102 protein-coding genes and 6 pseudogenes are annotated in these 114,171 nt (G+C 58.4%); 67 read left to right on the forward strand and 41 right to left on the reverse strand.

Annotation, left to right across the window (positions count from 1 at the left end):
* Window positions 1-1,482: acetolactate synthase large subunit (locus D906_RS16015; RefSeq protein ID WP_110321038.1), on the forward strand; the 1,482-nt coding region annotated here is incomplete at its 5' end.
* 87 nt (window positions 1,483-1,569) lie between these two features.
* Here D906_RS16015 and D906_RS16020 read toward each other — a convergent pair.
* Entirely contained in the window at window positions 1,570-4,110 is a 2,541-nt protein-coding gene (locus tag D906_RS16020) for an HWE histidine kinase domain-containing protein (RefSeq protein WP_019096371.1), read from the reverse strand.
* A 105-nt stretch (window positions 4,111-4,215) separates the two neighbouring features.
* A pseudogene (locus tag D906_RS16025) lies at window positions 4,216-4,395 on the reverse strand (response regulator transcription factor); the annotation flags it as partial.
* A 127-nt stretch (window positions 4,396-4,522) separates the two neighbouring features.
* Between D906_RS16025 and D906_RS16030 the strand changes: the two are divergent.
* Window positions 4,523-5,140, forward strand: a complete 618-nt coding sequence (locus D906_RS16030; protein ID WP_027615641.1) for a dTMP kinase — start codon at window positions 4,523-4,525, stop codon at window positions 5,138-5,140.
* A gap of 70 nt (window positions 5,141-5,210) precedes the next feature.
* Here the strand turns inward: D906_RS16030 and D906_RS16035 are convergent, their stop codons facing one another.
* Window positions 5,211-5,651, reverse strand: coding sequence for an Lrp/AsnC family transcriptional regulator (locus tag D906_RS16035; RefSeq protein WP_016714074.1), 441 nt, complete (start codon window positions 5,649-5,651; stop codon window positions 5,211-5,213).
* Between the two features lie 142 nt (window positions 5,652-5,793).
* Here D906_RS16035 and D906_RS16040 point away from each other — a divergent pair, with 142 nt between their 5' ends.
* Window positions 5,794-8,841 (forward strand): aminotransferase class III-fold pyridoxal phosphate-dependent enzyme, encoded by a 3,048-nt coding sequence (locus D906_RS16040; protein WP_025754972.1) that lies wholly within the window; start codon window positions 5,794-5,796, stop codon window positions 8,839-8,841.
* A gap of 296 nt (window positions 8,842-9,137) precedes the next feature.
* Here the strand turns inward: D906_RS16040 and D906_RS26820 are convergent.
* A pseudogene (locus tag D906_RS26820) lies at window positions 9,138-9,230 on the reverse strand (hemerythrin domain-containing protein); the annotation flags it as partial.
* A gap of 93 nt (window positions 9,231-9,323) precedes the next feature.
* Between D906_RS26820 and D906_RS16050 the strand changes: the two are divergent.
* A pseudogene (locus tag D906_RS16050) lies at window positions 9,324-9,760 on the forward strand (YeeE/YedE family protein).
* Window position 9,761: 1 nt separating this feature from the next.
* Window positions 9,762-10,187, forward strand: a complete 426-nt coding sequence (locus tag D906_RS16055; RefSeq protein WP_027615640.1) for a DUF6691 family protein — start codon at window positions 9,762-9,764, stop codon at window positions 10,185-10,187.
* A gap of 223 nt (window positions 10,188-10,410) precedes the next feature.
* Here D906_RS16055 and D906_RS16060 read toward each other — a convergent pair whose 3' ends face one another.
* Window positions 10,411-11,880 carry an amino acid permease gene (locus tag D906_RS16060; RefSeq protein ID WP_097156179.1) on the reverse strand — a complete coding sequence of 490 codons (1,470 nt, stop codon included), beginning with the start codon at window positions 11,878-11,880 and terminating at the stop codon, window positions 10,411-10,413.
* Between the two features lie 338 nt (window positions 11,881-12,218).
* Here D906_RS16060 and D906_RS16065 point away from each other — a divergent pair, with 338 nt between their 5' ends.
* Entirely contained in the window at window positions 12,219-12,677 is a 459-nt protein-coding gene (locus tag D906_RS16065) for an Lrp/AsnC family transcriptional regulator (RefSeq protein ID WP_019096378.1), read from the forward strand.
* Window positions 12,678-12,725: 48 nt separating this feature from the next.
* Here D906_RS16065 and D906_RS16070 read toward each other — a convergent pair whose 3' ends face one another.
* A complete protein-coding gene (locus D906_RS16070) occupies window positions 12,726-13,952 on the reverse strand; it encodes an aminotransferase class V-fold PLP-dependent enzyme (protein WP_027615638.1) in 1,227 nt (408 codons plus the stop codon).
* A 373-nt stretch (window positions 13,953-14,325) separates the two neighbouring features.
* On the opposite strand from D906_RS16070, the gene D906_RS16080 reads away from it, so the two are divergent.
* From D906_RS16080 to tcuB, 3 genes are all read left to right on the forward strand, one after another.
* A complete protein-coding gene (locus D906_RS16080) occupies window positions 14,326-15,246 on the forward strand; it encodes a LysR substrate-binding domain-containing protein (protein ID WP_019096380.1) in 921 nt (306 codons plus the stop codon).
* Between the two features lie 148 nt (window positions 15,247-15,394).
* Entirely contained in the window at window positions 15,395-16,849 is a 1,455-nt protein-coding gene (gene tcuA, locus D906_RS16085) for an FAD-dependent tricarballylate dehydrogenase TcuA (RefSeq protein WP_025754975.1), read from the forward strand.
* Window positions 16,830-18,011, forward strand: a complete 1,182-nt coding sequence (gene tcuB / locus D906_RS16090; protein WP_019096382.1) for a tricarballylate utilization 4Fe-4S protein TcuB — start codon at window positions 16,830-16,832, stop codon at window positions 18,009-18,011. Before tcuA ends, tcuB begins: the two co-directional genes overlap by 20 nt.
* Before the next feature lie 60 nt (window positions 18,012-18,071).
* On the opposite strand, the gene D906_RS16095 is transcribed toward tcuB, so the two are convergent.
* The gene (locus D906_RS16095) at window positions 18,072-18,965 is read right to left on the reverse strand and encodes a LysR family transcriptional regulator (protein ID WP_016714082.1); all 894 of its coding nucleotides are present in this window, start codon (window positions 18,963-18,965) and stop codon (window positions 18,072-18,074) included.
* Window positions 18,966-19,112: 147 nt separating this feature from the next.
* Between D906_RS16095 and D906_RS16100 the strand changes: the two genes are divergently transcribed.
* From D906_RS16100 to D906_RS16115, 4 genes are all read left to right on the forward strand, one after another.
* Window positions 19,113-20,192: a 4-oxalomesaconate tautomerase gene (locus D906_RS16100; protein WP_019096383.1), complete on the forward strand. Its 1,080-nt coding sequence runs from the start codon at window positions 19,113-19,115 to the stop codon at window positions 20,190-20,192.
* Window positions 20,193-20,265: 73 nt separating this feature from the next.
* Window positions 20,266-21,579, forward strand: coding sequence for a C4-dicarboxylate transporter DctA (gene dctA / locus D906_RS16105; protein ID WP_025754976.1), 1,314 nt, complete (start codon window positions 20,266-20,268; stop codon window positions 21,577-21,579).
* 122 nt (window positions 21,580-21,701) lie between these two features.
* Window positions 21,702-23,006 (forward strand): CitMHS family transporter, encoded by a 1,305-nt coding sequence (locus tag D906_RS16110; RefSeq protein ID WP_016714085.1) that lies wholly within the window; start codon window positions 21,702-21,704, stop codon window positions 23,004-23,006.
* A 59-nt stretch (window positions 23,007-23,065) separates the two neighbouring features.
* Window positions 23,066-24,319 carry an OprD family porin gene (locus D906_RS16115; RefSeq protein ID WP_027615637.1) on the forward strand — a complete coding sequence of 418 codons (1,254 nt, stop codon included), beginning with the start codon at window positions 23,066-23,068 and terminating at the stop codon, window positions 24,317-24,319.
* A 48-nt stretch (window positions 24,320-24,367) separates the two neighbouring features.
* On the opposite strand, the gene D906_RS16120 is transcribed toward D906_RS16115, so the two are convergent.
* The 3 genes and pseudogenes from D906_RS16120 to D906_RS26825 form a co-directional block, all read right to left on the reverse strand.
* The gene (locus D906_RS16120) at window positions 24,368-25,267 is read right to left on the reverse strand and encodes a DMT family transporter (protein WP_019096386.1); all 900 of its coding nucleotides are present in this window, start codon (window positions 25,265-25,267) and stop codon (window positions 24,368-24,370) included.
* A gap of 14 nt (window positions 25,268-25,281) precedes the next feature.
* Window positions 25,282-26,802: a sensor domain-containing diguanylate cyclase gene (locus D906_RS16125; protein WP_027615636.1), complete on the reverse strand. Its 1,521-nt coding sequence runs from the start codon at window positions 26,800-26,802 to the stop codon at window positions 25,282-25,284.
* Between the two features lie 338 nt (window positions 26,803-27,140).
* A pseudogene (locus tag D906_RS26825) lies at window positions 27,141-27,284 on the reverse strand (MFS transporter); the annotation flags it as partial.
* A gap of 183 nt (window positions 27,285-27,467) precedes the next feature.
* Here D906_RS26825 and D906_RS16140 point away from each other — a divergent pair.
* The gene (locus D906_RS16140; RefSeq protein ID WP_027615635.1) at window positions 27,468-28,262 is read left to right on the forward strand and encodes a substrate-binding domain-containing protein; all 795 of its coding nucleotides are present in this window, start codon (window positions 27,468-27,470) and stop codon (window positions 28,260-28,262) included.
* A 280-nt stretch (window positions 28,263-28,542) separates the two neighbouring features.
* On the opposite strand, the gene D906_RS16145 is transcribed toward D906_RS16140, so the two are convergent.
* Window positions 28,543-28,881, reverse strand: coding sequence for a hypothetical protein (locus tag D906_RS16145; RefSeq protein ID WP_081741879.1), 339 nt, complete (start codon window positions 28,879-28,881; stop codon window positions 28,543-28,545).
* Between the two features lie 228 nt (window positions 28,882-29,109).
* Between D906_RS16145 and D906_RS16150 the strand changes: the two genes are divergently transcribed.
* From D906_RS16150 to D906_RS16175, 6 genes are all read left to right on the forward strand, one after another.
* Complete coding sequence (locus D906_RS16150; RefSeq protein ID WP_081741878.1) at window positions 29,110-29,523, forward strand: thiol-disulfide oxidoreductase DCC family protein; 414 nt, start codon at window positions 29,110-29,112, stop codon at window positions 29,521-29,523.
* Window positions 29,508-30,068: a GTP cyclohydrolase I FolE gene (gene folE / locus D906_RS16155; protein ID WP_019096391.1), complete on the forward strand. Its 561-nt coding sequence runs from the start codon at window positions 29,508-29,510 to the stop codon at window positions 30,066-30,068. The genes D906_RS16150 and folE overlap by 16 nt, the downstream gene beginning before the upstream one ends.
* Window positions 30,069-30,103: 35 nt before the next feature.
* Window positions 30,104-30,556 (forward strand): DUF3429 domain-containing protein, encoded by a 453-nt coding sequence (locus D906_RS16160; protein WP_080587332.1) that lies wholly within the window; start codon window positions 30,104-30,106, stop codon window positions 30,554-30,556.
* Window positions 30,557-31,058: 502 nt separating this feature from the next.
* Window positions 31,059-32,606: an AMP-binding protein gene (locus D906_RS16165; protein ID WP_027615634.1), complete on the forward strand. Its 1,548-nt coding sequence runs from the start codon at window positions 31,059-31,061 to the stop codon at window positions 32,604-32,606.
* A 15-nt stretch (window positions 32,607-32,621) separates the two neighbouring features.
* Window positions 32,622-33,785, forward strand: coding sequence for an acyl-CoA dehydrogenase family protein (locus D906_RS16170; protein WP_025754092.1), 1,164 nt, complete (start codon window positions 32,622-32,624; stop codon window positions 33,783-33,785).
* A 64-nt stretch (window positions 33,786-33,849) separates the two neighbouring features.
* The gene (locus tag D906_RS16175) at window positions 33,850-35,160 is read left to right on the forward strand and encodes an MFS transporter (RefSeq protein ID WP_033693705.1); all 1,311 of its coding nucleotides are present in this window, start codon (window positions 33,850-33,852) and stop codon (window positions 35,158-35,160) included.
* Here D906_RS16175 and D906_RS16180 read toward each other — a convergent pair.
* Window positions 35,145-36,107 carry a LysR family transcriptional regulator gene (locus D906_RS16180; RefSeq protein WP_025754094.1) on the reverse strand — a complete coding sequence of 321 codons (963 nt, stop codon included), beginning with the start codon at window positions 36,105-36,107 and terminating at the stop codon, window positions 35,145-35,147. The two genes, D906_RS16175 and D906_RS16180, sit on opposite strands and share 16 nt — an antisense overlap.
* Before the next feature lie 150 nt (window positions 36,108-36,257).
* Between D906_RS16180 and D906_RS16185 the strand changes: the two genes are divergently transcribed.
* From D906_RS16185 to D906_RS16195, 3 genes are read left to right on the forward strand one after another with little or no spacing between them, the layout of a single operon-like run.
* On the forward strand, window positions 36,258-37,595 hold the full coding sequence (locus D906_RS16185; protein WP_019097003.1) for a DUF1329 domain-containing protein: 1,338 nt from the start codon (window positions 36,258-36,260) through the stop codon (window positions 37,593-37,595).
* Between the two features lie 12 nt (window positions 37,596-37,607).
* Entirely contained in the window at window positions 37,608-37,997 is a 390-nt protein-coding gene (locus tag D906_RS16190; protein ID WP_025754096.1) for a YidH family protein, read from the forward strand.
* Complete coding sequence (locus tag D906_RS16195) at window positions 37,987-38,286, forward strand: DUF202 domain-containing protein (RefSeq protein ID WP_027615633.1); 300 nt, start codon at window positions 37,987-37,989, stop codon at window positions 38,284-38,286. The genes D906_RS16190 and D906_RS16195 overlap by 11 nt, the downstream gene beginning before the upstream one ends.
* An 18-nt stretch (window positions 38,287-38,304) precedes the next feature.
* On the opposite strand, the gene D906_RS16200 is transcribed toward D906_RS16195, so the two are convergent.
* The gene (locus D906_RS16200) at window positions 38,305-40,263 is read right to left on the reverse strand and encodes an alkyl/aryl-sulfatase (RefSeq protein ID WP_025754098.1); all 1,959 of its coding nucleotides are present in this window, start codon (window positions 40,261-40,263) and stop codon (window positions 38,305-38,307) included.
* 102 nt (window positions 40,264-40,365) lie between these two features.
* The gene (locus tag D906_RS16205) at window positions 40,366-41,265 is read right to left on the reverse strand and encodes a LysR family transcriptional regulator (RefSeq protein ID WP_019098557.1); all 900 of its coding nucleotides are present in this window, start codon (window positions 41,263-41,265) and stop codon (window positions 40,366-40,368) included.
* Window positions 41,266-41,332: 67 nt separating this feature from the next.
* Between D906_RS16205 and D906_RS16210 the strand changes: the two genes are divergently transcribed.
* The 6 genes from D906_RS16210 (at window position 41,333) to D906_RS16235 (ending at window position 49,266) form a co-directional block, all read left to right on the forward strand.
* Window positions 41,333-42,604 carry a 3-hydroxyacyl-CoA dehydrogenase NAD-binding domain-containing protein gene (locus D906_RS16210; RefSeq protein ID WP_371921015.1) on the forward strand — a complete coding sequence of 424 codons (1,272 nt, stop codon included), beginning with the start codon at window positions 41,333-41,335 and terminating at the stop codon, window positions 42,602-42,604.
* On the forward strand, window positions 42,601-44,388 hold the full coding sequence (locus D906_RS16215) for an acyl-CoA dehydrogenase C-terminal domain-containing protein (protein ID WP_025754100.1): 1,788 nt from the start codon (window positions 42,601-42,603) through the stop codon (window positions 44,386-44,388). Before D906_RS16210 ends, D906_RS16215 begins: the two co-directional genes overlap by 4 nt.
* 43 nt (window positions 44,389-44,431) lie before the next feature.
* Window positions 44,432-45,595: an iron-containing alcohol dehydrogenase gene (locus D906_RS16220; protein ID WP_027615631.1), complete on the forward strand. Its 1,164-nt coding sequence runs from the start codon at window positions 44,432-44,434 to the stop codon at window positions 45,593-45,595.
* A 2-nt stretch (window positions 45,596-45,597) separates the two neighbouring features.
* Window positions 45,598-46,032 (forward strand): thioesterase family protein, encoded by a 435-nt coding sequence (locus tag D906_RS16225; protein ID WP_019099161.1) that lies wholly within the window; start codon window positions 45,598-45,600, stop codon window positions 46,030-46,032.
* 21 nt (window positions 46,033-46,053) lie between these two features.
* Window positions 46,054-47,238, forward strand: a complete 1,185-nt coding sequence (locus D906_RS16230; protein WP_027609905.1) for an acetyl-CoA C-acyltransferase — start codon at window positions 46,054-46,056, stop codon at window positions 47,236-47,238.
* A 174-nt stretch (window positions 47,239-47,412) separates the two neighbouring features.
* Entirely contained in the window at window positions 47,413-49,266 is a 1,854-nt protein-coding gene (locus tag D906_RS16235; protein ID WP_019099831.1) for a DUF1302 domain-containing protein, read from the forward strand.
* 307 nt (window positions 49,267-49,573) lie between these two features.
* On the opposite strand, the gene D906_RS27050 is transcribed toward D906_RS16235, so the two are convergent.
* Window positions 49,574-50,149: an integrase core domain-containing protein gene (locus tag D906_RS27050; RefSeq protein WP_143503501.1), complete on the reverse strand. Its 576-nt coding sequence runs from the start codon at window positions 50,147-50,149 to the stop codon at window positions 49,574-49,576.
* Between D906_RS27050 and D906_RS16250 the strand changes: the two are divergent.
* From D906_RS16250 to D906_RS26470, 5 genes and pseudogenes are all read left to right on the forward strand, one after another.
* Window positions 50,049-50,930: pseudogene (locus D906_RS16250) on the forward strand (transposase); the annotation flags it as partial. The gene D906_RS27050 and the pseudogene D906_RS16250 overlap by 101 nt on opposite strands.
* 62 nt (window positions 50,931-50,992) lie before the next feature.
* Window positions 50,993-52,143, forward strand: a protein-coding gene (locus D906_RS16255) for an IS3 family transposase (RefSeq protein ID WP_097156177.1) whose coding sequence is annotated in 2 segments (ribosomal slippage) — window positions 50,993-51,236 and window positions 51,236-52,143 — 1,152 coding nt in all. Because the reading frame shifts where the segments join, the coding sequence is not laid out codon by codon here.
* A 959-nt stretch (window positions 52,144-53,102) separates the two neighbouring features.
* Complete coding sequence (locus D906_RS16260; protein ID WP_158285998.1) at window positions 53,103-54,911, forward strand: Mu transposase C-terminal domain-containing protein; 1,809 nt, start codon at window positions 53,103-53,105, stop codon at window positions 54,909-54,911.
* A gap of 1 nt (window position 54,912) precedes the next feature.
* Window positions 54,913-55,776, forward strand: a complete 864-nt coding sequence (locus D906_RS16265; protein ID WP_027615627.1) for a TniB family NTP-binding protein — start codon at window positions 54,913-54,915, stop codon at window positions 55,774-55,776.
* A complete protein-coding gene (locus D906_RS26470; protein ID WP_143503499.1) occupies window positions 55,776-56,783 on the forward strand; it encodes a TniQ family protein in 1,008 nt (335 codons plus the stop codon). Before D906_RS16265 ends, D906_RS26470 begins: the two co-directional genes overlap by 1 nt.
* A gap of 1,015 nt (window positions 56,784-57,798) precedes the next feature.
* On the opposite strand, the gene D906_RS16280 is transcribed toward D906_RS26470, so the two are convergent.
* Window positions 57,799-58,065 carry an antitoxin Xre/MbcA/ParS toxin-binding domain-containing protein gene (locus tag D906_RS16280; RefSeq protein WP_027615624.1) on the reverse strand — a complete coding sequence of 89 codons (267 nt, stop codon included), beginning with the start codon at window positions 58,063-58,065 and terminating at the stop codon, window positions 57,799-57,801.
* 372 nt (window positions 58,066-58,437) lie between these two features.
* Between D906_RS16280 and D906_RS26635 the strand changes: the two genes are divergently transcribed.
* Both D906_RS26635 and D906_RS16285 read left to right on the forward strand, forming a co-directional pair.
* Complete coding sequence (locus tag D906_RS26635) at window positions 58,438-58,605, forward strand: hypothetical protein (RefSeq protein ID WP_177325375.1); 168 nt, start codon at window positions 58,438-58,440, stop codon at window positions 58,603-58,605.
* A gap of 612 nt (window positions 58,606-59,217) precedes the next feature.
* Window positions 59,218-59,508 (forward strand): annotated as a pseudogene (locus D906_RS16285) (ABC transporter permease); the annotation flags it as partial.
* Between the two features lie 263 nt (window positions 59,509-59,771).
* On the opposite strand, the gene D906_RS16290 reads toward D906_RS16285, so the two are convergent.
* Together D906_RS16290 and D906_RS16295 are read right to left on the reverse strand one after the other, a co-directional pair.
* Entirely contained in the window at window positions 59,772-60,227 is a 456-nt protein-coding gene (locus D906_RS16290; protein WP_027615622.1) for a type II 3-dehydroquinate dehydratase, read from the reverse strand.
* Between the two features lie 15 nt (window positions 60,228-60,242).
* Complete coding sequence (locus tag D906_RS16295; RefSeq protein ID WP_027615621.1) at window positions 60,243-61,598, reverse strand: MFS transporter; 1,356 nt, start codon at window positions 61,596-61,598, stop codon at window positions 60,243-60,245.
* A gap of 163 nt (window positions 61,599-61,761) precedes the next feature.
* On the opposite strand from D906_RS16295, the gene D906_RS16300 reads away from it, so the two are divergent.
* Complete coding sequence (locus tag D906_RS16300; protein ID WP_027615620.1) at window positions 61,762-62,673, forward strand: LysR family transcriptional regulator; 912 nt, start codon at window positions 61,762-61,764, stop codon at window positions 62,671-62,673.
* A gap of 179 nt (window positions 62,674-62,852) precedes the next feature.
* On the opposite strand, the gene D906_RS16305 is transcribed toward D906_RS16300, so the two are convergent.
* On the reverse strand, window positions 62,853-63,434 hold the full coding sequence (locus D906_RS16305; RefSeq protein WP_027615619.1) for an NAD(P)H-dependent oxidoreductase: 582 nt from the start codon (window positions 63,432-63,434) through the stop codon (window positions 62,853-62,855).
* A gap of 5 nt (window positions 63,435-63,439) precedes the next feature.
* The gene (locus D906_RS16310; protein ID WP_256204594.1) at window positions 63,440-64,780 is read right to left on the reverse strand and encodes an MFS transporter; all 1,341 of its coding nucleotides are present in this window, start codon (window positions 64,778-64,780) and stop codon (window positions 63,440-63,442) included.
* A gap of 31 nt (window positions 64,781-64,811) precedes the next feature.
* Between D906_RS16310 and D906_RS16315 the strand changes: the two genes are divergently transcribed.
* Both D906_RS16315 and D906_RS27055 read left to right on the forward strand, forming a co-directional pair.
* Window positions 64,812-65,606: a helix-turn-helix domain-containing protein gene (locus D906_RS16315; RefSeq protein ID WP_027615618.1), complete on the forward strand. Its 795-nt coding sequence runs from the start codon at window positions 64,812-64,814 to the stop codon at window positions 65,604-65,606.
* A gap of 126 nt (window positions 65,607-65,732) precedes the next feature.
* On the forward strand, window positions 65,733-66,035 hold the full coding sequence (locus D906_RS27055) for a RidA family protein (RefSeq protein WP_084297387.1): 303 nt from the start codon (window positions 65,733-65,735) through the stop codon (window positions 66,033-66,035).
* A gap of 28 nt (window positions 66,036-66,063) precedes the next feature.
* On the opposite strand, the gene D906_RS16325 is transcribed toward D906_RS27055, so the two are convergent.
* Genes D906_RS16325 through D906_RS16335 form a run of 3 tightly spaced genes read right to left on the reverse strand, consistent with a single transcriptional unit; the run spans window position 66,064 to window position 68,845 of the window.
* Window positions 66,064-66,924 carry an SMP-30/gluconolactonase/LRE family protein gene (locus D906_RS16325; protein ID WP_081741875.1) on the reverse strand — a complete coding sequence of 287 codons (861 nt, stop codon included), beginning with the start codon at window positions 66,922-66,924 and terminating at the stop codon, window positions 66,064-66,066.
* Window positions 66,925-66,962: 38 nt separating this feature from the next.
* Window positions 66,963-67,436: a DMT family transporter gene (locus tag D906_RS16330; protein WP_027615615.1), complete on the reverse strand. Its 474-nt coding sequence runs from the start codon at window positions 67,434-67,436 to the stop codon at window positions 66,963-66,965.
* A gap of 11 nt (window positions 67,437-67,447) precedes the next feature.
* A complete protein-coding gene (locus D906_RS16335) occupies window positions 67,448-68,845 on the reverse strand; it encodes an amidohydrolase family protein (RefSeq protein ID WP_027615614.1) in 1,398 nt (465 codons plus the stop codon).
* Window positions 68,846-68,984: 139 nt separating this feature from the next.
* Between D906_RS16335 and D906_RS16340 the strand changes: the two genes are divergently transcribed.
* Window positions 68,985-69,890 (forward strand): LysR family transcriptional regulator, encoded by a 906-nt coding sequence (locus D906_RS16340; protein ID WP_027615613.1) that lies wholly within the window; start codon window positions 68,985-68,987, stop codon window positions 69,888-69,890.
* Between the two features lie 222 nt (window positions 69,891-70,112).
* Here the strand turns inward: D906_RS16340 and D906_RS16345 are convergent, their stop codons facing one another.
* From D906_RS16345 to D906_RS16355, 3 genes are read right to left on the reverse strand one after another with little or no spacing between them, the layout of a single operon-like run.
* On the reverse strand, window positions 70,113-70,448 hold the full coding sequence (locus tag D906_RS16345; protein WP_084297385.1) for a LysR family transcriptional regulator: 336 nt from the start codon (window positions 70,446-70,448) through the stop codon (window positions 70,113-70,115).
* Window positions 70,445-71,068, reverse strand: coding sequence for a TetR/AcrR family transcriptional regulator (locus D906_RS16350; protein ID WP_158285999.1), 624 nt, complete (start codon window positions 71,066-71,068; stop codon window positions 70,445-70,447). Before D906_RS16350 ends, D906_RS16345 begins: the two co-directional genes overlap by 4 nt.
* Window positions 71,061-71,846, reverse strand: a complete 786-nt coding sequence (locus tag D906_RS16355) for an IclR family transcriptional regulator (protein ID WP_050591046.1) — start codon at window positions 71,844-71,846, stop codon at window positions 71,061-71,063. The genes D906_RS16350 and D906_RS16355 overlap by 8 nt, the downstream gene beginning before the upstream one ends.
* 177 nt (window positions 71,847-72,023) lie before the next feature.
* Between D906_RS16355 and D906_RS16360 the strand changes: the two genes are divergently transcribed.
* The 4 genes from D906_RS16360 to D906_RS16375 all read left to right on the forward strand — a co-directional run bounded on the left by D906_RS16360 (window position 72,024) and on the right by D906_RS16375 (window position 78,684).
* On the forward strand, window positions 72,024-73,151 hold the full coding sequence (locus D906_RS16360; protein ID WP_027615610.1) for an efflux RND transporter periplasmic adaptor subunit: 1,128 nt from the start codon (window positions 72,024-72,026) through the stop codon (window positions 73,149-73,151).
* A 13-nt stretch (window positions 73,152-73,164) separates the two neighbouring features.
* Entirely contained in the window at window positions 73,165-76,311 is a 3,147-nt protein-coding gene (locus tag D906_RS16365; protein WP_027615609.1) for an efflux RND transporter permease subunit, read from the forward strand.
* Window positions 76,301-77,716 carry an efflux transporter outer membrane subunit gene (locus D906_RS16370; protein ID WP_027615608.1) on the forward strand — a complete coding sequence of 472 codons (1,416 nt, stop codon included), beginning with the start codon at window positions 76,301-76,303 and terminating at the stop codon, window positions 77,714-77,716. The genes D906_RS16365 and D906_RS16370 overlap by 11 nt, the downstream gene beginning before the upstream one ends.
* A gap of 206 nt (window positions 77,717-77,922) precedes the next feature.
* Window positions 77,923-78,684, forward strand: a complete 762-nt coding sequence (locus D906_RS16375; RefSeq protein ID WP_027615607.1) for an IclR family transcriptional regulator — start codon at window positions 77,923-77,925, stop codon at window positions 78,682-78,684.
* Between the two features lie 91 nt (window positions 78,685-78,775).
* On the opposite strand, the gene D906_RS16380 is transcribed toward D906_RS16375, so the two are convergent.
* Window positions 78,776-79,717 (reverse strand): aromatic alcohol reductase, encoded by a 942-nt coding sequence (locus D906_RS16380; protein WP_027615606.1) that lies wholly within the window; start codon window positions 79,715-79,717, stop codon window positions 78,776-78,778.
* A gap of 96 nt (window positions 79,718-79,813) precedes the next feature.
* Here D906_RS16380 and D906_RS16385 point away from each other — a divergent pair, with 96 nt between their 5' ends.
* Together D906_RS16385 and D906_RS16390 are read left to right on the forward strand one after the other, a co-directional pair.
* Window positions 79,814-80,248, forward strand: a complete 435-nt coding sequence (locus D906_RS16385) for a helix-turn-helix domain-containing protein (RefSeq protein WP_033694697.1) — start codon at window positions 79,814-79,816, stop codon at window positions 80,246-80,248.
* Between the two features lie 278 nt (window positions 80,249-80,526).
* Window positions 80,527-81,261: an IclR family transcriptional regulator gene (locus tag D906_RS16390; protein ID WP_081741873.1), complete on the forward strand. Its 735-nt coding sequence runs from the start codon at window positions 80,527-80,529 to the stop codon at window positions 81,259-81,261.
* A 42-nt stretch (window positions 81,262-81,303) separates the two neighbouring features.
* Here the strand turns inward: D906_RS16390 and D906_RS16395 are convergent, their stop codons facing one another.
* Together D906_RS16395 and D906_RS16400 are read right to left on the reverse strand one after the other, a co-directional pair.
* The gene (locus D906_RS16395) at window positions 81,304-82,056 is read right to left on the reverse strand and encodes an SDR family NAD(P)-dependent oxidoreductase (RefSeq protein ID WP_027615603.1); all 753 of its coding nucleotides are present in this window, start codon (window positions 82,054-82,056) and stop codon (window positions 81,304-81,306) included.
* Between the two features lie 396 nt (window positions 82,057-82,452).
* Complete coding sequence (locus D906_RS16400; RefSeq protein ID WP_050591045.1) at window positions 82,453-83,832, reverse strand: MFS transporter; 1,380 nt, start codon at window positions 83,830-83,832, stop codon at window positions 82,453-82,455.
* 292 nt (window positions 83,833-84,124) lie between these two features.
* Here D906_RS16400 and D906_RS16405 point away from each other — a divergent pair, with 292 nt between their 5' ends.
* A complete protein-coding gene (locus tag D906_RS16405; RefSeq protein WP_027615602.1) occupies window positions 84,125-85,054 on the forward strand; it encodes a LysR family transcriptional regulator in 930 nt (309 codons plus the stop codon).
* Window positions 85,055-85,097: 43 nt separating this feature from the next.
* Here the strand turns inward: D906_RS16405 and D906_RS16410 are convergent, their stop codons facing one another.
* Window positions 85,098-85,781, reverse strand: coding sequence for a hypothetical protein (locus D906_RS16410; RefSeq protein WP_027615601.1), 684 nt, complete (start codon window positions 85,779-85,781; stop codon window positions 85,098-85,100).
* Window positions 85,782-85,793: 12 nt separating this feature from the next.
* Window positions 85,794-86,318, reverse strand: a complete 525-nt coding sequence (locus tag D906_RS16415) for a flavin reductase (RefSeq protein WP_027615600.1) — start codon at window positions 86,316-86,318, stop codon at window positions 85,794-85,796.
* A gap of 252 nt (window positions 86,319-86,570) precedes the next feature.
* Between D906_RS16415 and D906_RS16420 the strand changes: the two genes are divergently transcribed.
* Window positions 86,571-87,740, forward strand: coding sequence for an acyl-CoA dehydrogenase family protein (locus D906_RS16420; RefSeq protein WP_027615599.1), 1,170 nt, complete (start codon window positions 86,571-86,573; stop codon window positions 87,738-87,740).
* A gap of 278 nt (window positions 87,741-88,018) precedes the next feature.
* The gene (locus tag D906_RS16430) at window positions 88,019-88,627 is read left to right on the forward strand and encodes a flavin reductase family protein (protein WP_050591044.1); all 609 of its coding nucleotides are present in this window, start codon (window positions 88,019-88,021) and stop codon (window positions 88,625-88,627) included.
* Window positions 88,628-88,801: 174 nt separating this feature from the next.
* On the opposite strand, the gene D906_RS16435 is transcribed toward D906_RS16430, so the two are convergent.
* The gene (locus tag D906_RS16435) at window positions 88,802-89,707 is read right to left on the reverse strand and encodes a LysR family transcriptional regulator (RefSeq protein WP_027615596.1); all 906 of its coding nucleotides are present in this window, start codon (window positions 89,705-89,707) and stop codon (window positions 88,802-88,804) included.
* Window positions 89,708-89,821: 114 nt separating this feature from the next.
* On the opposite strand from D906_RS16435, the gene D906_RS16440 reads away from it, so the two are divergent.
* The 15 genes from D906_RS16440 (at window position 89,822) to D906_RS16510 (ending at window position 105,272) form a co-directional block, all read left to right on the forward strand.
* A complete protein-coding gene (locus D906_RS16440; protein WP_027615595.1) occupies window positions 89,822-91,435 on the forward strand; it encodes an ATP-dependent acyl-CoA ligase in 1,614 nt (537 codons plus the stop codon).
* A 90-nt stretch (window positions 91,436-91,525) separates the two neighbouring features.
* Complete coding sequence (locus D906_RS16445; protein WP_081741870.1) at window positions 91,526-92,890, forward strand: MFS transporter; 1,365 nt, start codon at window positions 91,526-91,528, stop codon at window positions 92,888-92,890.
* Complete coding sequence (locus tag D906_RS16450) at window positions 92,887-94,068, forward strand: thiolase family protein (RefSeq protein ID WP_027615594.1); 1,182 nt, start codon at window positions 92,887-92,889, stop codon at window positions 94,066-94,068. The genes D906_RS16445 and D906_RS16450 overlap by 4 nt, the downstream gene beginning before the upstream one ends.
* The gene (locus tag D906_RS16455) at window positions 94,056-94,370 is read left to right on the forward strand and encodes a Zn-ribbon domain-containing OB-fold protein (RefSeq protein WP_027615593.1); all 315 of its coding nucleotides are present in this window, start codon (window positions 94,056-94,058) and stop codon (window positions 94,368-94,370) included. The genes D906_RS16450 and D906_RS16455 overlap by 13 nt, the downstream gene beginning before the upstream one ends.
* Before the next feature lie 132 nt (window positions 94,371-94,502).
* Window positions 94,503-95,846, forward strand: a complete 1,344-nt coding sequence (locus tag D906_RS16460; protein ID WP_033694688.1) for an OprD family outer membrane porin — start codon at window positions 94,503-94,505, stop codon at window positions 95,844-95,846.
* Window positions 95,847-95,904: 58 nt separating this feature from the next.
* The gene (locus tag D906_RS16465; RefSeq protein ID WP_027615591.1) at window positions 95,905-97,140 is read left to right on the forward strand and encodes a dienelactone hydrolase family protein; all 1,236 of its coding nucleotides are present in this window, start codon (window positions 95,905-95,907) and stop codon (window positions 97,138-97,140) included.
* Window positions 97,137-97,856: an SDR family NAD(P)-dependent oxidoreductase gene (locus tag D906_RS16470; protein ID WP_218186626.1), complete on the forward strand. Its 720-nt coding sequence runs from the start codon at window positions 97,137-97,139 to the stop codon at window positions 97,854-97,856. The genes D906_RS16465 and D906_RS16470 overlap by 4 nt, the downstream gene beginning before the upstream one ends.
* A 376-nt stretch (window positions 97,857-98,232) precedes the next feature.
* A complete protein-coding gene (locus tag D906_RS16475) occupies window positions 98,233-99,693 on the forward strand; it encodes a 2-hydroxymuconic semialdehyde dehydrogenase (RefSeq protein ID WP_027615589.1) in 1,461 nt (486 codons plus the stop codon).
* Between the two features lie 15 nt (window positions 99,694-99,708).
* The gene (locus D906_RS16480; protein WP_027615588.1) at window positions 99,709-100,518 is read left to right on the forward strand and encodes a 2-keto-4-pentenoate hydratase; all 810 of its coding nucleotides are present in this window, start codon (window positions 99,709-99,711) and stop codon (window positions 100,516-100,518) included.
* A gap of 12 nt (window positions 100,519-100,530) precedes the next feature.
* Window positions 100,531-101,463 carry an acetaldehyde dehydrogenase (acetylating) gene (locus D906_RS16485; RefSeq protein ID WP_027615587.1) on the forward strand — a complete coding sequence of 311 codons (933 nt, stop codon included), beginning with the start codon at window positions 100,531-100,533 and terminating at the stop codon, window positions 101,461-101,463.
* Window positions 101,460-102,488 (forward strand): 4-hydroxy-2-oxovalerate aldolase, encoded by a 1,029-nt coding sequence (mhpE, locus tag D906_RS16490; protein ID WP_027615586.1) that lies wholly within the window; start codon window positions 101,460-101,462, stop codon window positions 102,486-102,488. The genes D906_RS16485 and mhpE overlap by 4 nt, the downstream gene beginning before the upstream one ends.
* Window positions 102,485-103,279 carry a 2-keto-4-pentenoate hydratase gene (locus D906_RS16495; RefSeq protein ID WP_027615585.1) on the forward strand — a complete coding sequence of 265 codons (795 nt, stop codon included), beginning with the start codon at window positions 102,485-102,487 and terminating at the stop codon, window positions 103,277-103,279. Before mhpE ends, D906_RS16495 begins: the two co-directional genes overlap by 4 nt.
* Window positions 103,272-103,697 (forward strand): RidA family protein, encoded by a 426-nt coding sequence (locus D906_RS16500; protein WP_027615584.1) that lies wholly within the window; start codon window positions 103,272-103,274, stop codon window positions 103,695-103,697. The genes D906_RS16495 and D906_RS16500 overlap by 8 nt, the downstream gene beginning before the upstream one ends.
* A 19-nt stretch (window positions 103,698-103,716) precedes the next feature.
* A complete protein-coding gene (locus D906_RS16505) occupies window positions 103,717-104,289 on the forward strand; it encodes a 3-hydroxyanthranilate 3,4-dioxygenase (RefSeq protein WP_027615583.1) in 573 nt (190 codons plus the stop codon).
* Window positions 104,286-105,272: an amidohydrolase family protein gene (locus D906_RS16510; RefSeq protein ID WP_027615582.1), complete on the forward strand. Its 987-nt coding sequence runs from the start codon at window positions 104,286-104,288 to the stop codon at window positions 105,270-105,272. The genes D906_RS16505 and D906_RS16510 overlap by 4 nt, the downstream gene beginning before the upstream one ends.
* Window positions 105,273-105,306: 34 nt before the next feature.
* Here the strand turns inward: D906_RS16510 and D906_RS16515 are convergent, their stop codons facing one another.
* The gene (locus tag D906_RS16515) at window positions 105,307-105,819 is read right to left on the reverse strand and encodes a transposase (RefSeq protein WP_256204592.1); all 513 of its coding nucleotides are present in this window, start codon (window positions 105,817-105,819) and stop codon (window positions 105,307-105,309) included.
* 31 nt (window positions 105,820-105,850) lie between these two features.
* On the opposite strand from D906_RS16515, the gene D906_RS16520 reads away from it, so the two are divergent.
* Window positions 105,851-106,807, forward strand: a complete 957-nt coding sequence (locus D906_RS16520) for a LysR family transcriptional regulator (protein WP_027615581.1) — start codon at window positions 105,851-105,853, stop codon at window positions 106,805-106,807.
* A gap of 38 nt (window positions 106,808-106,845) precedes the next feature.
* Here D906_RS16520 and D906_RS16525 read toward each other — a convergent pair whose 3' ends face one another.
* Complete coding sequence (locus tag D906_RS16525; protein WP_027615580.1) at window positions 106,846-107,454, reverse strand: cytochrome b; 609 nt, start codon at window positions 107,452-107,454, stop codon at window positions 106,846-106,848.
* Window positions 107,451-108,569: a catalase family peroxidase gene (locus D906_RS16530; protein ID WP_097156176.1), complete on the reverse strand. Its 1,119-nt coding sequence runs from the start codon at window positions 108,567-108,569 to the stop codon at window positions 107,451-107,453. The genes D906_RS16525 and D906_RS16530 overlap by 4 nt, the downstream gene beginning before the upstream one ends.
* Before the next feature lie 35 nt (window positions 108,570-108,604).
* Here D906_RS16530 and D906_RS16535 point away from each other — a divergent pair, with 35 nt between their 5' ends.
* Window positions 108,605-109,015 (forward strand): helix-turn-helix domain-containing protein, encoded by a 411-nt coding sequence (locus tag D906_RS16535; protein WP_050591043.1) that lies wholly within the window; start codon window positions 108,605-108,607, stop codon window positions 109,013-109,015.
* 245 nt (window positions 109,016-109,260) lie between these two features.
* On the opposite strand, the gene D906_RS16540 is transcribed toward D906_RS16535, so the two are convergent.
* The 5 genes from D906_RS16540 to D906_RS16555 form a co-directional block, all read right to left on the reverse strand.
* The gene (locus tag D906_RS16540) at window positions 109,261-110,148 is read right to left on the reverse strand and encodes a cytochrome c (RefSeq protein ID WP_050591042.1); all 888 of its coding nucleotides are present in this window, start codon (window positions 110,146-110,148) and stop codon (window positions 109,261-109,263) included.
* Between the two features lie 149 nt (window positions 110,149-110,297).
* A complete protein-coding gene (locus D906_RS26475) occupies window positions 110,298-110,732 on the reverse strand; it encodes a hypothetical protein (RefSeq protein ID WP_143503498.1) in 435 nt (144 codons plus the stop codon).
* Window positions 110,733-110,744: 12 nt separating this feature from the next.
* Window positions 110,745-110,912, reverse strand: coding sequence for a hypothetical protein (locus tag D906_RS26540; protein WP_155953457.1), 168 nt, complete (start codon window positions 110,910-110,912; stop codon window positions 110,745-110,747).
* 439 nt (window positions 110,913-111,351) lie between these two features.
* A complete protein-coding gene (locus tag D906_RS16550) occupies window positions 111,352-112,152 on the reverse strand; it encodes an NAD-dependent deacylase (RefSeq protein WP_027615576.1) in 801 nt (266 codons plus the stop codon).
* Between the two features lie 192 nt (window positions 112,153-112,344).
* Entirely contained in the window at window positions 112,345-112,806 is a 462-nt protein-coding gene (locus tag D906_RS16555; RefSeq protein WP_177325374.1) for a hypothetical protein, read from the reverse strand.
* A 142-nt stretch (window positions 112,807-112,948) separates the two neighbouring features.
* On the opposite strand from D906_RS16555, the gene D906_RS16560 reads away from it, so the two are divergent.
* Entirely contained in the window at window positions 112,949-113,224 is a 276-nt protein-coding gene (locus D906_RS16560) for a helix-turn-helix domain-containing protein (RefSeq protein WP_027615574.1), read from the forward strand.
* 357 nt (window positions 113,225-113,581) lie between these two features.
* Here D906_RS16560 and D906_RS16565 read toward each other — a convergent pair whose 3' ends face one another.
* Window positions 113,582-113,947: a hypothetical protein gene (locus D906_RS16565; RefSeq protein ID WP_177325373.1), complete on the reverse strand. Its 366-nt coding sequence runs from the start codon at window positions 113,945-113,947 to the stop codon at window positions 113,582-113,584.
* Window positions 113,948-114,171 lie beyond the last annotated feature (224 nt).

Raw genomic sequence — 114,171 nt, forward strand, 5'->3', positions numbered from 1 at the left:
GCCGCCACCTATGGCCGTCTGACCGGCAAGACCGGCGTCAGCCTGTCGACCCTCGGCCCTGGCGCCACCAACCTGGTTACTGCCAGCGCCTACGCCTACCTGGGCGGCATGCCGATGATGATGATCACCGGCCAGAAGCCGATCAAGAAGTCCAAGCAGGGCCGCTTCCAGATCATCGACGTGTGCGGCATGATGGACCCCATCACCAAGTACACCCACCAGTTCGCCTCGGCCGACAACATCCCGTCGCGCATGCGCGAAGCCTTCCGCCTGGCCGAAGAAGAAAAGCCGGGTGCGGTACACCTGGAGCTGCCGGAAGACATCGCCGCCGAGCAGACCGATGCACTGCCGATCCCGCGCAGCCTGCACCGCCGCCCGCTGGCCGAGCATGTGGCCATCGAAGCCGCCGTGCAGAAACTGCATAACGCCCGTAACCCGATCCTGGTGATCGGTGCTGGCGCCAACCGCAAGATGACCGCCAAGGTCCTCAAGCAACTGATCGACAAGACCGGCATCCCGTTCATCACCACCCAGATGGGTAAGGGTGTGGTCGACGAGCGCCACCCACGCTTCCTGGGCAACGCCGCCCTGTCGTCCGGTGACTTCGTGCACCGCGCCGTCGAAGCCGCCGATCTGATCATCAACATCGGCCACGACGTGATCGAGAAGCCGCCATTCTTCATGGTCCGTGGTGGCACCGAAGTCATCCACATCAACTTCCGCTCTGCCGAAGTCGATGCCGTGTACTTCCCGCAGGTCGAAGTGATCGGCGACATCGCCAACGCCGTGTGGCAGATCAGCGAAGCGCTGAACGACACCTCGCACTGGGACTTCACTCGCCTGATGGCCATCCGTGAAGCCAACGAAGCGCAAATCGCCGAAGGCGCCGACGACGACCGCTTCCCGGTCTACCCGCAGCGCCTGGTTGCCGACATTCGTCGCGTGCTGCCGTCCGAAGGCATCGTTGCCCTGGACAACGGCATCTACAAGATCTGGTTCGCCCGTAACTACAAGGCGCACAAACCAAACACCGTGCTGCTGGACAACGCCCTGGCGACCATGGGCGCCGGCCTGCCTTCGGCCATGGCGGCACACCTGGTGCACCCTGACCGTCCGGTGATCTCGGTATGCGGCGACGGCGGCTTCATGATGAACAGCCAGGAGCTGGAAACTGCAGTCCGTCTGGGCATGCACATCACCGTGGTGATCCTGCGTGATGACGGCTACGGCATGATCCGCTGGAAGCAGGCCAACATGGGCTTCACCGATTTCGGCCTGGACTACGGCAACCCGGACTTCGTCAAGTACGCCGAAGCCTATGGTGCCAACGGCCACCGCGTGGAAAGCGCCGAAGGCCTGCTGCCGCTGCTGGAACACTGCATCAAGACCCCGGGCGTGCATGTGATCGACTGCCCGGTCGATTACAGCGAAAACGACCGCATCCTCAACAGCGAGCTGCGTGAGCGCGCGCTGGCGGTGTAACGCTTGACAGGTACGGCGCCAACTCAAGGCTGGCGCCGTTCCCTGGAGCGGCTTGCGCTCCCTCCTTTCGTTCAGGAATCCCTTCTCTCAGCGATCAACCAGGGCCTGCAGACTGGTCAGGATGCTGTTGGCGTCATATGGCTTGCGGGTTACGGGCACGTCTTTCAGATGCGAGGGAATGCTGATGCCGTCGCCATAGCCGGTAGCGAACAGAAACGGAATTTGCCGGCGCTGCAGTTCATCGGCGACGGAAATCGACGTCCCTGTTCCCAGGTTCACATCCAGTATCGCGGCGTCCGGTGTGCGGCTGCTAATCAAGCGCATGGCCTCATCCTCGGAACCGGCGGTCATCACGTTCTTGATCTGTGCATCGTTGAGAATCTGCTCAAGGCCAACCGCGATCACCAACTGGTCTTCAAGGATCAGCACGCACAAGCCTGACCGGGCGGCAAAGGCATCGGCTGCACGGGTAACCGGCGCGGATGTATTCACAGGGTCGGCCGCTTCGGCCACGGACAGGTGTTTTGCAGGGATTCTGAACAACCCTTGCACGCCTTCGGCGTGATATTCCACTGTGCTGGTGCCACCCAGGTCGAATGGGATACTGCGTTCTATCAGCACCGAGCCAAAGCCATTGCGGCTGGGCGGGCGAACCGTTGGCCCGCCGCTTTCGCGCCAGGTAATGCTGCAGCTGTGGGTGGCGTCGATGGCCCAGCTTACGGCAAGTTTGCCGCTCGCCCGCGACAACGCGCCGTATTTGGCAGCATTGGTTGCCAGTTCGTGCAGCACCAAGGCCATGACCGAGTAGGCGCGGGCATCCAGGATAACGTTCGGGCCTTGCAGTTCAATCAATCCGGCGGCGGTGCGGTAGGGTGAAAGCTCTGCCTCCAGCAGCTTGGCCAGTCGCCCGCCACCGTCACCGCGTACCACCTGGTCGTGAGCGAGGGACAGCGCATGGATGCGCCCCTTCAATGTCGCCACGTAGTCCTGCAGTGTCTGGCTCTCCGAGGTCGGGTGGGCAACCAGCGCGCCAATCAACGACAGGATGTTCTTGACCCTGTGGTTGAGCTCTTCATTGAGGATGCGCTGGCGCACTTCTGCCTTCGAACGCTCGCTGGCCAGCAACTCGCTGTTATACAGCACCACCTCGACGATAGCGGTACGGATGGCGTCGCCAAACTGGCGGTCTTGCTCGGTCCAGGGCAGTGACTGCTGGTGAACGGTTTCTTTCCAGATCGCAAAGCTTTTGCGTGGTGTCAGGCGGTCGCCCAGTGCGCCGCTGTCATAGGTCTTGTTCGGGTCCCCGGCCCAGTCGAGTGTCTCGACCACTTCCTTGCGGAAGAAAATCAGGTAATCCCTAGGCTGCTGCGACATCGGTATGATCAGTACGCCAGACACATCGGTAAAGTACGCCTGGGCCGCAGGCAGCACCATCGACAGGCGGTTGGACGCCCAGGTACGGCCAGCGCTGACAATATCTGCCAGGCGCAGCAGGTCGGGCACCGCCGATGTGGGCGGCGTCAGCCCGGCGGATGACCAGCGGCCTTGCAGCGACATGCCGATGCCGTCGCAGGGGATCAGCGACATAAGCCGGGGCAGGCGCGCACGGAAGAACCCATCGATGTCTGCAGCCCGGTTGGCGTCAAGCAGCATACTGTCCAGCGCTTTGTGAACGTGCACGGCGGCTTCAAGCTTTTGCCGGCTGCGCAGGGTCTCGATATGCAGCGAGAAGAATTCGCCGAACATTTCCGCCGCCACACGTTGCCCCATGGCCAGCGTGCGTGGTGCATAGTGATGGCAGGCGATCATCCCCCACAGTTCTCCATTGACGATGACCGAAATCGACATGGAGGCCCCCACGCCCATGTTGCACAGGTATTCGCAGTGGATCGGCGAGACGCTGCGCAAGTGCGCATAGGAAAGGTCGAGCGGCTCGCCCGAGGGGTCGAGCACCGGGTCGATGGCGACTGTCTTGAACTGGGCATCCGAGATCACCCGGATCGGGTTGCGCAGGTAAAGTGCGCGGGCCTGCTTGGGGATGTCGGAGGCCGGGAAATACTGGCCCATGAAGCTTTCAAGGTCGCTGCGCCTGGCCTCTGCAACCACCTTGCCGGCGCCGTCGGCACCCAATTGGTAGATCATCACCCGGTCGTAACCGAGCACGGCCCGGACAAAGCGGGCAGCATCGCGGAACAGCTTGCTGGTCTGGTCGATGTCGCGCAGTTGGGCGATCAGCGTGCGGGCCAGCTCGATTGGCTCGGCAATGCTCGCGCCAGCGGGCTCGAACTCGAGGATAGCCGTGCCTTTGAACACGTGGGCGGCAACGTCGACAGCCTCGCCGCTGGGCAGCTTCACACCGAAGCTGTGCGCCGGCCGCGAGGCCTCCCGCGTGCGGGCCAGCGCGTTGCGCAGGGTATGCGCCACCTCATCCCCGAGCACCGCATGCAGCTTCTGGCCGTTGATGTCGCTTGCTACGCCCAGCATTTGTGGGGCATTGGCCGAATGACGCAAAACGACGGTGGCCGAGGCATCGCACGCCAGCAGGCAGCCATGGGGCTGGATGCTGCCAGGTATCTGAATAGGCTCGCGGTCGCAGTTGGTCAGGTTTACTTGGGGGTTGAATGTCATGGGCCGTGCCTGTGGAGGATGAGGAGGCTGCCAGCAGCGCCGCCAACGTCAGCCTAGCAGGCATGCCCGCCTTTGGCATAGCGAGGCGAAAAGGGCCGTGCTGGCTCATGACGGGTGTTCCCCTCGATCATCAGCGAACCCCAGCTCACGGATGAACATCGAAAACAGTTCAGGGTGAGACGAGATATTCAATTTCGCGTACAGGTGGCGCCGGTGCACCTTGATGGTTTCTGGCGAGATGCCCAGCCGTTGCGCCATCGCCTTCGACGAATAGCCGCGCAGGAGGAAAGGACGAGAAGGCCGCATGTGCCGCCTTTTACCTGTGGAGTACAGATGTGCTCTTGTCGATATGCCTTGAAGGCAAACGGCGATCAATGGTCTCATCCGCACCTGAGCCAACTGGTATTGAACGATGATTCGCCCGCTGTTTGTTTCCATCGATGGGCCTAAAGGCACCGGCAAGACCACGCTGCTGGAGGCCGTCACCCAAGCCCTGAGAGTGGACGGGAAAAAGGTGATCCGCCTTTGCGAAAAAAAGAGCGATCCCTACCGGGGCGAAACCATGGCGCTGGTCAACAAGCTCGCCAGAAACCCTTGCCGAGATCTGGAATTAAGGGTGTGCGAGCGCTTCGCTGAAAGCCGCGCCTGGATTTCCCGGAACGTACTGCCCAGGCAGCCAGCCGACAGCATCGTCCTGATTGATCGCTGGTACCCCTCTGACGCCGCGTTTCGCCGCACGGTGCCGTTTGACCAGATCTTGCGATTGAACCTCGACCTAAGCGTGCAAGTGCCAGATTTGCATGTCGGGGTTGTCACTGCCCCTGAAACCTCGTGGGCAAGGGCTGCGGCACGCACGCGTGGCCTGGGCAGTACGGTGATATACAACCTGGATGAACAGGTTGCCTGCACCGAGGCTTTCGAGCGGGCGCTCGTAAAGCACGGCTGGGTGTTGTGCCGTAATGAAGGGGCCATCGAAGACGCGACGCGGCAGGTGGTTGGCGAGATTGACCGCGTACTGCTATCGCGTTGAGCGCTCGTGCGCCGCTGTGCAAGCTGGCTTGCCGGCGCAAAGGCCGGCCTGGGCAACCATGCGTGGATGATCAGGCGCCCTGGCGGTCGATATCACGGCGCAGGACAACCGACGTGGTAATATCATCCACCGATTCGTGACGTGCCACGTTGTCACGCACCTGATTGAGGTCGTCGATTGTTCGGGTTTCCACCTCAACCACCAGGTCAAGCTGCCCACTCACCGAGGAAACCCGCCGCACGCGTGCGTCCGTTGCCAACTGGTCGAGCAGCCCCATGGCAGGTGTGCGCTGCAAGGTCACCAGCAGTATCGCGCGTATGACATTGGCGTCTATTTCGCCGATATCCGCACGGTATCCTCGAATGATCCCGCTGCGTTCAAGGTTGGCCACACGCTCGGTAGTGGCGCTTCTGGAAAGGCCTATGCGGCCGGCTAATGCCTTCAGCGCAATGCGCGCGTCCTTCGAAAGTACTTCAAGAATCTCACGATCTTTTGCGTCAAGTTCACGCATTGCACCACCTGATAAGCTCGCCGTCATTATGCCGGTCGGTACCGGCATAATGCCTGTCGATCCCGACCGTATGCAGGGTGTCGGTTTCGGCAGTGCGTGACAAGCTATTGAAAAACAATTTGCTCGCTCGGAACGTGATGATATGACAGACCTTTCCCACCCGGCACCTCGGTTTTCGGCAAGCGATGCAGAGGGCCTCGCAAAAGATTTTTTCAATGTCACCGCTACAGCAACCCCCCTGGACGGGGAGCGGGACCGCAATTACCGGTTGGATACGGGCGTCGATGCGGGCTGGATACTGAAAATCGTCAATTCCAGCGAACCCCGGGTAGAAAGCGAGTTTCAAACCGCGCTGCTCGATCATCTGGCCGTGCATGGCGCGCACCTGGGTGTGCCTCACCTTCGCGCCAGTGTGGCGGGTGACTATCTGCCATCCGTGGCCAGCGCCACAGGTGAACAGCATGCCATGCGCCTGGTCAGTTGGTTGGCCGGCACGCCGCTTGCCGAGGCCAAGCGCTCTGTCGCGCTGATGAGCAACTTTGGCCGGGCACTCGGTGAACTTGACCGCGCCCTGCAGGGGTTCATGCACCTTGGTGCCGTCCGTGACCTGGACTGGGACTTGCGCCATGCCGCACGCTCCCGTTCGCGCTTGCACCACATCAAAAGCCCCGAGCGTCGGGCCATTGTCGAGCGTTTTATCACCCGGTTCGAACACACTGTACAGCCCCGGCTGGCATCACTCAGGGCGCAGGTGATCCACAATGACGCCAACGACTGGAACATCCTGGTCGATGCCGAAACCACCCGCCATGTGACCGGCTTCATCGACTTTGGCGATGCCGTGCATACCGTGTTGATTGCCGAGGTCGCGATCGCCTGTGCTTACGCCATTCTCGACATGGACGACCCGATCGGCGCTGCCGCAGCGCTGGTGGCCGGATTCCATGAAAAGTACCCATTGCAAGCGCAAGAGCTTGACGTGCTGTTCAACCTGATTGCCATGCGCCTGGTTATCAGCGTAACTTTCTCCGCTTCCCGGCAAGATCAGACAGAAGACAACCCTTACCTGGCGATCAGTGAAGCGCCAGCCTGGCGCCTGCTGGAACAGCTTGATTCGATGAATCCACGGCTGGCCACCGGCATCCTGCGCAAAGCCTGCGGTTTCGATGCCATCGAGGGGGCGGGTGCAGTGCGCCGCTGGATCGCCGATAACCACACATCATTTGCCGACCTGGTGCGCCCGTCAGCCGCCGTCCTCAACAAGGTGATCGCGCCATTTGGCGACGCCAGCCACGAGATGACCATCGCCTCAGCCGAGCAGCGGCCTGCCGATGCGACGCGCTGGTGGAATGCGTTCTCTGCCGCGCACAACGTGCCTTTGGCCATCGGGCCATGGGGTGAGTTACGTACCATTTATACGGACAGCGCATTCGAGTCGCGCTTCATCAAGGGGCAGCGCCGCACCTTGCATGTGGGGGTCGATCTGGTGATGCCCGCCGGTACGCCGTTGTACGCGCCGGTCGCTGGCACCGTCAAAAGCGTGGAGGTTGAACCAGACCCGCTGGGCTATGGTGGGCTGGTGATGATCGAGCACAGCCCGTCAGGTTGCCCGCCATTCCTGACCCTGTGGGGGCACCTGGCCCACGAGGCGCTCAGCCGCTTGAAGGCCGGTGACAAGCTCGAAGCCGGCGACCTGGTGGGCTACATGGGCACCGATACTGAAAACGGCGGCTGGATTCCCCACCTGCACCTGCAGATGACCACCGATACCCAGCTGAGCGCGAGTGAGGTCATTGGCGTTGGAGAGCCCGAGTACCGCGAAGTGTGGGCTGACCTGTTCCCTGATGCGTCGACCTTGGCCGGCATCCCGCCAGAAACCTACAACCAGCAGGGAATGACCAAGGCCCAGATCATTGCCAAGCGTAAAGAGCTGCTGCTACCGAACTTGTCAATTTCGTACACCGACCCGATCAAGTTCGTGCGCGGCGATGGCGTATGGCTGATCGACAACTTCGGGCGGGCCTACCTGGATTGCTTCAACAACGTGTGCCACTTGGGCCATAGCCATCCCGACGTGGTCGACGCCTTGACCCGCCAGGCTGCACGACTTAACACCAACACCCGTTACCTGCACGACAACATCGTTGAGTACGCCGAGCGGCTGACCGGCACGTTGCCAGAGGGCCTTTGTGTGGCGTCATTCGGCTGCTCGGGCAGTGAAGCCAACAGCCTCATGCTGCGCATGGCGCGCAACTACACCGGTAGCGACCAGGCGATCGTGCTGGACTGGGCTTACCATGGCACCACGCAAGAACTCATCGACCTAAGCCCTTACAAGTACAAGCGCAAAGCCGGCAAGGGCAGGGCGGCGCACGTATACGAGGCGGTGGTTCCAGACAGCTACTACGCGCCCGAGCACTGGCCATTGGAAGAGCACGGCAAGCGGTTTGCCGAGTCGGTGGCAGAGCAGCTGGACGCCATGCGCAAAGCCGGCAAGGGCCCGGGGTTCTTCCTTGCCGAGTCCATCCCCAGCGTGGCGGGGCAGGTGTTCCTGCCCGAGCATTACCTCAAGGAGGTATACGCCATGGTTCGCGCCGAAGGTGGGCTGTGCCTGGCCGATGAGGTGCAGGTCGGGTTTGGCCGCGTCGGTAGCCACTGGTGGGCGTTCGAGACCCAAGGCGTAGTGCCGGATGCTGTCACCATGGGCAAACCGATTGGTAACGGCCACCCGATGTCGGCGGTGGTGACCACGCGCGAGGTTGCCGATGCTTTCAACAACGGCATGGAGTACTTCAATACGTTCGCCGGCAACCCCGTGTCGTGTGCGGTGGGCCTGGCGGTGCTCGATGCAATCGAGCGCGACCAGCTGAAAGAGAATGCCTTGAGCATCGGCAATTACCTGCTTGAGGGTTTGCGCAAACTTCAGCAGCGATTCGATGTGATTGGTGATGTACGCGGGTTGGGCCTGTTCCTCGGCATCGTGTTGGTCACGGACCGCACGTCGAAGGCTCCGGCCACGGCCTTGGCCAGGAAAGTTGCCGATGGCGCCAGAGAACGCGGTGTGTTGATCGGTACCGAAGGCCCGCATGACAACGTGCTGAAAATGCGTCCTTCCATGATTTTCAGCCGGGCCAATGCGGACTTCCTTCTGGAAGTGCTGCAAGACAGCTTCATTGCGGCGCTGAAGTGAGGTGCACCCAGTGAGATTCTGAGAAGTCCGTTCAAGAACGCCCCCAGGCTTCCCTGAGAAAGCATCTGCTTGACTACCAATATTCACTTTGTCGAGCACGGCACCTTCGGGAGGTCCTTGGGTGCTATTGCCTCGCCGCCTTGATGGCGGACGACGAGCAGCGTTGCCTCGAACAGTTCGAACTAGCGCCTGAAGAAGCCCGGGCGACGGTGCCTTGATTCACAGTTCAGTTCTGGTCGATCGCCATCCAGTTAGTGCCATTGTTGTTTTATTTCCAGCCATTGACTGTTTGAAAGCTATTGTTCTGGCGCTGGAAAGAAGATGTTTTCCTCCGACTCCATGTGGTCGTAGTATTTTTCGATGAAGTCATCGACAGTGTCCAAAGACACGATGAGCTGCCTCCGTGCTGGATTTCAAACGCGCTGGCCCAGCGCTAAGATAAAGTTTGCTGTCATCAGGACATCAAGAGTTGGAGCACTGCAATGTTTATTGATGTGAATGCTTTCACACCATGGTCGGCACTCGGAGGGGGGCGCTGATTGGTCTGGCAGCAGGTCTGTTCGCCATGGGCAACGGACGGGTAGCCGGTATTAGTGGGTTGCTCGCTTCGATGTTGCAGCGTGCAGGGGAGGGGCGTGGTGACAAAGCGGCGTTCTTGCTGGGAATCTTCGCTGCACCGTTGTTGTGGCAGGCGTTCGCGTCGCTTCCTACTGTGCAGTTCACCAGCGCACCTTGGGTGCTGATGGCCGCAGGGCTGCTGGTCGGCCTGGGTACTCGCTACGGTGGCGGCTGCACCAGCGGTCATGGGGTGTGCGGCCTGTCGCGGCTGTCTCCTCGTTCGGCAGTGGCGACGCTGTGTTTCATGGCGACCGGTTTTGTCACTGTGTTCGGCGCTCGGCATCTTTTTACAGGAACGTAACATGACTCGGATCAGTGGCTTCATCGCAGGGGTGCTGTTCGGGATAGGTTTATTGCTGTCCGGAATGGCAAACCCTGCCAAGGTGATTGGCTTCCTCGACCTAGCCGGGCAATGGGACCCCTCGCTGGCGTTGGTCATGGTCGGAGCTATCGGAGCGGCGTTCTTGCCAATGGCCTGGGCACGTCGACACTCGGTGACGCTGCTAGGTGAGACGATGCATTTACCCGCCCGGCGTGACATTGACCGTCGTCTAGTTGGCGGAAGCCTGTTGTTCGGTGTTGGTTGGGGCCTGGCCGGGGTGTGTCCGGGCCCGGCGTTGGTGCTTTTGTCGGGTGGCTACTGGCCGGCGTGGCTGTTTGTGGCAGCGATGTTGCTGGGTATGCTGATATTCAATGTGATCGAAGCGGTCACGACACCAAGTGTTTGATTACTTATGGTGACGTGATCCGTGAACCCAACTCGTCACTCAGATTATCATGCGTTCTTTCATTCGGATGGCAGTGCCCATACATGCCCCCGTTGCTCATCCTGAGAGGGGCGGCACCTTCACTCAGGAGGATGGATATGGCTAGAAACGCTCTCTCGTTCGCCAATTGTCCGGTCATGGGAGGTGGGCATGCCTGATCGGGGAGTACCGACCAGGCATTTTATTACTGAGCGGGGGCCTTTTCTGCGCTAAAGCCTTTTGCCTTTTTTGCGTGTGATGTTCTAGACCAGCCGATCATCAAGGCGACAACGATCAGCGGAATAGTGGACACCGTGTAGGTACCGCTCGGGTAGTCGAATGCCATCAGAATCAATACAAAAGCAAGAAAGCCGAGGGTCATCCATGAAGTGAATGGTGCACCAGGCATTCTAAAACTGACCATCTGAACCTCACCGCGTCTAACGGCGCGGCGGTAATAGATTTGAGACAGCACGATGAATGCCCAAGTGGTAATGATCCCAAGAGCGGCCATGTTAAGCAGCAGTTCGAAGATCTGAGCGGGGATCAGGTAGTTCAAGAGAACACCAAACGCGTTGATGACTACGGTAATCAAGATACCTTTATACGGTACACCCTGAGCATTCATTGCGGAAAGCGATTTGGGTGCCGAGCCGCCCATTGACAGCGAGCGAAGAATCCGCCCTGTGGAATACAGGCCCGCGTTGAGACTTGAAAGTGCTGCAGTGAGTACGACAATGTTCATCACTGACCCCATGCCAGGGATACCCAAGGCAGAGAAGAAAGTAACAAACGGGCTCTCATTGGCGCTGTAAGCTGTCCACGGAAGTACCGAGATCAAAAGCACAACGGAGCCGATGTAGAACAAAACGATCCGCCAAATCACGCCATTGATTGCCTTCGGCAGAATATCCTTAGGATTTTCGGTCTCGCCAGCTGCAGTCCCCACAAGCTCAATACTTGAATAAGCGAACAGTACGCCTTGAATGATCAGGACGGCAGGCAGAATTCCATGAGGGAAGATACCTCCATTGTCGCTTATCAGGCTAAGACCTGGTGCATGTCCACCAATAGGGTGACCGGTACCGAGAACCACGGTACCTACAATAAGGAATGCTACGATTGCACCGACCTTGATAATGGCGAACCAGAACTCCATTTCACCGAACCACTTGACGCCGATCAGGTTCATGACGGTTACAACGGTGAGGGCAATGAGGGCGAACCCCCATTGAGGGAAGTCAGCAAAAACACCCCAGTACTTCATGTAGATGGCAACAGCTGTAATATCTACAATGCCAGTAGTTGCCCAAATCAGGAAGTACATCCAGCCTGCGACAAATGCCGCGCGTTCGCCCATGAACTCCCGTGTGTAGGAAACGAAACTACCTGTGGTCGGGCGGTGCATGATAAGTTCGCCCAACGCTCGGAGGATGAAAAACGCAAAGATGCCACACACAAGATACACTATACCTAGCGACGGCCCGGCTGATTGTAGCCTACTGCCAGCGCCGAGGAAGAGGCCAGTCCCGATTGCTCCTCCTAGAGCGATCATCTGGATATGTCGTCGCTTCAGATTCTTAGAGTATCCGGACTCATGAGAATCTAGCCAGTCGGATTTATTCTTTTTGGCTGAGTCGGCTTGACTCTGCTCATTTTTTTGTGTCATCGCCATAAATTCACCTAAAGCGCACAGGCTTAGTAGTATTTGTTATTGGTATTTCTTTATCTGCATCCTACAGACAGACTTGCATGCAAAGTCTGGTCAGTCCTGACTACAAAAAATACTTTCAGGTGCTAGTTAATGCTGGGGCTAAGTATGGAAAGGCTGCCGCTCCTCGCTGTGAAGGCTTCCCAAAGATCGATTGAAGTTCCGGTTGCTGGGTTGGAGAGGAACTTTGCCTCAAGCGCGTTAACGAAATTAAGTCTATCTCTGCTTGCGTGCATGAGGTTTGCAATTCGTAAGTGCCGAGCGTTATGATGCGCAGGAATCCTGCATAGAGAGGGTGGATAATGACTGATATTCAGCTTGATAGAATGGATACGCGAATTATCTCGGTGCTTCGGAAAGATGGTCGGATCAGCCATCAGCAGATGTCAACTCAAGTCGGACTGTCGCCGTCACAGTGCTTGCGCCGAGTGAAAAGGCTTGAAGAAGTTGGGGTGATCAAGGGATACACAGCGGTAATAGATGAAGGTAAGCTGGGTAACGATGTAAGTGCCTGGATCATCGTGACTTTACACAGAAACAAGCCTGGAGCACGAGAGCGAGTGGCCTTGCTCCTTCAGAACAGACCATGGGTCAGATTGGCGACTGGCATAACGGGTGATGTTGACTTTATGATTCGCGTGGTCGCGCCACGCATGGCAGATTTTACAAAAATCTTGGTTGATGAGCTGAGCTCACACCCTGATATCAGTAGCACTCAATCGTTCATATGTCTGGATGACTTGGTAGGAAGTTTGGTCTGACTGTGAACTAAGGGCATTGTACGTGGCAATGCCCTAGTTCAGATAGGCTTAGAGCGACTGATCCAGAGCTTGAATCAGTTGATGAATTTCCTCTGGAGTTGTGTAGTGGACGAACGAGAGACGCAGAACACCTTCCTCTGGCTTAACGCCGAGCGCTTCAAGCAGGCGGACTGCATAGAAATGACTGGCACCTGCGATGATGCCCTTTTTAGCCAGTCGCTCAGAAACCTCGCGAGGGGATGATTTCATCGTTTGAATTGACAAAGTCGCGGCTTTGTTTTTGGCGTCAGTAGGGCCGAGCAAGCGTACCCGTGAATCATTCGCACAGAAATCCAGCAGCTGCGGCAGGAGCGCGGCCTCTGCATCTTTGAAGAGATTTCGTACGTTCGCTGCTCGATCACTTACGCTAGCGTTTGGAAAGTGATGAGCATGGACGTTGTCGAAGTACGAAGTCACACCGCTTGCTGCGGCGACTTGCGCATGATCAGGGCCGGCAGGCACAAACCATTTGGCGAGATGCGCCGCGTTAAAGTAGTGTGCCTGGTTGCCCAAAAAGTCCATCACTGGTCGACGGATGACCATGGCGCCAAGGTGAGGGCCGAAGGTTTTGTAGAGGGAGAACAGGTAAATATCGGCCCCTAGTTCGCGTACATCCGGGAACCCATGCCCAGCGTAAGAAACACCATCCACAACAGCCACTGCACCGGCGGAATGGACGATTTCGCAGATTTCGCGTACCGGGTTGATCTCACCTAAAATATTCGAACAGTGCGCGAAAGCGACCACTTTGGTTCGTGGCGAAAGCAAAGCCTCAAGACCGCTTCGCTCCAGGGAACCGGTGGTAGGGTTCACCTGCCATTCTTTGATAGCAATGCCGCGTTTTGCAAGGCGACGCCACACGCCATTGTTCGCCTCGTGATCCTGGTTGGTAACGATGATTTCGTCACCGGCATCAAGACGGTTTGCGAAGGCTTCCGCAAGGACGTAGATGTTCTGGGACGAGGATGGGCCAAGGTGCACCTCTTCAGCCTCTACTCCCAGATACGCAGCAATTTCTGCATGAGAGTGATCCATCTCTTCACCACCACGACGAGAGGCCGGGTGTGCACCATATGGCTGCATCTTGTTCTGACGATAAAACCGATTCAGATTTTCGATGACGTCCCGGCAGGCATAAGAGCCCCCCGCGTTGTCGAAAAATGCTTGGCCTTCGAGGGAAGGCTCAGAGAATGCGGGGAACTGGCTACGGATAAAGGAAAGGTCGATTGTGGTCACGGTTGTGCTCCGTCTGAACAGTTGGGTTCTAACGGTAAATATGCTAATCGCGAACCGCCGCATTAAGTGGGCGTATTCAATCTTAAAAAAAACCACTATGCACGAATCCTGCGTAAGTCTGGTTCCCCGTGACCGTTTCTCGTCAGAAATCTAACCTACTCGAGCGAGTAAGAGCACGCCTCGCGCTTTTCGCAGGGGTGCCGTTTTGGTTCGACGTTCACGCCATGGTTTTCTCGAACAATGCGCCTGCTTTGGAAGCCAAGCTGCACGAGCATTTTGCATCAGGGTCATGTCGATCAAGGCTTGACCGCACACGTTGTGCAAATACGTTTAACATGCTCAAGGACCACCCCCATCGTTGAAAGAGATTCGCATGGAGTTACGTCAGCTTCGCTATTTCCTGAGTGTTCTGGATTACGGCAGTCTTGGCAGGGCGGCGGTCGAGCTCGGGGTCGGCGCCTCCGCCCTGAGCCAGCAACTGTCGAAGCTGGAGAGCGAGGTGAGTACCCGGCTTTTGACACGTTCGAGTACCGGCGTCTCGCCGACGGCGGCCGGCCTGGCCTTCGAATACCATGCGCGCCTGGCGCTTCGTCAGGCGGAGCACGCTGTCCTGGCGGCACAAAGTGGCCGCATGAGCGGCTATGCGAGCGTAGGGCTGGCACCGACCACCGCATCGATTCTTGGCTTGGCGTTGATCGACAGGATGCGCAAACGCTATCCGGACATCCGCCTGCACCTGGTGGAAATGTTGTCTGGCTATCTGATGAACCAACTTAATGCCAGGCACCTTGACCTGGCGGTACTGTTCCAGACGGAGACGGGGCCGCGGCTGGATGTCCGGGCGCTTCTGACGGAGCGGCTGTTCGTGCTGGTTCCCGCTCCGTTGGTCGAGGTCGGGTGGGGTGAGTCGCTGACGTTGCGACAGATCTCGACGCTCCCCTTGGTGATGCCCAGCACCCAACATGGCCTGCGCACGACGTTGCGTTCGATTTTCGAGCGGGCAGGGCTGGAGGCCAGCATCGTCATGGAAGTCGATGGTTTGTCGCTGTTGATGGATTGCGTGTGTGCGGGCCATGCCGCCACCATCCAGCCCGGCGCGACGGTGGCCCGGGCGCATCAGGCGGGCCTGCGCGTGTTTGCCATCGATGAAGCACAGGCGCAGCGGCGCAATGTAATTGTCAGCCTGACCGATGACGAGCTCTCGCCGGCAGCGTTGGCAACACGGATCGTACTGCAGGAGGTCGCTCGGGATCTGGTGGAACAGGGCCGATGGCCTGGAGCCCGGCTGCTTTGACCCGGATTCTGGGTGCGTTCATCCAGCCCCTTTAGAAAAACTGAATACCTCCCCCCGACGATCGCGTTTCGCACACCCCGGGCTCTCATTAAAGTCCCCGGTCACGAGGAGCAGCCGAACATTCGGCTCTTCGTGATCTGGAGGCGAAATGATCGATGTGCTAGTCATCGGAGGGGGCAATGCCGCCCTCTGTGCCGCGCTGATGGCGCGAGAGGCCGGAGCCAGCGTGCTGCTGCTCGAGGCCGCACCCCGCGCCTGGCGTGGTGGCAACTCACAACACACGCGTAACCTGCGGTGCATGCATGATGACCCCCAGGACGTACTGCTCGAGGCGTACCCGGAAGAGGAGTTCTGGCAAGACCTGTTGAAGGTCACCGGTGGCCAGACCGACGAAAAGCTTGCGCGCCTGGTGATTCGCGCATCCTCCAGCTGTCGCGGGTGGATGCGCCGGCATGGCGTGCATTTCCAGCCCTCATTGTCTGGTGCGCTGCACACCGCACGGACCAATGCCTTCTTCATGGGCGGCGGCAAGGCGCTGGTCAATGCCTACTTTCGCAGCGCTGAAAACCTTGGCGTACAGATACGCTACGACACGCCAGTAGCCGACATCGAACTGCAGGACGGACGCTTCGTCGCTGCCCATGTGCCGGCACGTGAGGTTCAAGGGCGACACCTGCCTGCCGAGCGCATCGAGGCGCGTACCTGTGTGCTTGCTGCCGGTGGTTTCGAGTCTAACCGCCAATGGTTGCGCGAGGCGTGGGGGCAGAACGAGCGAGGGGAGTGGCCTTCGGACAATTTTCTGATCCGTGGCACGCGCTTCAATGATGGGGTGCTGTTGCGCCGCATGATTGCACTGGGCGCCGACACGATTGGCGACCCGACGCAGGCACACATGGTGGCGATCGATGCCCGCGCACCGCTATACGACGGCGGCATCTGCACGCGCATCGATTGTGTGTCGCTGGGCGTGGTGGTCAACCGCGACGGTCAGCGCTTCTACGATGAAGGAGAGGACTTCTGGCCCAAGCGCTATGCCATCTGGGGGCGCCTGGTCGCGCATCAGCCAGGGCAGGTCGGGTTCTCGATCATCGACCGGAAAGCCCTCGGGCGCTTCATGCCACCGGTTTTCCCGGGCGCCACCGCCGATAGCCTGGAGGCGTTGGCCGGCCTGCTCGGTTTGCCTGTGCAGGCCTTCATCGAAACCGTGCATGCCTACAACCGAGCCTGCCAGGTGGGCACTTTCGACCACACCCAGCTGGACGACTGCCACACCGTAGGCCTGGAACCGGTGAAAAGCCACTGGGCGCGCCCGATCGATACGCCTCCTTACTACGGCTACCCGCTGCGCCCCGGCGTGACTTTCACCTACCTGGGGCTGCGCACCGATGAAACCGCCGCCGTCCATTTCGACGGGCGTCCCAGCCCGAACCTGTTTGTTGCCGGCGAGATGATGGCGGGCAATGTACTGGGCAAGGGCTACACCGCAGGTGTTGGCATGTCCATCGGCACCGCTTTCGGGCGTATCGCCGGCACCAGCGCCGCTGCGGCGGCGGGTTATGAACATCCAGAAAAAGAGAGACGCCATGACTGCGCAACTGCCTGAACCACGCCAGCCTGAAGCCGCCCCGTCAGCCTTCGAACTGATCCCGGTGTTGAACCTGGAGGAACGGGAAGTGGACCGACAAATGCGGATATGCAACGCCTGTCGTTACTGCGAAGGCTTCTGCGCGGTTTTCCCGGCAATGACCCGCAGGCTGGAGTTCGCCAAGGCCGACATCCATTACCTGGCCAACCTGTGCCACAACTGCGGCGCTTGCCTGCATGCCTGCCAGTACGCGCAGCCCCACGAATTCGCGGTAAACGTGCCCCAGGCGATGGCCAAGGTGCGCGGCCAGACATACACCGAGTATGCGTGGCCGGCTCTCTTCGGGCGGCTCTACACGCACAACGGCACCTATGTTGCCAGTGCATTGGCCGTAGCCTTGTCGCTGTTCCTGCTGCTGACCTTGTTCGTCAACGGCACGCTGCTGCCCGGGCGGTTGGCTGGTAATTTCTATGCGGTCTTCCCACACAATACCCTGGCCCTGATGTTCGGTAGCGTCTTTGCCGCTGCAGCGCTGGCCCTGGCGGTGGCTGTACGACGCTTCTGGCGCTCGGTCTCGCCTGCCGAGGCGCTGGCGCAACCGGCCAAAGGGGCAGTGTTCGAGGCATCAAGCGCAGCGTTGACCCTGAAATACCTAGACGGCGGACATGGCCAAGGTTGCAACAATGCCGATGATCGCTTCACGCTCTGGCGCCGGCGCTTCCATCACTTCACCTTCTACGGCTTCATGTTGTGCTTTGCCGCCACGGTGGTCGCCACCGGCTATCACTACCTGCTGGGCCAGCAGGCGCCGTACCCGCTGCTGAGTGCACCGGTGTTGCTCGGAACACTCGGCGGTATTGGCTTGATCGTCGGGCCGGCCGGGCTGTTGGCGCTGAACCTGCGCAGGGCGCCGGAGCAGGGCGATGTTGCCCAGCGGCCCATGGACCGGGCGTTCATCCTGCTTCTGCTGCTGGTCAGCATCACGGGCCTTGCGTTGCTTGGCCTGCGTGATACCGCAGCGATGGCGATCCTGCTGGCGATCCATTTGGGCACTGTGATGGCGCTATTCGTCACGCTGCCCTACGGCAAGTTCGCCCATGGCCTGTTCCGCAGCGCGGCACTCTTGAAGTTCGCGATCGAGAAACGCCGGCCCAACGAACTGGGCCTGGGAGGGGAGTGAACCATGGACGCAGCCGTTTTTTCCCCTGTGCCGCGCCGCGCGAAACGCAAGGCGTTTCGCTCACCGGTTGGGCCACTTGTCCAGCAAGATCGACACGAACTTCTCTGCAGCTGGCGACAGCGACGCCCCTCGGCGATAGACCAATCCCAGGGTGCGGGTGACCTGGGGTTCGATCAGCGGCACGCTGACGAGCGTAGGGTGGTCGGCGTTAGGCATGGCCAGGCTGGGCATGGCCGACACGCCCAACCCGGCTTCGACCATGCCCAGCGAGGTGGACAGGTGCTGAACCTCATAGAACCACTTGGGCCGCAGGTTGAGACCGGACAGGGCATGGTCCAGCAGCATCCGATTACCGCTAAGCCGGCCTACGCCGATCAGGCGGTAGTCGGCCAGTTCTGTCCAGGTGACGGCCTCACGGTTCGCCAGCTTGTGGTCCCTGCGGCAGGCCAGGACGAAATGCTCCTGTACCAGGGAGACGAACTCGATGTCCGGGTGCTGGCCGCTCATCATATTGATGCCGAAATCGGCTTCACCCCGCAGTACGGCCTCAAGCCCGTCGTTGGCGCTGAGGTCCAGCAGACGAATGCGGATCTTGGGGTATTGCTCGTTGTAATCGCGGATCACCGACGGCAGGAAATAGAACGCCGCGGTCGGGATGCAGGCGAGGGTGACCTGGCCGGTCTGTCGTTCGGCGAGTTCGCGAATGCTCAGGATCGAGTCCTCGAAGTCATCCAGCAGGCGCCTGGCCTTGGGCAGGAAGTCACGCCCGACGCTGGTAAGACTGACGCGACGGGTAGTGCGTTCCAGCAGCGAAGTGCCCAGCCCTTCCTCGAGCTTTTTAATCCGCCGGCTCAGGGCGGGCTGCGACAGGTGCAATGCTTCCGCAGCTTCATGGAAGCTGCCGAGTTCGGCGATTTTCACGAAAGATCGTATGTCTTGCAGTTCATATTCCATCTCGAAATCGCTCTTTGGCCCTGGTCATTATTGATGCTTAAAGCGGAATAATGGCTACGATATTTGCATTGGAATGATTTATATATCCCTGTCAATCTTGTGTCCACAGCATCAATGATGTCCATTGATCAACGAGAGTGCGAAATCATGCAACGAATTCCTTGCGTACTCATGCGCGGTGGCACCTCCAAGGGCCCCTTCTTCCATGCATGGGACCTTCCTGCCAATGTGGTCGAACGCGACGAATTGCTGATCAACCTGATGGGTTCCGGGCATGAACTGGAAATCGACGGCATCGGTGGCGGTAGCCCGCAGACCAGCAAGGTAGCGATTGTAAGCCCCTCGCTGCATGCCGACGCCGACGTCGACTACCTGTTCGTGCAGGTCATGGTCGCCCAGCGCAGGGTCGATACCGCGCCCAACTGCGGCAACATGCTGTGTGCCGTTGGCCCGTTCGCCATCGAGCAAGGTCTTGTCAAAGGCCAGGACGGTAAAACTCTGGTACGTATTCGCAACCTCAATACCGGCACTTTCGTCAATTCGCTGGTGGAGACCCCAGGCGGCATCGTGCGCTACGAAGGCCGCACGGCGATCGATGGCGTACCGGGCACTGCCGCGCCGGTGCACCTGACCTTCCTCGATGCGGTCGGCAGCAAGACTGGCAAGCTTTTCCCGACTGGCAAGGCCAAGGATGTGATCGATGGCGTACCGGTCACCTGCATCGACATGGCCATGCCGATGATGTTGGTAGAGGCCAGCCAGCTGGGTGTCACAGGTTCGGAAACCCCGGCCGAACTCGATGCCAACGTCGGTCTGCTCGAGCGCCTCGAGGCGTTGCGTCTAAAGGCCGGCAAGGCCATGGGCCTGGGTGATGTCAGCGGTATGGTCATCCCGAAGCCGGTACTGGTGTCCAAGCCCCGCTATGACGGCACGGTGCAGGTTCGCTACTTCATGCCGCACAACTGCCACCGCGCGCTGGCCATCACCGGAGCGATAGGGCTGGCGACTGCCTGCGTCAGCCCTGGCACAGTTATCGGCGAACTGCTGGGCGAGGGCGCCGAGCAACTGGTCGAGGTGCGCCTGGAACACCCAAGTGGTGGTATCGATGTCGCACTGTCACGCAGCGGTGTCGATGGCAAGACGATTCAGGCCTCGGTGGTGCGAACTGCCCGCCGGCTTTTCTCAGGCTTCGTTTACGCCCCAACATTCCGCAGGTTGGCGGGGTAAGCCCAGGCGGTAACCCAGACCTGTATATTCGCAACAAGCGCATCCGCACAATTTCAACAATGGGTGATGCTACATGAGACTCGCCAAATCGCTGTACTTCCAGATCCTCTGCGCCGTCCTGCTGGGCGTGGTGGTCGGTCACTTCTGGGCGCAACAGGCCGTTGCGCTCAAGCCTCTGGGTGATGCGTTCATCAAGCTGATCAAGATGATGATCGCGCCGGTGGTTTTCTGCACCATCGTCACCGGTATTGCCGGGATGACCGACAAGCGCTCCCTGGGGCGTTTGATGAGCAAAACCTTGCTGCTGTTCCTGGTATTGACCGTCATCAGCCTGATGATCGGCCTGGCAGCGGTATACCTGTTCCGCCCTGGTGTCGGCATGAACATCGACCCTGCCACTCTCAGCACTGCGGGGCTCGGCCAGTACGCCGCGTCGGCAGCAAAGCTCAGCGTTGTCGACTTCTTCATGCACATCATTCCCGACACATTCATCGGTGCGTTCAACAAGGGTGAAGTGTTGCCGGTGCTGTTCATCGCGGTGCTCAGCGGTTTTGCCTTGTCGTCCATGGGCGAGAAGGGCAAGCCGGTACTCGATGTGCTGGAGTCCGCCTCGACCATGGTGTTCCGCATTTTCGGCTACCTGATGCGCTTCGCCCCGGTCGGTGCCTTCGGTGCGCTGGCCTTCACCGTCGGTCAGTACGGTGTGACGTCCCTTGGCGCATTGGCCAAGCTGGTCGGTACGCTCTACATAGCCTGTGCGTTTTTCGTGCTGGTGGTGCTTGGCGGCATCTGCCGCGCCCATGGTTTCAGCCTGTGGAAGCTGCTGCGCTATTTCCGCGAGGAGTTCCTGGTGGTGCTCGGCACTTCGTCCACCGAGCCTGTGCTGCCGCGCATGCTGGAGAAACTGGAGAAGCTTGGCTGCAAAAAAGGCGTGGTCGGATTGGTGCTGCCAACCGGCTATTCCTTCAACCTCGACGGTACCGCCATCTACCTTTCTTTGGCGGCGGTGTTCATCGCCCAAGCCTGCAACATTGATCTGAGCCTCGGGCAGACGGTGACGATGCTGGCGATCATGCTGTTGTCGTCAAAAGGCGCCGCGGGTGTGACCGGTAGCGGTTTCGTTGCGCTGGCCTCGACCTTGACCGTCATTCACGACATCCCGCTTGCAGGGCTTGCCTTGCTGATCGGCATCGATCGCTTCATGTCCGAGGCGCGTGCCCTGACCAGCCTGGCCAGCAACGCCGTGGCCACCGTGGTCATCTCACTGTCTGAGAATGCCTGTGAACGGGAAACCTTGCTACGCCGCCTGAACGGCATTCCTGCCACATCGGACGAGGCGGATATTACGCAGTCCGACTGGTCTGCGGAGCCCCGGCATCACGGCTGAAAAGCCTCTTACCCTCCCATTGTTGACTTAGAATCCCACTCAGCATCACAGCGATGCCGAGTGGGGTAGGGGCCATCTGCCTTGCCGATGGCCGTAACAGAATAAAAACAAGAGAAAAGACCATGCTCGCACTCCTGGGCCTGATCATGGTGGTGACCTTCACCTACCTGATCATGAGCAAACGCCTGTCGCCAATCGTTGCGCTCACTGTAGTACCCATTGTCTTCGCAGTGATCGGTGGATTTGCCCCCGAACTGGGCAAGATGATGCTCGATGGCTTGAAAATGGTGGCGCCTTCAGCGGCCCTGTTGCTGTTCGCCATCCTGTTCTTCGGTTTGATGATCGATGCTGGCCTGTTCGACCCGCTAATCCGCAAGATCCTCAAGCGTGTCAATGGCGACCCGGTCAAGATCGCCATCGGTACCGCGCTGCTGTCGCTGCTGGTCGCGCTCGATGGTGACGGCACCACCACCTACATGATTACCTGCGCAGCCATGCTGCCGCTGTACAAGCGCATTGGCATGAACCCGATGATCCTGGCAACGGTGTCCATGCTCTCGCTGAGCATCATGAGTGGCATGAGCCCCTGGGGTGGGCCGGCGACCCGGGCCATTGCCGCGCTCGGGCTGGATGCCACCGAATATTTCATCCCGATGCTGCCGACCGTTATCGGCGGTGCGGTATGGGTGGTGTTCACCGCATTCCTGCTGGGCCGTGCCGAGCGGCGACGCATCGGCAACATCGCCCTGGAGTCAGGGGGCGGCAACTGCTATATCAAGGAAATCCTCGGTGACAACCCGCACAAGCGCCCACGCTTGGCCTATGTGAACCTTGTGCTGGTGATTGCCGTCATGACGGCTCTGGTGATGGGTGTCATGCACTCCGCCCTGTTGTTCATGATCGGTTTCGTCGCTGCGCTGATGATCAACTACCCGCAGCTGGAGCTGCAGAAGGAGCGCATCCTCGCCCACTCGGGCAACGCCATGACCGTGGTACTGCTGGTATTCGCCGCCGGCATCTTTGCGGGGATCTTCTCGGGCACCAAGATGGTCGATGCTCTGGCGCAGACCCTGGTCGACTGGATTCCCGAGGCCTGGAGCCACTGGTTCCCCCTGGTTGTGGCGCTGACCAGCATGCCACTGACCTTCGTACTGTCCAATGACGCCTACTACTTTGGCGTGGTGCCGATCCTTGCCAACGCTGCGGCCGCCTATGGCATTGACCCGGTTGAAATCGCCCGCGCCTCGGTGCTTGGGCAGCCAGTGCACCTGATGAGCCCGCTGGTAGCATCGACCTTGCTGTTGGTGGGCATGGTCGATCGCGACATCGGCGACTTCCAGAAGGCCACGGTGAAATGGGCGGTGCTGACATCGCTGGTCATCACCGCACTGGCCTTGGTCACGGGTGCCTTGTCCTTCTTCGTCTGATCTGTCCAGGGCGCCGTTGGCGCCCAACCTCATCCAAGAACAACAACAGAGTATCGAACATGTCCCGAACTGTTTTCCGTGGGGCCACTTGTGGCCTGCTGTGCGGCTGGCTTCCTGTGGCCGGTGCCGCCGGATTCATCGACGACAGCAAGCTCAAGCTGCAGCTGCGCAACGTTTACTTCAACGAAAACTTCCGCGACGAACAAGGCATGAGCGCCCGCGCTGCTGCAAATGCAAAGAGCGAGCGGGTGGAATGGGCACAAGGGTTTCTGCTCGACTATCAGTCAGGGTTCACTCAAGGCACGCTGGGGCTGGGGATCGATGCCCTGGGGCTCGCAGGCGTGCGGCTCGATTCGGGCCGCGGCCGCAGCGGTACGGGCTTGCTGCCGGTTCATGACGATGGCCGTGCTGCTGACGAGTTCGCCAGTGCCGGGGTGACGGCCAAGGCGCGACTGGGGCAGACCGTGCTCAAGCATGGCACCTTGCTGCCAAAGACGCCGGTGCTGGTCTACAACGATGCGCGGTTGTTGCCGCAGACCTATCAAGGCACGCAGCTGACCAGTACCGATGTCGATGGCCTGACCCTGACCGCCGGACATCTGGACCGCTTCAAGCAGCGCGACTCCTCCGATAGCACCGGCCTGTTCCTGGATGGTTACAGTGGCGGCGAGTCTGGCGATTTCAGTTTTGGCGGGGCCGACTATGCCATCAGCAAGCAGCTACGCGTGAGCTATTTCCACGGCCAGCTCGAACACTTCTATCGTCAGGACTACTTAGGCCTGGTCCACGACTTGCCGTTGGCCGGCGGTGTGTTGACCACCGACTTGCGCTATTTCAAGAGCCGCGACAGCGGGGCCGCTCATGGTGGTCAGATCGACAACGACATGTTCAGTGGGCAGCTTTCGTACGCTCATTCCGGGCACACTTTCGGCGCCGGCTACCAGATACTCGACGGCGAGGCTGGGTTGCCGTACATCAGCGGCGCAACGGTCTACTCGTTCAGCAACGTTGGCATCGGCAAGTTCATCGAGGAGGAAGAAAAAACCTGGATGGCGAGCTATGCCTACAACTTTGCGGCGGCCGGTGTCCCCGGGCTGACCTTCATGGCGCGCTACCTCAGCGGGGACAACGGTCGCTCGGCTGATGCCGGGCTCAGCGAATGGGAGCGTGACATGGAGCTCGCCTACGTGGTGCAATCCGGGCCTGTGAAAGGTCTGGGTGTGAAGCTTCGCAACTACGTCTACCGCTCTGACTTTTCCCGAGGGCGCGACAGCAACCGGATCTACCTGACTTACGATATCGCGATTTGGTAATGCGGCCGTGCGAGCAGGCACGTCTTAAGGTGCTTGCTCGCACGCGTTTCATGCTTGGGACGGCTGTGGCGCTTTCTTGCCCAGTCGGATCAGCTCATTGGAGAAGCACAGGCCGAAGAGAATCAGCCCGGCCCCCAGGTACAACGTGTCCCGCGGTACTTCATTGAGCACCACGAACGCCAGCAGTGCGGCAAACAGTGGTTCGGTTAGCTCCAGCGCCTGGACTTGCGAGGGTTTCAGGTACTCGATGGCCTTGGTGGTACAGAAGAAGCCGAGGATGGTCGGCAACGCAGCCAGAGCCAGCAATGCCATGACTGCCGCCAATGAAAGCTCTCCGATGATGAATCCATCGGTTGCAGCCGGCATCAGCAGATAAAGACTGCCGAAAAACAACAGTTGGCGAGTGAAATGCAGCCCCCCGGAAACGCCCATGCGCTTCATGGCAACCGAAAATGCGCCATAACCGCAGCCTCCGATCGCAGCGAGCACCGCACCTTGCAGGGTGAAGCCTTGTTCCAGGTCCGCGCCAAAAATCACGGCAATGCCGGCTATTGTCAAACCGGCGCCTACCGTCGCGTTGGCGGTGATCGGGTCCTTGAGGACTATCCGTCCCAGCAAAATCGAAGAAATGGAGGCGCTTGCCATCAGAATCACCACGACGCCTGCCGCGGCATAATGGCTATAGGCCGAGGTTTCAAAGTGGAACAACACAAAAATGCCGAGAAATGCGCAAACGGCGGCATGTATCCACTTGGCGGTATGCAGCGGGCGCTTGAGAAACAGTAGCAATGCCGATAGCAACAGGCAGCCGAGGACTGTTTTTATCAGGGCGATGCTGCTGGAGCTGAATCCACTGTTCATCAACACTTTGCTGAGTACGCCGATCGTTGCATTCAGTGCTGCGGCGCAGAGTGCAAAGAGGACGCCTTTGCCGAAATGAGATTGCATCAATACATTCCTTGTCATTGGTTTAATACATTCGCCCGATCGACATGCAGGCGATTGCGGCCAGCTTGCTTGGCGATATAGAGCGCCTGGTCGGCGCGTTCAATTAGCGATTGCGGGCTGTCGAGGGCTGTTCCATCGGAGCAGGCGATGCCGATACTGGCAGTCATATGCCCGAAAGGGCTGCCTTCGTGAGGGATAGGTTGCAAGGCCAAGCGCTCGAGCATCAGCCTGGCGACGACGGCCGCTCCGTCGATGTCGGTATCGGGCAGGATAACGGCCATTTCTTCACCCCCGTAGCGCGCTAGCAGGTCGCGAGGGCGGCGGATGCAGGAAGAGAGCAGGTAAGCCATCTGCTGCAGGCAGGAGTCGCCAGCCGGATGCCCATAGGTGTCGTTGTAGCGTTTGAAGTGGTCGATGTCGATCATCAGCAAAGCCAGCGGGGTCCCGCTTCGATGGGCCATGCGGATCTCCTGGGTCAACGCTTCGTCAAAGCAGCGCCTGTTGGCAAGCCCCGTCAGCGAATCGTGCATCGCCAGGCTTTCGAGCTGTTGGTTGCTCTCAAGCAGCTGCTGTTGGGTCAGTCGAAGCTCGCTTTCGACCGCGCTTCGCCGGCTCATGGCGCGAATCAGTAGCCAGCCAATGGCTCCGGTCAGCGCCAGCAGCGCCGCGACCACCAGCGACGACAGCAGCGCCTCGAGCCGCCAGGCCGAGAGTGCTTCCTGCTTGCCCAGCGCGACCGTTGTCACCAGGGGTAGCTTGTCGCTCTTGCGAAACGCATAGAGGCGCTCCACGCCGTCCAGGCTGGAGGTGAACGATGCAGTGCCCGCTGAATGGTCAACGAGATACTTGGTAAAAATGGGCGACTTCGAAAAGTTGCGCCCCATATCCTGTTCCCGAAACGGATAGCGCACCAGCATGGAACCGTCGGTATAGGCCAGCCCGATGGCACCGTCATGGCCGACATCCAGTTTGCCAAAAAGCTGTAGGAAGTTCTCCACGCCAAGCGTCATGGCGACAACGCCGGCGAATTCGCCGTGGTCATCGTTGAACCGCCGGCTGATGGTGATTACCCATTCCTGGTTGACGCGGCTAAGGATTGGCAGGTCGATGAAAGGGTCGCGGGATGGGTCGTCACGGTGGTGGATGAAAAAGGCTCGGTCGCTACTGTTGGCGCCGACGGGGGTCGGCCGGTTGGACGACATCAGCCAGCGCCCGTCCTTGGCGTAAATCATAATGCCGCTCATCTGCGGCATTAATGGTTGCTGGCGCTTGACCAGTTGATCCAACCGTTCGATCTGCGCAGGTGCGACGCCCTCGGTTTCCAGGCGCTCGACCAGGCCAAGCAACAGAATCGAGCTCTGGCGGATGATACCTTCCGAGTAGGTGGACAGTGCCTGGGTCAGGTTAAGGCCATGGATGTTGGCATCTTCCAGGGCGCGCTCGCGAGAGGCCATGACTTTCCACAGCGTCAACGAGGCGAGAGAGCAACCGATGACCGATAGGAGTAGCACAACGAGGTGGATGTCACGCTTCACGTCAATTCACACGCCTTTTTCCCTAAAGACCAAGTTGAGCGCTGACACGCTTTAACTAACCAGACGGTCAGGAAGTAACCAACTGGTTCATGTGGAATAATATAACACCGAAGTTGCTGGAATGTCCGACAGAATTACGTGTTCTTTCAAACCCCGTTTGTTATCTCCCCGCAAGGTTTTCAGAACTGTGAACATGACGATTGGGCAAGGCGTCCTGGACGTAGCGCACGGTACTTTCCAAAGTTCGCGCCCTGTCAGGATGTCCCAACTGATACTTTCGTCCCAGTTGTTGATACGATCAGATAATCGGAGCGTTTTCGCTAAGAGGCCTGAGGCGGAGTGAAGGCTTCCGGGCCTGCGATGCCGAGCGAGATAGCGGCAATCGCCGGAGCGAACAGCGAACCTGCTATCGCAAAGACCGTCTGGGTTAGGGCCACCCCGCCGAACGAAGGAATCCACGGCAGCAGCAGGCAGCTGCCGGGCATCATAGATATTCCGATTTCTTTTGCGGGCTGTTCTTGCCCGTGGGCGACCCCACGATTCACTGCTGTCGACCCGTAGATGTCATTTGCGGGTAAAAAGTAAAATATTCTTAATCGTTGATTAATCAGAAGTTTTGCTTCGGACCGGTAGGATTCTGCGCCTTTACATGTGGAGAAACTCCAATGCTGCGCGTGCTGTTCTGTGCCACCCTCCTAACCACTTCATTCGTCTGCTCGGCTGCTGACGCGGTACGCGGCGGTGAGCAGACGCTGACCGTTCTGAGCTCCGGCGGCATCATGGGCGCTATCCGGGAAGTGGCGCCAGTATATGAGAAGAAATATGGTGTGAAGCTGAAAGTTCTTGCCGCTCCTTCGATGGGGGAAACCCCGCAGGCCGTTCCAAACAGATTAGCTCGTGGTGAGCAGGCGGATGTCGTACTGATGGTAGGTTCCGCCCTCGACAACTTGGTCGCCAGCGGTCAAGCCGACAAAACCAGTCGAATAGATCTCGGAAAATCCTTCATTGCCATGGCCGTTCGAAAAGGTGAACCGAAGCCGGACATAAGCACCATGCAGACATTGCGCACGGTGCTGCAAAATAGCAACTCTGTCGCATACTCCGACAGCGCAAGCGGGGTATACCTTTCCAAGACTCTGTTCCCTCGCATGCAGCTTGGTGACCAGTTCGAGTCTAAGGCTCACATGATACCTGCCGAGCCTGTCGGTGCTGTGATCGCTCGCGGCCAAGCACAGATCGGCTTTCAACAGCTAAGTGAGCTTAAGCCAGTAAAGGGTATCGACATCGTCGGTCTGATCCCGGCTGAAGCGCAGAAAATGACCATGTATTCGGGCGCTGTTGTCAGTAAGAGTCAGCATCATGCCGCAGCCCAGGCGCTCCTCGACTACCTGGCATCGCCAGAAGCCGACGCAGCGATCAAAGAGAGTGGCTTGACGCCGCTCCCCCATGCAGCAAGCTGACTGCGAGCGCCGACATCGACACAGGGGCTGCGGCAAGACACGCCGGTCTTGTCGCAGCCTTCGCTCTGCGAGTGTCTGCATGGGGTCGTGGCATCAACCCCGGATAGGCCAGCTCAACGGTCAGAAACAGCCGGTTTATGCTTCCGCCTATGCGCCGAGGGAAGTGGCCGAGAACGCCGCAGATGCGGGGGGCTTGATCTCCATACCAGGGCGCCCACCTTTCAAGTGGAAAGGACTCATGCTTGAGCAGTGACGCTCATGGGGAATGGATGGGCCTGCCTCAGGGCGTCAATTTGGCCATGATCTGCTCATGGCACACGCTGAGCACTTCATCAGCAAGTGGTGAGTCGTCCGGACAAGCGCGAGACAGAATCAAGGCACCGAGGGCGTGTGCGAAGGTGTCGATGATTTCCGCACGACTTGCTTTCGGTTCGTCATCCTCGCCCTGTAAAACCTCCAGCAACTTTTCAATCCCAGCCTCGTAAGCTGCTTTGATGTCATCGAACTGTCGAGCGGCGTCTCCGCCCAGTGCCGCTAGGGTGCAACCTTTCCCTTTCTCATCGCGGTGCTTGCGGGACAGGTAGAAATTGATGAAGTCGGCGAGTTCGATGCCCTGCATCTGCTTTACCGTCTTGTTGATTCCGCACGTCGCGGATTCACCTAACTACCTTCGATCCCGGCTATGGCTTGACGTCTCTAGCCGGAGCCCGTCATCCGCCTGAAGCTACTGAACCCACCAGCCTCCAGTGAGTGGGCGCTTTACGAGGTGATCCCTCATCACGGCCATTGCTAATTTCGCGGGTTCCGCTAACTTATACAAAACCTGTACAAAACTGAGGTGTTGTACATGTATTGCCAGTGGCCTTTGACCCTTTATTTTGACGGTGCCTGCCCATTGTGCGCCAGGGAGGTTGCCTTCCTGCGCAGGCGTTCAACTGCAGCAAAGCTCATCCTGATCGATATCGATGGCGATGACTTCGATCCCATACCTCTTGGCCTGTCGATTGAGCAAATGAGATCGTGCTTGCACGCAAGGTTCGCGAACGATCATTGGGTAACAGGCTTGGACGCTACCCTTTGGAGCTGGCGTGCTGCCGGTGTTGGGATGTGGGCCGCTCCACTGGCTTGGCGTCCGCTACGTCCTTTGCTTTCAGTTCTGTACAGGTTGTTCTGTCGTTTGAGGCCAAGTTTGGCCTGGTTACCCCATCCCGAGGGTAGGCAACGTTGCAAAGGTGAGGAATCCAAATGTCACATTCGCTAGCCGAGCATTATCGTGAAATCCTTGTTGGCGTTGGTGAAAACCCGCAGCGAGAAGGGCTCTTGGATACCCCCCAACGTGCTGCCAAAGCGATGCAATATCTATGCAATGGCTATACCCAGAGCCTAGCTGAGCTAGTCAATGGCGCTTTGTTCGAAAGTCAGAATGATGAGATGGTGGTCGTTCGCGATATTGAGTTGTACTCATTGTGCGAGCATCACATGTTGCCGTTTATTGGGAAAGCGCATGTCGCCTACCTGCCAACAGGACGAGTATTAGGGCTTTCCAAAGTGGCGCGCGTAGTCGATATGTTTGCCCGCCGTTTGCAGATTCAAGAGAATTTGACTAGACAGATTGCGTGTGCCATGCAGGAAGTGACTGATGCGGCAGGTGTTGGCGTCGTTATCGAGGCCAAGCACATGTGCATGATGATGCGAGGTGTAGAAAAGCAGAACTCAGTGATGATTTCATCGGTAATGCTGGGTGAGTTCCGAGACTCCCCGACTACCCGGCACGAATTCCTCAACCTCATTGGGCGACATACCTGAAATATGATCCCTAGCCGCATAGGAAGAACGTGCCCATGAGTGCAGTTTTCAATACGTTATCTTCAAATCGTTTTAAAGTCCTGGGTTATAGTGGCTTGCTGCCGTTCGTTGGTGTGGCACTGCTGATTTGTTTAGCGACTGATTACCGAGATTTTCTATCTGTTGCTTTGGTTGGCTATGGGGCTGTGATACTGAGTTTTGTCGGGGCCTTGCATTGGGGTTTCGCTATGACGTTACAGGGATTGTCTGCAAATGGACGACAGGAGAGGCTCGTGTGGAGTGTTATTCCAGCCCTCATCGGTTGGGTTAGCATGTTGTTACCTGTGTCATGGGGCTGCTTGGTATTAGCTTGTGGTTTCATTGGGCATCTTTGGCAAGATCGTAAATTGGTCAATATTTTGCCTGGGTGGTACTGGCCTATGCGAGTACGTTTAACCATAGTCGCAAGTGTGTGTTTGCTAATTGGTGCGCTTGTACTGGTTTTTTAGATTGAACTCATTATCCCGATGTGAGCGGTTGGGCACCCTGAATCGCCCCTGGTGTCCTAGACACCTCCAAGCCTTTTAATGAGACCTGGAGGGATCTAGGAAACCAGGGGCGATTCAAATTATACGAATTATTAGACCCGTCTAAATATAAAGCAGCCATGAATGAAGACTGCTCATGGCCTGAGGATGCCGTTCGGCATGACCGCTTTGGGTCGATATCGGTCACTCTGCGACTGTCAGCTTTCGCCCCATAGCGGACATCTGAAGGCCGGCACTGACTACAGAGCGTTGAGGGGTATCCGTTATTGGTCGAAATCGCTCTCTCATGAAACGACGCTGCCACAAACGATGACTGCCATATCCCAACCGATCGCCAGCCCCAGCATGTCTAGGCCTTACGCTAGCCAATAAAGTTATGGCCTACATCTGAAACTTGTATTTCATCTGCACGCGCACAGCTGATTAGCATCGTCGATGTCTTCCTGTCGACGAGAACAACAACGTGAACCTTGGAACGATCATTACCCGAAGTGCCCGCTACTGGCCGAACCACATCGCCGTGGCGGACAGCCAGACGCGCGTCACATACGCCCAGCTGGAGCGCCGCAGCAACCGCTTGGCCTCAGCGCTGGGTACGCTGGGCGTGGGTGTCGGCGAGCATGTGGCGATTCTCGCCGCCAACCGCGTGGAGCTGGTCGAAGCGGAAGTGGCGCTGTACAAGGCGGCGATGGTGAAGGTGCCGATCAATGCGCGGCTGTCAGTGGATGAAGTGGTGCGTGTGCTGGAAGACTCCTGCAGCGTTGCACTAATAACCGATGCCAGTTTTGCCCAGGCGCTGGCAGCGAGGCGTAGGGAGTTGCCGCTGCTGCGCCAGCTGATCGCGCTGGAAGGCGAGGGCGGTGATCTAGGTTATGCCGCGTTGCTCGAGCGCGGCAGTGAGGCACCGCTGGGCCTGGACCCGGCCGACGATGCGCTGGCCGTGCTGCATTACACGTCCGGCAGCTCCGGCGTGCTCAAGGCTGCGATGCTGTCGTTCGGCAACCGCAAGGCGCTGGTGCGCAAGAGCATTGCCAGCCCCACACGGCGCTCCGCGCCAGGCGACGTCATGGCCCACGTGGGGCCCATCACCCATGCCAGCGGTATGCAGATCATGCCGCTGCTGGCGGTGGGCGCTTGCAACCTGCTGCTCGACCGTTATGACGACCGCCTATTGCTGGAGACCATCCAACGCGAACGGGTGACGCGGCTGTTCCTGGTGCCGGCGATGATCAACCGCCTGGTCAATTACCCCGGCGTTGAACGCTTCGACCTGTCCAGCCTGAAGCTGGTCATGTACGGCGCCGCGCCCATGGCACCGGCCCTGGTGAAAATGGCCATCGAACTGTTCGGGCCGATTCTCGCGCAAGGTTACGGCGCCGGTGAAACCTGTTCGCTGGTCACTGTACTGACCGAGCAGGACCACCTGGTGGAAGACGGCGATTATCGGCGCCTGGCCTCCTGCGGGCGGTGCTACTTCGAGACCGACCTGCGAGTGGTCAACGAGGCGTTCGAGGATGTGGCCCCGGGTGAAGTCGGCGAGATCGTGGTCAAGGGCCCCGACGTGATGCAGGGCTACTGGCGCGCCCCGGCGCTCACCGCAGAAGTGATGCGCGACGGTTATTACCTTACCGGCGACCTGGCGACGGTCGACGCCCAGGGGTACGTGTTCATCGTCGATCGCAAGAAGGAAATGATCATCTCCGGCGGTTTCAACGTGTACCCCAGCGAAGTGGAGCAGGTGATCTACGGCTTCCCCGAAGTGTTCGAGGTGGCGGTGGTCGGCGTGCCCGACTCGCAGTGGGGCGAAGCGGTGCGCGCAGTGGTCGTGCTCAAGCCCGAGGCGCAACTGGAGGCCGCCGAGCTGATCGAGCGTTGCGGCCGTGCGCTGGCCGGTTTCAAGAAGCCGCGCGGCGTCGACTTTGTCAGCGAACTGCCGAAAAACCCCAATGGCAAGGTGGTACGCCGCCTGGTCCGGGACACCTACTGGCAACACAGCGAACGTCGTATCTGACCAGGGAGCTTCACCATGTATCAACCCAGTGCAAAGGCTGCGCAGATTATCGAAGCGATCGAGGGTTTTGTCCGCGATCAGGTACGCCCGCTGGAACAGCAGGCACAGCTGGACTGGGCTCGCCCGCACCCCCAGCCGGTGCTGCGGCAGGTATGGAAGCTTTCCAGCGAGCAGGGCCTGTACACCGTCATGCTGCCCGAAAGCATGGGCGGGGCCGGCCTGAACGTGGCCGACTTGTGCGCGGTGAAGGAGGCTACGGTGCTGACAGGCTCCATGCTCGCCTCACACGTGTTGGGCGAGCTGTCGGGGCCGCCGCGGGTTGGCCACCTGTTCAAGGTGGCCAGCCCCTACCAGGTCGAGACTTTTCTCAAGCCAGTGTGCCGCGCTGAAAAGGCCGTGTGCTTTGCCTTGACCGAAGCCGAGGCCGGCTCCGATGCCACCGCCATTTCTACCCAGGCCCGCCGCGACGGCGACCACTATGTGCTCAGCGGCAGCAAACGTTACATCTCTGGCGCCACCTACGCCGACCTGGCGGTGCTGCTGGCGGTGACCGGGCCGAGTAAGGGCGCCCAGGGCATTTCGGCGTTCTTCGTCGACCTCAACGCCCCGGGTGTGCGAATCGACAGCGAGTATTCGGTGATGTCCGGTGGCGGTGCCCACGGCGACATCGTGCTTGACCAGGTGCGCGTGCCCGCAGCCAACCTGATCGGTGAAGAGGGGCAGGGGTTCAAACTGGCCATGGGGCGCATCACCCTCAACCGCCTGCTGCATTGCCCGACCCTGCTGGGGATGGCCGGCCTGGCGCTGAAACTGTCGATCGAGCATGCACGAAGCCGCAAGCAGTTCGGCCAGCCGATCGCCATGTTCCAGGCGGTCAACCACATGATCGCCGACATGGCCACCGAGCTGCACGCTGCGCGCAGCATGGTCTACGCCACGGCCCAGGTGAACGACGCAGGGGGCGATATCCGCACCCAGGCGCCGATGTGCAAGCTGTTCGTCTCCGAGGCTGCCTTCCGCATCGCCGACAAAGCGGTGCAGGTGCACGGCGGCGCCGGGTTGCTGCAGGGCCACCCGGTGGAGTGGATTTTCCGCGCCACGCGGATGATGCGTATCCTTACCGGCACCAGCGAGATCCAGCGCAACACCATCGCCAAAGGCGTACTGATGCCTGCCTGAAGGACGGGCCGCCCTTGCGGCGGCCTTTTTGCAACACCCCACAACAATAACAAGAGTACTCGCCATGACTGCGGATTCTTCCCTGCCCAACCCCCGTACCGCCTGGCTGGTGGCCGCGCTGCTGGCCCTGCTGATGCTGGTCAACTTTCTCGACAAGGTGGTGATCGGCCTGGTAGCGGTGCCGATGAGCGCCGAACTGGGCCTGACGGCCACCGAGTTCGGCCTGATCGGCGGCGCCTTGCATTGGTTTTTCGCGATCTCCGCCGTGGTCGGTGGATTCATGGCCAACCGGCGCCCCACCCGCACTTTGCTGCTGGGCATGGGCCTGTTCTGGGCGCTGATCCAGCTGCCGATGCTGTTTGCCACCTCACTGTGGGCCATCGTCGCCTGCCGGGTTCTGCTGGGCATCGGTGAGGGGCCGGCATCGCCGGTCGCCACCCATGCGCTGTACAAGTGGTTCCCCAACGACCGGCGCAACCTGCCGGTGGCCCTGCTGCATGCCGGCAGTGCCATGGGCCTGCTGGTGGCGGGGGCGATGATCCCCTGGGTCAGCCTGCATTACGGCTGGCGCACCAATTTCATCATCCTTGCGCTGATCGGCCTGGTCTGGTGCCTGTTGTGGTGGCGGCTGGGCCAGGAGGGCACCCTCGAGCGCCTGCGTGCCAGCCAGCTCAAGGCCGATGAGCCGGCTATTCCCTATCGCAGGCTGCTGGGTGACCCCAGCGTGCTGGGCAACTACCTGTGCCACTTCGCCGCCAACTGGTCGCTGGCCCTTACCCTGACCTGGGTGCCCAGTTACCTGCAAGTGGGCCTGGGTATCGACCCGCTGCAGACCGGGCGGATCTTCGTCATGTTCGTCGTCGTGACCACGCCGCTGAGCTTGCTGCTGGCGTGGTTCTCCCAGCGCCTGATGCGTCGTGGCCTGCCGTCACGGGTGGCTCGCGGCGTATTTGTTTCAATCTGTTTGATACTGGGCGGGCTGTTGTCGGCGTCGCTGATGCTGCCTGGCCTGAGCACGGCCGCAAGGGTTACCGCGCTGACCTTCAGTGGTGGCATGGCCTTGGTCATGTATTCCGTGGGCCCGGCAATGCTCGCCGAGTTCACCCCGGCGGCCCAGCGCGGCGGCATCCTCGCCATGGGCAACGGCATCGCCTCGCTGGCCGGGCTGGCAGCGCCGGTGGTGACCGGCTTGCTGGTACAAGGTGCGGGTAGCGAACACCCGGCGGGGTATGCCCAGGGCTTCCTGGTGTGCGGCGCGGTGCTGGTGGTAGCCGGGCTGGTGGGCCTGGCCACCATGAACCCGCAGCGCACCCAGCAGCGCCTGCGCGAGTCGGCTGCAGCTGGCGGGCAGGCGCGCGCTCAGACCGCCAGCTGAACGCCGAGCACCGACTCCAGAGGCTCGGCCTCCTTGCCGATCAGCTCGCCCCGCCAGCGGCCGCTGTTGACCAGGTCGATCAGCACGCTGCGCACCAGGTCGCGCAGGCAACCGGCAGCGAACGACAGGGGTTTGTGCTGGGAGTGCGCCAAGGCGATGGTGCGGCTGATGCGCGGTTCGACGATGCGCCGCGCCGCCGTGGGTTCGAGCAGTACGCTCAGCGGCGGCCAGTTGCTGATGGTCGCCGCCAGGCCGGCGCGCACCAGGCTGGCGATGCCGGGCGCTGATTGCTGTTCGTAGGCTGCGGTCAGTGGGACGGCGGCTTCCATGGCGGCTTGCTCGATGCGCCGGCGCAGGTGCAGCGCCCTGGGCGGTAGCACCAGGCGGGTGGCGGCGGCTTCTGCGAGGGTGATGGTGTCGGGGGTGCCAGGGGCTGATGCGCCGACCCAGTACAGCGCCTCGGTGAAGATCGGCTCGGCCTCGACATGGTCGAGTTCCTCGGCATTGGGTACCACGCCGAAGTCCACCTTACCCAGCTCGATGGCCTGGCCTCCTTCGCGGCTGAGGCCGTCCCACACCGTCAGGGTCACGCCCGGGAAACGCTGTTCGGCGCGCCTGACGATTTCCGGCAGCAGCAGGTCGGCCGCGGTGGCCGGGATGGAAATGGCCACGTGGCCCTTGGGGTCGCCGCGGCTGGATTTCAGCTCGTCCTTCACCGAATCGAGTTTCTGCACCACCTGCCGGGCCACCTCGTAGAGCTGGCGACCGGCATCGGTCAGGGCAATGCCATCGTGCTGGCGGTCCAGTAACTGCATTTCCAGTTCACTTTCCAGCAGGCTGATCTGCCTGCTCAATGCCGGTTGAGCAATGTAGGCGCGGCGAGACGCCGAAGAGAAGCTGCCGGCTTCGACGATGGCGATCAGGTAGCGGAGCTGTTTCAGGGTCATTGGAGCGGTTCCAAGGGTATGCCGAACTGTTATGGCACGTATCCGAACACGTTATTTGTGGGGTCCGAAGCGCGGCTCCTAGTATCACCCCGAAAGGGCGGGCCAAGGCAAGCCCGGCCAGGACAACACAACAACAAGAGGCCAAGCCCGATGAAACCTGTCGCCCTGCTACGCAGCATCCTGCTCGTCACCGCCAGCCTGCTGGCAGCACACGTGGAAGCCAAGCCGCTGCTTCAAGACCTGACGCCGGTGGGGGCCGACCGCGGGCCCAGCGGCGACGGCCGCATTCCGACATGGAACGGTGGCCTGCAGGCGGGGCAGGTGTCGCTGGCAATCAATGGCACACCCCTGGACCCGTACGCCGATGAGCAGCCGCTGTATGTGATCACTGCCAGCAACTACAGCCAGTACCGAGAGCAGCTGACGGCGGGGCAGGTGGCCTTGCTCCAGCGCTACCCGAAGTCGTTTCGTCTGCCGGTATACCCCTCGCACCGCAGTGTCGCGGTGCCAGCCCAAGTAGGCGAGTGGGCCCGGCACAATGCGACCAGTGCCCGGCTGGTCAATGACGGCAACGGTGTGGAGGGATTTGCCGGCGTGGTCGCATTCCCCAGGCCCGACAATGGCCTGCAGGTGCTGTGGAACCACCTCACCCGGCCACGCAACGGCAGCTACAGCCTGGCCTCGGACAGCATCACCCCGCGTGGTGATGGGCGCTTCATGATGATGAGCCTGCAACAGAACTTCGCCCGCCCCGACGTACTGGGAGATGGCCAGACGGGCAACGTGCTGTATTACCTGAGCTACCGCATGACCGCCCCCTCGCGCCTGGCGGGCGATGCCGTGGTGCTTCACGAAACTCTCGATCAGGTGGCGCAGCCGCGCCTTTCGTGGCTGTACAGCAGCAGTCAGCGGCGGGTACGGCGTGCCCCGGCGCTGGCCTATGACAGCATCACCCCGGGCACGGCGGGCCTGCGCACGGCCGACAGCCGCGACATGTTCAACGGGGCCCCGGATCTCTACCAGTGGACCCTGGTGGGCAAGAAGGCCTTGCACGTGCCCTACAACAGCTATCGCCTGGCGTCGCCCCTGCTAGGTTACTCCGCGCTGGTCGGGCCCGGCCACGTCAACCCGCAATCCACCCGCTACGAGCTGCACCGGGTGTGGGAGGTGGTGGGTACCCTCAAGCCTGGGGCGAAGCATATCTACGGCAGTCGCCGCTACTATCTTGACGAGGACAGCTGGGCCATCGTCGAGGCGGATTTCTTCGATCACCAGGGCAAGCTGTGGCGCACCGCCCAGGCCCACAGCTACTACCACGTCACCGGTCAGGCGTTGGTCAACGCCATGGAGGCGATCTACGACCTGCGCAGTGGCCGTTACCAGCTGTCGGGCCTGACCAACGAGCAGCCAAGGCCGTACGCTTTCGACGTGCGTACCAGTGCTTCCTACTTCTCACCCGGCGCATTGCGCAGCCAAGGCCTGCGTTGACACAGGGCTTCTATGAATTCCGATCACCGTCAAACCCTTTGGGAGCGCTGGTTGCTTGGGCAAGGCAAGGCGCCCGACCCGCGTTTCACCCTGGCCAATGAGCGTACGTTTCTGGCCTGGATCCGCACCGCCCTGGCCTTGCTCGGCGGCGCCATCGCCATTGAGACCTTCGCCGCCCATGCCTGGGATACGTCCGGGCGCCTGGCAATGGAGCTGGCGTTGCTGGCTACCAGCTTGCTGGTGAGCCTGGGCGCCGGCTGGCGCTGGTTGGCGGTGGAGCGTGCGCTGCGCCGCGAGGCGCCGCTGCCCTTGCCGCGCCTGGTGCCCCTGCTGAGCGTGGCGTGCGGGCTTGCCTGCGTGGCGCTGGTCGGCGTGCTATGGGCGCGTTGGCATGGCGGATAGCGCCGGCGACAGCGGGCTGCAGGCCGAACGTACGGTGCTGGCCTGGCGGCGCACGCAGGTGTCGTTGCTGTTGGTAGCGTGCCTTGCCTGGCGTGGCGAAATGTGGATTGTGGCCGGCCTGGCGGCGCTGTTGGCGCTGCTTGGCCGGGCGTGCGAACGCGGTGTGTACCGCCGTGGCCTGGGCATGCTGCACCACGAGCAGGGCCAGGCGGCCGCCTGGAGCGTGCTGCTCTGTGCCTTCGGGGTGGCGGGCCTGGTGCTGGGCGTGTGGGTGCGCCGCTCGCTTTAGGGCGGCGCTATTGGTGATTCAGGGTGTGACGATATTGAAGCGCCCATCCGGCTCGTCCAGGCCAGCCATGAAGCGCATGAACTTCATGCGCTCGCCACTGATATCGATATCACCTACGGTCGCTTCCTTGAGAAAGCCTGTCTGCTTCAGGGCGATGCGGTCCAGGGTAGCCTTGCTCATGTTCACCTCGACATCCGCCTGCCTATGGCGGGTGTGGTCGCGGTGAGTGAGCACACCGTTGCGCAGGGTCAGGGCGTAGTCTTCGTTCAGGTCGGTGAAGCGCCAGTTGATGGTCAGGTCCTGCTCGGCGGCCTTGGCGGCATCTACGCGTACGCCCAGGTAATCGAAGAACAGCGTCGGGGTCAGGGCGCGTACCAGGTCGTCCGCGCTGCCGCCTTTGCTGGCGGCCGGCGCCACACCATTGCGCAGCTCTTGCGCGCCGGCCAGGTACGCGTTGCGCCAGGTGGCGTTCTCGCTCTGGTAGCCCAATTGCTCCAGGGCGTCGGCCTGCAGCTCACGTGCCGCGCCGTTGTCGGGCTGGGCGAACACCAGGTGCCGGGTGAGTTCGGCAACCCAGCGGTAGTCGCCGCTGGCATAGGCCTCACGCGCCAGTGTCAGCACCCGCTCGGCGCCGCCCATGGCCTTGACGTAATGTGCCCCTGCCTCGCTCGGCGGCAAGGGGTTGAGAGTTGCCGGGTTGCCATCGTAAAAGCCCATGTAGCGCTGATACACCGCGCGCACGTTGTGGCTGAGCGAGCCGTAGTAGTCGCGGCTGTACCATTTGCTGGCCAGCCTTGGCGGCAACGTGGTCAGCTCGGCGGCGATCTCGGTGGGGCCGAGGCCGCGGTTGATCAGGCGCAGGGTCTGGCTGTCGATGAACGCGTACATGTCGCGCTGATCGGCCAGGTAGTCACGGATCGCCGCGCCGCCCCAGGTCGGCCAGTGATGCTGGGCGAACACCACTTCGGCCTGCTCGCCATAGCGCAACAGCGACTGGTCCAGGTAGTGCGCCCACACCTTGGCATCGCGCACCTGGGCGCCGCGCAGGGTCAGCACGTTGTGCTGCACGTGGGAGGCGTTCTCGGCCATGCACAGGGCCTTGAACTGGGGGAACCACAGGTTCATTTCAGCGGGCGCTTCGGTGCCAGGGGTGAGCTGGAACTCGATATCGATGCCGTCGATGCGCAGGGTCTCGAAGGGCTGTTCGATCAGCCGGGTGGGGGCGATCAGGCTTACCGTGGCATTGGCCGGCACACCCTTGCCCAGGCCGGCATCCACCTGGCCGCGTGGGCCGCGTGGCAGCGGCGCGCCGTACATGTATTGCGCCCGGCGCTTCATTGCCGGCCCGGCCAACACGTTCTCGCTGATGGCATGTTCGAAAAAGCCCTGTGGGGCGATGACCTGGACCTTGCCGGCCTTGACCTCGGCCTCGTCAATCACCCCACGCACCCCGCCGAAGTGATCGACGTGGGGGTGGGTATAGATCACCGCCACTACCGGCCGCTGCGGGCGATGACGGAAATACATCGCCAATCCGGCTCTGGCGGTTTCCACCGACAGCAGCGGGTCCATCACGATCAGGCCGTGCTCGCCTTCGATCAAGGTCATGTTGGCCAGGTCCAGGCCGCGCACCTGGTAGATGCGGTCGGTCACCTTGAACAACCCGGCAAGGGTGTTGAGCTGGGCGATGCGCCACAGGCTCGGGTTGACCGTGGCCGGTGCCTCACCCTTCAGGAAGGCGTAGCGCTGCAGGTCCCAGACGGTTTTACCGTCGGCATTGACCACAGCCTTGTCGACGGCCTCGAGCAGCCCGCGGCGCGCATTGTCGAAGTCGCTGCGGTCAGCGAAGGGCAGGCGCTGCAACCATTGCTGATTGATCTGGCGGGTGAGGTCGGTGGCATCCTTGGCCGGCCCGTCGGCCAGCGCCGCGAAGGGCAGGGCCAGGGCCAGCAGGCAGGGCAGTGTGCGTAGGCGCATGGAGGTGGTCCTTTTTGTTCTGAGGGCGAACACTCTAAGGACAGAGCTTGCCGCCGAACCAATACCACTCTTGCATGGCTACCCATGCCGGTACGCGATGGCTCAGCCGGCGCCAATGTCCATGATGCGCGCCACCAGCCACGCCAGTGCCGGGTCGTGCTGGCGATGGGCAAGGTAGACCAGCTCCAGCTGGAACGGCTCCAGGGCGAACGGCAGGTCGAATACCTGCAATGGCAGCAGCGTGGCGAAATGGCGGGCCAGTGCGGTGGGCAGCACCACGCACAGATCGGAGCTAGCCGCCAGGTGTGCCGCCTGCAGGTAGTTGGGCGTGGTGTAGGCAATGCGCCGAGCCAGGCCCTGTTCGGCCAGCCATTGGTCGACCATGCCGCGGGTCTGGCCGCCGTGCACCCACAAGTGGCGAAGGCCGAGGAAGGCCTGCAGGTCGAGCGCGCCGTCCACTTCGGGGTGGCCCTGGCGTACCGCCACGTGCAGGGTTTCGCTGCGCCAGTGACGCCGCTCGTAGCGCGCGGGTACGTCATCGAAACGCCCCAGCACCAGGTCGAGTTCGCCTCGGTCCAGCGCTTCGGCCGGCAGGTTGGGCGTCAGGTGCAGCACGTCCACGCGCAGATTGGGGGCCTCTGTTTGCAGGGTATTCAGCAACCTGGGCATGCATAGCTGTTCGGCAAAGTCGGTGAGGGCGATTCGCAGCTGCCGGTGGCTCAGGCGCGGATCGAAGCTGTCGCCGGCGCCAAGGGTCTGCTCGATCTGTTGCAGCGCCGCACGAATCGGGCCTTCCAGGGCCAAGGCACGCGGGGTGGGGCGCATGCGCCGGCCCACGCGCACCAGCAACGGGTCGCCCAGCAGGTCGCGCAGGCGCGCCAGGGCATTGCTCACCGTCGGCTGGGTCAGCGACAAGCGCTCGGCGGCGCGGGAGACGTTCTGTTCACGCAGCAGCATGTCCAGAACGCGCAGCAGGTTGAGGTCGAAGTTTGCGATATTCATGCAAAAAATACATGGGATGGAAAATGAGAATTTCAAAAATAGTAGGCGCCTGACTAGGGTGAGGGCAATGCCTTCATACCTCGAATCAGGAGCGTCACCGGTGATTACTCCCTATAACGTTCAGCAGACGGCGGTGATCGGCGCCGGCACCATGGGCCGCGGTATCGTCATCAGCCTGGCCCGTGCAGGTTTTGCGGTACTGTGGCTGGACAACGATCCCAGCGCCACCGAAGCCGGCCTGGCGATGATTGCGCAAACCTGGGCACAGCAGGTGGCCAAGGGCCGCATCGACAAGGCCGAGGCCGATGCTTGCCTGGCGCGGGTGCGCCAGGTGACGGCCTATGCCGACCTTGCCGAAGTCGACCTGGTGATTGAAGCGGTGTACGAGAACCTGGCGCTCAAGCAGGACATTTTCCGCACCCTGGACAGCACGCTCCAGGCGCACGCCATCCTGGCCAGCAACACCTCGGCCCTGGACATCGACGCCATCGCTGCCGTGACCCGTCGGCCCGAACAGGTGCTGGGGCTGCATTTCTTCAGCCCGGCCCATGTGATGAAGCTGTTGGAAGTCGTGCGGGGCGCTCGTACCTCACCTGCGGTGCTCCATGCAGCCCAGGCCCTCGGGCAGCGCATGGGCAAGCAAGTGGTGGTGGCTGGCAACTGCCCGGGCTTCATCGGCAACCGCATGCTCGCCACCTATGTGGCCGAGGCGCGCAAGCTGCTGCTGGAAGGTGCCACGCCGCGGCAAGTGGATGAGGCGCTGCAGGCATTCGGCATGGCCATGGGCCCGTTGCGCATGTATGACGTGGTGGGCATCGACCTGGAATGGCGCGCGCGTCAGCTGGCCGGCAAGGGCATGGATGCGCCGCTGGTGCAGGTCGACAATGCCCTGTGCGCGCTGGGGCGGTTCGGGCAGAAAACGGGCCAGGGTTACTACCGTTATGCGCCCGGCAGCCGCGAAGCGCTGCACGACCCCGAGGTCGATGCGCTGGTGCTGAAGATCGCCCAGGACCTTGGGGTGCACCGGCGCGTCATCGACGACGAGGAAATCCGAGAGCGCTGCCTGCTGGCGCTGGTCAACGAAGGGGCGAAGATTCTCGAGGCGTCGATGGCCAGCTGCAGCGCTGATATCGACCGGGTCCACCTGTATGGCTATGGTTTCCCGGCAGAGGTCGGCGGCCCCATGCGCTGGGCCGACCAGCAGGGGCTGGGCTTGCTGCTGGCGAGGCTGGAACGGCTGCAGGGCCTGTTCGGCGAGCACTGGCGCCCGACCGGGCTGCTGATGCGCCTGGTGGCCGAAGGCAAGCAGCTGGCCGATGTCCGCGAGGGCCGCGCATGAACTACCGAGCCCCCCTGCGTGACATGCACTTCGTGCTGCACGAACTGTTCGATGTGACGGCGCACTGTGCCCGCCTGGGCAACGAGCTGGACCGCGAAACCCTCGATGGCATTCTTGAACAGGGTGCACGCTTTGCCGGGGAGGTGGTTGCGCCGCTCAACCGCCCAGGCGATGAGCAGGGTTGCCGCCTGGAGGAAGGCCGCGTGCGTACCCCCGATGGCTTCCGCCACGCTTACCAGCAGTATGTGGAGCAGGGCTGGGGGGGGATGACCGGCCCACTGGAATACGATGGCCAGGGCCTGCCACAAATGGTCGCGGCCTGTTTTCACGAGATGCTGATGGGCGCGTCGCTGTCGTTTCGTATCTATTCCGGCCTGACCGAGGGTGCCGTGCTGGCCTTGCATCGGCATGGCAGCGCTGCGCTCAAGCGCGATTACCTGGGCAAGCTGGTCAGCGGCGAATGGGCCGGCACCATGTGCCTGACCGAGCCCCAGGCCGGCACCGACCTGGCGCTGCTGCGCACCCGTGCCGAGCCGCAGGGCGATGGCAGCTACCGCATCCGCGGCAGCAAGATCTTCATCAGCGGCGGCGACCAGGACCTGACCGACAACATCGTCCACCTGGTGCTGGCGCGCCTGCCGGATGCGCCGGCCGGTGTGCGTGGCATCAGCCTGTTCCTGGTGCCCAAGTTCGAATGTACCGAGGGCGGTGGGATCGGAGCGCGCAACGCGGTCGAATGCGGCGCGCTCGAGCACAAGATGGGCATCAAGGGCGCGGCGACCTGCGTGATGAATTTCGATGGCGCCCGTGGCTGGCTGATCGGGGAGGCCAATCAGGGGTTGGCCTGCATGTTCACCATGATGAACGATGCGCGCTTCCAGGTTGGTTTGCAGGGGCTGGGCATCGCCGAGGCGGCTTTCCAGGGTGGCCTGGCCTATGCCCGCGAGCGCCTGCAGTCGCGCAGCCTGGCAGGCGCGGTGGCGCCCGAGCGCAATGCCGACCCGATAATCTGCCACCCTGACGTGCGGCGCATGCTGCTGACCCAGAAGACCCTCAGCGAGGGCTGCCGCATGCTGGCGGCCTTCGCGGCGCAAGCGCTGGACCTGGAGCACGGCGCCGCGCAGCCTGAAGTGCAGGCGGCCGCCGGGCGCCGGGCTGCATTGCTGATACCGATCGTCAAGGCCTTCCTCACCGATGTCGGGCAGGAGACTGCCAGCCTGGGCGTGCAGCTGTACGGCGGGCATGGCTACATCCGCGAATGGGGCATGGAGCAACTGATGCGCGACAGCCGCATCACCCAGCTGTACGAGGGCACCAACGGCATTCAGGCATTGGACCTGATTCGCCGCAAGCTGCTTGGCGATGGTGGCGAGCAGTTGCGCCTGTTGATCGATGAGTTGCTTGAAGCGGCACGCAACTGCCGCGCAGACGCGCTGGCCGGGATGGCCCAGGCTGTTGCCCAGCGCCTGCAGGAATGGCGCAACCTGAGCGCCGAGGTGCTCGACGCCTGCCGCTGCGACCCGCAGGAAATCGGCGCGGTGTCGGTGGATTTTCTCGCCTATTCGGGCTACGTGCTGCTGGCCGCACTGTGGCTTCGGGCGGCTGAAACCGCTAGCGCCGCATTGGCCGCCGGCAGCCAGGACAGCGCCTTCTACCAGGCCAAGTTGCAGGCTGCAGCCTTTTACTGGCGGCGGGTGTTGCCGCGCGCCAGTGCCCACTGCGAGGCGTTGCGCGGCGGCGCACAGTGCCTGATGAGCCTGGATGAAGCGCACTTCGCCTTTTGACCTGGCACCGTTGTTCACCCACAAGAACAAGAGGAACATGAGCATGCAGCCCTTCAGTTTTGCCACCACCCCCCATCTGCTGTGCGAACCCGGCGCCGCCGGGCGCCTGGCGCAGCTGTGCCAGCAACGCGGCGTGCGCCGTGTGCTGATCGTGACCGACCCGGGTATCGTCAACCTGGGTATGCTTGATGACTTGCTGCCTGGGTTCACCCAGGCGCACCTGAGCGTGGCAATCTTCAGCGAGGTCAGCGCCGACCCCAGCCACGCCTGCGTGCTGGCGGCGGTGGGCCGGGCGCGGCATATCGGCGCTGAGCTGATCGTCGGTTTCGGTGGCGGCAGCTCCATGGATGTCGCCAAGCTGGTGGCGCTGCTGGCACACCCCACCTGTGACCAGACCCTGGAGGCGGTCTATGGCATCGACCAGGCCAAGGGCCAGCGCCTGCCGCTGATCCAGGTGCCAACCACCGCCGGGACCGGGTCGGAGGTCACCCCCGTCGCCGTGATCACTACCGGCGACGCGGCCAAGATGGCGGTGATCTCACCGCTGCTGCTGCCCGACCTGGCGCTGCTCGATGCGGAGCGTACGCTGGGCCTGCCACCGGCGATCACCGCGGCCACGGGTATCGATGCCATGGTCCATGCCATCGAAGCCACCACCAGCCAGTTCAAGCGTAACCCGCTGTCCAGCCTGTTGGCCCGCGAAGCGCTGGCGTTGCTGGCCGGCAACCTCGACCAGGCGGTGCACAACGGCGGCAATCTGGCCGCGCGCCAGGCCATGCTGCTGGGCGCCTGCCTGGCTGGGCAGGCGTTTGCCAACGCACCGGTGGCGGCGGTGCATGCCCTGGCCTACCCGTTGGGGGCGCGTTATCACGTGCCGCATGGGCTGGCCAACGCCCTGGTGTTGCCCCACGTGATGCGCTTCAACCGTCGCGAGGCGTTCGCCGACTATGCGGCGCTGGCCCCGGCACTGCTGGGCGAGCGGCTGGTCCCTGGTGATTCCCATGAGCTGTGCAACCAGTTCATCGATGAGCTGGCGCAACTGGCGCCACGCTGCGGCCTGCCCAGCCGGCTACGTGATGTCGGCGTACCGCGGCACAGCTTGCCGCTGTTGGCCGAGGACGCCCTGCAACAGCAACGGTTGCTGGTCAACAACCCGCGCAAGGTCACCCTTGACGACGCCCTGGCGCTCTACCAGGCGGCGTTCTGAACATGGCCAGGGAACGTCCGCTGCGCGGCGCCTACCGTCATTTCCAACCGATCACCACGCGCTGGCACGACAACGACGTGTATGGGCATGTGAACAATGTCGTCTATTACGGGTTTTTCGACAGTGCCGTGAACAGCTGGCTGATCGAGCACGCCGACCTGGATATCCACCATGACCCGGTGGTGGCCTATGTGGCCGGGTCCGCCTGCGACTACTTCGCTGCCATTGCTTTCCCTCAACGCATCGAGGTGGGCATCGCTGTCGAGCGGTTGGGCAACAGTTCGGTGCACTACGCCCTGGCCGTGTTCGTCGAGGGCGAGCCCGAGGCCTGCGCAGCCGGCCGTTTCACCCATGTGTTCGTCGATCGCCGGGACAACCGCCCGGTCACTATTCCCGCCAAACTGCGCAGCGCCTACGAACGCCTGCTGCCGGTGTAATTGCCCAAGGAGAGCCGTTTCATGCAAGACGCTGTCATCGTATCCACCGCGCGCACGCCCATCGCCAAGGCCTGGCGCGGCGCGTTCAACGACCTCACCACGCCCAGCATGAGCGCCATTGCCATCCGCGCCGCCGTCGAGCGCGCCGGCGTGGAGCCTGGCGAAATCGAGGACCTGGTGCTGGGCACCGCCATGCAGAGCGGGACCGCCGCCATCAACCCGGCGCGCTTGTCGGCCCTGGCGGCCGGCCTGCCGCTGTCGGTGGCCGGGCAGACCATCGACCGCCAATGCGCCTCGGGGCTGATGGCCATCGCCATCGGTGCCCAGCAGATCCGCGGCGAGGGCATGCAGGTGGTGATCGGGGCCGGGCAGGAGCAGATCAGCCTGGTGCAACAGGCGCACATGCAGGCCGCCAATGCCGCCCAGGACGCCACGGTGCGGCGCCTGTGCGAGCACGCCTACATGCCAATGCTGCACACGGCCGAGCACGTCGCCAAACGTTATGGCATCGATCGCCACACCCAGGACCGTTACGCCTTGGCGTCGCAGCAGCGAACGGCGGCCGCGCAGGAGGCCGGCCTGTTCGCTGATGAAATCGTGCCGGTCACCACGCAGCGCAAGGTCGTCGACAAGGCCACAGGCATCCAGTCCTACGAACGCGTGCACCTGAGCCAGGACGAAGGTAACCGCCCGCATACCCGGCTGGCGGACCTCGAGGCATTGCAACCGGTGATCGAGGGCGGTTGCGTGACCGCAGGCAACGCCAGTCAGTTGTCCGATGGCGCCAGCGCCTGTGTGCTGATGAGTGGGGCAAGGGCGGCACGCGTGGGTTGTCAACCGCTGGGGCTGTACCGGGGCATGGCGGTGGTCGGCCTGGCCCCGGAGGAAATGGGCATCGGCCCGGTGCTGGCGATACCACGCCTGTTGGCGCGCCACGCGCTGCGGGTTGAGGACATCGGCTTGTGGGAGATCAACGAGGCGTTCGCCTGCCAGGTGCTCTATTGCGCCGAATACCTGGGCATCGACCCGGCGCGGCTCAACGTCAACGGTGGTGCCATTGCCATCGGCCACCCCTATGGCATGAGCGGTGCGCGCATGGTTGGGCACGCCCTGCTCGAAGGCCGCCGGCGCAAGGTGCGCTATGTGGTGGTAAGCATGTGCGTCGGCGGTGGCATGGGCGCGGCGGGCTTGTTCGAGGTGCTCTGAGCCACCGCCATCGGGCCATAACGAACCGGCATGGCATTGATCCGAAGACGCTATTTGTGGGCGTCGTCAACCCTACCTGATACTTCTCGTCACCGACACCGCCGGCCTGGGCGGCCGGCGCGTCCGCGCTGAACCCATCATTTCGCTCTCTAATAAAACAACAAGAGGTTAAGAGTGAGCGCAACCTTTCTATTCTGCCGGCGCCGGGCGCCGCTGGCGGCCCTGTGCTGCCTGCTCGCTACCCCGGTGGCGGGCGTTCAATTCGACGTTGGCTCGCTGCAAGGGCGCTTCGACACGGCCTTGTCGTTCAGTACTGCCGTCAGCACTGCCAACCCCGACAAACAGCAGTTACAGACTGCCAACGGTAACGACGGGCGGCGCAACTACCGCGCGGGTGATGTGTTTTCGGCTCTCCTTAAAGGCACCCACGATCTGGAATTGCGCCGCGATAATGTCGGTGTATTCCTGCGTGGCACTTACTGGTATGACACCGCGCAGCGCGACCACAACCAGCGGGCAGTCGACATCGACGACCGCAACCGCCAGGTCTCGGCGAAAACAGCCGGAGCGGAGCTGCTCGATGCGTTTGCATACGCCCTTTACGACATCGACGGTGAGCCCGGTTCGCTGCGCCTGGGCAAACAGGTAGTCAATTGGGGGGAAAGCCTGTTCATCCAGGGCGGGCTGAATGTGGTCAACCCCTTCAACCAAGCCGCGCTGCGCCGGCCCGGTTCAGAGGTGAAAGACGCCCTGGCGCCGGTCAACCTGGTGTATGTCACGCAAAACCTCAACCAGGCCCTGTCTTTCGACGCCTTTTACCAGCTGGACTGGGAACAGACCCGACTGGACAACTGCGCAACGTTCTTCTCCGGCAACGACTTCATGCCCGAGGGTTGCCAGGGCCTGGATGTCGGCGGGCAGATGGTGACCAACCCCGCCGTTTCGCAGGCCCTTGCACCATTCGGTGTGACGCTGACGGAGGAGGGCGTGCGCGTGCCTCGCGGCGCCGACCAGGATGCGCGCAATGCTGGCCAATGGGGTTTTTCGCTGCACTGGTATGTTGAGCCACTGGATACCGAGTTCGGCCTGTTCGCCGCCAATTACCACAGCCGCTCTCCCTACCTGGGCACGGTCAGCAGCCGGTACTACGCCAATACGGGCTTCGCCAGGGAGCTGTGCGCCAATGTCGGTGTGGCACTGGGCAACTGCGGCGCCTTTCTGGCATCCAGCAACGGGCAGACCCTGGCCGGCGCGCTGCGCATGGGCACTTCGCAGTACCGGGCGCAATACCCCGAAGACATCCGCCTGTACGGCCTCACCTTCGCCACCACCCTGCGCAGCGGCGCTGCTGTGCAAGGGGAAGTGAGTTACCGGCCGAACATGCCGGTGCAGCTCAATGGCAATGATCTGTTGCAGTCATTGCTCAATGCGCCCGGACGCAGCCCGCTGAACGTCGATGGCCTGCGTCCTGCAACAGACGAAACGCCATTCGATGGTTACCGGCGCAAGGAGGTGAGCCAGGCCCAGGTATCGGTCGTGCAGGCGTTCAGCCAAGTCATGGGCGCCCACCAGCTGCTGCTGATGGGCGAGGTGGGCGCCACCTATGTGGGCGGGCTGGAGGGACGTTTCGGGGCGCGTTATGGGCGCTCCGGTGCCTATGGCAACGGCGAACTGGCCGACAACGACCTGTGCCTGGCGATCTCGAAAAGCCCGGGTGACTGCAACGGCGAAGGTTTTGTAACGCCCTTTTCCTGGGGGTACCGCCTGCGCGCGACCTGGAGCTACCCCAACCTGATCCAAGGCATGGACATTCGCCCAGGCCTGGCCTGGGCCCATGACGTCAAGGGTTACTCACCGGCGGACAGCTCGGCCTTCAACGAAGGCTCTCGCTCGATCAGCCTGGGCGTGGACGTCAGCCTGGCCAGCCAGTACTGGGCCAGCCTGGCCTATACCGATTACCTCGACGGCGATTACGGCACCCGCGGTGACCGCGATTATGTGGCGTTCAGCGTGGGCGCCAACTTCTAAGGCAACCAAGGAGCAGGACCATGGCCAAGCGCAGCATGCAGAAACCCAATTCAGGTACGCCTCGACCGGACTCAGCTTACTCAAAGATGGTGTCTTGTACTCACGGCCAATGTTCTGCTGATCTCCTTTGGAAGACCCCAGATAGAACTTGTTCCCGACGTACCGCTCCGCATGCGTGTTCTCGATCGTGAGCCTGGCCAGCTCATCTCCGCGGAACCCCCTCCAAAAACCAATGGTGAGCAGAGCGATGTCGCGGGTCGACTTGAGGAGGGCGGCCATGTTGCCGGCCGCTCTTGCTTGAGCAGCCTCATATTCGAGGTGCGCCACTGCTTTTTCGAGATGCAGCAGTGCTAAAGGGGCCGCTTGTTTCTGCTGCATGGGGTGTAGCGCCCGGATATCTTTGGGCCTGTCCTGTGGCAGCGGACGCCAAGAAGCTGGTTACTGAGCCAACTGCCTTACGCCTTTTGCGTATTCGTTTCGGTGAACGATAGCCCAGTGCCGAATGCAGCCGACTGCTGTTGTAAAACCCATGGAAGTAGCTGGCAATTGCCAGGTGAGCCTGTTTCTTGGTGGGGTAGACCGTGCAGGCTTCCTCCCTCTTCAATGTAGCGAAGAAGCTTTCAGCTACAGCGTTATCCCAGCAGTTTCCTCTCCGGCTCATGCTCTGCGCGAAGCCCTTCTTGGCCAAAGCGAAACGAAATTTGCTGCTCGCGTACTGGGCGGATTCAACCGGTCGTCGCAACACCTTGATCGAGGTGTTTATGGGGCGACCCGCAGGATGGATGCAAAAATTGACTGGGCGGGGAGCGATGCGTTCTCCAGGTGCACCCTCACTTCGTAATGAGATCGAACGGCTATTTGGGGTGCAGATTGCAACAGGCATCACAAGCGAAAAGGCAGCACATACCGTTGGCGTATCAACAGCGGTAGGTACACGCTGGTTCCGTCATCGAGGCGGGATGCCATTATTCATGTCGAATCACATATCAGGACGATACTTATCGTTTGCAGAGCGAGAAGAGATTGGGCTGCTTCGAGCGCAAAGTGTTGGCGTTCGTGAGATCGCCCGTCGCCTTGGAAGAAGCCCATCGACAATTTCACGGGAGCTGACACGCAATGCTGCTACCCGTTGCGGTCGGCTTGAATATCGAGCGTCAGTAGCGCAATGGAAGGCAGAACTGGTGGCCAAGAGGCCGAAACCAGCGAAACTGGTCACTAACCCGCGACTGCACCAGTACGTACACGACCGCCTTGAGGGCAAGGTTCAAGACGCCGATGGTCGTGAGATTTCTGGGCCTCGGCAAGCACCCTTCAAGGGCCGAAATAAACCGCATCGCAGTGACCGTAAATGGGTCAATGGCTGGTCGCCTGAACAGATTGCCAACCGGCTCCAGCTCGATTTTCCGGATGATGAATCCATGCGCATTTCTCATGAAGCGATATATCAGGCGCTCTACATTCAGGGTAGAGGAGCTCTCAAGCGCGGACTGGTGAGCTGCCTGCGCTCAGGACGAGCATTGCGCGTGCCGAGAGCCAGAGCGCAGGCCAAAGTGTGGGCACACGTCAGCGAGGACGTCATGATCTCCAGTCGCCCAGCTGAGGTAGAAGATCGGGCTGTGCCCGGGCATTGGGAGGGTGACCTGATCATCGGTCTGAACCGTTCTGAATCGCCCCTGGTTTCGTAGACACCTCCAAGCCTCATAATGAGGCCCAAATAGGAGGTGCCATGAGTCGTCAGCGTTACCCTGAAGAATTCAAGATCGAAGCGGTCAAGCAAGTGACCGAGAAAGGCAAGCCTGTCGCTGAGGTCGCCCAGCGCCTGGGCATGTCCGTGCACAGCCTTTACGCCTGGATCAAGGTCTACAGCAAGCCCCAAGAGCAGCGTCAGCAAGACAATGATCAGCAGGCTGAACTGCGCAAGCTGCGCGCTGAACTCAAGCGCGTGACGGAAGAGCAAGACATCTTGAAGAAGGCCGCCGCGTACTTTGCCAAGGAGTGCGGCTGAAGTACGCCTTCATCAAGAAGCACTCGACGGATTACCCGGTGCGGCGCCTTTGCCAAACCCTCAAGGTGCATCCCAGCGGCTACTACGCTTGGTTGGCGGAGCCTCAATCTGCCCGAGCAAAAGAAGATCATCGTCTGCTTGGTTTGATCAAACATGCTTGGCTCGAAAGCGGAGGTGTGTACGGCTATCGCAAAATTCATGGTGACCTGCGTGAGCTGGGAGAGACATGCGGGCGAAATCGAGTCGGTCGTTTGATGCAAGCAGAGGGGTTGCGTTCGCAAACGGGTTATCGCCGTCGTCCTGGGTTTTATGGCGGAAAACCAACCGTGGCCTCGCCCAACCACCTTGCCCGGCAGTTCAAGGTCAGCGAGCCGAACAAGGTCTGGGTGACCGATATCACTTACATCCGCACCTATGAAGGATGGCTTTATCTGGCGGTAGTGCTGGATCTCTTCTCACGCCAAGTAATTGGTTGGTCAATGAAGCCAAGGATGTGCAGCGACCTTGCTATCGACGCGATGCTGATGGCCGTTTGGCGACGCAAGCCACAGCAGCAAGTGATGATTCACTCAGACCAAGGCAGTCAGTTCAGTAGCTCAGATTGGCAAAGCTTCCTTAAGGCCAACAATGTGGTCAGCAGCATGAGCCGACGGGGAAACTGCCACGACAATGCCGTAGCCGAGAGCTTTTTCCAGCTTTTGAAGCGGGAACGGGTTCGACGAAAGACCTACGCGACACGTGACGAAGCCCGGAGTGATATTTTCGATTACATCGAGATGTTCTATAACCCAAAACGTCGACACAGCAGTGCTATGCAGCTGTCTCCAGTAGAGTATGAGAAACGCTATTTCCTGAGCTTGGAGAGTGTCTAGGAAACCAGGGGCGATTCATTTCTTTGGGCGGTTGGCGACAAATGCTAAAAAAATTCTCCAAATCTTCAGGGTCTAGGGCTGAAGGTGAAAGGCGGCGTATAAAAAAGCACCAGATCAGCAATTTTTCCAATATTGACGCGAATTCTTTTATGCGCTGATTTGCGTAGGTGTAGCGCTTAAGCGCGATCAGGGCGCGAACGCTGGCATAAGCCTCAGGGGCCTGTATGGAGCTATCCAGGTTCGACAGCGTGTGACGAATTAATGCGCTTTCGTCAGCACTCGATGATGGTGCATCTGATTCGGGATCCCAAGAATTACCAAACAGCGGAATCAAATTCATAGCCTTTCGAGAGAGGTCACCACGAGTGGAGACAAGGCTAATCCAAGAAAGCGTGCTGTCAATTTTGGTAGAAAAAAGCGGTTTTTTTGCCAATCAATTAACGAAAGAAAAAGGCTCAAAAAGGGCCGGTTAAACTTCGCAGAGATCTAGCGCTTGGGATCGGAGGTACACTGTAGGCCGCGGAAGTCGGGGGTGGCTGGCGCTGGGGGATGGGCCGATTAATTTTCAACGCTTACAAGTAATGTGACTGTTATCCATAAATGATAAAAAAATATATTCAAGAAAATCAAGCATTTAGCTGAAGTGAAATCCATAGAGGATAAAAAATTAGCAAAATCTGAGGGATTTATCCTTTTTGAGGTGCAGAAGCTGCGTGTTGTGGCGTTATATGTCGTAGAGTTATAAAAAGCATCTGACGAACACGATTTTTGTCGTTTTTCGTGTATCCGTTACACGGCTTTAGAAAATAATAAAAATTAGCATTCAATCATATTTCTCAAGTAAATCATGAGCTTATGAGAGATTTTTTCTTCATTTTTTGGCTGGTTTGCCAAGGGTGGTTTTGCGGTCCTTTTTTCTTTGCTATATGGGGATTTTTTCGCACGGAAAATCTGAGGTCATGCAGATAGAGATTGAAGAAGGGATGCATGTTGTAGCTCGCGGAAAAGCTGCATTAATTGTGCGGCCGGTTGATGCAGATTCAGTTGAGGTACTTCTGCTTTCTACTCGACAAAAGATCACTGTTGGACTGAATGAGATAGAGTTCATCACGGTGCCTAAGAGATCTACTGGCGGCTCCGAAATTCTTTACTTGACTAGATTGGAATCTGAATCAAATGACCAGGAAATTCAGCTGGCATTGAGGCGCCACGAGGTATTGTCGAGATTGCACCGTAAGGAAATTTCTGTGGCCCAAGCAGCAGAGGAAATAGGTGTTACTCGATCGCATGTTTATAAGTTGCGTGCCAAGCATGATGAAAGTATGGGGTATTGCACTCAGTTGGTTCGGCGGAGAGGTAATCAGAAGAACTCACGACATTTAGATCCTGCTCTCGAAAAAGAAATAGAGGCAGTGCTCGAGACATTTCGTAAACGTGCAGGAGTTACATTTGCAGAGGTGTGGCGTGCTGTGCAAAAAGCTTGCATGTCACTTAACCTAAAATGCCCTGCACGCAAAACGATTCGAAATCGTATGAAAAGTAGTTTTACTCGCGAAGAGGTCACCCGTTTGAAATATGGGCGGGAGGTGGCTGCACAGATGCATGACTCTCGACCAGGAAAGTACAAGGCTACCAAACCCTTAGAGTGGGTGCAGACTGACCACACGCTCGTAGATTACGAGGTTCTCACGGACGACCGTAGTGACACTATTGGTCGCCCTTGGCTGACCCTGTTTATTGATGTCTATACGAGGGTGATACTAGGATACTATCTCAGCCTTCATCCACCTAGCACTTTGTCGGTTGCTTGTGCCTTGGCTCATGCAGTGATGCCGAAGGAAGACTTTTTACGTAGATTGAATTTATCAGGCTTCAAGTATCCGATGTATGGCCCCCCGTTCATGGTCTATATGGATAATGCGAAAGAGTACAGGAGTCATAAGTATCTCTCTTCTTTAGATCGTGCGCATATCGGCTACGATCACCGTCCGCTGGGGAAGAAGCACTTTGGTGGTCATGTCGAAAGGCTGATAGGTACGATGATGAATAAGGTTCATTTGTTGAGCGGCAGCACAATGTCAAATACAGTTGTTAGGAAAAGGCTGGCTAGAGATAGGAAGCCCACCCAAACGTTCACGGAGTTTGCTAGGTGGTTTGCGTTAGAAGTAATGGAATATCATTCGACCGTGCACAGCGAAATTAAAAAGACTCCTTTGCAAGCATGGCAGGATTACTATGGTCCGCATGGTGTAGTGCCTTTTCCTCCGCAAATAACAGACGCGCACCAGTTTCGTTTGAACTTCATGCCTCAAGAATATAGAAATATTCGGCCCGGTGGCATTGAATTTAAGACTCGTTTTTATTGGGATCCTGTGCTCGATCCCTTTATTGGAGAGAAAAAGGTTCTGATAAAATACGACCCATTTTCACTTAAGCAAATCTGGGTCCAGTTAGATGGCCAATTCATTCCGATTCCTTTTGCCGACATGACGTTGCCTGATATTACTCTGGAAGAGCATAGAGCGAAAGTTCTCTCTAGTCAGTCACTGGAACCAGGATCTTTTGGTGATGCTCAAGCAGCAGAAGCACACAGTGAAGCAGGCAGGATAGAAAGTGCAAGCATAAAGAAGACGCGCGCTGCCAAAAAACAATTAGCTGCGAAAGTTGAGTATCAGAAAGAGTTCTCGTCTGCGGAGGTTGTCAAAAAAGAAAACAAAGTGGCTCCCGATTATTCTTTGCCACCAAAGCCTTTCAAGGGGGGTGTGTAAGATGGGTTATGATCATTTGCGCCCTGACCGACAGGCGTTGCTCGGCCAGGATATTGAAAAAAGAATTAAATTGATGCTCGGTGATATTTGGGTAGATATAGCGCCAAGTGAAACCGTATTCAAGGTTATGAACAATATGGCGAATGTTCCTAAGCGAATAACAGCGCCCGCGCTTTTGGTGACGGGCCTAGGGGGAGCTGGAAAGAGTGCAATAGTCAAAGAGATTCCAAATCGAGTATCTAGGAGCGAAGGACTTCTAACGATAAGCATGGCTTCTGATCCAGACTTAATGAAAAGAAAAGAGTTTAGGACTGAGATTTACCATAAATTGGAGCTTCCCTGTCCGCCAATCCACCGTAAGTCTTCGGTAGCCGACTTAGTTACTAGAGAGCTGTCAGAGATCTTAAAGCTTAGGAATATATGGGGCTTAGTGATTGATGAGATTCACGACATGCTATTATGCGGCAAGGTGGAGCAGAGAATTAATAGCTCAATGCTGAAGGCTTTTCTTGGGGAGTCATATGGAATTAGTCTATTCGCGTTTGGTACGCCTAAAGCAAACAGCTTTATATCCGCCATAACCGAAACGCAGCGTCGTTTTTCGGTAATCAAATTAGAGGACTGGAAAGAAGATGAAAGCTTCAGAACGTTTTTGCTGGGAGTCGAGGAATTGCTTCCTCTTAAAAGGCCATCACGACTGTACGACCAAGACAAAGTTTTTGCCATTTTGGCTGCCACTTCAGGGCGAATGGATAACGTGATGAACTTGATCAGGTCTGCAGGATGCTACGCGCTTAGAGATGGAACCGAAGCGATTAGCCTAGAGCATCTTGCAAAAGCATCTGCCAGCCCTTGGGGTTATTGATGCGTACTATTGCAGGTATGCCCCATATACTGCATGACGAAACGATATCTTCTTGGCTGTATAGATCTACGCTTAGGTCACGATACAATAATCAGTATTTGGCTGGTCAGTCATTTATGATTCCGTCACCAGTTTCCTGGGGCGGCCCGCTGGTCGAGAGCAGTGACTGGGACTTTGATCCAAATACAGATTTTTTGAAGGCGGCTATGGAAAATTTAGCAATTGATGTTAATTATGCCGCTGCATTATTTTTCAACACCCACGGGCGTGTTGTGGATTGGGCTCGACGCTGGTGGTTCTGTGCCCAGTGCTTGCGTGCAGACATTGCTAGGGGCCAAGCCCCAGGCTGGCGTAAGCATTGGTGCTATAGAGATTCGATCGTTTGTTCTACCCACGGAGCGGATCTGCACAGGCTACAGGTCCAACCTCAACTGAGTCGTGGATGGGACGCCTTTATTCAATGTCTGCAGGACAGATTGATTGATCCAGCCTGGCAGTGCCAAAACTTTCAGCGCTTCCGCGTCAGTGTAGTGAACAGAGTGGCAAGATGGAAATTGAAGCAAGGAAAAGTCACCCTTGACATATTCGACAACTTATATAGTGTTATGCTGCTTGCGCCTGTGTATAACGGCAATCAGGGCATGGCGTATGAATTATTTGGCGAGCCTGGGCCTTTGATCCGCCTTGCGATGCCTAATTATCTGGCAGGCATCAAGTACGGTGCAGAATTTGCGAGTATGAAGGCGAGGTTTGCGAGTCTTTTGCTTGCTGGATACTTAATGGGAATTGTAGGTGACCGAGATCTAGCATTTGTCGCAGCCAAGGATGAGAGGTTTGAGGCTTGGAGGAGCTATAATTTGGATTTAGTGAGCTCTATGCGATTTGGGTGTACAAGTAAATTGGACTGCAAGTTGCTTGAGTCGCTTCTGTTTGGGCGCGAGGAGCTCCCGTGCGATACTCTTAATCGTGCGCTTCGCATTTATTTTTTTAAGCTTAGAATACAGTAGAGCTTTTCATATTGATGCTCAGCTATAGCCGTGCCGCAAAGTATGTGTGTCGTGCGCTGACGATTTTCACTTGGCTCGGCAAATGTGGCCCAGTGAAGATATTTGTTTACTTATGACGCCTTCTCATGAGTTGTTTATAATAAATTAATTTTTGGCGCGCAGGGCGAGGCGTTCATCATTGGTGAAAGAGGCTTCAAACTTTATGCTTTGGGGCTGTGCTCATAAGGCTCTGCTTAGGTTCATTCTCCGGGTTGAATCTCTAGAACGACGTGAGGAGTGTTCCAAAAATTTCCTCAACCAGCACCATGTACTGAGATGGATGGGCCTTCCGCTGCCCGAAGCCAGGTCAGGGTGAAGCAGAGGAGGATTTCAATAGCGATCTTTATTTCAGATATGGGATGGGTCATGGCCTGTGTCCCCAGAGTGCTAGGTAGCCTACTGCGCTGTCGGGCCGCCCTTGCAGCCTGCCAGAGTGGTAAGGCCAAGGCCCTGTTTTTTGCTAGGATTGCCCAAACTTGGATGATTTTCTTCAGTAGGCAAAGAAAATCTTCAGTTCTGAAGTTTTTCTACAATTTTTCTTCACTCACGTTTACCTCGCGTGACGCATTTAAGGTGTTTTCGTGATCTTGACAATGTTCGCCAGCTTCAAGGCTTTTACAGTAGGTGGCCGATGAGCGATCAAATAGTCCCCCTGAGTTCCGATTCGACGAGGTTCGTTTTCCGCTCCTGCTATGCCACAGTGCTCAGCAGGGTGGACGCCCGATACGACGTTCGGGGTTACCTTTTGGCGCAGATGGTAAAGCTTTGCCTTCAGAATCGAGGCAGGCTGCCTCGTGTTAGCCGCGACTTTTACACGCAGTACGCTCAAGCCGAGGCGATTGCATTCTTGGAAATGTGTGTCACTCACTTGCTGTTCGGTCCGGCAGGTCGCTTTTCGCCGCAGGAATATCACTACCAGGCAGATGCATACTCAGAGCCGCCCTAACCTCTAGCCTGCTCAACTGCATTTAGATGCTCACGTGTAAACGTCGTACTCGAGGCGGTAGAGGAAGTCCCATACCTGCGCATAGCTTTCATGATGCCAAAGCAGGGTGCATGGGGTGTGGTTGCCAAGACCAAGCGCAGGCTTGATCATCCAGCGCTGCGCCAGATCTCCGTTGCCGAGCACTTCGATAGCTTTTCGAAAAATTTGCCCGTGCCTTGTTAAAAAAGCCCCATGAGCAGAGGTCCAGCAGCTCGTTGAGGGCTGATCGCTAAGTCCGTGGATCGTGATACTGTTCATGGCAAGTGTTCCGAAGGCGACAGTCGAGAGACTCTAGTAACAGTATGACGTCAGGCGGGGGGGCACGTCACTGATCTTGCAGGTAAGGGCAGCGACTGCGGACGGCTATGTGAAAACGCCTGAGTTTTTCGAGTTGCGAGGCGTATCGGTTAAAACCTGTCGGTCATGCCTCTGGACTGCCCCTGAAAGCTCCGCCTGATTGACGTCTAGCACTCCCGCGGTGTGGACACCGGGTTGGCTATACAGTCAGGTGCGGGTTAGGGCCAGCGTGCCGCGGGTGGCAAACGTGCCAACGGGCTGCTGTCGCAGGTCAGTACATATTGGTCCAACAGCAATAATATCTGTTCATATCACTAAAATCGCGAGGTTTCCATGGATAAACCAAAACACGAACCGAAGCCAATGATGGCCGCTCGTTTCCAGGCGGAAGCACGCGCAACGCTAGCAAAGCGGACTAACAAGCCCAGCCGTTTTCTCGATCTTGCACTGGCCAAAGACCGCGACTTTGAGCCAGTAGGCCGCTTGGCTGGTTTGGACTGACTTAACGTAAGACTGGCTACAGGCTTCACCGCGTTGGGAAAGCGCCGTTTTTTCATGGTACAGCGTCAATTTGCGTTTCCTAGCTCCCGACGAGAAGCCGCTTCCGCCCCAAGTGTTCGCTCAGAAGCGGACGACTAGTGGCTGCTGTGCCGACGTCGATCATTGCCTCAGTAGCGGGGCGTCCACCAGCACCAGCGGCTGGGAGAAGGGTAGCTGTACCGGCACTGTCAATTTCATCTCGCTCAAGGTTGTTATAGATACCGATAACCTGTGCTTATCAGACCCAATATGCTCAAGTGCAGATTGTGAAGGATTAGCAGCTTGTGAAGCTACTGTTGGCAGTCGTGCTTCTGAGGAGGTGCCAAATTGATTTAAGGCACCTTTCTGAATCTAGAGCAGTGACAGCTTACTTCACGTCGTTTCTAGTCACCTGGATGATAAAAAATCTGACGGCTGAGCAGAAACCACTGACGGGGCGGGAGGAGGGAGGATCGCCGAAGAACATTTGGACAGGGCTCTAGAGCGGCATTTCTGGTCTCAAGAAGCGGAAGTACACCCTCAAAAATTCCACGATACCCCCACCAGGATGCGCGATCGAGAATGGCGATTTTACAGCTTACTGGCGAACAGGTGCGCTGGGGCTTCGAACACCTGAACCTGGACGATGCACGCCTGCAGGCCCTTGGCGCCAATGGGCTGGTGCAGCCGCTGAAACTTTCCTGCGCCGACCACGAAGGCGGCGGCGCGGTACGCTTCCAGCAGTGGGACGGGCAGAAATGGAACCTTGTCAGCGACTGGGTACAGGCTGACCGCGCGCTGCTGCGGCCGATCATCGAGGCCTCATCGCACAAGTACGCCAAGGAGAAAGGCATCATCCCGCGCGATTGCAGCCAGGAAAGCTGATGGAGCTGGGCTGGCCGAGGCGCAGGCCTCGGCCGGTTCGTTCCCTCAGGCAAGGGTGGCACGGCGTCTAGCCAAACTTGAACAGCCGCTGGGCATTGCTAGCGAAGAACTACTCCTCGACCTCATCGTCCGGCGCTTCCAAGCCACAGCAACCTCATCAAATCGTAAAGCCCGGACGTTTTAGAGCCTACTCGGGGCGCTGGATTCCAGCGGTAGCCAGCTCTATTCGTAGATGGCTTTGTAGCTTCCAAGGAAGCAGCGTTTCAGGTGGTGGCTGCCTGGTGACGTAGCAGGTCATTGATCGCCCTAATTGCGAGAGGGTAACCGTCGGCGCCCATTCCGCATATTACCGAGTCGACCACGCCAGACATGATCGAGTGGCGATGCAATTCGTCACGCGCATGAATATTCGACAGGTGTAATTCAACAAGCGGTGCGTCAATCAACTTCAGGGCATCAAGCACTGGAATCGAGTTGAACGAAAGGCCGGCGGGATTGATGATCAGGGCGGCACCTTGCTCAAATGCCTCTTGTATCCAGTCGACCATCACACCTTCATGGTTGGTCTGGCGAAAGTCGCAAACTAGATCCAATTCATCGGCGAGCTGTTCACTGCTCTCACGAATCTGATCGAGCGTTGTATACCCGTAAATGTGTGGCTCGCGGCGACCCAGCAGGTTCAGGTTGGGGCCGTTAAGGATGAAGACGGTGCGATTCATGTTCGTCCTGCTGTATTATTTGGAAAGAATGGCTGAAGTTGAAGGCACGTCGATATCTGCTGTGGCGACGCCGTTAAGGTCGATGCCTTTGGTTTCCGGGCCCAAGAGGATCATTGCCAGCGAGATCAGGTTGATCACTGCACACAGCATTACCAGTGGCCATGGCGAGTTGCCCGACTGACTCATCAGCCAGACCGCGATCATTGGCATCGGGCCGCCAATCACAAGGTTGGCGCCGGTGTAGGCCAGTGCCGAACCGGAATAGCGCACCTGAGTCGGGAATGCCTCGGCGAACGCCACCGGCTGAATGCCGCTCTGGAACTGGGTGAAACCGAGAAATAGCCCCATGACGGCCATGATCGCGGTGGCGTTCTGGGTGTTGAGGATCGGGAAGTAAACGAACAGGATCAGCAGCGTCATGCACGAGCCCAACGCCAGTGCCTTTTTTCGCCCCCAGCGATCCGAAAGGTAACCGCCACCCAATGCCCCGAAAATCGCGCAGACGTTAGCCACCATCAGTGACATGAACCCCATCGATTGGGACATGCCCAGGTGCTTGGTCAGATAGCTCAGGGAGAAAATCACAATCAGATAGAACAGCGCCGCGGGCGAGCAGAAGAACAGCATCAGGCGCAGGATCGTTTTGTGGTGGCCGCCGAGCGCCGATTTGAGTGGGCTTTTCTCCCGCTTGACCGGCGTTTTCTTCAAGGCTATGAAAGCAGGGGTTTCATCCACCTTGAGCCGGATGAAGATAGCGACAACCACCAGGACAAAACTCAATACGAAAGGAATGCGCCAGCCGAAACCCTCGAACTGTTCACTTGAAAGTGTTGCAGCCAGCCCCATGAGTACGCCGTTGGCCAGTATCTGGCTGAGCGGTGAACATAAGCCTAGCAACCCTGAATAGCGTCCGCGGCGGTCGGGGGTAGCGTGTTCCAGTGCCATCAGCTGCGCGCCGGTGGATTCTCCCCCCAGTGCAAATCCTTGAATGATCCGTAGCAGTACCAGAAGGACAGGGGCCCAGATGCCGATCTGGCCGTAAGTGGGCAACAGGCCCATCAATACCGAAGCCAGCCCCATCATGCTGACTGTGGCCAACATCAGGTTACGTCGGCCTACTTTGTCGCCAAGGTAACCACAGGTGATGGCGCCCAATGGCCTCGCCGCCAGTCCCACACCGAACGTTGCCAGCGAAGCCAGCAGGCCCGCTGTCGGCTCCATGGCCGGGAAGAACAGTTTAGGCAGGATGGTCGCCGAAACCGCGCCGTACAAGGTGAAGTCAAACCATTCCAAGGCGGTACCAATGGTCGCGGCGGTCACTGCCCTGCGAGGCATGCGCTGATCATGAGTCTCGTTAGTGGTCGTGCTCATAAAGATGCTCATCATTGTTTTTATGGTTTTGGATTTCCCACACGATCCCGCTGGGGCAAAGGCTTGGCGGGAAGGGATGAAGTGACTAGACGTTAGCGCATCCTGCTTGCAAAATAATTATCGAAATCCCGATAATTCAATAAGGCTAACTTATGGGTACCTTATGGAACTACGACATCTGAAGGCCTTTGTTGTCGCTGCCGAGCTGCAGCACTTCAGCCGAGCTGCCGAGCAGTTGGGCATTGCGCAGCCGGCCCTCAGTCAGTTGATGCGAACCCTGGAGGCCGAGTTGGGGCTGGCGCTGTTCCGGCGCGAGAGTCGTGGGGTGGTGCTGACTGCCGCTGGAGAAGCGTTTCTCCCGCATGCGCGACAATCCATCGAATCCAGCGAACTGGCAACGTCCGCCGCGCGGCGTGCGCGGCGAGGGGAGGTTGGCGAGATCGCCATCGGTTACCACTCGGCTTTGTTTGAGGCCAATTTGCCGCAACTGTTACGGCACTATTTCAGTACATTTCCCGAAGTCAAAGTGTCACTGGTGGATGCGGGGATCCGCGCTCAGTTCGACAAGCTGCTCGAGCACAAGCTGGACCTGGCGTTTGCCAGGGTATTCCAGGATCACTTGCCGGATCGCTTACGCACCCACCCTTTCAGTCAGTCCAGACTGGTTCTGCTGATTCCCGACAACCACGAACTGGCGGAAGGCTTTACCGGGGAGCTTGCAACCTTGAGGCATGAGAAGTTCGTTTTTCTTCAGGACGTTGCCGGCATTGGCCTGACTTCACACACGCTCCAGGCATGTCGGAAAAACCAGCTGCATCCGCAGAACATCATGTATGTACCGTCGTTGATGAGCATTCCTGGCCTGGTAGCCGCGGGCATCGGCCTGAGCATCGTGCCGGAAACGATCACTCGGTTAACCATGCCTGGGTTACGGATCGTGCCCCTGGCTCAACCGGAAATGGTCAGCGAGCTTTCGCTTGTATCACGCATTGATGAGCGTTCAAGAGCGGTCCTGCATTTCATCGGCGAAGCGCACGGTTGGGGGACCAATCTGCGAAGCGAAGCAAACAGGTAATTCACTCGAAAGTTGCGATCGTGTCCCGCATCAGCGCTTTTTTCGCCGGCCGTGAGCGCATTGGCTGACTGGATAGACGGGCACGTCCGCAACGGCGATTCAGCCCGAGGTCAGTGGCTGCCGGGCTGAACGAGTGCGGGCGAAGACTTCGCTGGTGAGTTAAGAACAACGTCTACTGATCAAAGGAAGCATTGATCGAGGTGCCGGCGATAGTTGGCGATGTCCTGTTCAATCTGCGGGTTTTTCTCGACATCGTTAGCGATGAAGGTGGGCAGTGCTTCCAACCCGAGGAACTGATTGACCTTGTGGAAGTGCAGGTAAACGCCATCGACCCCTACGCCGTGGAAGAACTGCTCGGGGTCGTCGAAGGCTTCCAGGGGCGCGTTCCAGGTCAGCGAGAGCATGTATTTCTTGCCCTGCAACAGGCCACCACTTCCGTACTTTTTCGATGCGTCGGTACGTGAACGGCCATCACTGGCATACAGTACGCCATGGCCGGCGCTGAAGACTTCATCGATGTATCGTTTGACGATCCAGGGCTCGCCCATCCACCAACCGGGCATCTGGTAGATGATGACGTCGCTGTTGGCGATTTTCTGAACTTCCTCGTCAATCGAGTAAGGGGCGTCGACTACTGTGGTCGAGACGCTGTGTCCGAGCGCCGTCAGGTGCTCGGCGGCCAGGGTGGCGAACATGTTGTTAAGCTCGCCCTTGGCGAAGAGAAATGGCTTGGCGCCATTGATGATCAGTACGTTGCTCATGGGTCTTACTCAGTGATTACAGTGACGTTCTTGATAGGATTGCTCGGTCGTGATCGATGCGTATCTGCCATGTTTGCTGGCTCGTTGTGTGGCATGGTCGCGCTTTTGCAATGGCTGTGATCGAGTTGAACATTGCGGCCGGCCAGCATGCCGGTGAATGCGCCGGCAACAGCGATTGCGGCAGTGATCAACAGCGGTGCTGTCCAGCCACCGCTCCAGTCGTGCAGCTGGCCCAGTAGCAAGGGACCTGCGGCTGCCATCAGGTAGCCCACGCACTGCGCCATTCCTGACAGTGCCGCTGTGTCGCCGGCGTTTTTAGTGCGCAAGCCGATGAAAGTCAGGCCGAGCATCATGCTGGCACCAGAGCCGAAGCCCAGGAGGGCGGCCCACAACAGGGCGTAGCCTGGCGCGTACATGAGCCCGATCAGGGATGAGGCGGTTAACAGGCTGACGGTTGCGGCTGCCAGTCTCTGATCTTTGAGACGGCGAAGCGTGGCCGCCAGAATCAAGCCGGGGATGGCCGTGGCCAGTTGCAGCGTGCCGTGTACCGCGCCTGCCTGCTCGGGGGATATGCCATGGTCCATCAGGATGGTCGGCAGCCAGCCGACGGCGACATAAAAAGGCATCGCGTTCAGCCCCATGAACAGTGTGACCTGCCATGCCAGCGACGAACGCCAGACGGCCACGGTTGAGGCTTGTTTAGGACCGGACAGATTTACGTGTTCGTGTTTTTTCAACTGCGGCAGCCACACCACCAGCGCCAACAGCGGGGTGGCGACCAACAAACTCAGGGCAATCGGCCATCCCCATGATTGGGTCAGCGGAATTATCACGGCTGAGCCGACTGCGCCTGCTGCACCCATCGTAATGGAATAAGCGCCGGTCATGGAGGCCATTTTCGTCGAGAAATCGCGTTTGATCAGCCCGGGCAGCAGCACGTTGCCCAAGGCGATGCCGGTGCCTATCAGTACCGTACCGGCGTACAACGCGCATGCGCTACCAGCCGAGCGGAGCAGGATGCCCAACGAAATGATCAACAGTGCTCCGAAAAGCGTACGCTCGATGCCGAACCTGCGGGCGAGCGAGGCGCTGAGCGGGGAGAAGGCGGCAAAAGCTAGGAGTGGCAGTGAAGTAAGCAGGCCTAGCGCTGAGGCGCTCAAGCCAAAATCATTCTGGATGAGCGGCAAAACGGGCGCGATGCTGGTAAAGGGAACGCGTAGGTTCGCGGCAACAAGCAGAATGGTTACGACGAGTGCGATGGCATGCCACTTGTTTTTTGTATCTGACATATTCTTTAGCTGTCCTCTGAAAAGAAGACCATTGTAGAGAGCCTCAGAATTATCCAATATAGATATCAAGACAGTTGATACCTAAATTATGCCAACCTCAAGAAAAGTCATTTCTTCGCCGGAAGAATTCGATTCAGATCTCTTCGCTCAGGCGGCTATTGCCCTGAAGGTAGCGCCTGACCTCAATGATTCAGGTGCCCGATCCCATGATCATCGTAAAGGCCAACTGATCCTGTCGTTGCACGGTGCGGTGAGCTGTGAGGTGCGCAACGCACTGTGGCTTGTGCCTCCTCAGCACGCAGTGTGGATTCCTGGCGGCATGCCGCACAGTTGCCGCATGACAGAAAACGCCCGTACCTGCTTTCTGTTCGTCGAGCCGGGAGCGGCGGCCATGCCCGAAGAATGCTGCACGGTTGCCATCACACCTCTGGTTCGGGAAATGATTCTGCATCTCGCTGAACAAGAAACTGCTTACCGTTCTGAGAGCAAGACAGCGCGGCTGGTTGCAGTGCTGCTTGAGCAGCTTTCCGATGCTCCGCTAAAAGAGCTGCATCTGCCGATATCAGACCACCCCAAGATCAAACAAATCGCGGATACGCTTTTTGCATACCCCGACGACCGAACCACGTTGCGCGAGTGGGCGACTCGGCTTGCAATCAGCGAACGATCACTGGCCAGACTAGTGGAGCGCACGACCGGGCTGAGCTTCGGACGCTGGCGCCAGCAGCTGCATTTGATGATTGCACTGAGCCATTTGGCAGAAGGCGTCTCCGTGCAACGTGTAGCGGGCATACTGGGCTATGACTCTGTCAATGCCTTCATCACGATGTTCAAGAAAGCCTTGGGAAAACCGCCTACACAGTACTTTTCCGCTCTGCGCTAGTGCGCTGCTTGTTGGCACATAGCGGTGAGGCTATCGAGCGGTCACTGTCTGCTTCTGGCCGATTTCCGCCGGTTGCGGCAGGCAGCTTCGGGTCGATTTCTTCCGGTCACCCACCTCATCTGGTCTATGGTGCAAACCCACCTTAGAACAGTCGGCCTTCACCGTGAGCATGGAGGCCTTGTCGCTGGTGGGCTCGAGGTTGAGGCGCGAACCATCTTTGAGAATCTCAAGCGCGCTTGTACGGAGCTTGATGTGGGCTTCAACCAACTAATGCTGGTTCGTGTGTACTGTAGTGACTTTACGAAATTCGGCGAATTCAATGTCGTGTGGAATGAATATTTTAAAGACAGTTCCACAAGCAGTGGCTACTGGAAACCCTGTCTCATTGCATGGTTCTTGGCCAACCCGCGAAATCTTACCTTGATATAGCCAAACGGGTGCTTGGCACTCGAGGCATTCAACCAAGTGATCCGGCAAAGCGTGTTTCAGGGAGCCCGGACGTGGTCGTCAGCACACCTCTAATGAGCGCTCCGTCACTTTCTGTTGGTGCGGCGAGCCCAATCCTAGCAGTTGTGCAGTACAGCAATGCATGATCCAGCCCGGCGAAAACGGGACAGGTCGTCTGGGTACCAGGGGTTTCAATGACCCTATCTGGTGTGCCGTCCGGTGCGTAGCGAACCACTCGACTACCACCCCATTCTGCGTTCCAGAGAAAGCCCTCGTTATCGATAGTCGAGCCGTCCGGCGCGCCCGGGCCGACGATTGTCGTAAATTCGCGGCTATTGTTTAACGAAGGATAATCACAGCAGAAGATGCGTCCCTGCAGAGAGTCTGCGTAGTAAAGGGTCGCGCCATCAGGGCTAAAACAAATGCTGTTTGGAATTTTCACGGAAGGCAGGTTCAAGGTTTCCGTTTCCAGCGATGACGCGTTGAGTCGATGAAACTGGCCTACAGGTTGCACCGGTTCGCCCGTATCCATCGTGCTGAACACAAAATTGCCCTCACGATCGCAGCGACCATCATTGATGCGCGTTCCGGACACGCCAGGCGTATCAGCGATTTTACTGAAACTACCAGTGACGAGATTGAAATAGCCCAGGCAGGACGCAAGCCCCAGCAGCAGTACATCGCTATCGGCGGTCAGCGCGAATGATCCCAGTGGCTCAGGCAGCGCCCAGCGTTGAACTTGGCCACTTGAGGGGGCAAGCGCAAGCAGTTCGCAGTTAGGGATGTCTGTCCAAAACAGACGATGGGTTATGTCGCACCAGAGAGGGCATTCCCCCAGAAGGCTGGTGGTGTTAGCTATAGTCTCGAACATGCTTGCGTCCTGTGGATAGAGATGGCGATATCTAGCCTTCAACTGGAGAAAACAGCGACCAGTCTGTCACCAAACAGAGCAATACCCAGGCCCGCCACCATCACCAGCGACCCGCCCAGCTTGATGAGAGATACCGGCCTTTCAACAGAACCCAACAATCCGAAATGATCGATGGCAAGTGACGAGGTAATTTGCCCCGCGATTGCTAGCCCAAGCAAGGCCGATAGGCCAATTTTGGGTGCAAGCACCACGTAACTGAGCAGCGCACTAGCACCCAGCAAACCGCCTAGAAGGCTCCACCAAGGCTGCGAGGGTATAGCTACCAAGGAGGCCACTGTGCCGCCGCGCATGAGTGAGTAGACGCCCAGGCACACCGCCCCTGCAGTAAACGAAAAGAGAGCCGCGGCGACAGAGTCGCCACCTACACCTTTCGCTAGCTGGCCATTCAGGGTGGTCTGCAGGGTTATGCCTAGCCCCGCGCAGATGGCCAGCAGGTAGTAGAACGCGCTCATGACTCGCCTCCTTATTGGGCCGATTCAAGCGGAGCGAAAGTTTCCGCGAACATATCGGGTTGGTAACCGGCTGCCTTGAACAGGTGTTCACGAGACTCATCAATCGCGGCGCGAAGCCGCTCGCTGTCAACGCCCAATACCTTGCCATGGCGCTTGACGATGCGCCCCGCAATCATGACGGTATCGACATTGCTGCGCTCGGCGGCATGAACCACGGTTCCGAATGCATTGTTGGAAGGATAAAGGTTGATGTCCTGCGCATTGATGAGGATCAGATCGGCCTGTTTACCCGGCGTAAGGCTACCGATTTTGTCCTGCAGGCCGGCACAGTGAGCGCCGTCGACCGTCGCAGCCTTCAGTAGGCTGTTGGCGGGCAGTGTCACAGGATGATGTTCTGAACCGCAGCAGCGCTGCTGATGCATGCCCATGACGCGCTGGAGGTAGAATGCCACTCGCATTTCCATGAACATATCGCCGCTGTAGGACGTTTCGTTATCTACGCTCAGCCCGGGGCTGATGCCGTGACGGTGGGCAGCTTGCATGGCGAACATGCCGTCCTCGATGCCGTAGTGGGCGTCTGAGCGCGGACACACGTTAACGCGTACACCTGCTTCGCGAAGGATTTTCCATCCTGCATCCGGGAGTGCCGTGCAGTGGTTGAAAATATTGTCGGGGCCCAGCAGCCCTTTGCCATGCAGTGCTTCCAGTTCTGCCGCCATGTCGCCACCGAAGAATTCGGTGATGATGGGCAGGCCAAGCCGTCGCGCTTCAGCCCAAAGTTCAGGTTCCAGCTGGGCCATGGCGGCGAGAGAAATCAAGTCATTCTCGCCATCTTTGAAGTATTTTTCCTTGAGGCGCTCCAGATTCCCGGGCCAGTGGGCTTTGTCCCATTCCCCGGAAACAGGCGCGCCGGAAGCGTGTACCGATCGAATACCTGCATCAATCAGCGCCTCGACTGCTGCATCGGAGTGGGCACCCGTTCGGCTGTTGTGCGAATTGTCGACCACAGTAGTGATGCCCGCGTCGATGCACCCCAAGGCAGTCAGCAGGTTACCGATATACATGTCTGCGGGACGATAGTATTTCGCAAACGAGAAGTGCGTTGCGTTGCAGTAGTCCTCTAGCGTTTCGGCATTAGGATTGATTCGGCGTAGTTGGCCTTCCCATGAATGGCGATGAGTATCGACCATGCCAGGCATGGCGATCATGCCGGATGCTTCTACCACCGTGGCGTCGCCGGGCTCGATATGTTCGCCAACCGCCTTGATACTGTTGCCTTCGATGAGAATGTCGCCGCGCACCAGGTTGCCTATGCCATCGTCCATGCTAAGCACGGTCGCCCCTCGAATAAGAGTCCTGGCGGGATGCTTCGCTGCTGTCTGCACGATGCCGCGATCGTATGCTGTCATTTCTGTACACCTCGATGAATGTCGTTGAGGAAAATGTACGCAAAGCGATAATCCCGAAAAAGACAGATTGATTGTTTTAATCATTCAGAAATCGCGAATAATGAGCGATTCGCTAATCGCAATTCAGTAGGGAAAAATCATGGATCGTCTCCAGGCTATGCAGGTTTTTGTTCGTGTGGCGGAGGCGGGGAGCTTTGTCCACGCGGCACAAACGCTTTCCTTGCCGGCTTCAACGGTCACAAGCAGTGTTAAAAGCCTCGAAAAGCACCTGCAGGTGCGGCTGCTGAACAGGACAACGCGGCGTGTCAGCCTGACATCAGAGGGTGCAACCTATTTGGCTCAATGCAGGGAGATCCTCCAGCTGATCGAACACACCGAATCCAACCTTCTCGATTCGGGAAAACAGCCTCGGGGGCGGTTGAGAGTGGATATGCCCGGGGGCATTGCGCATTTTATTGTGATGCCGAATCTGAAAGATTTTTACCAGCGCTACCCGGACATTTATCTCATGATCGGCGTCAACGATCGCCAGGTGGACCTTATCCAGGAGGGTGTTGATTGTGTCATTCGCACTGGTGAGCTCCTTGACTCGACGCTAGTTGCGCGCCCGCTCGGCCGGTTTCGCTGGGTGACTTGTGCCTCAGCAACCTATCTCCAGGAGAATGGCATTCCTCAGACGCCGTACGATGTAGCTCATCACAAGGCCATTCATTATTTTTCAGGCAACGCCAGGCGCGCAGCCGAGATGACTTTCTGCAAGGAGGGTGAACGAATTACTGTCCCGGTGCAGGGAGGAGCGGCTGTCAACGAAACAGGTCTGTACATCAAGCTGTGTCTGGAAGGATTCGGATTGGTCCAGTTGGCGGAGAATGTCATCTCGGACCATCTGCGGGAGGGGAGACTGATCGAGGTTCTGAAGGACTGGCGCCCTGCGTCCGTTCCGGTGACGTTGCTCTATCCTCATCAGCGCTTTCTTTCGCCCGCTGTACGAGCATTTGCAGATTGGATGGCTGAGATTGTTTGTAAGCACAATCCGAAAACTTAGTCTGTAGAAGTTTTTTTGCTCTGGTGTATACAGTGCCATGGGTGATTTGAACGGCCCATGCATCATGACTGCTGATTAAAGGTTGGCGAAAAAAAAGCCGCCCGGGGAAGGCGGCAACTCAAAGGGCAGATGGGTAGGGGCGGGAGGGGAGCCCCTGCCCATCGACAGTAATGATAAGGGCGAGTAACGAAAGAGTAAAATCAACGAACGTGATAAGCCCTATTAACGATCCAAGGAAGATGTTTCGGTCAGGTTGATGGGTTTAAAAGGATGAGATTGGGGGCGCAGCTGTGAAGATAATGCGCGTGTGAGTTCGTCAAGTGCCGGCGTGATCTCTTGATAGACCTGGTAGGCTCTGGCTGTGGGCTCGATGCCTTGACCATTCAATATGAAAAGTGGATCTTCTAAAATTCGCCGAAGTTTGTTAAGAGCAGCGGTCACGGTGGGTTGGCTTATACCAAGCGACTTTGCAGCTCTTGTCACATTCAGTTCCTGCATTACACGTTCGAATATGACCATTATGTTCAGGTCGACCTTTCTAAGCTCCTGTCTGTTCATGGATTGCTCCGAAGTGCAGAGGGGTCAGGATTGCCTAGGGTGGTTGCCCCTCGAATCCACAACAGGAATAGCGTCAGCGTTGAATCCAGCAGTTCGGTAAATGAATGTTGCTCCAGGCCGTACGAAAATAATCCTAACAAGGCACACTGCAACCACTTTGCTGCCTGTTCTGTGTTCAAGCTATTGTCCAGTTCGCCTTTATTTTGGGCATCCTCCAGCATGTGACACAGCTTGCTGTTGAGGCGATCCTGGATTTGCTTGTTACGCTGATCAATGCGCGGTTCCCATTTGCACATCAGTAGCGCTTTGGTGACTAACATGAATTCTTGGCGGTTGGCCGTTTCCATCAATGCGCGTTTGAGATGGGAAAGTCCGCTGGATAATGTTTCCGGTGCTTCGAGGTAGGCTTCCAATGGCGTACTGTATTCGTTCAGGATCTGTTCAACGAGCATCGCCTTACCATTGTGATGCCAATAAACAGCGCCCCGTGATACGCATGCCTCTCGCGCGATAGCTTCCAATGTCGCCGCTTCATAACCATCTCGTACAATCACAGACAGCCCGGCCTTCAGAATTCTTTGACGGGTCAGTTCAGCCTCGTCGCGAGTTTTCCTAGCCATCCGCTGGCTCCCCGCCTGAGGTCGGCGCATGGCAGCACCCGCCTCTTTCAATCTTGTTTTTAGCGGTCTTCAACGCATCAATCAATTGGTTTTCGCGCCTTGCCGCTCTGCTAACAGGAGCGATCACCGTAATAGCGTAGCTCCCATGCTGGGCGCTAATGTCAATTGACGCCGAATAAACGCCTTCGATGTACTGCTCAGACTCGGTTGCGTAGCCAAGCTCCCGTATTTCCTCTAAGTTTCTGATCAACTCCTGGCGGCCTAGCGTAAGTGGCGTGTGGCTAGGCAGGGTTTGCGGGATCAGTTTCTCAAGGGTGTCAGCCGGGTGTTTTGAAAGGAAAAGCCTCCCGACTGAGGTTGAATATATGCAGCCGTAGACGCCTAACGGAAAGACGATTCGCAGCTCTTTTTTTGCGACTGCGCAATAGATGGTCAGAATTTTCTCGCCCATCAGCGATGATAAAGCAACTGACTCGCCGATCTTTTCTGACATCTCTTCGATAACGGGTGCTGCTTTAGAGACGATGTCAAATTGCGTCAGCGTCATAAGTTCTCCCAGCGCTGAACCCAGGCGGAAGCCCGCGCCTCCCCTTGCTTGTTCAACAAGCTGCTCTTCTTGTAGGGCATTCACAATTCGCTGAACTGTTGATCTTGGCAGGCTGACTTGCTTTGCGATTCCGGCCAGGCTCAACCCCCGGGGGTGATACCCCAAGGCGCGCATGATCGCTGCGGCTCTCGCAATTACCTGGATGCCTGGGTGTCTTTCGAATTCTTCCACCAGATTTCCCCTTCTTCTGCACGAATCGCCTGGCCTTGCAGGCTCATATCTACCCACCCCATCGATCTTGATATCCCCTTTTGGAGAAAAGGCCATTGCGGATGAGTGACACCATCATGGTACACTGATCCGCATCGCGGTACATGCAATTGCCTTTTTTTTTTTCAGGAGAACACCATGCGAAGGCCCACAAACCTTTGGATTCCCTTGCTTTTTCCGCTGTCAGGCATGCTTCTGTTATCCGCATGCAATGCAGAGGCCCCGCACACTGCTGCACAGCCTGTCGAGGTAGGCGTCTATACCGTGCAGGCTGCTCCGCTCACACTCACCACCGATCTACCCGGTCGTACAACGGCATTTCGCGTAGCGGAAGTGCGTCCGCAAGTAAACGGCGTTCTCCAGCAGCGCCTGTTTGTTGAAGGGTCTGAGGTCAAGAAGGGGCAGCAGCTTTATCAGATCGATGCGCGCACCTACCTTGCCCAGCAGGCGCGAGCAGAAGCGAACCTGCACAGCGCGAAGAACCTGGCAGAGCGCTATGAGCGGCTTTTGCAAACCAAGGCCATCAGTCGACAGCAGCGAGATGACGCCGTTTCGGCATGGAAGCAAGCAGAAGCGGACAAGCGCGTTGCAGACATCAACGTGCAGTACACAAAAGTCTTGTCACCGATCTCAGGCCGAATTGGCCGCTCGGCCGTGACTGAAGGTGCACTGATGACTGAAGGGCAAACCGCGCCCATGGCCACGGTCAATCAGCTTGACCCGATCTATGTGGATGTTACGCAGCCAATCACTCGGATTCTCGCGCTCAAGCGCGCCTTGAAATCGGGTGACCTGGTCAGTGCAGGTGAAGATCAAGCACAAGTAAACCTCACGCTTGACGATGGCAGCGTCTATCCATTGGCCGGGACTTTGAAATTTTCAGAGGTGAGCGTCGATCAAGGAACCGGATCTGTCACGTTAAGGGCGGTATTCCCGAATCCTGATCGCGCTTTGCTCCCCGGCATGTTTGTGCATGCCCAATTGAAAGAGGGCGTAAAAGAACGTGCGATGATCGTTCCGCAGCAAGCGGTAACCCGTGATAGTCGTGGTGTGGCCACTGTTTGGGTGGTGAAGCCGGATGGTCGCTTGGAGCATCGCGATCTCTCCACAGTCCGGACCGTGGGCAACGGCTGGCTGATCGATGGGGGGCTTGAGCCTGGTGAGAAAATCATCACCGAAGGGCTGCAGCGTGTGAACGCGGAAAGTGTTGTGAAGGCAACACCTGCGCGCAACGTGAATCTTGGCGCATTGGCTGTGTCAAGGTAAGGATCTCTGTCTAATGTCTCGTTTTTTTATTGACCGTCCTATTTTTGCCTGGGTGATCGCGCTTGTGATCATGCTGGCCGGAGCGCTTGCCATCAAGAGCTTGCCAGTCAACCAGTATCCCAATATTGCAGCCCCGGCGATCCAGATCAGTGTGACCTATCCCGGTGCCTCGGCGCAGACCGTGCAGGACACCGTAGTTCAGGTGATCGAGCAACAACTCAGCGGCCTTGACGGCCTGCGTTATATCAGCTCGGCGTCAAACTCCGATGGTAGCTTGCAAATTACAGTGACCTTCGATCAGGGAACCAACCCTGATATCGCGCAGGTTCAGGTGCAGAACAAGCTCCAGCTTGCAACTCCCCAGTTGCCAGAAGAGGTACAGCGTCAAGGTATTCGCGTCGTGAAGTTTCAGATCAACTTCATGCTCGTACTGGCGTTGGTTTCAACCGATGGACGCCTTTCCAACTTTGACCTGGGCAACCTGATCGTTTCTCAACTTCAGGATCCCATCTCGCGTACCAAAGGTGTCGGCGACTATCTCGTACTAGGCGCTCAGAACGCCATGCGAATTTGGGTTGATCCTGCCAAGTTGAATGGGTACCAGCTCGAACCCTCGGATGTGGTATCGGCCATCTCGGCGCAGAACGTTCAGGTCTCCACCGGATCGATTGGTGGTCTACCGACCCGAAAAGGCGTCCAGCTCAATGCCACGGTGATTGGCAAGACGCGCATGCGCACGGTCGACGAGTTCAAGGAGATCTTGGTCAAGGTCCAGCCTGACGGCTCTCAGGTGCGACTCAAAGATGTTGCGGACGTGGCGTTGGGCAGTGAGAACTATTCCATCAGCGCTGAATACAACGGTAAGCCTTCGGCGGGCATTGCGTTGCGTCTGGCTACAGGGGCCAACCTGCTCGACAGCGTTGCAGCCGTAAAAGAGGCAGCAGAGCGCATCAGGCCTTATCTGCCAGAAGGCGTCGAAATCCAGTATCCGTACGAGACAAGTCCGGTGGTTAGCGCCTCGATAGAGGCGGTCGTGCATACGTTGTTCGAAGCCATCATTCTCGTGTTTGTGGTGATGCTGCTGTTCTTGCAAAACTTGCGCGCGACCCTGATACCGACTTTGGCGGTTCCCGTGGTGCTGCTAGGCACGTTTGGCATCTTGTATGCCTGTGGCTTCACCATCAACGTGATGACCATGTTTGCCATGGTGCTCGCGATAGGCTTGTTGGTCGACGATGCCATCGTGGTGGTTGAGAACGTCGAACGCCTCATGACCGAAGAGCGCTTGTCGCCTAAAGAGGCCACGTACAAATCGATGGAGCAGATCTCCGGCGCTCTGGTTGGTATTGGGCTGGTCATCAGTGCTGTGTTCTTGCCAATGGCTTTCTTCGGCGGATCGGCAGGGATTATCTATCGTCAGTTTGCTATCACGATCATTTCCGCGATGGGGCTGTCGGTGTTGATCGCGCTGATCTTCACGCCCGCGTTGTGCGCCACCCTGCTCAAACCACACTCACCTAAGCCTGGTGGCCAGAAAGGCTTCTTTGGGTGGTTCAACAGGGTGTTTGAAACCAACACAGATCGATACGAGGGCGGTGTCAAGCGTCTGTTGCGTAATCCGAAGCGGTCTCTTGTGGTTTATCTGCTGTTGATCGCCGGCGTCGCTTTGCTTTTCCGGCAATTGCCAACAGCCTTCCTGCCGGGAGAAGACCAGGGCACCATGATGGTGCAGATTCAGACCCCGCCGAATAGCAGTGCTGAACGAACGCAACAAGCGTTGGATCAGGTTCGTGATTACGTACTCGAACACGAGCAGGAAACCGTTGATTCGGCATTTGCCGTGAATGGGTTCAATTTCGCAGGCCGCGGTCAGAGTTCGGGCATCTTGTTCCTCGGACTTCGAACGTTCGACGACAGAAAAACCCAAGCTCAAAGCGTCTTCGCCCTTGCTGAGCGAATTGGCCAGTTCATACCGAGTGTCAAGGATGCGACGGTAATTCCGATCGTGCCTCCAGCGATCATGGAAATGGGTAATGGCGTGGGATTTGACTTGTTCCTTCAAGACAACAGCGCCCTGGGTCATGAAGCGTTGATGGCGGCACGGGATCAGTTCCTTAGTTTGGCAGCCCAAGAACCTTCCTTGCAGTTGGTACGACCTAACGGGCTGAACGATGAGGCGCAGTATCAGGTGACCATCGACGATGAAAAGGCTCGTGCATTGCAGGTATCGATCGAGTCCATCAACGACACCATGTCCGTTGCGTGGGGCTCTGCCTATGTCAATGACTTCATTGACAAGGGACGGGTCAAGAAAGTCTATGTTCAGGGTGAGCAGGATGGACGGATCTCACCTGAAGACTTCGATAAATGGTATGTGCGCAACGCGGTAGGGCAGATGGTGCCATTCTCCGCCTTCGCGACTGGGACGTGGGTTTATGGTTCACCGAAAATGGAGCGCTATGGTGGCATCTCTGCTGTAGAGATTCTCGGTGAACCGGCGCCTGGCTTCAGCTCGGGTGATGCTATGGCCGCAGTGGAACGCATTGCTTCACAGTTACCTGCTGGTATCGGCATCTCCTGGACGGGATTGTCCTACGAAGAGCGGGCGGCGGGCTCTCAAGCACCGATGTTGTATGCGCTTTCTTTGATCATGGTGTTCCTGTGTCTTGCCGCGATGTACGAAAGTTGGTCGGTGCCTGTTTCTGTTTTGCTGGTGGTACCGCTCGGTGTTCTCGGCGCGGTTGCAGCGACGCTTGGACGGGGCCTTTCCAATGACGTTTTCTTCCAGGTTGGCATGCTCACCACCATGGGGCTGGCGGCTAAAAATGCCATCCTAATCGTCGAGTTCGCCAAGGAGTTGTATGAAAACCAAGGACGCAGCCTGACCCAGGCGGCTGTGGAAGCCGCCCGCTTGCGGTTGCGTCCGATCATCATGACGTCGATTGCATTCGTCATGGGCACCCTGCCGCTGGCACGAGCGCACGGCCCGGGAAGCGGAAGCCAGCACTCCATTGGTACCGGCGTTGTCGGCGGTACCTTGGCTGCTACATTCTTGGCGATTTTCTTCGTTCCATTGTTCTATGTGGTCGTCATGAAAATCTTTACTTATAGCCGCTCTAAGAAAGCTGAACGGTTGCAAGGAGTTGGCGATGAGGCTTGAAATATTAGGGTTTGCGATAGTTGCAGCGTTGGGAGGGTGCAGCTTCATACCAGACTATGTAAAGCCAGAACCGCCGGTGCCTGCGGTATGGCCCCAGGGAGACGCTTATCAAGCCTCTTCCATGAGGGCAGCTGCGCTCGTGGGCTGGAAGCAGTTCTTCAAGGATCAGTCGCTTCATCAGCTCATTGACATTGCTCTGGAAAGTAACCGTGACTTGCGCAAAGCCGCTTTGAATGTTGCGGCGTATCGGGCTCAATATCAGATACAGCGTGCTGAACTGGCCCCCGAAGTCGGGCTGGATGGGGGGGCAGGGCGGTCGCGAGTTCCTGCCGACCTGTCGCCTACTCAGCGCCACGAGACGACGGGTAACAATAGCGTTGCAATAGGTCTCACCAGTTATGAGCTCGATGTGTGGGGTAGGGTTCGCAGCCTCTCAGCCAGTGCTGCCGAAAGGTATTTGGCGACTGAAGAAGCTGAACGCAGCGTACTGATTGGTTTAGTCGCTGATGTTTCAACGGCCTACCTTACCTGGCAAACCGATAACCAGTTGCTCGCTGTCACAAAGGACACCTTGGCAAACTACCGGCATAACCTGGACTTGATCGAACAAAGTAGCGCTGTTGGCACTGCGTCAGATTTGGATGTGCGTCAAGCAAGAACCTTGGTCGACAGTGCCCGAGGGCAGGTGCAGGCTTACAGGCGTCAGGTGGCCCAGGATATGAACGCCCTGCGTTTATTGCTGGGTGCTGAGATACCTACTGGTTTGAACTCGAGTGGGCTCGATAGCGACATGCTGGCTGCGCTACCGGTAGGTCTTCCGTCAGATCTGCTGCTGCAACGGCCGGACATTCAAGCGGCGGAGCATGCGCTACAGGCCGCCAACGCCGATATTGGCGCTGCAAGAGCCGCTTTCTTGCCGCGGGTGACCTTGACGGCGAATGCCGGCACTGCAAGCAATCAATTAAGCGGTCTGTTCGACAGTGGCTCTGAAAGCTGGAGTTTTATACCGCAGATTAATTTGCCTATCTTTACCGGTGGCCGCCTCAAGGCCAGTTTGGATTACGCGAAAATTCAGAAAGATATAAATGTCGCCAACTATGAGCAGACCATTCAGGTTGCCTTCAGGGAGGTCTCGGACGGGCTTGCTGGAACGGGAACCTGGCAGGAGCAAGTTCAAAGTCAGCGCGACCTGGTCAGGTCCACAGATGAATACACGCAGATGGCACAGCAACGCTATGACGAGGGAGTCGATAACTATTTGACGCTGCTGGATGCGCAACGTCAGCAATTATCCGCCCGGCAGAAGCTGTTGACTGATCAGCTTGAACAGCTGAAAGCACAAATTCAGCTGTTCAAAGCCCTTGGGGGAGGATGGAACGCTTTGGAGGTTGTCACCGCGCATTGATATAACGGGTAGCAAAGGCGGCGAATCAGAGGTTCGCCGTCACCCCGAAGGGGGCCGGTGAAGGCTGTTCGGATGTTTCGCTGCGCGCTATTTGCCCAGTACCGGCTCATCACCGGTGCATCGCCTCCGCCTGGTATGAGGATTGCCAAACTGGTGCTAACCTGCCCCGCTGACTGAGTTTTGCTCCACGGTAGACGGGAATAGCGATGATTGATCAAGAAAAATCAGGTGGCATACAGGTGATCGCAAGGGCTGCCGCCATCATGCGCACGTTGGGAGATCACCCCAAGGGACTGAGCCTGGCCGGTATCGCAAGGGCGGTCGGCCTGGCTCGCTCTACGGTGCAAAGAATCATCAACGCCTTGGTGGACGAGCGACTTGTAGAGCCGCTTGGCCCAGGTGGGGGGTTCAGACTTGGATCGGCGCTTGGTCAACTGCTGAATCGCACTCAGTCAGACATCATTTCCGTTGTTGGTCCGGTACTGCAGGCTGCATCGGAACGAATGCAAGAAACAGTCATTCTTGCTGCGTTGGCTGGCGATAAAGTGTTTATCTCCTACTGTGCCGTTGCCCAGAGAGAGCTACGTATTGTATTCCCTGTGGGTATGCACGTACCTCTCCATGCTACTGCTGTAGGAAAAATCTTCCTCGCGCAACAGTCGGAAGAAATGTTATCTACGCTGCTACCGGAGCAGCTGGAGCGCTGTGCCCCAATGACGCTTGATCGATCTTCTCTGTTGAAAGAAGTCGAAGAAGTTCGTATGAAATCGTTTGCCACTGATGATGAGGAATACGTTGAGGGCGTGTCCGCCCTGGCCTTGCCAGTTTATACCTATCTTGGCAATTACGCAGTCGCGATTTTAGCACCTTCAACTCGAATGGGGCGTCGTCGGAAGGAATACATGGATGTCTTGCAAGGCATCAAACTGGAGGTCGAGAAAAATATCGGGACAGGGTGTTCAGTATAATTGATTGCCCATGTCCTCTTCTGGGTATGAAAAAGGTCGAGCTATGTCGACCTTTTCTTGCGGATAACGCAACCGTTTTAGCGGTACGTTACTATTTACCTTGCAGGTTTTCCTTCGCCCAATCACGGGCGGTGGTCACGGCAAAGCCGTGTTTATCATTAAAGGTTCCGGCTTTCGGCCATGCCACGCCGCGGCCTTGCGCAAACACTGCCCGATATTTTTTTATATGGTGGGTCGGATCTTTTTTCAGCTCGGACAACAGGTACGGTACAGTCCACTCATTGCGCTTGAACGGGCGGCCCAAAACCTCCTCAAGAATATCTGCGACTTGACCATAAGTGACGGTGTCGCCGGAGAGGTACACAATTTCGTTACGGAAGCGTGGCTCGAAAAACACGATCTCGGCGGTCATTGCACCAATATCGTCCGGCGTCGTAAGTGTCACGCTGTTGTCGAGACTCCCCAGTGCATTGAGTGTGTCATGCTCGAAATCAACAACTTCGAATACGGGCTCGAACAAGAAGCTAGTGAACATGCCGGTTGAAATGATTACCCACTCGGTTTTATCCTGGGCACGCAGGAGTTCCCGGACATCCAACTGAGCATCGAACAAATCTTGTGGGCTGCCACGTCCAATTACTTCAAAGTCGACACCAAACTGCCAGGGGAAGTAGCGTTTGACGCCCGACTTGAGTGCTGCCTTGGCAAGTTTCATCGGGGTTTCTCGACCTGCCACCATACCGGCGCAGCCGATGACGGTGTCGTAACGCGAGAACACCACCGCCAGTTCCTCGATGGAGTCGGTGATCAAATCTGCAGCGACCATTTGAATGCCAAGGCCGCGCAGTTCGTCGATTTCTTTGCGTTTTGTCGGGTCTTGTGAGTTGATGGTCGACTCACGTAGTAAAACACTTATGCTGGAGCCGGGTACGCGGTCTGCTACGCGTGCTAAGTGGCGCAGAACGGCGGAGCCTAATTCGCCAGCGCCTAGTACTAGAATCGATTGTTGTTCGGCTTGGGTTGTTGAAGTCATATAAATCCTCTGTTCGTTTGAGTATGATGGGTTAAGGATTGCATGACCGGCACGGTTATGGAAGAAGGTACATCGGTGATACCGGGAGCTAATGTTATGAATGTTGAAACTCTTCAAGATTCTGAGAAGATCTGCAAAACGCTGAATGAGGAGGACGACGGGCTGCGCCGTGAGATACTGGCCCATGCGGGCAGCCGTTGGTCATTGGGGATTCTTCATTTCCTGGGTGTTTATGGCCGCATGCGTCATGCCGAGATCGGGCGACAGATGGTCGGTGTTACCCAGCGTATGTTGACGCGCACGCTCCGCTCGCTTGAGCGAGATGGACTTGTAAGTCGGTACATACAAGAGACTTTTCCTCCAAAAGTCGAATACGAACTCACGCTGCTTGGGAAAGAGCTGCTGATCAAGATGACACCCATTTGGACTTGGGTTGTCGAACATGTCGATGATTTTCGAGAGGCGCGAAGAAAATTCGATATTGAAGGTGGAGAATTACCACCGTGGCAAAGCGCTGGAGCAGATGAATAGCTCAGGCTTGTTAAGTATGCATTGTGTACTTAGAGGACAGCCCCGCTGATGGCCATGTGCCTTTGAGGCTACCGTCCGTCACGGCCAAGTAGTAACGGTTTAAAAGCGTTCGTTTGACGGGTGACGGACCTTCATTTACGCTAGGTCGCTTGTTGTTCAAGGTGACGGCGTAGTGAGTAGACACGTTAACTGCCTTGCCGCGCCAGTGTATATATTCTTCGAGTCAGTGTGGTGTCCGGCGACTGAGAGATGTAATTGGTTTGTGCCTGGATTAATCGGTGTTTATTTTTGCCTCAGGACTGATGATGTCTGGTTACGGAATACGGTCAGTTGAAAAAGCTTTCCTGGTGCTAGAGGTTATTCGCGATGTCGGCGGAACCGCGAAACTTAGAGATATCGCGCTGGCAACAGAAATGAGTGTGAGTACAGTGCACGGTATTCTGGATACGCTAGTGGCACTTGGGTATGTAATTAGGCAAGGGTTGGATTACAGTATCGGCATACGCCTGCATCATTTGGGTAAGTCATCGGAGCAACGCGAGACTGAATTGCTACGGCTGTTTGAACCTGCCCTGCAGGCAGCAAATAGATTGTGTAAGATGACCACCATATTGGCGGTCGCTTGCGGTACTAAAACTTATGTATCCCTAAAAGTTCTCGATAAGATGGGCAGTGAGGAAGCGCGTCGGGAGTTGTCTGATGCACCCATCACTTTTACCGCTATTGGTAAAATATTCTTGGCGCACGACAGTGCGCTGGCGCGAAGAATAAGCATCCAAACGCCGATAACGTTCGATATGCAGGAAGAGCTGAAGCGGGTTCGTGATCAGGGGTGGGCTATCGAGGACAGCGACAGAAGCCAGGAGCGTTGCCTGGCTATACCCCTGCGTTATAAAGGCGCTCTCGTGGCAGCGCTAGGCATGAAGTGTTTGGCAGGTGACGCATGTGGAATAGATTTGGAATCTCTGGCGAAGCGTATAATAAACGAACTGTACCCGCTGTTGAGTTTGTGATCATTGAAAAAGCCACCTCAGCAGACGCCGAGGTGGCTTTTTTTAAAACTGGACGCCTTTAGACAGGCCGCCATCGATCAGGAAGTTAGCTCCAACGGTGAAACTCGAAAGGGGGCTGGCCAAAAAAGCGGTCGCCGTGGCGATCTCTTTGGGCGTGGCCATCCTGCCGGTTGGGTTGGCGCGAATGAACTCAGCGAAGACCTCGGGTTGCTCGCGTTCGATTTTTCCCCATACACCGTCTTCAAAATAAACGTTTCCTGGGGAAATTGTATTGACGCGGATCCCATCTTTAATGAGCTTCAAAGCCAGCGTTTTGCCATAGTGGATCAGCGCAGCTTTGAAGACGCCATAAGGTTCGGCAAAAATATCGATATCGCGGCCTGATACGCTGGAGATGAGTACCACCGCCGCGTTTGCAGACTCTTTTAGGTAAGGCAACGCCGCATTCACAAATTGAACGGTGCCGAGCAGATCGGTCTTGTAGCCTTTTTCCCATACTTCCATGTCGGGGCCGGCAAGCAGGGCACTGACGTTAGGCACGATTATATCGATCCCACTCAGTGCATCGGCAGACGCTTTAACCCAGTTTGCCACTTGGGCGGGATCCGTTACGTCAACTTGCCAACCGATACAATTGCCCCCCAATTCGTCCTGCAGCCGGGAGACTGTCGCGGCGTCACGTGCGCAGAATGAAACATGGGCACCTTCTGCTAGGAATGTTTCAACGATCGCTCGACCGATCCCCCGGGTGCCGCCGCTGACCAAGATTTTTTTTCCAGCAAGTTCCAAATCCATCATTAGCTCCACGTAGGATTGAGTTGCTGATTATCCTAATGGCAAAAATTCCGGCGTCTACAGAGCCAGCGAATAGACGAGGGAATTTCGGCAGTGTCGAAAGATGCGCAGTCCATTCGTTATCAAAGGTTGATCTCACCGTGGTGTGGCAGGTTTCCACTGGATATTGCGCCCCTTTGCTCGCAGCCCTTCACTGCTCTTGGGCTTTTTCTTCCCATGCCAGCTAGCACACTGCAGGGACAGAGGAGCAGCTTGGTCGGCGCTGGGCCGCCCCTCTGGTGGCACCACGCACGAATCAACGTGGCGTCTATATGTACTGGAAGTTGCGGTCGGCGGTTGACAACAAGGCCATGCTCGCAGTTGCGGTTTAAGGAAGTGAAGCAACTGCCGATCCCGTCATCCTCCCGCTACAATGCTGCTTTCTGTATAGGCGCGCTTGCTCTCCGGTGTTTTCAACGCTTCGCGGTCACGAATACGCTGCTCGCAAGGATAGGTTTCAGGCGTAAGCAGGGTGGTAACGACCGTGACCAGCGCCATGCTACCTAGGTAGAGGGCGATGGGTTCAGGTACGCGGTAATGGGCGAGCAACGCGGTGGCGATGATGGGCGCAAGTCCACCACCGAGCACTGAAGCGATTTCCCTGCCGATGCCTAGGCCGGAAAAACGCAGGCGGGCAGGTAGCAATTCACTGATGTACGATGGCTGAGCGCCCTGGAGAAGGCCCAGCACCAAGCCATTGGCCACTACCAGGCCAGTTACGATCACCCACGGTACGCCTGACTCGAACATCAGGAAAAACGGGTAGGAAAATAGCAACATGGCCACAGCGCCCGCCAGGTACACAGGTTTTCGCCCCAACCTGTCGCAGGCGTAGCCTGCCAGCAGCGTGCAGGGGATCTGCAGCACCATTGAGAACGTCAGCGCCCCCAGCACAAAGCTATTCGACAGGCCGAGAAATTTACCGTAGGCGATCGAAAAAGCGAAAAAGATCCACGATCCGCATCCTTCCCCCAGTCGCAATCCGAAGATCATGAGGATCTCCCGGGGATGGCAGCGCAGCACTTCCTTGATCGGGGCTTGGACAGATTTTCCCGACGCGCTGACTTCTGCAAATTCATGGCTCTCGTCCATGTGGCTGCGCAGATAAAGCCCAACGCCAATGAGTACAAGGCTGAACAAGAACGGGACACGCCAGCCCCAGGTCATGAAAGCCTCGCCCGACACGCTTTCGGCGAGCATGAAGGCACCGGTTGACATCACAAAGCCCACCACCGCACCGCAGGGTGCCCAGGCGGAAAGGCGTCCAGTCTGGCTTTGATGGGTGTTCTCGCTGATCACCAGAATGCTGCCGCTCCATTCCCCACCCGCAGCGAGCCCCTGCACCAGGCGTAACGCAACCAGCAGAATCGGGGCTGCAATGCCGATGCTCTGATAGGTGGGCAATAGACCCATCAGGAACGTGGCAGCGCCCATGGCGCTCAAGGTCAGCGTAAGCACCATCTTGCGTCCGTAACGATCACCCAAATGACCGCAGATCATGCCACCGACCGGTCGGGCGATAAAGCCGAGCGCTAGCCCGCCATAGGCTGCGATAGTGCCTGTGAGTGGGTCTTCATTGATTGGAAAGAACAGTTCACCAAATACCAGAGCTGCCGCCGTTCCATATAAAAAGAAGTCATACCATTCCAAGATCTGACCAATAACGGATATGAAAACAGAACGGACCGCGCGGGGGGAACCTGATTTGGGCGAAACGCCACTTATTGGTGCAGTCATCTTATTCTTCACCTCATAAACGACCTAATAAAAGGCACGGGCACACAGGGTTTTTTTGATATTTCATTTTGTTGACACAGTAGTTTTGCCGTGCGGACAGGGTCAAATGATCAAGCGTTATGTGCGCAATGCATCAGATGAATAAGCCTCTCAGTTGTTGTTCTGACGGCGTGAGTGAGAACCTGGTGAAAAAGTTTCCCCGGCGCCGCGCTGCCGCCGCATAATGGCTCGGCGGCATGCGCTGGGAAAGCAGCACGCTCTCGTGGGTCTAACTTTCAGTACGAGAATTTACATGACGAAACACATCAATCTGGCTACGATCGATTTGAATTTGCTTAAAACGTTCATAGCGATCTGGGAGCACCGGAGCCTGACAATAGCGGCCGATCGCCTGCACCTCAGCCAGCCAGCGGTCAGCCACGCTCTGCGTCGCCTGCGTGATATTTTCGATGATCCACTGTTCGTCCGCACAGCGACTTCAATGGAGCCGACCGATGCGGCGCTGCGCCTATCCGGGCCTATAGAACAGGCCTTGGTCATTATCCAGGGCGCCTTGATGAGTTCGTCGCGCTTCGACCCTGCAACCGCCACGCGCACGTTTCGCATCTCAATGTCAGATATGGCGCAGCTATATGTCCTGCCGCGGATCATGGAGGTGCTGACATGCCAAGCGCCAGGCGTTAGTTTGGAAATTCAGCCGCTGCCGATCGACCAACTGACCGTGGCCCTGCGCAAGAGCGAAATCGACCTTGCGCTGGGTTACCTGGCCGAGCCCACCGAAGACTGTCTGTATGAGAGTCTGCTGGAAGATGAGTTCATCTGCCTGCTGCGCAAGCATCACCCCTTGCAGACGAGCGAGCTGACTCTCCAACACATGCAGACGCTGCGCTATGTGCACGTATCGAGCAACATCACTGGCCACGGTCAGACCGCAGACGCTGCGTTTCGCAAGGTTGGTCTGCAGCGGGGCATAGCGCTGAAGGTTCCCAACTTCACGATCGCGCCCGAAATCGTCGCCAGTACCGATCTTGCCTTAGTAATGCCACGCGCCATAGCGATGCAAAACAACAAGGCAGGCGCGTTTCGTGTGCTGCGCCTGCCTGTGGAGTTGCCAAGGATATCTGTCGGCCTCTATTGCCACAGGCGTTTTTCGTCGGACTCGGGTATCGCCTGGTTGCGCACATTACTGGTGGGTTTGTTGGCGGACACGCCAGCGTCATGACGCTGGCAGACCAGGTTTGGGATTCCCCTGCCGCTCCAACCGTTCAACACTCGCAGGTATGCATGGGGTAGTGCGGGCTTTCGCCTACGAAGCGAGGCAGGCTTAGATAATCCTCCCGCAAGGCTTCTCGTTGCGGCGAAGCCAGCGCATCACGCAATCCCTGCGCCGAGTCGAACACCACCTTGTTGCGCTGCAGTGCGTTGCTACGCGCCACGGGCAACTGGCTACAATAATCGAGTCGCGTGTATACCTCTACGCTGCGTACATTGGGTAGTTTTGCCAGCAAGGGCGGATGCTGGTGCAGGTAGCGCTCGATCCAATCCGCTTCGTCTTCAACGTGCCCTGAATAGTGCACCAGATACGTCACTTGCTCCTCGCTTCTGGGCAGAATCTGCGGGACCGGACTGTCGCCGAAGCGTCGAACCAGCATCACCTGTTGCTCCCATTGGTAACCGGCCAAGTTCGAAGCTTGCACGAAGGTTCCGAGTTTCCCCTCGGTATGCAAGACCGCTTCAATCTGATCAATGGTGCTGAAGTAGAGCTGGAGGACGCAGTTTGGTGTCGCCTCGGCAGCAATGAACGGGTCGGCGTCAGGTAGCTCCAATGGCTGATGGAACAGTAATTGGGTCAAGCCCGGAAGAGCCGCAAGCTGCTCCGCGATATCCGTCATCTCCAGGTGTAAGCCGGGCTGCTGGTTATGAGCCGTCAAGAACAGGCAGTAGGTCATGGCGCGCCTCGGTCAGGAAATCGATGAATGTTGAGCGGCGCCGGATCGCTCCAGGCGGTGAAAGTTCCGTCCGAAGTAGGTCAGGCTTTCACCCTCCGCGCCGAGGTGGATATGCGCGACTTCTACGAACAACACGGAGTGTGAGCCGACTTCCTTGATGTCCACCACGTGGCCTTCAAGGCTTGCCAGTGCATCGCCCAGCACCGGCACGCCAGTGATCCCCTCGTTCCAGGCATCGTCGGCGAAACGCTCTTCAGGCGGTACGGAGGTCATGCCCGCAAAATGCCGGGCCATCCCCTCAAGGTGTCCTGGAAGAATGTTCACGCACAGCGCGCGGTTGGCCACCACGGCTGCGTGAATCGAGCTGTTGCGGTTGACGCAGACCAGGACCGTTGGTGGCATGTCGGTTACGGAACACACGGCGCTTGCGGTCAGCCCCAGGCGGCCATGAGGGCCGGCGGTGGTAATGACATTGACCGCAGCGGACAGCAGGGAAAGTGCTTGGCGGAAATCATCTTTGTTTGTTGTGGTCGTCATGATGTCTCTAGATCCGTTTGCGTAAATGAACGGTTTAATGCTGGGCGTAGCTGTCAAACGGGTCAAATTCATCTTTCGCATTGATGGTATTCGTAGACGTAATGAGCGTGGGAGTTTGAAGACTGAACAAGTCTATTCATTTGAATCATGGCCGCATGCAAGTTTTGAATTTGCTTAACGTTCAGTCTCTCCCCATGCTGATCGTAATCCCACGTCCATCCGGAGAATAAGATGAATACGCAAGTCCTTTGCATGGAGCACTCGGCAGTTTCCAGTGAGTCCGGTTTGAGCGGTAAATTACCGCTTGAAGCAGTCCTCGCTGAAGTGGCCGCCCGCCGCAAGGAGTTCAATGAACGGTCCCATGTTCCCAAGGACATGATCGAAAAAATGAAGGCTGCCGGCATCTTCCGCGCCAGCACGCCAAAGTGCTTCGGGGGTGATGCATTGGCGCCGGCCGAATTTCTCAGAATCATCGAGCGTATTTCTGAGGTGGACGGATCCACAGGTTGGGTGGCTGCATTTGGTTCCGGCAATATCTACCTGGCGTCCCTACCACCGGAAACCCAGGCGCTGATCTATGCTGGCGGGCCAGACCAGGTCTTTGCGGGCGGCCTTTATCCGTTGCAACCCGCGCGTGCGATCCAGGGCGGCTGGGAGATCAGCGGACATTGGCGTTTTGCCAGCGGTTGCAAGGGCGCGGACTGGATTGGCGTGGGCATTGGCGGTACGGCGGCAAATGGTGGCGGAGCGGGTGCCGGTAAGCCGCTGACCGCGGTTTTTCCTGCGAGTGAAGTGGAAATCGTCGAGAACTGGAATGTGGTTGGCATGCAAGGCACTGGCAGCCATGACCTCAAGTTACAGGGCAAGACGGTCGAGCATGCCTGGACTTTCACTCGCGGGACCGGGGCCACAATCGATGAGCCGCTGTACCGATACCCTTCGGTGTCCTATCAGGCCCAGGTTCACGCTGCGGTCAATCTCGGCCTGGCGCGCGCTGCGCTGGACTTGGTCACGGCCATGTCTGGCAGTACCAAAACCGTGACCGGAGCTCCGCGTCTGGGTGATCGCGCCTATTACCGAATCGAATTGGGCAAGGCCGAGGCCAAGTTGCGCAGTGCCCGTGCATTTTTCTATGAGGCGCCGGAAGCTGTCTGGCAAAGCATCCTCGCGGGCGTGCCGGTGAGCGAAAAACAAACCAACTTGCTACGTTTGAGTGCTACCCATGCCGCCCATACCTGTGCCGAGGTTATCACGATGGCGTATCGCCTTGCAGGGACTGCCGCGATCTACGACGACAACCGACTGCAATGGATCTTGCGTGACGCCATGGTGGTCACCCAGCACGCGTTCCTCGGCGAAGCCACTTATGACAGTGCTGGTGCGCTGTTTGCCGGCATCGCGCCAACCACGCCGTATCCATGATGTGCAGAACCTCAGGCTTGGCCAACAGCTGCTTTAGAATGCTGGCCCGGCCGCGGGGTCCCATGCGGGAGTGAGCGCATGGAGGTCTGGCCAGCGTCGGCGATGTTGCTCGTCATCGAGACCATCACTACCGTTGCAGTCATTTCGACCAGCCAGACCAAGGGCGCAAACGAGCTCCGCTCTGAATCCGTTTTGCCTGGCTTGCGGTGCGGGACGGGGGCCGGACTCTCTTATCCAGTCGCAGCCGTCACAGTACGGCTCAATGAGGGTTTATGGGGATGACCACTTTTTCCTTCGTAGACGGGCGTGGGCTGGATCCAGCGACTGCCCACAAACTGGTCGTAGGCTGTGTGGTGCCTCGACCGATCGCCTGGGTGACGACCGTTGATCAAGAAGGGACGGTCAACGCGGCACCCTTCAGCTCCTACAACTACGTGGCGTCCAGTCCAACCCTCATCGCGATCAATATCGAGCACCGTGATGGGCAGCCCAAGGATACGGCGAGGAACATCCGTGAGTCGGGTGAATTCGTGATCAATGTGGTGACGGAGGCCAACATGGAACTGATGCATCGCTGCGCGTGGAGCTATGGGCCCGATGAAAGTGAGGTCGATATGCTCGGCATCGAGCTGTTGCCCAGCCAGTTCGTCAATGCGCCGCGCATCGCTTGCACGCCGGTGCAGATGGAGTGCCGCCTTGACCAGGCACTCATTCTGGGCGACGGCAGCTGTACGCTGTTCGTCGGCGAAGTAGTGGCCTATCACCTGTCAGAGGAGATCTTCGATGGCAAGCATATCGATAGTGCGAAGATGCGCCCGCTGGCTCGCCTGGGTGGGCCTTTCTATGCCGGCTTGGGGGTGATCTTTCACCGGCCTATCGTGCAGTGAAGACCAGTGAGTGCGGTTCGCTTGTGTGACTGCAGTTGGTCTGCGCCAAGGGCAAGGATGCCCTCATGCTTGCCCTTGGCGCTTGCCAGAGCAAGGGAGCTCGGTATGCCGGTCGTTTCGGGGGTTACCGTGGACGTGAAGACATCGCATCAGGCCTCTGGCGGTCACCACGCCTCATCTGCGCAAGGTTTCGAAGATGAATTCCCTGAACCACCGATTGCCCGCGTCAGCGTCGTAGGCACCATGCCAATGAAGAGTGGATTCGAATCCTGGTATTTCCACTGGTAGCGGATAGATCATGAAGTCTTCGGAATGGTTCAGGTCATGGGCAACGCCCTTGGGTAGGGTGACCATCCACCCTGTATGACTGAGTATCTGCGGCACTACTGTGAAATGCGGGACCCGCAACGCGATGTGGCGATTCAGGCCGCGTGCGACCAAGGTGTCCTCGATGGCCACGTGGCTGCTATCGGTGGACGTGACGCTGACATGGGAGAGGGCAAGAAACTGTTCCACGCTGATCGTATCTGCGGGAAGTCCGTCTCGCTTGCGAGTCATGCAGGCGTATTGTTCATGAAACAGGGATTTATACCGGGTTGTCGGTTTTAGCGTGGACAGGTTGCCAATGGCAAAATCCAGCTGCCCCATGCGCATCCGCTCGACCACCATGGCGATGGGCACCAACTCCGATGACAGCTTGATGCGCGGCGCGAGGGTCTGAAGTCGTTTGCACAGTGCTGGCAGGAACACCTGTTCGCCGATGTCTGACATACACAAACGAAACTCGCGGTCGCTGGTGGCAGGATCGAAAGGTTCGGTTTCGTTCAGAGCGTCACGCACAGCCGTCAGCGCCCGTCCGATCGGAAGGGCAATACGCTCGGCAGTCTGGGTCGGCAGCATGCCTTCCGGCGCGCGCACGAACAGCGCATCATCAAATAACTTGCGGAGTCGATTTAAGGCATAACTTACAGCCGGTTGGGTGATCCCCAGGCGTCCCGCCGCGAGGGTCAAACTGCGCTCCTCCATGATGGCTTGAAAAACCCGAAGCAAGTTCAAATCCACGTCATTCAAATTGCGCATGCGGATAAATCTCGTTTATAGACTATATAATTGTTATGAATTTGACTTATAGATTACACATTCATAGACTCCGGAACAACTGCAAGGCGATTTAACAATCTGAGGCGTTGAGTGATGGACGAAAGTTTTAGCGAACAACAAGCAGTTGGCGGAGCATTAACACTTCCGGCGCTGTTGTCGAAACGTATCGAGCGGAGCCCTGATACTGCACTTTTTTCCGACCGAAGCTGCACCTGGACTGCGGTGGAGCTTGTCGAAGTGATCGCAGCGCGTGCGGCGACGCTGGCTGAATATGGCATACAGCGTGGAGACCGGGTAGGGCTGATGTGCGCCAACCGCGCCGAGTTCCTTGAAGTGCTGTTGGCGTGTGGCTGGCTGGGCGCGGTTGCGGTACCTATCAATACCGCCTGCCGCGGCATGCAGCTGAGTCACATTCTGGCCAATAGTGGCGCACGCTTGCTGGTATGTGACGATGCCAATCTAGACGTGCTCGCGGCACTGGATTACACATCGCTTGCTGTCGAAACCGTTTGGGTCGTTTCGCCCCAGAGTGAGCCCAATGCGATGTGGCAGGACCGCATCCAGGTTCAGTCGATGCCGCCTCGCAGTACCTCCAAGGCGCCATCTGCAGTGCTCGAGGATGGCGATCCGCTGGTTATCCTTTACACCTCCGGCACTTCCGGGCTGTCCAAGGGCGTGATCTGCCCTCACGCGCAGTTCTTCTGGTGGGGCGTGAATACCGGTGGGGACCTGCAAGTACGCCCCGGCGATGTGCTGTATACCTGCCTGCCGTTGTTCCATACCAATGCGTTGAACGCCTTCTTCCAAGCCTTGCTGCACGACGCACAGTTGGTGGTGGACAAGCGCTTCTCGGCCAGTGGCTTCTACCCGGCCCTGGCTGAAACTGGTGCCACCGTGACTTATCTGTTGGGCGCCATGGTGCCTATTCTTTTGAGCCGCCCGCAGAGTGAGCAAGAGCGCGCGCACAGTGTGCGTGTCGCTCTGGCGCCGGGCGTGCCGGAACAGTTCCACGCGCCATTCATCCAGCGCAGCGGTATCGGCCTGATCGACGGTTATGGCGCCACCGAAACCAATGCCGTGATTGGAGGGCCGTTGGCGACGCAGCGTCCTGGTTGCATGGGCCGTTTGGCCAAAGGCTTCACTGCTCTCGTGGTGGACAGCCAGGATCGGCCGGTGCCGGATGGCGAGCCGGGAGAGCTGGTATTGCGTGCTGAACATCCTTTCGCTTTCGCGTGCGGTTATTTCGGTATGCCGGACAAAACCGTCGAAGCCTGGCGCAACCTCTGGTATCACACAGGCGACCGTGTGGTGCGCGATAGCGACGGCTATTTCCGCTTTGTTGACCGCTTGAAGGACACGATCCGCCGTCGGGGCGAGAACATCTCTTCTTTTGAGGTGGAGCAGGTGCTATTGAGCCATCCTGCCGTGGAACTCGCGGCGGTATATGCGGTGAAGTCTGAACTAGCCGAAGATGAAGTCATGGCCGCGATCATCATCAAGGAAGGGGCTCGGCTCGATCCACTGGAACTGACGCAATACTGCGAGTCCCGGCTGGCTTATTTCGCCGTGCCGCGTTACTTGGACTTTGTTATTGAATTGCCGAAGACTGAAAACGGTAAAGTGCAAAAATATAAATTGAGAGCGCTCGGTGTTACCGCCACCACGTGGGACCTAGAGTGCTCCGGTTATAGGCTTAAACGCGCCTAATTACTTAGCTTTGACTGCCGTGCAATAAAAAACGATGCAATAACAATAACAACTGCGTTCATAATTATTCAGTCATTGACGGAGACCGCCATGACGGGCACGCATTCGCTTGAACTATCCGAGACCCAGTCGGGAAACAGTCATGTTCCCACTGCGGTTGAAAACCGCACACCGATTGACAAAAAAACCTTTCGCAAGATTGTCTTGGCTTCTGTCACGGGCAATGCGTTGGAGTGGTACGACTTCTTTCTCTACAGCACAGCGGCGGCGCTTATCTTTGGGGATTTGTTTTTTCCCAAAGGCACCGATCCACTGGTCGGTACGATCGCAGCGCTAGCTGGGTTCGCAGTGGGTTTTCTCGCCCGGCCTTTCGGCGGCGTGATATTTGGCCATATCGGCGACAAATACGGGCGCAAGAAAGCCTTGGTATGGACGCTCTCGATCATGGGCGGCGCGACGTTCCTGATCGGACTGCTGCCCACCTACGCTCAAGCGGGGGTGTGGGCGCCGGTGCTGTTACTGCTGTTACGGATCCTGCAGGGCATCGCGGCAGGAGGCGAGTGGGGCGGTGGCGTGCTGATGATCAGCGAGTCGGCACCGCCCGAGCGCCGCGGCTTCTACGCTTCGATCAGTCAGATCGGAGTGGGCGGTGGGTTTGTCTTATCCGCAGGGGCGTTCTATGTGGTCCAGCTGTTGCCGGAGCAGGATTTCCACAGCTGGGGCTGGCGCATTCCGTTCCTTATCTCCATCGTCATCTTCGGCCTGGGCGTGTACATCCGCCGTGCACTTCCCGAAAGCCAGGATTTCCAGCAAGCCGAGACAAGTGGCAAGACGGGGCACATGCCCGTGTTGGAAGTGTTACGCAAACATCCGCGCGAAGTGCTGATGGCCATGGGACTGCGGGTGGCTGAAAACGGCGGCTCCTACCTCATGCTGGCGTTCGCGCTGGTCTACGGCAAGTTTCTCGGTGTGCCCAACGGCGTAATGCTGGCGGGGGTCACGGTGTCCACGTGCGTAGAGTTGGTGGCAATGTTGTTCTGGGGGCGCCTATCGGACCGCATCGGTCGCAAACCGGTGTACATGGTTGGCGCCGTCGGGATGGTGCTGATGGCTTTTCCATTCTTCTGGTTACTCGAGACCCGAGAGCCCGCCTGGATCTGGCTGGCCTTTCTGATTGGCAATGCCATCTGCCATGGAGCCATGATCGGTACTCAGCCGAGCCTTATGGGGGAGCTGTTCAGCACGGAGGTCCGCTATTCCGGCATCGCGCTGGGGCATGAAGTCGCCTCGGTTTTCTCCGGCGGCCTGTCGCCGATGATCGCTACCGCCTTGCTTGCACATTACCAGGCCAGTTGGCCAGTATCTTTGATGATGATGGGGCTGGGTCTGGTCACGGTCATCTCTCTCTGTTTTACCAAGGAGACCCGCGTGCGGGCTAAGGGAGGGCGGTCATGAGCCGGTCAGCAAGTAACGACGCCGTGGCGCTGATCGCGGGCGCGGTGGAGGTGCCCTACAGCCGGCGCGGCACAGGCGAGTCGACGTCGCAATTGCTCGGACGGGCGGTGCAGCGATTGCTGCGCCAGGCGGGCGTGGCCCCGCATGAGGTGGACGGCCTGGGCGTGGCGTCCTTCACCCACAGGCCGGACAACGCCATCGATTTGGCGTGGCGCCTTGGGCTGACCCTGTCCTGGTGCATGGATGACCGCAACGGCGGGGCGAGCGCGATCAATATGCTGCAGCACGCCGTGCGGGCCATCCAGCACGGTGATGCCAACGTGATCGTGCTGGTGGCGGGCGATACGTTCACACCAGAGGATTTCAGAACCCTGGTCGACCATTACAACAAGACCACCGAGGAGTACCTCAAGCCACTCCTGCACGGTGGGCCCAATGGCGTATTCGCGATGCTCACCCAGCGTCACGCTGAACGCACTGGCCTTGGCCGCGAAGACTATGCACAGCTGTGCATTGCCCAGCGAGCCTGGGCGCAGCGTAACCCGCTGGCGGTTTACCGCGAGCCGCTGACGATGGAGCAGTACCTGGACGCGCCCATGGTAGCCGACCCGCTGTGCCGCTATGACTGCGTGCCGGTGGTCAATGGTGCCAACGCGATCCTGCTGACCCGAGCCGACCTCGCACGCAACACTGTCAACGTGGCAGTACGCGCGGTGAAGTCGCTTCACAACGATGATCATCAGGCTGGCGACGGCCTGCAGACCCCTCTGGCCAAGATCGCCGACACGCTGTGGGACCGCTCCAGTACAGGGCCTGATGCCATGGACCTGGCCTGCGTATATGACGACTATCCGGTCATGGCGCTGATCCAGCTCGCTGACCTGGGCTTTGTTCCTGACGACGACTACCGGCGCACGCTACGGCGCATAGGCAGCTTCGAGTTGCCGGTCAATACCTCTGGCGGCCAGCTCTCGGCTGGCCAGGCGGGAACGGCGGGAGGCATGCATGGGCTGGTCGAAGCCATCACCCAGCTGCTTGGCGATGCCGGTCAACGTCAGGTTAGCGATGCTCGCCTGGCGGTGGTGACCGGCTATGGCATGGTCCAGTACCGCTACGGCATGTGCGCCAACGCGGTGGTGCTCGAACGGTGGCAAGGGGGTGTGGCATGGCGTTCATGATCCAGCAATGTATCGGTTGCGGCCTGGCAAGTTTCCCGCCGCGTTACTGCTGCCCGCAATGCGGCGAGGCGCAATGGCAGGAAGTCGCTGCCGGGGTCGCCCGGGTTGCCCAGGCCACCGTGGTGCGCGCGCGGATCGGCATCCCTGCCGGTGAGCTCCTGCACCTGGCCAGCGTCGAGCTGCGCGATGGGCCAGTGGTAATTGCCCAGACTGCCGAGCCATTGCCTCCCGGCACCTTGGTCGAGCTCGCCATCGATGAAAGTCGACGAATCGTAGCCTACCCGGCCGACCACGACTCGTAATCAACGACTGTCCGAGCCGACCTCGCGCGTTCAAGCGTGCGTTGTCGGCCGGCCCCCCAGCTAGTCATTCCCTGACCATGCATGGCCTCAAGGCCTTGCGCGTGGTGCACGTGAGTACCCAGGAGTGTGGTTATGCGTTCAGTTTTCGATTACCGGCTAGTGTCTGGCTTAGGGCTGGCAATGGCTTGTCAGCAGGCCTTGGCAGAAGACCCATGGGCCGAAGTTTCAAACTATTTTCAGCAGGGCACCTTGTCCGGTGTGACCCGGAACTTTTATCTCAATCGTGACTTCCGCAACGGTGGTGCCAACCGCCGCTCAGGCAACGTCAATGGTTATCGCGCGGAGTGGGCCCAAGGCTTGACGCTGGACTACGTCTCCGCGTTCACGCCTGGCGTTATCGGCATAGGATTCGACGCTCATCTGTATGCGGGATTGAAGCTTGACAGTGGTCGTGGCAAGACCGGCACCAACCTGCTGCACGTCAACAACGACGGGGACGTGGCGGACGAGTACAGCGTGGGCGGCGGTGCGCTCAAGCTCAAGTACCGGGAAACGGTGCTCAAGTACGGGTCCATGGAATTGCGCACGTCCCCGGTATTCTTCACCGATGGTGGTACCGGGCGCCTGTTGCCGCAAACGGTGACAGCCTGGCAGCTCACCATCCGCGATCTGCAGCCGCTGACCTTCGATGCCGCCCACATCACCGCCGGCAAGGCGCCTTCGGAGAACCGCAACGACAGCACGTTGCGTTCGCTGTATGGCGCCACGGAGACGGATACGGTCGATTATCTGAGCCTGAATTACGAGCAGGGCGCAGTCAAAGGCTACATCAGTACTCAATTTGCCGAAGATATCTGGCGCCAGGATTACCTGGGGTTTCGCTACTTGCCTAGCCTGGTCGAGGGGCTAACGCCAACCTTGAATTTCAGCCTGTACCGCACGGTCGACATCGGTGCCGCCAATGGCGGACCCATCGATAACTTGACCTGGTCCTTTGCCCCGGGCGTCAAGTTCGGCGCCCACTCCATCATGCTTGCCTACCAGAAGGTGCAGGGCGACACGCCCTTCGACTATATGGCGTTTCGAGACGGGCAAACCACCGTGGCACAGCTGGCTAACAACGTGCAGCTCAGTGACTTCAACGCGCCCAACGATCGGTCCTGGCAGGCTCGTTACGACTATGACTTCAGCGCGCGTGGCGTACCTGGCCTGAGGTTCATGATTCGCTACATGCAGGGACAGGGTGGCAAAGGCTCCAATATCGTGCCGGAGAGTTCCTACTATTCCCTCGGCTTCAAGGATGGGGGGCGCCACTGGGAACGCAATATCGAGATGCAATATGTGGTGCAAAGCGGGCCGGCAAAAAACCTTAGCCTGAAGGCCCGCTATGGCGTGCACCGCGGTAATTCGGCTGAGCCACGCGGTGACATGGATGAGATTCGCCTGATCACCGAATTCCCTTTCAATCTGCTGTAGATACCACTGTTTTCCACCAGAGCAATACCTAATCCGCTTACCGCAAAGGAGCAATGAGATGAGCAATTACATCGATATTCAGGCACGCGACCAGGCTGGAAGTTTCAAGGGTTACCTGGCGCTGCCACCTAAAGGCAAGGGCCCCGGCATCGTGTTGGGCCAGGAAATCTTCGGCGTGAACGCCAACATGCGGGAGGTGGCGCAGATGTATGCCGAGGAAGGCTACGTGGTCCTGGTGCCGGATCTGTTCTGGCGGCTGGAGCCGGGTATCGATCTCGGCTACACGCCCGCCGATTTCGACAAAGCCTTGAGCCTCTACAGTGCACTGGACCTGGACAAGGCCGTGGACGACATCGCTGCCACCTTCGACGCGCTGCGGGCCATGGACGTGGTCACTGAGCCCGGCCTCGGCTTCGTGGGCTATTGCCTGGGGGGCAAGTTGGCCTACCTCACCGCTACCCGTACCGATGTCGCTGTTGCGGTGGGCTACTACGGCATGGGCATCGAGAAGTACCTGGATGAAGCCGATGGCCTGAGCGGCGGGCTGGTCCTGCACCACGGCGAACTCGATGGCATGTGCGACGCCGCGACCCGTGCGCAGATCGCCGAGGTGCTGCGTGGCCGCCCAGGCGTAGAGCTGTATACCTACGAAGGGGCCGACCATGCGTTCGCCCGGCTGGGCAGCGATCACTTCCACAAACCCTCGGCGCTCATGGCCCATGGGCGCACCATCGCAGCGTTGAAGAAGTACATCGGGCCGGACTACAACCTGTCAGACCTGTGGGACGAGCACATCCACCACGAGTTCGTTACCCGAGACGTACCGGCTACCCTGGCGACCATGGTCGACGAGCCTTACGTGAACCACATCCCGACACTGACCGGCGGGGTGGGCAGCAAGCAACTCAGACGTTTTTATCAGCATCACTTTGTCCACGTTAACCCCGAGGACACTAAGATGATTCCGATTTCTCGCACGGTCGGCGCCTACCAGGTCGTCGATGAATTCATCATGTGCTTCACCCACACCTGCGAAATGGACTACATGCTGCCCGGGATAGCACCCACCGGCAAATACGTGGAAATTCCAATGGTGGCGGTGGTCAACTTCCGCGGCAACAAGCTGTACCACGAGCATATCTACTGGGACCAGGCTTCGGTGCTGGTACAGATCGGGGTGCTCGATCCCGAGGGGCTTCCGGTGGCTGGCATCGAAACCGCCAAGAAGTTGCTGGATGAGTCGCTGCCTTCGAACACGCTGATGGCCCGCTGGGCCGAAAGTGAGCACCTGTGAGCACCCTCACCGCAATGGGCAAGGATGTCCTGATCACCGGTGCCAACGGCGGGTTGGGCCTTGCGTTGATCGAGGCCTTTCTGGCCGCAGGGGCAAGGCATGTCTACGCCGCCTGCCGCAATCCTGAGCGTCTGACGTTCGATCACCCGCAGGTCGAGGCGGTGCAACTGGACGTCACCGACCCGCAGCAGGTAGCGCAGGTGGCGAGCAGGGTTGGGGTCGATATCCTGGTGAACAATGCTGGCCTCAATCGGCAGCAGCGTTTGCTGGGCGCCGATGACCCCGACGCCGCTGCCCAGGAAATGGCCGTCAACTACTTCGCCACGCTCGCGATGATGCGTGCCTTTGCGCCGACGCTTGTCGAGCGGGCTGGCGCCATGGTCAACGTGCTGTCGATCCTTGCGCGGGTGGCGTTGCCAGCCATGGGGTCGTTGTGTGCCTCGAAGGCGGCCGCGTTGCGCCTGACCGAGGCCGCTCGTGCCGAGCTGGCTGGCCAGGTGCAGGTGGTGGCGGTGCTCCCCGGTGTGATCGACACGGCAATGAGCCATGGCGTTGCAGGTGCCAAGGCCAGCCCCCGGGAAGTGGCCGAAGCGATCGTGACGGGGTTGGCCAGCGGTGCCGCCGAAGTCTATCCCGACCCTATGGCGCTGGACATTGCCCACAAGCTTGCGACCGACCGGGCAACTGCACAGGCCGACTTCGCCCGGTACCTTTGAATGAATCGCACCGCCAGTTTTGCGCGATCTCACCCAATGGCTGCAAGCCGTGTTGCATGATCGGGCTGACCGTGCCGGCGTCGAGTAGGGGGGGGTGTACTTGATGTCGGCGCGGTACTTCTGAAACAGCAAACTTGCAATTAGAACCCGCTACCCCTTCTGCCAACACGATCTAAAGGCGGCTCACTCTATTTACCGCGTGAAGCGAATAGAGGCTGTGGCCCAGACGAATTGAATTGCTGGAAAGCATTCAACTAAGTAAGTGCACCTTGAACGTAGGTATTCCTGATGTTTATACATGAAGACTGTATTTCTATTATTCTTCTATACCCGGCATCCCTAGACTCAGCGAAAACATCCTGCTCAGGAGCTCGCTATGTCTAATCATTTACTCCGTCACTATATCGCTGGGGCGTTCGTCGAAAGCAGCCGTAAATTCGACAATATCTCGCCTGTCAATGGCGCCCTCCTGGGCCAGGTGTGTGAGGCGGGCAAAGAGGAGGTGAATGCTGCCGTCGAAGCGGCGGCGCTCGCCCAGTCGGGGCCGTGGGGTGAGTTCAGTACTGCCCAGCGGGCTGATCTGCTGGAGCGGATCGCCGATGGCATCGAGCGTCGGTTCGAAGACTTCGTGGCTGCCGAAGTCGCCGATACCGGTCGGCCAGTGCATCAGGCGCGCAGCCTGGATGTTGCCCGGGGTGTGCAGAATTTCCGTACCTTCGCGGACCTGGTGCGACAAGGCGGTAGCGAGCTCTTCGAGATGCGCACCGGCGATGGCACGGATGTCTTCAGTTATACCGTGCGCAAGCCGCACGGCGTGGTAGCCATCATCTCGCCGTGGAACCTGCCGCTGTTGCTGCTGACGTGGAAGGTCGCGCCGGCGTTGGCCTGTGGCAATTGCGTGGTGGTCAAGCCGTCGGAAGATACACCTTCCAGTGCCACGCTGCTGGCCGAGATCATGCACGAAGCCGGTGTGCCCGCAGGTGTATTCAACCTGGTACATGGCTTCGGCCCTGAGTCTGCCGGTGAGTTTCTTACCCGCCACCCAGACGTCGATGCCATCACCTTCACCGGCGAGTCGCGCACCGGCTCAACCATCATGCGTGCGGCTGCCGAGGGCGTTCGTGAGGTGTCGTTTGAATTGGGTGGCAAGAATGCCGCAGTCGTTTTCGCAGACTGTGACTTCGACGCGGCAGTGGCCGGTGTACTGCGTTCCAGTTTCACCAACTCTGGCCAGGTTTGCCTGTGCACTGAGCGGGTCTATGTCGAGCGGTCGATCTACGAGCGCTTTGTCGCGGCGCTCAAAGCAGGCGCCGAGAAGCTGAAAATCGGCTATCCCGACGAAGACGGCGTGAACATGGGGTCGCTGATTTCCCATAAGCACCGCGACAAAGTGTTGGGCTACTTCCAGTTGGCGCTGGCAGAGGGCGCGACAGTGGTCACGGGCGGCGGTGTACCGGCATTCGGCGACGAGCGCGACCAGGGGGCCTTTGTCCAGCCGACGATCTGGACTGGGCTTGCCGATGACGCTCGCTGCATTCGCGAAGAAGTGTTCGGCCCGGTCTGCCACATCGCGCCGTTCGATGACGATGAGCAAGTGCTGCAACGCGTCAACGATTCGGCCTACGGCCTGGCCGCCTCGCTGTGGACCCGCGATCTGAAGCGGGCCCACCGTTTCTCTCGGCGTATCCATGTTGGCATGGTGTGGGTCAATACCTGGTTCCTGCGTGATCTGCGTACGCCCTTTGGTGGCGCGCGCCTGTCTGGGCTTGGACGCGAAGGCGGGCGCCACTCGCTGGATTTCTATTCCGAGCTCACCACCATTTGTGTCAATCCGTAAGGACAGGAGAACGCCATGCATCCAGCTATCGCCGAAGCAGCAGCGTGTCTGCGCCAGGCTCGTGAACAGGGCAGGCCCTGTGTACCTGTACGCGATCTCATCGAGCGTGCGGCCGCCGAGCAAGATGAATCCGCGCTCAAGCAGGCTTACGCCGTGCAGCAATACAACAACGCCGCCGACATTGCCGCAGGCTGGAGGCCGGTTGGTCACAAGATCGGCTTGACCTCTGGCGCCGTCCAGCGCCAGCTGGGGGTGGATCAGCCAGACTTCGGTCGGCTGTTCGCTCAGATGGCGCGAGGTGATGGCCAGCCTATCAGCTGGAGTGACTGCCAGCAGCCCAAGGTAGAAGCAGAGATCGCCTTGGTTCTGGAGCGTGACTTGTGCCATGAGCACCACACCCTGGCCGACATCATCCGCGCCACCGCCTTCGCCCTGCCAGCCATCGAAATTGTCGGTAGTCGTATCGCCAATTGGGACATCAGTTTGCTCGACACGGTCGCCGACAACGCGTCGTCCGGGCTGTTCGTGCTGGGCAGCCAGCCGGTGTCCCTGGGGCAGTTTGACCTGGTCAATTGTGGCATGCGCTTGAGCTTGCGCGGTGAACCCGTATCGGTCGGAGCCGGCGCAGCCTGCCTGGAAAATCCACTGAATGCGGCGTTGTGGCTGGCCAATACCATGGTCCGTCTCGGTGAGCCACTGCGTGCGGGTGACGTGGTGTTGACCGGTGCCCTTGGGCCAATGGTGCCGGTGAGCCCGGGCGATGTCTTTACCGCTGAAATTCAGGGCTTGGGCCGCGTCACTGCAGCCTTTGCTCAAGCCCAGTAAGGAGGCCAGAGAATGAGCCACAAACGCAAAGTCGCCATCATCGGTTCCGGCAACATCGGCACCGACCTGATGATCAAGATCCTGCGCAACGCCAAGCACCTGGAAATGGCTGCGATGGTCGGCATCGACCCGGCCTCCGACGGCCTGGCCCGTGCTGCGCGCCTGGGCGTGGCCACCACCCATGAAGGGGTAGAGGGCCTGGCCCGCCTGCCGATGTTCAATGACATCGATTTCGTCTTCGACGCCACCAGCGCTGGTGCCCACGTGAAGAACGACGCCTTCTTGCGCCAGCACAAGGCCGACCTGCGCATGATCGACCTGACCCCGGCCGCCATCGGTCCGTACTGCGTGCCGGTGGTCAACCTGGAGCAGCACCTGCAGGCGACCAACGTCAACATGGTCACCTGCGGTGGCCAGGCCACCATCCCCATGGTCGCGGCGGTATCGCGCGTGGCCAAGGTGCACTACGCCGAGATCGTCGCCTCGATCGCCAGCAAATCCGCCGGCCCCGGCACCCGCGCCAACATCGACGAATTCACCGAGACCACCAGCAAGGCCATCGAAGTGATCGGGGGGGCGGCCAAGGGCAAGGCGATCATCATCATGAACCCGGCCGAGCCACCGCTGATGATGCGCGACACGGTATATGTGCTCAGCGAGGCCGCCGATCAGCAACAGGTGGCGGCGAGCATCGAGGAGATGGCCGCTGCAGTGCAGGCCTACGTGCCGGGTTACCGCCTCAAGCAGCAGGTGCAGTTCGAACACGTGTACGGCCTGAGGTTGCCTGGGCAGGGCACCTTCACCGGCCTCAAGACCTCCGTGTTCCTCGAGGTCGAAGGCGCGGCTCATTACCTGCCGGCCTACGCCGGCAACCTCGACATCATGACATCCGCCGCGCTGGCCACCGCCGAGCGTATGGCCCTGGCGATGGGAGCCCCGGCATGAACGGCAAAAAGCTGTATATCAGTGATGTGACCCTGCGCGATGGCATGCACGCCATCCGCCATCAGTATTCGCTGGACGACGTGCGTGCCATCGCCGGCGCGCTCGACCGGGCCAAGGTCGACTCGATCGAAGTGGCCCATGGCGACGGCCTGCAGGGGGCCAGTTTCAATTACGGTTTCGGTGCTCACACCGACCTCGAATGGATCGAAGCAGCGGCAGACGCGGTCAACCACGCCAAGATCGCCACGCTGCTGCTGCCAGGGATTGGCACTATTCATGACCTCAAGAACGCCTACGACGCCGGTGCGCGCATCGTTCGCGTGGCCACCCATTGCACTGAAGCGGATGTCTCGCGCCAGCACATCGAGTATGCCCGCGAGCTGGGCATGGACACCGTGGGCTTCCTGATGATGAGCCACATGCAGACGCCCGAAGGGTTGGCGCAGCAGGCCAAGCTGATGGAGGGCTACGGCGCCACCTGCATCTACGTGGTGGACTCGGGCGGGGCAATGAACATGGACGACATCCGCGCGCGTTTCCGTGCGGTCAAGGCCGTGCTCGACCCAGCGACCCACACCGGCATCCACGCCCACCACAACCTTAGCCTCGGCGTGGCCAACTCCATCGCTGCGGTGGAGGAGGGCTGCGACCGCATCGATGCCAGCCTCGCCGGCATGGGCGCCGGTGCCGGTAATGCCCCGCTCGAGGTGTTCATCGCCGCCGCCGACAAACTCGGCTGGAACCACGGCACCGACCTGTACGCGCTGATGGATGCCGCCGACGACCTGGTGCGTCCGCTGCAGGACCGGCCGGTGCGGGTCGACCGGGAAACCCTTGCGCTGGGTTATGCCGGGGTCTACTCGAGCTTCCTGCGCCATGCCGAAGTGGCCGCCGCCCGCTATGGCATCAAGGCGGTAGACATCCTCGTGGAGCTGGGCAAGCGACGCATGGTCGGTGGCCAGGAGGACATGATCGTTGACGTCGCACTCGACCTATTGAAGCCATCGCTGGAGACACGTTCATGAACACCGATATCGCGCGTATCGCTGAAGCCCTTGACCGGGCTGCGCGAGGAGCCGAACCACTGGCACAGTTCAGTAGCAGCACCCCCTTTTCGCTGGACGACGCCTACCGTATCCAGCGCGCCTCCATGCAGCGCCGTTATGCCGATGGTGAGCACTGCATTGGCATCAAGCTCGGTTTCACCAGCCGCGCCAAGATGGTGCAAATGGGCGTCGATAGCCTGATCTGGGGCTGGCTCAGCAACACCATGGTGGAAGAGGACGGCGGCCTGGTGGACGTGGCTCGCTACATTCACCCACGCGTCGAGCCGGAGGTGTGCTTTCTTACCCGCCGCGCTATCGATCGTCCGCTGACCCTGCTGGAAGCGGCCGACTACGTCGAGGCCGTGGCCCCCGCGTTGGAGATCATCGATTCTCGCTACCAGGCGTTCAAGTTCAGCCTGGAGGATGTGGTGGCGGACAACTGCTCCTCGGCGGGCCTTACCGTCGGCCCCTGGTCGCGGGATTTCTCCGGGCTGGACAACGCAGGTGTAGTGCTGCGCCTGGATGGCCGTGTGGTTCAGGCTGGCTCCACCGCCGCCATCCTCGGCAATCCGCTTCGCAGCCTGGTGCAAGCCTCGCGCCTGCTGCACGCGGCCGAACTTGAACTGCCCGCCGGCAGCCTGGTGCTGGCAGGTGCCGCCTGCGCTGCGGTGGCTTTGCAGCCAGGCGTGCATGTCAGTGTCGATGTCCAGGGGCTGGGGCAGAGTAGCTTTCGCGTTCGCGGTGGAAACGGAGGGGGCAGCCATGAGTGATGTCAAGGCCACGGTAGTCGCTGGCAAGGCCACACCGCGCGGGCGCTTCCCGCATATCAAGCGTGCTGGCGATTTTCTCTTCGTCTCGGGTACCAGCTCACGGCGCCCGGACAACAGCTTCGTCGGCGTCGAGGTGGATGCCATGGGCACCACCAATCTGAACATTCGGGCTCAGACCCGCGCGGTGATCGAGAACATGCGCGACATCCTTGCCTCTGAAGGCGCAAGCCTTTCAGACGTGGTGGAGATCAGCAGCTTCCTCGTCGATATGAACGACTTTGGCGGATACAACGAAATCTACGCCGAGTACTTCGACGAGAACGGACCAACCCGCACCACCGTAGCCGTACACCAACTGCCGCACCCGCATCTTCGTATCGAAATCAAGGCCATAGCGTACGCGCCGCGTAATCGCTAATCGCTGGGAGAAAACTGCAATGGACAAGCATCACTTCAGCGCCCCCTTTAACTTCAACAAGTGGATCGACGAGCACGAGCACCTGCTCAAGCCGCCGGTAAACAACAAGCAGATCTGGCAGGACAGTGACTACATGGTCACAGTGGTCGGTGGACCTAACCAGCGCACCGACTTCCATGACGACCCGGTGGAGGAATTTTTCTACCAGTTCAAGGGCAATGCTTACTTGCTCATCTGGAACCAAGGTCGCTACGAGCGTGTTGAGCTCAAGGAAGGCGACATCTATCTGATGGCCCCACACGTTATCCATTCGCCGCAGCGTCCTGAGCCCGGCAGCCTGTGCCTGGTGGTGGAGCATCGCCGCCCGGAGGGGCAATTCGATGCTCTGCAGTGGTCCTGTGCGCACTGTGGCACCTTGATTCGACGCTATGAGTTAAGCCTGAAGAGCATCGTTGCCGATCTTCCACCGGTCTACGACCAGTTCTACAACACCACCGACGAGGAGCGTCGTTGCACGGGGTGCGGCAAAATTCACCCAGGTCGAGACTGGTCGACCTGGCTCAACACCCTGCGTGAGATTCACGGCCTATGAAAATCGATATCCATTCGCACTTTTTTCCCCGCATCACTCAGGCCGAGGCCGCACGCCTGAATCCTCAGCGTGGCCCGTGGTTGCACACCGAGGGGCGTCAGGGGCAGATCATGCTCGGTGATAAGCCGTTCCGTCCGGTACATGACGTGCTCTGGGATCCGCAGCGGCGCGTTGAGCACTTGGATGAGCAGAACTTGGACATCCAGGTGATGTGCGCTACACCCGTGATGTTCGGCTACGACCAGCCCATAGAGAGGGCGCTGCCGTGGGCACAACTGATGAACGATCGTGCCCTGGAGATGACTGCCATAGCACCGAATCGCCTCAAAGTGCTGGCCCAGGTTCCCCTGCAAAACATTGATGCGGCCTGTCGCGAGGCTAGCCGGGCCAAGGCCTGCGGTCATATCGGCGTGCAGATTGGCAATCATGTGGGCAACCACGATCTGGACGAAGCAGGCCTGGTTACTTTCCTGCACCACTGTGCGGTGGAAGATATCCCGCTGCTTGTGCACCCGTGGGACATGATGGGCGGCGAGCGCATGAAGAAATGGATGTTGCCGTGGCTGGTCGCGATGCCGGCGGAAACCCAGCTTGGCATCCTGTCGCTGATTCTTTCTGGTGCTTTCGAACGCTTGCCGCAATCCTTGCGCATCTGTTTCGCCCATGGCGGCGGCGGCTTCGCCTTCCTGCTGGGGCGTGTCGATAATGCCTGGCGCCATAGAGACATTGTTCGCGAAGATTGCCCGCAAGTGCCGTCTAGCTACGTCAAACGCTTCTTCGTCGATTCGGCAGTTTTCGACCCTGGTGCGCTGCGTTTGCTGGTGGATGTAATGGGGGCTGATCGCGTCATGCTGGGTTCCGATTCTCCTTTCCCGCTAGGCGAGCAGTCCATCGGCGCAGGTGTGCTGGAGCATCCTCAATTGAGCGAACAGGCTAAGGCGCGGATCTGCGCGGGCAACGCTCAAGGCTTTTTCGAGATCTGATCGTTCACCAAAGCGGGCAACATGGCTTTGCCGGTTATGGATGGGCTCGACACTGCCTGGTTGCTAGTTGACATCCTCCCCGCCCTATAAGGACGGGGATTCCTACAGGTAGACGGCCATGCCCGACCGCGAGAATGTTCCTCGCCGCGTTAATGTCGCGGTCGTGAGTGACACCACACTCACAAGTCCATTCTCTTATTCCAAGGCCGGTCCTACCTTTCGGACTACTGGGCGGGAGTGCGCCGCAATGCGAACAGGCTTGGGTGGTGTACGCTTCGTTGACTTCACGAAAAATGATGCCTGCGCTATCGCACTTGTAAGACAGCATCGTTTTCAACATGCCCCAACCGGCATCGTGCTCCGACTTGGCCATTTGGGTCTTAGCCAACGCTTTGGGCTTGACGTTGCCAACAACGATCAACCCGCACCGCTGCACAAGCGCGGTTCTGAATTTGTGAAGTGCATCCTTGCGACGGTTCGCGATCTTGGCGTGGATGGCTCGCGCTCGGGTTTTCTTGCCGGCACGCCTCGCTATCCCTCCCCGCACTAAAGTACGGGGTATCTCGCGGAGAAAACCGATGAAATCAAGCGTACTGACGGTCTCGCGTAAACTGAAGTTCTACCAGCTGGTGGTATTTGAGCATGTAGTGCAGAGCGGCTCGATACTACATGCGGCTCAGGTGCTGAACATGACTCAACCTGCCGTAACCAAGGTTATGCATGAGGTCGAGTCGTACTTCTGCGCCCCTTTACTGGTACGTAGCAATCGAGGGGTTCGCTTGACGGAACTGGGCGAGCTTGTGCTGCGCAGGGCTCGTACGATGCTTGCAGAGCTGAGGGCCCTGACCGATGAAGTCGAGGCCTATCAAGAGGGGGGCTCAGGTCATGTCGTGGTGGGCACGTTGATCTCGGCATCGACGTCGTTGTTGCCCCTCGCGCTGCGGCTGCTCAAGGCGCGCGCACCGCATGTACTGGTATCGGTACGGATCGGGCAGTTTGATCAATTGTTCCCCGCATTGATCGTGGGCGAAGTGGATCTTGTAATCGGTAGAGTCCCTGACGACTGGCGGGGGCGGGAAGAGAGCCGTATTTTGTGCGTTGATACGCTTTACGATGAGTATTTGTCGATCGTTGGCGGAAGTCGGCACCCGCTACAAGATCAGGCAGTGTTGAGCTTGGCTGATTTGCATTCATGTCCTTGGATTTTGCCTCCGCCGGGCTCGTTGCTGCGTCGCACAGTCAATGAGCTTTTCGCCGATGCTGATTTACCGCTGCCAGCGAATGTGATCGAGTCGCTGTCGGTGCTTACCAACGTCTCGCTGATGCAGGATCAGAAGACTGTGGGTTTGCTGCCGATGGAAACAGCCCGGCAACTATCTGATCATGGTGGCATTCAAATCTTCAATTTCTCAACGCCTTTACATTTCGGCGGGATTGGTTGCTTTTATGCCAATAACCGTGATCTGGGGCCTGCCGCCAAGCTATTTCGGGAGTGCACGCGACATGCCTCTGAGCGGCATGTCATCACCGATTGACCGCCGTTACCTGGCACACCAAGTGCAAATAGACAGCATCAAGACGTGGCCCGTGAGTCAGATTCAGGGTTGCGGTTTTGTGTTGGAGTGCTGGTGCCTCGGGCCATGCTGGAGAAGACACCGTCTCTGAGAACCCAGGCGTGCATCAACGCGGCGCCAAGATGTCCCAGGATGATCGCGAAGAGCAGCCATGCCAGCGCTCCATGTGCCAGCCGAAACCATGCGTAGAGCACTGGACTTTCAGGGACAATTGCAGGCAGGCTCCAAGTGCCCACAAGAATGACGGGCCAGTTGCCTGCCGAACGCACCGCCCAGCCGAGCAATGGTAAACCGACCATCAACAGGTAAAGCAAGATATGAGATAGATGCGCGGCTGCGACTTGCCAGCGGGGGATGCTCGCGGGCAGCATCGGTACCGGCCGGCATAGACGATTAACCAGACGCGCCAGTGCCAGGCAGAGAATGGCAATCCCCAACGGCTGATGTACATCGATCAACACGGGCCGAAGGGTCAATGACGTCATCATGGCGACCCCGATGAACAGCATGGCCATGATGGCGATAGCCATCACCCAGTGCAGGAACCTTGCGGTCAAGTTGAAATGCTGGGGTCTGGGTTTGTGGGGGATTGGTGCTTCGTGCATCATTTGTTGTCCCTTTTGCCAATGGCGTCGGTGGCCTTTCCGAACCCGATTTCGCGTAGACGTGCATTGTAAGAATGCGAGTAGATGCCCGCTCGCGCTGCCAGCACAGGATCGTTCGAAAGTTCGATGCCTGCTGGCACCAGTGTGGGGTCGAAGTTGATATCGCGACACCCACCTTCGGTCTGGTCGCGAACGCTCGTCACTTGCAGCGTACCGGCAACCACTTGCTGCCGCTCGGTGGGCCATGGCTGTGACGGATCATCGACCGGATCCCCCGCCTCAGCCAATTGCAGTACCAAGTCCCAGTAAACTGGCTCTTTACCCACTCGCTGCTTTATATCTTCGAAGAGGAAATCATGGGATCGCGCCCGATCTTGCACCGGGAGACCCTGGAAGGGTGCGTGGGGTCGCATGAACCAGCGAACGGGCTGTCGTTTGCCATCTGCCGCGACAAGTATGAATGCATTGATGACGTTGTACTGGGCCTGCGCAAAGCTGCTCGGCCAAGGAGCGGTCGCTTTGTACTCGACCGCCTTGCGAGCCTCCGGGTACTTTTCGAAGAACGCAGCGACCCGAGCTGGATCCGGCTGCCCTGTTGCCGGGTCGGGCTCGAAAGCGCTCCTTTGCGCCAGGAATCCTTCGGCATCACGAGTAGGAAAGAAGGGAGCATTGTTCAGCTTCATTCGCCATTGAGACTTGTCATCGGCGTTCAATAGCAAGGCCATGCTGACGGTGGCGGTAGAAGAGTCCGCAGCATGCGGATCTGCGGATCCGATGGAGAAGCGTCCGATGGCCGGGACTTCTTCCTGAGCAAAGACGCGAGCCGTCGAGAGCGACGCTGCTGCTTTGCTGCTACGGAAGACCCCCGCGAAACAGATCCCCTTGCCATGCGCTCGACGATACCCCGGTTCGAAGTGATCCATTGAATCGCCCAGGAATGTCCGGGTGGTCGTTCGGCCCCCGATCAGTCCGTCGGCCCAGGCGAATGACAACGCCAAGGCCCCGACGATGGATGCGATGCCCAGGAAGGGAATCCACCTTCTGTTGAATTTGATAGGTTGCAAATCACTCACCCTGACCTTGACCGATACTTGAAGCGCACTATAAGTTTGCTGCATCAACTTACGGAAGTACGCACCTTTTGGTTAGTGACATGACAATCTCTCGTTCAAAAGCCACCAAAACCGAGGATTCATCAGCGCTTGACGAGCGCACGCTGACGGCCAAGCTCAGGCGCGGCGACCTCTTTACTGGCAAATGCAAGGCCAGAGAAGTGCTCTCTCACGTGACGAGCTTGTGGGGAATGTTATGTCTGATTGCGTTACTCGACGGTACGCTGCGCTACAGCGAGCTGCGCCGCAAAGTGAATGGCATCAGCGAAAAGATGTTGTCGCAGACCCTTCAACGGTTGGAAGGCGATGGTCTCGTGCGCCGTACTTCATATCCCGTTATTCCGCCGCATGTCGAATACGATTTAACGGCTTTTGGTAAGGACGCCGCGACGCATGTCGCAACTCTTGCTGATTGGCTAGAATTGAATCTCCATAAAATTCCGTCCGCCTAGGTTCTGTACGAAATCCCGAGAAATCCAATCGGTGCCCTTCGGAAGCTGGAATTCTGTAGGGTTACCGGCCATCTACGGAAAGAAATTCTGTGATGGCAAAGCGTTACGAAATCTCGGATGAGGCCTGGACTGTGGTCGCCGATCTTTTCACTGAAAGCCATGGCCGCAGGCGGCCCTGCCTGAGCGACCGCCTGATCCCGTACAAACTGGTTCGGAGCCAAATGGCTCCGAACCAGTAACGTGCCTTAATGCGCTATGAGTTGTTTCTCACTACTTGCCAGCGCCTGCTCATGCTCTTCTTTCATGGCTTTGCGAACGTCGGCGACTTGCTGGTCTGACACCTGCGGTGCTTTATTTCCCCAGCTATTGCGAATGAACGATACCAATTGTGCAGCTTCTTGGTCGTTCAAACGCCACCCAAAGTCCGGCATTACCAGATCGGAAGGCGCCTGCTGGGTTGATGGCAACCGACTGCCGCCAAGAATGACTCTGATCATGGAGCTTGGGTCTTCGGCCAGTACCGAGGGGTTGCCGACGAGACGGGGGAAGACCTCTTCATATCCGTGGCCATCTGTTCGATGGCAGGCAGCGCAATTGTCAACGTAAATTTCGGCGCCTCGGCTTGGTGATTCCCCGGACCACAGGGCCTTCGCAGTGGTTTCGTCGGCCTTGAAGCCAACTTTACTCGAGCCCTGTATCTCAGGCAGCGACTTCAGATAGAGCGCGATTGCCGCGAGATCCTGATCGGTGAGATATTGACCACTGTGTTGAATGACGTCGTTCATTGGGCCGATAGAGGCAAAGTGGGCATTACGTCCGTTTCGCAAGGTATCGACGATATCCTGCTCGCTCCATGCGCCCAAACCGTCGGGGCTGCTTGCCCGCAGGCTCGTTGCGACCCAGCCGTCGATGACCTGCCCGCCGGCGAGGAAGCTGCTATCGCGTTCATCCAGCGACTTTTCCTGGAGTGTAAGGGCGCGTGGAGTATGACAACTACCACAATGCCCCAACCCTTGAACCAGATAGGCCCCACGCGCGATCTGCGTGTTCTCGTAGTTCAGGGGCTCGGTGCTGTGGTCCGTCCCGACGTCCGGTGCAAAAAGCGTTCGCCAGATATCCAACGGCCAACGCATGGACAGTGGCCAAGGGATTTCGCTCTTGCGGTTGGCTTGCGCTACGGGTTCAGGCACTGAGCAAGCCAGCGCCTATGCTGCGACATGCGAGAAGTCTCAAAGATGTGCGGTTCGACCAACTCCGGCAGATCGTCCCAGTCATCGACGCGCTAGTACTCGAGCAGGTAGTCGCGGCTGGCTTGATACCAAGGCGCGACCTCCCACATGACTTTAAGGTCATCGCCAACCGGCTCTGCCGTGCGTGCCTCGACTGTGATGTCAGCGTCATGGTTAAACAGCCGTGGCCAGAAAATTCGGGTACCTATCAACTGCAGTTCTATGCCGTTGATACAGACCCGGCTCTGAATTACCGCCAGCGGATCCGGGCTGATGTCGGTGGCCTGCCACGCAGTCGGCGCGACTGGCTGCAGTACATCCGCCAATGTTACCGGGTTGCCCGGGACCGCGAAGACTTGTCGCAGTGCTTCACAGAGCTCTGGCAAGTTGCGGTTAGTGAGGATCAGTTGACTGACCGAGGAGGCCAACCGGCGCAGATGTTTTGCCAGGTACGCGGCAGCAATGGGCGATTGGGGCAGCTCGGCCAACTGCAGGGCGTGTTACAGTGGAGGACCTTCACTCAGAGGGGTGCACAGATCTGACCAGTCGGCACAGCCATACGGCCCCCGCGCCAAAACATACTTGGCGGTGGTGAGGTCGATACCGAACAGGTCGCGCAGGCGCTTGGCCTGGACTTTGATTGATTCGTGTAGTGTGTTGGGAACCATGAATTTTCTCCCTTGCTCCAGTAGGAGCGACATCGGAGACGCCCACCAGCCGCCCCCGATGCCCGGAAAGGCTCAGGTTGGGAGATTACAGTGATGAGCATGGTTCGATCCGGTTAGCTGCGGCCAGCGAGGCCTTAAAGGTGTGGGCAGCCCGTCGACCATGTAGCGACGTCCGGCTACGCTAGCGCAAAGTGCGCCAGGCTGCAAGCTACGGGGTTTCGTTGTTTTGTTGCCCGCCAGGATCAGGTGCGAAATTAGGCTGCTTACGTTGTGGGGTGTTACGTGAGAGGCCTGTCAGCTCCAATTTCCCTATTGTGCCTGAGAGTTATACCTCCGGACTGATACTCACCGCTGCTGCCACTGCTGGAGAGCCCACCACTTCCTGTACTATTTAAACATCTGAAAAGTTCTGGTGAGAACATTCATGCTGGGCCGACCCTCATGGTGCTGAGCGGGGGTAGACGAGCGCTGTGCTGGCTCTGTTCGTCAGTGCCAGAGCAATCAGCTGTGGCAGTATTTTCTCAGCAGGGACTATCAACATGATCTCGTTCGGCCCATTCATAGATACATCTACGTTATTGACGTGTATGACCACTGCACCAGACGCTAACGCGATATCTGGTAAGTCAGCAGCAGGCCTGACCACACCGGAAGTCCCGATAGAAAGCAGGACATCACACTGTCGTGCTGCTCGGCTGGCAGTTTTCCATGCACCTGGCGGGAGATCCTCACCAAACCACACGATAGCTGGACGCAAGCGGCCATTGCATCGGCGGCAACGGGGTGGTTCGATCAATGCGCCTTCCACTGGAATGATCGGAAACACCAGCGGTTCCACAAGGAATCGATGACAGGCGAAACATTTGGGGTGCATCAGGCTGCCATGAAGATGGAGCACGTCCTGATTGCCTGCCCGCTCGTGCAAATCATCAATATTCTGAGTGATCACAGTGACACTCCGGTCGCTGCCAGATAATCGATAGATCGCTTGATGTGCCGCATTGGGCTGGGCTTGCATGACCTGTTGGCGCCGCCATAGGTACCAGCCCCAAACAAGCGCCGGATTTTCGCGAAATGCCTGCGCGGTTTCTAAACGCTCAGGGTCTTGGCGCTCCCACAACCCGGTCAGTCGGTCGCGGAAAGTTGGAATTCCGCTGCCGGCAGAAACGCCAGCGCCGGTAAACACCATGATATGTTGCGCATCCCGCAGTGCGCCTGCGGCTTTTGCTAGGGTGTTCATGAGTCCTCATCATCCTATCGCGGGCCAGGGAAGGCTGTCAGGAGAGCGGCCGCGGGAGGCATCGGAATTGTCGCTAATTAGGTGAACAGCCGTTACGGGGCCTCGTACCCTTAAAAGCACGGCCCACGCTTGGAAAGCCGAAACTGCGTTGTGGAAGGGCTTCACCGGTAAACGACGCCGTGCGTACCTGCATCAAAAGTGCGCGTACAACTGCGGTTCTTCTGCAGACTTAAGTGGAGGTGCCGCGGTGGTGATTCGCGCTTTTAGGTTGCGTGCCGAATACAGCACATGTGACCGTTTCCGCAGGCGTAAATCGAGATCCCCTAGTTTGTAGGTGCCCACCGCGGTCTCGTAAACCACCGCGCTTTGCGAGGATTCAAGCCCACGGTGGATCACAATCTTACGAAGCTCTTCCAGGCTCCAGTGCGGACGTCCGCTGATGGATGGAGGGCATAGCATTTGTACCTGCGCGATCTCGACGCCCGCTGCCTGGCTGAGGAAAACGTTGAGTTCGTAAGCATCCTCAACCACAGCTGCTCGCTCGCTCTCACCGTTGAGGGGCGACCGCAAGGTCACCCAAAAGCACATCCCCTCAATTTCACAATAAGAACCCGTACGGACAGTACGGGTGTGAGATTCGGACAAATAGATCAAAACGGGCTCCACTGAGCGCTGCATACCCCTAGGCGATCGATCACCAGGGCTGGAAACCTCAAATTATCCCACAATGAACACTATAGATTGTAGCCCTATCGTGTTCGATAGCGCTTCATCATTCCTTTTCTGAGGAATGATGATGGAAATCCGTGAATCCCTGGGTGAGGCACTGCGGCGCATGCGTATGCTTCACCACCTGACCCAGGAAGATTTCGCCGTAGTCAGCAGTCGAACCTACATGAGCACCCTCGAACGCGGACTCAAGTCGCCGACGATTCAAAAAATCGAAGAGCTGGCCGGCCGTATGGGTATTCACCCACTCAGTCTCATCGTATCGGCGTACCTTATCCAAGACCCGGAGGTGGGTTTAGACGGGCTGATTAAACAGATCAGAAAGGAGGCGCTCAAGCTTTGATGGTCGATTCAGCGCCGAAAATGAGCGCTATAGTGTTCTCTCTTCGCTAAATCGATTAGCATCGCGCTGCTCACTGACAACAAGCTTCGGGGAGCAGCGTAGCCATGCGTAGATCATTCCATGGCTAAGGTGACCCCTTCTACATCCAAATGCCTATGGCCACCGCCGCTGCTTTCCGTTTTTTTGATGGCCAGTACAGGCGATCGTGACGAGAAAATCGTGGAAGATTCCTGACTAGCTCTGGCGAAGGCGGCAGCCCGGGAGCCTGGATGGAGGAGGGCGTAGCTAAATAATGGGGTTTTGTCTCTCAGGCTTGGCGAGCGGAGCGTACTCATTGGCTAAGCTTCTAACCCAGTGCTACCCATGCGAACTGCCACCTATCTCGTCCTGAGCGGCTTTGACAACCGCGTCGAGATCAGAAGAGATGAGATCCTTCGGCAGCTGACCTGCCAAATACGAATTGGATGATTCAAACCATAAAGCCATGCTCCAGCCACTCATCCTGGTGGCCAGCGCAGCGATGACGCGCTGCATTCCCCGCTGCGTTACAACCAAGCTGCCTGATTCAATGGCGTAACGCGGGAAATACTCCACACCTTCGTAGCTAATAGAAAAGATCGCACCCTCCAGAAGTCGGTCAGGACAGCTGTCACTTCGCCCCTTAACCGACGCGGGCAACAGCGCATGTAGCTCTGGCCAGGTGAGCCAGTTTCCGCTGGCCATGATCCTCGATTGGGCCTTGGACTGTAGCATGGCCTCTCGGCGGGAGGCATTGCTCGCCTTTCGGAATCCACGCATTCTGCAAAACGCTCCATAAGCCTTAGGGGGAGGGGTGACTACTGGTTAATCCTGAGCTGCCCGCCGAGAGATAAATCACCGCTTATTCAGATTGCTCGGTAGTGGTCGCGATCGACCGCTGGCCCAGGATAGTCGGCGCTCTTCCTCAT

This window comes from Pseudomonas sp. LAIL14HWK12:I1, assembly GCF_003202095.1.
GTDB lineage: Bacteria > Pseudomonadota > Gammaproteobacteria > Pseudomonadales > Pseudomonadaceae > Aquipseudomonas > Aquipseudomonas monteilii.

Excerpts from the sequence above, each read along its gene's own strand:
- D906_RS16020 (WP_019096371.1), bottom strand. The coding sequence starts at position 4,110 with ATGACATTCAACCCCCAAGTAAACCTGACCAACTGCGACCGCGAGCCT.
- D906_RS16030 (WP_027615641.1), top strand. The coding sequence starts at position 4,523 with ATGATTCGCCCGCTGTTTGTTTCCATCGATGGGCCTAAAGGCACCGGC.
- D906_RS16035 (WP_016714074.1), bottom strand. The coding sequence starts at position 5,651 with ATGCGTGAACTTGACGCAAAAGATCGTGAGATTCTTGAAGTACTTTCG.
- D906_RS16040 (WP_025754972.1), top strand. The coding sequence starts at position 5,794 with ATGACAGACCTTTCCCACCCGGCACCTCGGTTTTCGGCAAGCGATGCA.
- D906_RS16055 (WP_027615640.1), top strand. The coding sequence starts at position 9,762 with ATGACTCGGATCAGTGGCTTCATCGCAGGGGTGCTGTTCGGGATAGGT.
- D906_RS16060 (WP_097156179.1), bottom strand. The coding sequence starts at position 11,880 with ATGGCGATGACACAAAAAAATGAGCAGAGTCAAGCCGACTCAGCCAAA.
- D906_RS16065 (WP_019096378.1), top strand. The coding sequence starts at position 12,219 with ATGACTGATATTCAGCTTGATAGAATGGATACGCGAATTATCTCGGTG.
- D906_RS16080 (WP_019096380.1), top strand. The coding sequence starts at position 14,326 with ATGGAGTTACGTCAGCTTCGCTATTTCCTGAGTGTTCTGGATTACGGC.
- tcuA (WP_025754975.1), top strand. The coding sequence starts at position 15,395 with ATGATCGATGTGCTAGTCATCGGAGGGGGCAATGCCGCCCTCTGTGCC.
- tcuB (WP_019096382.1), top strand. The coding sequence starts at position 16,830 with ATGACTGCGCAACTGCCTGAACCACGCCAGCCTGAAGCCGCCCCGTCA.
- D906_RS16095 (WP_016714082.1), bottom strand. The coding sequence starts at position 18,965 with ATGGAATATGAACTGCAAGACATACGATCTTTCGTGAAAATCGCCGAA.
- D906_RS16100 (WP_019096383.1), top strand. The coding sequence starts at position 19,113 with ATGCAACGAATTCCTTGCGTACTCATGCGCGGTGGCACCTCCAAGGGC.
- dctA (WP_025754976.1), top strand. The coding sequence starts at position 20,266 with ATGAGACTCGCCAAATCGCTGTACTTCCAGATCCTCTGCGCCGTCCTG.
- D906_RS16110 (WP_016714085.1), top strand. The coding sequence starts at position 21,702 with ATGCTCGCACTCCTGGGCCTGATCATGGTGGTGACCTTCACCTACCTG.
- D906_RS16115 (WP_027615637.1), top strand. The coding sequence starts at position 23,066 with ATGTCCCGAACTGTTTTCCGTGGGGCCACTTGTGGCCTGCTGTGCGGC.
- D906_RS16120 (WP_019096386.1), bottom strand. The coding sequence starts at position 25,267 with ATGCAATCTCATTTCGGCAAAGGCGTCCTCTTTGCACTCTGCGCCGCA.
- D906_RS16140 (WP_027615635.1), top strand. The coding sequence starts at position 27,468 with ATGCTGCGCGTGCTGTTCTGTGCCACCCTCCTAACCACTTCATTCGTC.
- D906_RS16145 (WP_081741879.1), bottom strand. The coding sequence starts at position 28,881 with ATGCAGGGCATCGAACTCGCCGACTTCATCAATTTCTACCTGTCCCGC.
- D906_RS16150 (WP_081741878.1), top strand. The coding sequence starts at position 29,110 with ATGTATTGCCAGTGGCCTTTGACCCTTTATTTTGACGGTGCCTGCCCA.
- folE (WP_019096391.1), top strand. The coding sequence starts at position 29,508 with ATGTCACATTCGCTAGCCGAGCATTATCGTGAAATCCTTGTTGGCGTT.
- D906_RS16160 (WP_080587332.1), top strand. The coding sequence starts at position 30,104 with ATGAGTGCAGTTTTCAATACGTTATCTTCAAATCGTTTTAAAGTCCTG.
- D906_RS16170 (WP_025754092.1), top strand. The coding sequence starts at position 32,622 with ATGTATCAACCCAGTGCAAAGGCTGCGCAGATTATCGAAGCGATCGAG.
- D906_RS16175 (WP_033693705.1), top strand. The coding sequence starts at position 33,850 with ATGACTGCGGATTCTTCCCTGCCCAACCCCCGTACCGCCTGGCTGGTG.
- D906_RS16180 (WP_025754094.1), bottom strand. The coding sequence starts at position 36,107 with ATGACCCTGAAACAGCTCCGCTACCTGATCGCCATCGTCGAAGCCGGC.
- D906_RS16185 (WP_019097003.1), top strand. The coding sequence starts at position 36,258 with ATGAAACCTGTCGCCCTGCTACGCAGCATCCTGCTCGTCACCGCCAGC.
- D906_RS16190 (WP_025754096.1), top strand. The coding sequence starts at position 37,608 with ATGAATTCCGATCACCGTCAAACCCTTTGGGAGCGCTGGTTGCTTGGG.
- D906_RS16195 (WP_027615633.1), top strand. The coding sequence starts at position 37,987 with ATGGCGGATAGCGCCGGCGACAGCGGGCTGCAGGCCGAACGTACGGTG.
- D906_RS16200 (WP_025754098.1), bottom strand. The coding sequence starts at position 40,263 with ATGCGCCTACGCACACTGCCCTGCCTGCTGGCCCTGGCCCTGCCCTTC.
- D906_RS16205 (WP_019098557.1), bottom strand. The coding sequence starts at position 41,265 with ATGAATATCGCAAACTTCGACCTCAACCTGCTGCGCGTTCTGGACATG.
- D906_RS16210 (WP_371921015.1), top strand. The coding sequence starts at position 41,333 with ATGCCTTCATACCTCGAATCAGGAGCGTCACCGGTGATTACTCCCTAT.
- D906_RS16215 (WP_025754100.1), top strand. The coding sequence starts at position 42,601 with ATGAACTACCGAGCCCCCCTGCGTGACATGCACTTCGTGCTGCACGAA.
- D906_RS16220 (WP_027615631.1), top strand. The coding sequence starts at position 44,432 with ATGCAGCCCTTCAGTTTTGCCACCACCCCCCATCTGCTGTGCGAACCC.
- D906_RS16225 (WP_019099161.1), top strand. The coding sequence starts at position 45,598 with ATGGCCAGGGAACGTCCGCTGCGCGGCGCCTACCGTCATTTCCAACCG.
- D906_RS16230 (WP_027609905.1), top strand. The coding sequence starts at position 46,054 with ATGCAAGACGCTGTCATCGTATCCACCGCGCGCACGCCCATCGCCAAG.
- D906_RS27050 (WP_143503501.1), bottom strand. The coding sequence starts at position 50,149 with ATGCCTGTTGCAATCTGCACCCCAAATAGCCGTTCGATCTCATTACGA.
- D906_RS16260 (WP_158285998.1), top strand. The coding sequence starts at position 53,103 with ATGCAGATAGAGATTGAAGAAGGGATGCATGTTGTAGCTCGCGGAAAA.
- D906_RS16265 (WP_027615627.1), top strand. The coding sequence starts at position 54,913 with ATGGGTTATGATCATTTGCGCCCTGACCGACAGGCGTTGCTCGGCCAG.
- D906_RS26470 (WP_143503499.1), top strand. The coding sequence starts at position 55,776 with ATGCGTACTATTGCAGGTATGCCCCATATACTGCATGACGAAACGATA.
- D906_RS16280 (WP_027615624.1), bottom strand. The coding sequence starts at position 58,065 with ATGAACAGTATCACGATCCACGGACTTAGCGATCAGCCCTCAACGAGC.
- D906_RS26635 (WP_177325375.1), top strand. The coding sequence starts at position 58,438 with ATGGATAAACCAAAACACGAACCGAAGCCAATGATGGCCGCTCGTTTC.
- D906_RS16290 (WP_027615622.1), bottom strand. The coding sequence starts at position 60,227 with ATGAATCGCACCGTCTTCATCCTTAACGGCCCCAACCTGAACCTGCTG.
- D906_RS16295 (WP_027615621.1), bottom strand. The coding sequence starts at position 61,598 with ATGAGCACGACCACTAACGAGACTCATGATCAGCGCATGCCTCGCAGG.
- D906_RS16300 (WP_027615620.1), top strand. The coding sequence starts at position 61,762 with ATGGAACTACGACATCTGAAGGCCTTTGTTGTCGCTGCCGAGCTGCAG.
- D906_RS16305 (WP_027615619.1), bottom strand. The coding sequence starts at position 63,434 with ATGAGCAACGTACTGATCATCAATGGCGCCAAGCCATTTCTCTTCGCC.
- D906_RS16315 (WP_027615618.1), top strand. The coding sequence starts at position 64,812 with ATGCCAACCTCAAGAAAAGTCATTTCTTCGCCGGAAGAATTCGATTCA.
- D906_RS27055 (WP_084297387.1), top strand. The coding sequence starts at position 65,733 with ATGGTGCAAACCCACCTTAGAACAGTCGGCCTTCACCGTGAGCATGGA.
- D906_RS16325 (WP_081741875.1), bottom strand. The coding sequence starts at position 66,924 with ATGTTCGAGACTATAGCTAACACCACCAGCCTTCTGGGGGAATGCCCT.
- D906_RS16330 (WP_027615615.1), bottom strand. The coding sequence starts at position 67,436 with ATGAGCGCGTTCTACTACCTGCTGGCCATCTGCGCGGGGCTAGGCATA.
- D906_RS16335 (WP_027615614.1), bottom strand. The coding sequence starts at position 68,845 with ATGACAGCATACGATCGCGGCATCGTGCAGACAGCAGCGAAGCATCCC.
- D906_RS16340 (WP_027615613.1), top strand. The coding sequence starts at position 68,985 with ATGGATCGTCTCCAGGCTATGCAGGTTTTTGTTCGTGTGGCGGAGGCG.
- D906_RS16345 (WP_084297385.1), bottom strand. The coding sequence starts at position 70,448 with ATGAACAGACAGGAGCTTAGAAAGGTCGACCTGAACATAATGGTCATA.
- D906_RS16350 (WP_158285999.1), bottom strand. The coding sequence starts at position 71,068 with ATGGCTAGGAAAACTCGCGACGAGGCTGAACTGACCCGTCAAAGAATT.
- D906_RS16360 (WP_027615610.1), top strand. The coding sequence starts at position 72,024 with ATGCGAAGGCCCACAAACCTTTGGATTCCCTTGCTTTTTCCGCTGTCA.
- D906_RS16365 (WP_027615609.1), top strand. The coding sequence starts at position 73,165 with ATGTCTCGTTTTTTTATTGACCGTCCTATTTTTGCCTGGGTGATCGCG.
- D906_RS16370 (WP_027615608.1), top strand. The coding sequence starts at position 76,301 with ATGAGGCTTGAAATATTAGGGTTTGCGATAGTTGCAGCGTTGGGAGGG.
- D906_RS16375 (WP_027615607.1), top strand. The coding sequence starts at position 77,923 with ATGATTGATCAAGAAAAATCAGGTGGCATACAGGTGATCGCAAGGGCT.
- D906_RS16380 (WP_027615606.1), bottom strand. The coding sequence starts at position 79,717 with ATGACTTCAACAACCCAAGCCGAACAACAATCGATTCTAGTACTAGGC.
- D906_RS16385 (WP_033694697.1), top strand. The coding sequence starts at position 79,814 with ATGAATGTTGAAACTCTTCAAGATTCTGAGAAGATCTGCAAAACGCTG.
- D906_RS16395 (WP_027615603.1), bottom strand. The coding sequence starts at position 82,056 with ATGGATTTGGAACTTGCTGGAAAAAAAATCTTGGTCAGCGGCGGCACC.
- D906_RS16400 (WP_050591045.1), bottom strand. The coding sequence starts at position 83,832 with ATGACTGCACCAATAAGTGGCGTTTCGCCCAAATCAGGTTCCCCCCGC.
- D906_RS16405 (WP_027615602.1), top strand. The coding sequence starts at position 84,125 with ATGACGAAACACATCAATCTGGCTACGATCGATTTGAATTTGCTTAAA.
- D906_RS16410 (WP_027615601.1), bottom strand. The coding sequence starts at position 85,781 with ATGACCTACTGCCTGTTCTTGACGGCTCATAACCAGCAGCCCGGCTTA.
- D906_RS16415 (WP_027615600.1), bottom strand. The coding sequence starts at position 86,318 with ATGACGACCACAACAAACAAAGATGATTTCCGCCAAGCACTTTCCCTG.
- D906_RS16420 (WP_027615599.1), top strand. The coding sequence starts at position 86,571 with ATGGAGCACTCGGCAGTTTCCAGTGAGTCCGGTTTGAGCGGTAAATTA.
- D906_RS16430 (WP_050591044.1), top strand. The coding sequence starts at position 88,019 with ATGACCACTTTTTCCTTCGTAGACGGGCGTGGGCTGGATCCAGCGACT.
- D906_RS16435 (WP_027615596.1), bottom strand. The coding sequence starts at position 89,707 with ATGCGCAATTTGAATGACGTGGATTTGAACTTGCTTCGGGTTTTTCAA.
- D906_RS16440 (WP_027615595.1), top strand. The coding sequence starts at position 89,822 with ATGGACGAAAGTTTTAGCGAACAACAAGCAGTTGGCGGAGCATTAACA.
- D906_RS16445 (WP_081741870.1), top strand. The coding sequence starts at position 91,526 with ATGACGGGCACGCATTCGCTTGAACTATCCGAGACCCAGTCGGGAAAC.
- D906_RS16450 (WP_027615594.1), top strand. The coding sequence starts at position 92,887 with ATGAGCCGGTCAGCAAGTAACGACGCCGTGGCGCTGATCGCGGGCGCG.
- D906_RS16455 (WP_027615593.1), top strand. The coding sequence starts at position 94,056 with ATGGCGTTCATGATCCAGCAATGTATCGGTTGCGGCCTGGCAAGTTTC.
- D906_RS16460 (WP_033694688.1), top strand. The coding sequence starts at position 94,503 with ATGCGTTCAGTTTTCGATTACCGGCTAGTGTCTGGCTTAGGGCTGGCA.
- D906_RS16465 (WP_027615591.1), top strand. The coding sequence starts at position 95,905 with ATGAGCAATTACATCGATATTCAGGCACGCGACCAGGCTGGAAGTTTC.
- D906_RS16475 (WP_027615589.1), top strand. The coding sequence starts at position 98,233 with ATGTCTAATCATTTACTCCGTCACTATATCGCTGGGGCGTTCGTCGAA.
- D906_RS16480 (WP_027615588.1), top strand. The coding sequence starts at position 99,709 with ATGCATCCAGCTATCGCCGAAGCAGCAGCGTGTCTGCGCCAGGCTCGT.
- D906_RS16485 (WP_027615587.1), top strand. The coding sequence starts at position 100,531 with ATGAGCCACAAACGCAAAGTCGCCATCATCGGTTCCGGCAACATCGGC.
- mhpE (WP_027615586.1), top strand. The coding sequence starts at position 101,460 with ATGAACGGCAAAAAGCTGTATATCAGTGATGTGACCCTGCGCGATGGC.
- D906_RS16495 (WP_027615585.1), top strand. The coding sequence starts at position 102,485 with ATGAACACCGATATCGCGCGTATCGCTGAAGCCCTTGACCGGGCTGCG.
- D906_RS16500 (WP_027615584.1), top strand. The coding sequence starts at position 103,272 with ATGAGTGATGTCAAGGCCACGGTAGTCGCTGGCAAGGCCACACCGCGC.
- D906_RS16505 (WP_027615583.1), top strand. The coding sequence starts at position 103,717 with ATGGACAAGCATCACTTCAGCGCCCCCTTTAACTTCAACAAGTGGATC.
- D906_RS16510 (WP_027615582.1), top strand. The coding sequence starts at position 104,286 with ATGAAAATCGATATCCATTCGCACTTTTTTCCCCGCATCACTCAGGCC.
- D906_RS16520 (WP_027615581.1), top strand. The coding sequence starts at position 105,851 with ATGAAATCAAGCGTACTGACGGTCTCGCGTAAACTGAAGTTCTACCAG.
- D906_RS16525 (WP_027615580.1), bottom strand. The coding sequence starts at position 107,454 with ATGATGCACGAAGCACCAATCCCCCACAAACCCAGACCCCAGCATTTC.
- D906_RS16530 (WP_097156176.1), bottom strand. The coding sequence starts at position 108,569 with ATGCAGCAAACTTATAGTGCGCTTCAAGTATCGGTCAAGGTCAGGGTG.
- D906_RS16535 (WP_050591043.1), top strand. The coding sequence starts at position 108,605 with ATGACAATCTCTCGTTCAAAAGCCACCAAAACCGAGGATTCATCAGCG.
- D906_RS16540 (WP_050591042.1), bottom strand. The coding sequence starts at position 110,148 with ATGCGTTGGCCGTTGGATATCTGGCGAACGCTTTTTGCACCGGACGTC.
- D906_RS26540 (WP_155953457.1), bottom strand. The coding sequence starts at position 110,912 with ATGGTTCCCAACACACTACACGAATCAATCAAAGTCCAGGCCAAGCGC.
- D906_RS16550 (WP_027615576.1), bottom strand. The coding sequence starts at position 112,152 with ATGAACACCCTAGCAAAAGCCGCAGGCGCACTGCGGGATGCGCAACAT.
- D906_RS16560 (WP_027615574.1), top strand. The coding sequence starts at position 112,949 with ATGGAAATCCGTGAATCCCTGGGTGAGGCACTGCGGCGCATGCGTATG.
- D906_RS16565 (WP_177325373.1), bottom strand. The coding sequence starts at position 113,947 with ATGGCCAGCGGAAACTGGCTCACCTGGCCAGAGCTACATGCGCTGTTG.